This window comes from Gallintestinimicrobium sp., assembly GCF_046968865.1.
Taxonomy (GTDB): domain Bacteria; phylum Bacillota; class Clostridia; order Lachnospirales; family Lachnospiraceae; genus Gallintestinimicrobium; species Gallintestinimicrobium propionicum.
Genome location: NZ_JBKVPW010000002.1, coordinates 228,310 through 343,652, shown reverse-complemented (window position 1 = coordinate 343,652; position 115,343 = coordinate 228,310). Strand labels below are relative to the sequence as shown.

Below are 115,343 nucleotides of genomic sequence, written 5' to 3'. Positions count from 1 at the left end.
GCATTCCGTTTAACAGACCGGTGTCGCTCTTAAACATAAACTGCCACAGAATGATTGCTGCAACGCTCGGTACGATAGTCGGCAGGTAATAAAGAACACGGAAGAACTTGATTCCTTTTAACTGCTTGTTTAACAATACCGCCAGTGCAAGACCGAGGATCAGGGAAACCGGAACGTTAATCAGCGCATAAATAAATGTCACAGCTACGGACTTCGGAAATACCGGGTCCAGCGTCAGGATGTATTTGAAGTTCTTCAAACCTGCAAATACCGGATCATTGTATCCGTCCCAGTCACAAAATGCACAGTAGAGGGAATACAACATCGGATATGCACACAAAAGCGGAAATCCGATCAGGGTCGGGATCATGAATAAATATCCCTGTACTCCTTCCCTTTTCCAAAAGCTTTTACCCTTTTGTTTTTCTTTTGTTTTCTCCTTCATTCTTCTTCCTTCCTCTCTTGTTATATTTTATATACTATTTATATCATTTTTGCAGTTAAGTCACATTTCCATTCATCCTTTTCCAGACGCGAGCATAGTTTTTGTGCATTGTGTATTATTTCTTCTATCTTTTCCATACTCATTTGTGCTTTATGGGTATAATATATTATATCCGTTTTGCATTGTCAAGTAATGTTATATGTAATTATGTATTTTATATCATATATATCATATTGTGATGTGACTGTGCACAATTTCAATCGTTTTCGAAACTTATATTTTTAGTATTTTTGTACTGTTTCCGTCTCTACCACATCTTTTGGAACGACATTTTCCGCTTATTTTTAATGTGCAAAAACTCCCGTCATGATGTACAAATACAAACAGCGGCCATGAAAAACCCGTTTCATTCCGACAGAATATCCGCACCTGCACATACCCTGTCGTTGGTTTTCCATAGCCGCTGTTTCATTTATATTATATATTCTCTTTAACGAGCTCAATTTATTTCGAGGCAAAAGAAAAAAGCCTTGAAACTCAAGGCTTTTATACTTCCTGCGGAAGATGGGACTTGAACCCACACGATATTGCTATCACAAGATCCTTAGTCTTGCTCGTCTGCCAATTCCGACACTTCCGCATAGCGGTTAACCGCTGCAAGAAGTATAATAGCATTATGCCGTCGGAAAGTCAACAACAAATTTTACTTTTTTTCAAGATCTGCCCGAATGGTTTCCCAGATGCAGGATGCCGCCAGATCTGAGCCTGCCGGTGAGGCATGTGCGCCGTCCTCCGCATACATTTCAATTTCCGGATGATTCTTTTTGTACTGCCACCATTCTTCCCCAACCGGTGCCAGCAGTGCACCAATTTCTTCTGCAATTTCCTGATGCGCTTTTGTCATGCGGGACTGCACCGCTTCCTCTTCCTTCATCGCCCAAGTCATGTAAATGACAGGCGTACTGTTTGCTTCCCGAATCCAGGCGTTCAATTTCCGCGCCGCATCGAAAAACTTCTCCTCCGGTCCAAACGGATGCGCATGCTCCTGTAAAATAACATAGTCATAATTGCCGAACAGAATATCAAACCGTACATCCGGCTCTGCAACATGCTGTGCCAGGAACCAGCCACCATGGGCGATCATCGTAACTTCGCAGTCATAGCCTGCCGCCCTCGCTTTTTTTGCTGCCATCAAAGGCATATCATTGTAATATGTATGACTGTTTCCAATAAATAACAATCTCAGCTTTTTTCCCATCGTTTTCCTTCCGGCAGATTCTGCCGCCTCCTTCTTTTCGATTGTAGCACAGCCCAAATCAAAACACAAGGTTCGAAGCCTCCACAGCGGAAAGCATCCACGATGCGATTCGCGACAATAGAATATTCGTGGAACGCGCATTCTATTGTATTGCGAATGGCGCATGGGAACAGTAACATTTTTATTCCTTAAAGCTATTTTTTTACAAAAAAGACTTGCATTTTGTTTTATACTGTGCTAATATTTCATCTTGTCAGCGGCAAGCAGACAATGCAGGAATGGCGGAATTGGCAGACGCGTACGGTTCAGGTCCGTATGATAGCAATATCATGAGAGTTCAAGTCTCTTTTCCTGCACGGTAAAGCACATCACATTGTGGTGTGTTTTTTTCTTTCATAGGAAAATGCGTCCTATGAAAGAAAAACGCTCCGCGAGGATGCGCACTCGACGCAGGGGTAGATGGTTGCTAAAGCAACCGCGCCTCGGCGCGAGAATGTGCCAAGGCACATTCTTTTTTACAGTAAACAGGAATATCAAAAAATTCCTCATTTTTTTCAAAAAAAGCTTGCGCTCTTCGATTTTCTGTGATAACATAGCTTTTGTTAACAGCACACGGCTTTCAAAAGCCACGGTCAATAAATGCAGGAATGGCGGAATTGGCAGACGCGTACGGTTCAGGTCCGTATGATAGCAATATCATGAGAGTTCAAGTCTCTTTTCCTGCACGGTAAGACACATCACAATGTGATGTGTCTTTTTTGTTCCTGACAAAAGAATGTGCCCTGGCACATTCTCGCGCCGAGGCAACCATCTACCCTTGCGTCCAGTGCGCCTCCCCATCAGCTTCCCGTTCTATGCTTTCTCGCCGCTTTTCCTTATTCAGTCCACCGCTCGTAGGAGACACGCTGCTCTTTAAAAAACTCGCGCGCATCACGGCATTTTCTCCGAACTTCGCACGGATCTGGTCGATCGCCTGATTCGCTTTTTCCAACTTTTCGTAATCTACCGAATCAAACAGGCTGTACTGACGATATTCGAACTCCGTCAGCCGCGTCGCCGTCACGTTTAAAAGACGCAGTGGCTTTTTCCCGTCCCACATCCGCATCAGAAGCGTCCATGCCTCCCGGTAAATTTCCTCCGTCACATCCGTCGAAGATTCCAGCTGCATCTGCCTGCTGCTGTTCTCAAATCCTGCCGTGCGCATTCCGACCGACACGCCGCCCGCCTTTTTGTGCTCTGCACGCAGCCGAATTCCGACTGTTTCACATAAAGAGAGCAAAATCTGACGCGCATAGGCAGGGTCTGTCACATCCTCCGGCGTCGTGACGCTGTTTCCGCATCCTTTATTTTCCGCATCCATATCAAACATTCCGGCGCTTTCATGCCCTTTGGCATACTCCTGCAGCGCAAGCCCATGCTTTTTCATATGCGCAAAGAGCATTCCGGAATCCGCCTGTGCCAGATCCCCAATCGTATAAATTCCCAGACTTTTCAACCGTTTACAGGTCGATTTTCCGGCAAATAAAAGATGCTCCACCGGAAGATTCCACAATTTTCCCGGAACTTCCTCAGGAAACAGGGTATGCACCAGATCCGGCTTTTTGAAATCCCCAGCCATTTTAGCGAGCAGACGGTTCGTCGAAATCCCGATATTGACCGTAAATCCAAGGGTTTCTTTGATTTCACAGCGCAGCTTATTGGCAAATGCCTCCGGTTCACCGTACATTCTGCCAAAATTCTCAAATTCTGCCCACGCTTCATCGATGCTGTACGGAATTACCACATCCGTATAGCGCCGCAATAACGCCCGCAGACGGTTCGACTGTTCCACATAAACTGCGAAATCCGGCTTCACGACAATCAGCCCCGGACATTTCCGACGTGCGGCTGCCAGAGGCTCTCCTGTTGTAATTCCATATTTTTTGGCAGGCGTACTTTTTGCAAGCACAACGCCGTGCCTGGATTCTTCATCGCCACCGACTGCCGATGGCACTGTCCTTAAATCGAGACTGCCCGGCTGACCGCGCAGCCTCTCCAGCGCACTCCAACTCAAAAAAGCGCTGTTGACGTCGATGTGGAAGATCAGCTTTTCCGATCTCATTTTTCTTTTTCTCCCCGCAAGGTATTTCCGTAAATCTCCAACAGGATTTTAATAATTCTACGGATTCGTTTCCGGGTTTCCGGATCGAGACTTTTCAGACTTTTTAAACAGCTTTTGAGATTTTCCTTCCAGTGTTCTGAAAATTCTGTCAGCGTCGTCACGCCGGTCTGGTCTATTACCTGAAACAGCGTTTCGACAAACAGCTGACGTTCTTCCTCCGGAAGCGTAAAAATCCACTGGTTCAGTGCTTCGTTCATCCGCTTCTGTTTTGCCTCGATATCCACTGCCTTGACAAACTTTCCGTCCTCAATCTGCCAGGTAAACGCATCATGCTGCAAAATGCCGATCCCGGAGCTTTTTACAACCTCATACTGTTCATAATTTTGTAAAAGCATCCCGACCAAAGAGGAATACGGCAAAATCCGGTGCACACGGCTTCTGATCTGCTCATAGGAATCTCCCTCAAACACTTCCGGCAAAAATCCCGGACCGTCCAGACTATAAATGTCCGTAATCCTGCGCTGCACGCCGGTTTCCGCCCAGGTCGCCGCATAGGCAGCCAGGTTTCCGCCTTTGGAGTGCCCGCATACCATAAACGCTCCCGGAAGCTTGCAGCCGACCTGATTTAGGTACACACTACTCATCTCCTGGGATGCCAGCGGTTTTCGAAATGCCAGCCGAAAATCCTCTTTCCAGCCGACAACCGAATCATCCGTTCCACGAAACGCCACCACCGGCTCACAACCTTCCGGGAAAAAAGTGACTGCTCCGAACTGCGCCTCCTGCTCTTCCTCCATCCGCTCCCGATAGTAATTGCATCGCATCGTGCGAAACCGTCTTCCAGCAAGCAGCGCATTCCAGAGCTTTCGGTTGTTTTCCCCGTACCACTTATCTGCAAACACTGCAGAAAGATCAGCCGTCCGGTCGATTTCTTCCAGCGTCACACTCTTTTTGTGCTGCGCAATCGTCGGCACAGCACTCCCGAAATCAAAATAGGACAACTGCGCCAAAATCAGGACATCCACATCGCAAAACGCCCGCTCTGCAAAGGCCTGATCGCCATACTGAATCAAATAATCTATGACATTTCCCATACGCTTCCTCTCAGATTTTTTTATTTATGACAATAGAATGCTCGCTGAGCGTGCATTCTATTGTTTATATTACACACCAGTGCTGCACTTCTGTGCACATACGGCGCACTTTTTGCACGCCGCATCCACTTAAAGCACCAGCGATCAAACTGTTTTATGCTGCGCCGCGGCTGCTGCCGCCCTTGCACGCTTCTTCAAATTCCCTTAATTTCTGCTTTGCAGCGGCGGACAGATTCTTCGGCACATCGATCTGAACCGTCACATACTGATCTCCGTGTACGGATGCGTCTTTCATCGACACGATGCCCTTGCCTTTTAAACGAATCCTGCTGCCGGACTGCGTACCGGGTTTAATCCTGCACACAACCTTGCCGGTCAGCGTCGCAACCTCTGCTTCGCCGCCGAGCACCGCCGTCGTAAACGGGATTTTGACCGTTGTATACAGGTCAGCGCCTTTTCGTTCAAATCCAGGTTTTTCCTGAACATCTACCTTCAAAAGCAAGTCGCCGTCACCTGCCAAGTTGCTTCCGGGCATACCTTTTCCGCGCAAACGGATCGTCTTGCCGGATTCAATACCCGCCGGGATTTTAACCTGAACGGTAGATATCTTGCCATCCTGTCCCTGCAAACTGATCTTCTTTTCGCAGCCAAATGCCGCTTCGTCAAAGCTGACGCTGATCTCAGCGCGCAGATCCTCGCCTCTTTGAGAGGAGCCAAAGCCGCCGTAGCTGCCGCCGCCAAAATCGAAGCCGTCAAAACCGCCAGTGTAGCCATTGCCGGTCGAGCTGCCAAAGCCGCCGGTATAGCCGCTGCCTGCCGTGCCGCCGAAGCCCTGGCTGTAACCATCAGCTCCGCCGAATCCACTTCCAAAATGCGTCCGATAGCTCTTGCCGGACTGCTTCTGTCCGGATTTGCCGTGGAACATGCCGCCGAACAAATCTCCAAACAGGTCATCCATATTTCCGCCTTCAAAGTGGAACGAATGGAATCCACCATTTTGTCCATAGCTGCCCTGTGGGCCCGCACCGGCGCTGCCTGCCCCACTTCCGTCAAACGCCGCGTGACCATACTTATCATACAGCGCTTTCTGTTTCGGATCGCTCAATACACCATACGCCTCTGTAATCTCCTGAAAGCGCTGCTGCGCCGTCGGATCATCCTTATTCACATCCGGATGATATTTTTTTGCAAGTTTTCTATATGCTTTTTTAATCGCATCGGCATCGGCGCTTTTGGAAACGCCGAGCACTTCGTAATAATCTCTCTTTGCTGCCATTGTTGCCTCCATTCTGCAAGAGCGCAAACATCCCCGGATCACTTCCGGGGATGTCTCTTACCGGTTGTCGATCCGGTCATCATCTTTGTTCTACATGTACTATAACACCGTTTCAAAATAGTGTCAATGGAAGCCAGGCAGTTCACAAAAATTTCACGCTTCTTTCAACGCGTTTAGCAGCTCTTCATAGGTTTCCAGTGCCGGAATCTGCGGATAATCTGCTTTGATCTGCTCTGTCGTACGGAATAAAAATCCGCTCTTTCCCGCTAAAATCATGCCAAGATCGTTATAGCTGTCTCCACTTGCGACCGTTTCAAAGCCAATCGACTGCAATGCCCGCACGGTTGTCAGTTTAGAATTTTCCACCCGCATCTTATAATCCGTGATCTCGCCGTCCTCTGCTACCACGAGGGAATTGCAAAAAATTGTCGGCCAGCCGAGCTTTTTCATCAGAGGCTGTGCGAATTCCGTAAAGGTATCGCTGATAATAATCACCTGCGCAAAGCTGCGCAGTTCATCCAGAAACTCCTTTGCCCCCGGAAGAGGGTCGATAGAGGCAATCGTCTCCTGTATTTCTTTCAGTCCGAGCCCATGCTCTTTTAAAACAGAAAGGCGCCAACGCATCAGCTTATCATAATCAGGTTCGTCCCTCGTCGTTTTTTTCAGCTCCGGAATTTTGCTCGCCTCCGCAAAAGCGACCCAGATTTCCGGTACCAGAACTCCTTCCAGATCCAAGCAAATCAGTTTCATCTTTTTCCTCCATTCTGCCCATTTGCAGCATTTTTATTCTCTCTGCGATTATATCGTGAGCATAGCTCACTCAATAATTTCGCCGTTCGCGATGAGCAGGCTTCGCCTGTTCCCGCTCTCTTGCGCTCATTATAACACACGGCTTTTTAATTTTACGCGGTAAATTCTCCGTAGAGAATCGTCGATCCGCTCCTCACTCACCGTTCCATCTACAACGGCATCCAAAACGCCCTGATATGCCTCTTCAAAATTCTCCGGCATCAAAACCATGTCCGCACCGGCTTTCAATGCCATAATCGCGGCAACGTCCGATTTATAATATTCGGTAATCGCTCCCATATTCATTGCATCGGTAATAATAATCCCCTGATAACCCAATTCGTTGCGCAGCACTCCCGTAATGATTTTTTCGGAAATACTCGCAGGAAGCGAATCTCCATCCGTCAGGTTCGGTGCTGTGATATGCCCTACCATAATCATATCTACACCCGCTTCTATGCCAGACTGAAACGGTAAAAATTCCTCTGCTTCCATCTCCTCCTTCGTCCGGTTCGTCTGCGCCGCGCCGGTATGAGAATCCCCTGCTGTATCCCCGTGTCCCGGAAAATGCTTCAGACAGGCACTCACGCCGGTCTCCTGCAGCCCTGTCACCGCACTGGAAACCATCTGTGCCGCCACACCTGCATCCGATGAAAAGGCACGGTTTCCGATCACCGTATTGTCTACATTCGTCAACACATCTGCAACCGGTGCAAAATCCACATTAAAACCATAAGCAGAAAGATAACCTCCGATATTTTGATATGCATCGTATGCCGCCTGCGTATCTCCTGCCGCACCGATTTCCCCCATCGGTAGAGTCTTATCCAGTTTTAAGGCGTCCGCAACGCGCGCAACCTTTCCGCCCTCTTCATCTACGCCGAAAAACAGCGGAAACAGGCTGTAGGATGCTGTATTGGAAAGCATTTCTTTTAACTGGTTTTCCGACTGGATATTCTGTGCAAAATAAATCAGGCCGCCTACCGGATATTTTTCCAGGCTTTCTCTGGTCGCATCGCCCGCTGCCACAACCTGTGAAACTCCCGTCAACTGCTCCGGCGTCACAAAGAAAAGTCCCGCTACCTTCTGCTCCAGCGTCATCCCTGCGAGCGTATCCTCTACCATATCGTTTAATGCTTCCTCTTTTGTATAGGTGCTCTCCGTTTCTTCCGTAGATTCCGTCTCAAACAGGGCCGCGACCGCCGCCTGCGCCTGCGCGGATTCTTCTACCCGGGACGCTTCCAAAAGCTCCTGTCTGGATTCCTCCTGCGCCGCCTGATGCTGTTTTACCGCACTGCCAGCTGCGCGAATGCCAAAAAAGCAGCCCATCCCAACTGCAATCAAAACCACCGCCATGACACAATAAGAAATCATCTGATTTCTGCGTCTGCGCCTTCTTCTGTTTTCTCTGTTCGTCTTTTTTTCTGACATCTCTGATACTGTTCCTTCCAAGCTCGTTTGTCTGCAGGATTCCCTTTTAGACTAACACAAACGGAAGCGGGTATCAATCATCTTTTTGATCAATACCCGCTTCTAAAATTCGCTATCCAATGGTCTAAACCTCCGTTTCTCTGTATCGTTCCAACTCTTCGGATTTTGTACCTGCGTACAGTTTCTTCTGTTGACATCCCTCAACGACTTTTCCGTTCCATCGTGTTTCCCTGTCGTCAAACAACATCTTTTCCGCATTCAAAATCGGATTGTGTACTTGATGCAAACCATTTGCTTCGCGTTTCTTTAAAGTAATGGAATCTATGATTCCCTTTAAAGACTCCTTATGCAGTTTTTCCTGTGCTCTTTCATCCATTCTGATGTTTTCGATATCCGATCCGACAGGCTTTCTATTTCCGAATTAGAATGGAAAGCATTTGACTACTGAAAAGCTTCTACCAGTTTCTTACATCTTCTGTCTGAAAAGAGTGAATGTTATACGGTTTCCGGTGGATTGTCCTCCTTTCTTTTTATTTTTGTTCTTTGTTTTCCTTGTTTGTAACTTCATTATATCCATCGAAAACCGTTCTGTCAATTATTTATCTGACGTTTTTTTAATTTTGTTAATTTTTTCTTTTTATTTCCAGATAATCTCTGATTTATCTGTCTTTTTAAGTCGTTTTATCAGAATTGTCTGATTATTCGTTTCGGATTGCAGCCAGCGGGCTCAGCTTCATCGCTCGCTTTGACGGAAAATATCCTGCCGCCATGCCGATTACTACTGCAAAGATCACGGACGCCCCGGCAAGCCAAAGCGGAATATAGGACAGGCTCGACATATTTCCACTCGCCGCCACGACCTTGTTGATGATCATGGAAATCAGATAGCTGATCCCCAGGCCAACGATGCCACCCACCAGACCGATATCTGCAGCCTCCATCAGAAACATTGCCTGAATATTTCGCATATCGCAGCCCAGCACCTTCATCACACCAATTTCCTTTGTCCGTTCATAGATGGACATCATCATCGTATTGGTAATGCCGATCGCTGCAACCAGAAGAGAAATCGCACCGATTCCACCCAGCATTGCCTGAATATTGGCATACTGCTTCTGTGTGGATTCAATCCATTCAATATTACTGCTCGCTTCATAGCCAAGTGCCTGAATCTGCTCCTGCACAGCAATCATATTGTCGATGTCATCCACATTGACCTTTAATACAGAGTAAAACAAATCCTTATACGGTTTTCCGTTGGATGTCGTAGGCTGTCCCGGAATCGCCTTGTTTCGAAAAACCCGTTTCAGCGTCGCCGTGAGCGCATCCAGATTGCAATACACATTGTAGCCGTTTGCACTGTATCTGCCGTCTTCGCTTTGTTTTTCCACCCCCGCCGTCGGGATCAGGTATTTCTTTGGAGGAGTCGTCGTCGAATCTCCGTCCCTGCCTGAGCTTCCGCTATTCTGGCTCGCATAATAGGCATCCTGATCAAAGATGAAAAAGACGCTGTCTTTCATAAAATCGACTGCAAATACTCCCTTATCATAATAGGGATATTCATAGGTTCTCGGATTATAAAAATCTGCCGCAACCCGATTTCCGTAAAAAAACTGCAGCTCCTTGTCATCCAACGGCAGCTTACCGTCTCCGATTTCTATATTTAACGCCTGCAGGCCTTCCGGCGTCATTCCCTGAATGGTCATATAGTCATCCACATACTGCCCATACTTTGCCACAATATTAAGCTGCAGCACCGGGTATACATTTTCGACATGGTCCAGACTTTCAAGCAGACTTACCGCTGCATCGTCCAGACGCATCACCTTATCCTTTGAGGACGAACTTCCGGAATCCGAAGAAAATGTCACAGACCCGCCTCCGCCGATGGAGTACGTGGTATAGGAGCTGCTATCTCCCCTGCCCTCCCGCACTTCGATCGTCGTAAGACCGCCGTACTGTTCAATATCTTCCATTGTCGCCTTGTTTAAGCCAAGTCCCAGCGATACCATGACGACAATAGACGCCGTACCGATCACAACGCCAAGAATTGTCAGAAGCGTCCTCACTTTTCTTTTCCACAGATTTGCAGAGCTCATCCGCAGCAAATCAAGTATTCTCATATTCGTCTCCGTTTTGACAGCTAAGAAAACGCGAGCCAAACATTTCGTCTGGCTCTTTGTTTTTCTTTATTCATGACAATAGAATGCTCGCAGAGGGTGCATTCTATTGTTGATCATCCTTCTGATTTAAATCGAGCAAGTCCTCCTGCAGAAGCTTTGCCGCCTTTTTCTTTTTCCGAAGCTTCACGACAACGACTACAACAACAATTCCTGCAGCAACTGCTGCGATAATCCCGACAATCATTCCGATGTTTGAGGTCTTCTGCGGCTCTTCCTCCGGAATCATCATATCGGAGCCGTCATCAATCATCGGTTCCGAAACATACAGCTGCATATCAATCTCCTGACGGGTCTGGTTACCCGCATCGTCTTCATAGGTCAGCACCGCTTTTACCGATCCGTCGTCTGTCGTCGCAGCAATGCCGTTTACCATCGCATCGACATTTCCGGTGGCACCGGGCGCCAGGTTTCCGATAAACGTATCGCCGCCCTCAACGCTGTCCGCCTCAAACTTTACCTGAACGTTATACAGCGTCGTCTTACCGGTATTATAAATCTGGAACATGACATTGGACTGTTCCCCAACCATAATCGAGGTCGGATTGATTTCGGGAGTGCTCGTGTCGTACTTTGCTTCCTGCTTGACCGGTACGGAAACCTTCGCTTCGTCCGTCAGATCCGCCTTCAAATCCGTATCATATTTCATCTTGACCGTTACTACATAAGGCTTCTGAGAAAGATCCGCCTTCGCCTGCATTTCGATTTTCAGATCCTGACTGCTGCCCGCCGGCATCCGATCCACATAGATCGAGCTGGATCCGGACGTCGGTAGGAACGACGCGTAGCTGTTTGTCACCTGTCCACTGCTCGTTTCAGTTCCACCCTCCACGGCTTCCAGATCGAACAGCACGTTGCTGACTGCAGTATCCTGGGAAGTATTTTTGACATGAATCGTCAGGGTAAAAATGCTGCCAGCATACACTTGTGCCGGATCAGTTTCAAAGCCCGTCACAATAATTCTGGGCTGGGAAATCGTCGCAAGATCAGAAGATCCGATCCGTCCGCTGCCGGGTTTGCCCTGGCAATATACATATACCGTAATCTCTGCCGGTTTCTCGCAGCGGATTTTGTTTTTGCTGTACCATACCTTAAAGGTCAGCGGATAATAACCGGTCAGGACGTCCTCTCTGGCGGTAAACGTCCAGGTCAGCTCTCTTCTGTTGAACACCGCTTCGTCATACAGCTTTGTGGCACAGCCCGGAATCTCGTTAAAGTTCTTCGTATATCCGGTGCTGTCGGGCTTAAATGGCCATTTCTGGATGTCGTTGGAAACCTCCGGCTCTACCAGAAGGTCTGTCAGCCATTCTTCACCGAGGTTGATGAGCGGCAGCACGATTTCCACACTCTGTCCATAGGAAACGCTCGGCGTCGTCCAGTTGTCCGCAACCGTCAGAAATTCCGTCGTCGTTGTCACACTTCCGCTTTTACCGATCGCTGTGTCCATCTCCGCTTTCACTTTTTCCACATAGCTCCACATCGCATCGGGCGTCATGTATTCCGAATTTGCGATGTAATATTGCCCACTGTACATGATATCGTCCAGATCATCGATGATGTACTGCTCCGGATTTTCCCGTTTAATCAGACTTTCCTTGTAGTTTTTCAGCTCCACGGACGCTCTCCATCTATCATCATCCGTGATGTACTGTACCGAGTTTCCGCTTACCTCATCCGCATAAACCGGCATCGGAGTTTTGACAGCTGCTACCGCCGTCATGAAAATCAGTCCTGCTGTCAGTAATTTTTTGCACCAGCTTTTCATATGCTCGCCTCTTCCTCCCGTTTCTTTTCTTCCTTTTCCCGTTCTTCTTTGCTCTTTCCTGTCATATCGTCAATCCGGACAATTTTGCCGTCAATAATATGGAAAATACGGTCTGCAAAACTCGCCAGATGGTTGTCATGCGTAACCATCACGAGCGTCTGCTGTTTTTCGTGTACCACCTGCTGCATCAGCTCCATCACTTCTCTGGACGTATTGGAGTCAAGGTTTCCGGTCGGTTCGTCCGCAAAAATGATCTCCGGATCAACCACGAGTGCCCTCGCCACGCCGACTCTCTGCTGTTGTCCGCCAGACATCTGAGTCGGCCGGTGATTTTTGTATTTGCCGAGCTTTACCAGATCCAGAAGCGCCGACGCTTTTTTTAACCGCTTTGCCTTATCCACACCCTGAAATGTCAATGGCAGCGCCACGTTTTCCAGCGCTGTCATCGTCGAAAGCAGGTTAAAAGACTGAAAAATAAACCCGATATGCTCCCGTCTGAAACGAACCAGCTGGTTTTCTGTCTTGTTCTCGATATGTTCCCCCGCGATGACAATTTCGCCTTTTGTCGGCTTCTCCAACCCGGCGAGCATATTTAACAGCGTCGATTTGCCCGATCCGGACGTCCCGACGATGGCGCAGAATTCTCCTTTATAAATCGTGAAATCCACGCCGTTTAGGGCGCGCACTTTCGATTCGCCCACGCGGTAGATTTTATACAGATCCTTGACACAAATGACCGGTATTTTGTTATCTGCCATTTTCTGATTCCTTTCGTTTCCGCTGCTATCCCGCAGTACCGCCTCGAAAACGCTTTGCGTTTCCTCATTCCCGCAGTACCGCCTCGAAAACGCTTCGCGTTTCCTCGATCCCGCAGCACCACCTCGAAAACGCTTCGCGTTTCCTCGATCCCGCAGTACCACCTCGAAAACGCTTCGCGTTTCCTCGATCCCGCAGTACCCGCTCGAAAACGCTTCGCGTTTCCTCGCTGCAGGGCATTCGCCCTGTCGGAAAAAAGAGAAGAGGCAACTCGTCTGCAAGCAGCCGGTTGCCTCTTCTCTTTTTTCCGGTACTGCTCATTGGTAATAGCATATCATATTTTATGTCGGAAATCTTTAAGATTATTTTAAGCTTTTTTCATAACCGGAACGAAGGTAAGATGTTTGTCCATCCAGTCACCCATGATGCCCATGGTCTTGCCCTAAAAAAAGAATGTGCCTTGGCACATTCTCGCGCCGAGGCGCGGTTGCTTTAGCAACCATCTACCCCTGCGCCGAGTGCGCATCCTCGCGGAGTATTTTTATCGTATGGAAACGAAGTTTCCTATACGATAAAAAAGCCCTGTGCCGGGAGTGCTCCCAAAGCACAGGACCTCGTATTCCCATTTTATTGGCAAGCCTTACAGCTGCACCAGCACGAACATATTGTAGATCGCTCGAATGGCGTTTTCGAAATCCCCGTCGCTCACGCCGATGATGATGTTTAACTCGCTGGAGCCCTGGTCGATCATCTTAACGTTAATATTAGCGTGCGCGAGTGCGGAGAAGATACGTCCCGCAGTGCCTCTGGTCGATCTCATGCCACGGCCTACGACTGCGATCAGCGCAAGGTCGCCCTCGATGTCGATCATATCAGGCTTTGCAAGGCGATGGATCGCTGCGACTACGTTCTGTTCCTTATCCATAAATTCATCCTGATGTACAAATACGGTCATCGTATCGATGCCTGACGGTACATGCTCAAACGAAATTCCATTATCTTCAAAAGCCTGTAAAATTCTTCTGCCGAACCCAATTTCGGAATTCATCATATCTTTTTCGATATTAACTGAGCAAAAGCCTCTCTTGCCGGCAATACCTGTAATGACAAATTTCGGCTTCTGGCAGGTGCTCTCCACAATCCAGGTGCCACTGTTGTCCGGTTCGTTGGTGTTGCGGATATTGATCGGGATACCTTCGCTTCTGACCGGGAAAATTGCCTCTTCATGCAGCACGGACGCGCCCATATAGGAAAGCTCGCGCAGTTCTCTGTAAGTGATCGTCTCGATCTTTTCCGGGTTCGGGATGATATTCGGGTCTGCGATCAGAAAGCCGGATACGTCCGTCCAGTTTTCATAAACATCCGCATGAACCGCCTTTGCAACGATCGAACCGGTGATATCGGAGCCGCCTCTGGAGAACGTGCGAATGCTTCCGTCCGGATTTGCGCCATAAAAGCCCGGCACAACCGCGTTTTCCATGTTCTGAAGGCGTTCGCCCAGTACCTCGTTGGTCTTTACTGCATCGAATTCGCCATTTTCCTTAAAAAATACGACCTGTGCCGCATCGACAAATTCATATCCCAAATAAGCCGCCATTACGATACCGTTTAAATACTCTCCGCGAGATGCCGCATAATCCTTTCCGGCATGAGCACGGAAGTTTTTTTCGATGACAGCAAACTCGTCTTCCAGAGACAACGTCAGGGACAGACCGTCAATGATCTCCTGATAGCGTTCCTCGATCTGGTGCAGATTTTCAGAAAAATCTTCGTCCTGCTCCGCCAGCGCGTAACAGCCATACAGCATATCCGTTACCTTTGTGTCCTTGCGGAACCGTTTGCCCGGCGCGCTCGGTACAACGTATCTTCTGGATGCTTCTGCATGGACGATTTCCGCGACCTTTTCAAACTGCTGTGCGCTCGCAAGGGAACTGCCCCCGAATTTTACTACTTTTCTCATGGTCTCTGTATTCTCCTGTCTTTTTTCAATCCTTGATTCTGATCTTTTTCACAAATCCGAAGATCTGCTCCCGGCATTTCTCAAACTCTGCTTCCTGCATGGATTCTGTCACAAAAGCAAATTCCTCCAAAGCGCTGTCCAAAACGACCGGCACTACGGCTCCGAATACCTTTTCGACATCCGCCCGGGCTTTCTTTAACACCCGGACAAAGAAGCGTCCCTCCTGATTGTCAAAGTCGGCGACTTTTGCCTCGCCCTCTTCCCACAGGCATCCGACTGTTTTCTGTAGATGTCTCGCGCATTCCACCACATCGGCGACTACCGCGCTCGCAGTCGGCAGCTTTCCGGCACCGCGTCCGTAAAACATCGTATCGCCCAGCGTATTGCCGCATACCGCCACGGCGTTGAACACATCGTTGACACCGGCAAGGGCATTTTCTTTTTTCAGAAGGTACGGCGCAACGGATATCTGATAGCCATTCTCCGTCTCCCGGCTGAGCGCCAGAAGCTTGATTGTCGCATCCAGCTTCTTTGCATAGGCAAAATCTGTCGGATCGATTCCGGTGATGCCCTCCGTATGGATTTTGTGGAAATCAACGGTCTTTCCCGCTACGAGAGAGGTCAGAATCGCAATTTTGCGGCACGCATCGTAGCCTTCCACGTCTGCTTCCGGATTGCGCTCCGCATAGCCCAGTGCCTGCGCCTGACCAAGGGCTTCTTCAAACAACATGCCCTCCTGTTCCATCTTTGTTAAAATATAATTCGTCGTTCCATTTAAAATACCGGAAACTTCCACAATCCGCTCCGCCGTCAGGCAGTTGTTAATTGGACGAATGATCGGAATACCGCCGCCTACGCTCGCCTCAAAAAAGTAATTGCAGCGATTCTCCCGCGCCAGCCGAAGAAGCTCTGCGCCGTGGTTTGCAACCAGCTCCTTATTCGAAGTGCATACGCTCTTTCCGGCTTCCAATGCACGCTTGGAAAACGTGTATGCCGGTTCGTTTCCGCCCATCGTCTCGCAGACAATCGAAATCTCCGGGTCCTGTAAAATAACTTCTATATCATGTACGACTTTCGTCTCATTCGGATCTCCGGGAAAATCCCTCAGATCCAGAATATATTTCACTTCAATCGGATTACCGGCACGCTTTGCAATCAGCTCCTGATTGCAGGAAAGCACTTCAGCCACGCCGCTTCCCACTGTACCATATCCTAATATCGCTGCTTTTACCATGCTTTGCTATTCTCCGTTTTCTACTCTTTCGCCAGAATCTTTACGCTGTGCACGCCTGTCCGCTTCTCCATCGCATCCAGCATTTCCGAAATGTCCTTCGTCGTCTGAAGAACCTGTACGCTGATACTCAGCGCCGCAACGCCATTGATCGGAATACTCTGATGAATCGTCAGAATATTTGCGCCAAACTGTGCAATGACCTGAAGCACATCTGACAGAAGTCCCGGTTCGTCCTCGATCTGCATCGAAAGCGTTACAGTTTTTCCCTGGGTACTGTCGTGGAACGGGAAAATATCATCCTTATATTTGTAAAAAGAGCTTCTGCTGATACCAACCGCATCTACCGCGTCCTGAATGGTGGGCAGCTTTCCCGACTCCAACAGCCGTTTCGCTTCCACAACCTTCAATAATACCTCCGGTACCGCTTTTTTTGTCACCACAAAATATTTGGTAGGCTCTGTCATAATATCGCCCCCTTTATGTTCTTATGTCGCACACACTTGTGCGCCATTGAGGGATATTCTAACATAGCCTACCAAATTACGCAAGAACTATTTTTATCCGATTCTCGCCCGTTTGCGCTGTCGCTTGCCTGTCTGGAAACGATATGCGCCTACGACGTCGTAATAATAAACCGCTGCATACATCACAGCGCCCATAATAAACGCCATCAAAACGTCGAACATCGAATGCTGTTTGATAAACATCGTGGATAAAATGATCGAAACACAGAGAATCAGGGAGCCTCTGCGCACCCACTTTTTGCCGGAGAGCGTTTCATTGTTCATCACCGCGAAATGCGCTCCGAGGAAATTATATACATGAATACTTGGGAACAGGTTGGTCGGCGTATCCGTCTGCCAAAGCTGACTCACCAGAACCGTAAATACATTGTGGCGCGGCATGGTGTGAAGCCGCAGATGCTGAATATTCGGAATAAACGTAGAAATCACCAAAAAAATCAGCATTCCCGTGCACAGAAAAACTGCACATCTGTCATAGTTGCGCCGATCCTTGAAAAACAGATACCCGAGCACAGCTGGTACATAAGCAAACCAGAGCAGGTACGGCACGACAAAATATTCACAGAACGGTATATAATCATCAATGTTCATATGCACTACCATATACTGCACATTGGTGCGGTGCTCCAGCAAATAAAACCACAGAACGTAGATCACACCGAAGATTGCCAACGGTATGATATGCTTATATTTCTCATAATAGCGTTTCATTGCTCTCCTCTTTCGCTGCCGGGCAGCGATTCCATCCTCACGAAAAACAGCGTTTCTTCTATTTTTATACGTTCTATACAATCGTTATATGATAAACCGAAGCTTCTGTTTTTCTACTGTCAGTTCAATTCTGTCGAGCTTTCCCGGGATCTCTCCGTCTGTCTGCACCCAGCAGGGCGTCGACGTACGAATTTCAATCCGGGAGGCGCGATACTGATCCACGCCTTTAAATCCTCCGTGCTTTCCCTTCAATGCAAAAGGGATAATGATCGGGAATTTCCATCTCGGCACGTTATTGACCACGCACAGGTCGAGCAGCCCGTCCTGATCGTCTGCCTTCGGACAAAAGCAAAAGCCGCCGCCCTCGTAGCGGTGAATCATTCCCGCTGCAAATAAAAGCTTTCCTGCTTTGATGATCTCCCTGCCGTCCAAGCGAATCGACGCCCTGCAATACTGCAGCGTCAGCATCTGCTTCAAGCCGATCCCAAGATACGTTAGCTTGCCGATCCCGAGTTTGTTTAACGCGTCCTTCATCGGGGAATCGAGCGCCTCCTGACAAACCGCTGCATCATATCCTATGCCGCAGCTGACCAGAAAATGCCTTTTTTGCGTTTTTCCATCAGCATTCCATGTGACGCATCCAAGATCCATCCGGTGCTCTGTGCCGCCATCCAGCAGCTTTTTCATCAGAGGCCTGATGTCGTGCCCAATCTTAAGATCCCGCGCCAGGTCGTTACTCGAACCGGTCGGGATATAACCGAGCCGAACCTGTTCGAAATGCTGCATCCCCTGTATGGCTTCATTGAGCGTTCCGTCTCCGCCGAGCACAATTAAAAACCGTTCCGCTCCTTCGGAAACATTCGTCAGCCGTTTTGCCAGCTGCCTGACATCGCCGCGCTTTTCCGAAAAATAAACCTCATAAGGAATACTGCGCTCCTGCAAAACTGCTTCCGCCTGTTTCCAGAGCGCATAGCCCTCTCCTGAGTGGGCTGCAGGATTTACAATAAACAATAATGGAAGCCTGCCGTCCCCATATTCACATTCACAGTACATTTAGAACCCTTATCCTTTGTTTTTCCTAACCTTATCTTTACTAAGTCTGTATTTTATCCACAAATATTTCCAAAGTCAATACAGGGCAAAAAGAATTCGTAAAAATTTAAGGAAAAGATAACAAAACCGCCGGGGCTTTCGAAAAAGCCGCCGGCGGTCTGTATCGGCTGCAAGCTGCAGCGTCGGATTTATTTTACTGTGATTGCTGTGATATGGGGATTTACACCCTCGTACCAGTACAGGAAGCCTTCTGCATCGATGGTATCACCGATCTGCAGATTTTTAACAGCCTTGTAAACATCGCTGTCCTTGTCACACAGATAAGACTCAACCAGGAAGGTGTAGGTTTCGCCGTTGCTGGAAACGTTGAAGTACAGGTCGTCGCCCTCAGAACCGGAACCATCGTAGTTGTACAGATAAGGAACATCGTTGCCGTCTGCATCCTGACCAGCCGCTTCTACAGTCAGATCCGTAAAGGTAACATGCTGGTTCTGATGATCGATCAGCTCGTCTGTGCCAAGCAGGTCAGTAACATCAACTGCAGGAGCGATATATTCGTCTGCGCCCTCTACGAACTCAAAGGTTGCATCCATCAGCTCAACTTCGCCGGACCACTCGGATTTGTAACCGGTTACGCGGATTTTTACGCCGGGAACGAGCTTTTCATAATCTTCTTCGGAACAAGCCATGTCATACAGGAAGTATGCACCGTCCTTGTCCTGTGTATAAACAGTAGCCTTGTCTTCCCACCAGGACTGTTTTGCCTGAACGTAGCTCTCGATGGTCACTTCGCTGTCCAGATCTGCTGCAACATAATCTGCATAGGATAAAACATCGCCTGCTGCTTCTTCTGCTGCAGTGCTTTCTTCTGTGCTCTCAGTTGCGGTCTCTTCTGCTGCAGTGCTTTCAACAGTCTCTACTGCAGTGCTCTCAGCTGCTGTCTCTGTGGTTTCTGCTGCCTGTCCGCAGCCAACCATTGCTGCAGTCATGGAAACGGTCAGAACCATTGCCAGTAATTTTTTCATCTTTCTTCTCCTTTGTCTCCAGGACGTTTCCCGTCCCATGGAAAACCATTTTTGCTTAAACACTCTTATTATAGCCGAAATGTCCGGAAAATCAATCCCCTCTTTTGCTTTTTTGCAATTGCTGCCAGACCACATACAAAAGAATCAACACCCAGGCAGCGCCAATCACACTGAGCAATACGACGGAGGTCGTCGGAAGCGGTCCCAGATCCTGTTTGCCCGCCGTGCTCTGCAGCGTATCATTTAAGTGATACAGCGCAGTCACGTCATCGAAGAGCTTATCCGTGTATGCCTCGTCCACGGTTTCTTTTCGACGTACAGATTTTGCCGTTTTTTCAATCAGCTGTCCTGCCGCATCCCGCAGGGAAGCCGAGCCGGAAAAGACGGGCGTTGTAAACGTATCCTGCGTATGATTTAACAAAAGCTTCGCCGCTTCGATTTTTACTTTGTAATGGGTGTCCGCATCCTCGCCCTCCCGCGCAAGATAATCCTGATATTCGGCGGACTCCTGCGCTTTGGACGTGACCGGTACATAGCCTTCTGTCTCAGAATAGGAAATCTGCACGTCGCTGGTCAGAAGGTACTGGGTAAACAGCCAGGACGCCAACACCTCCTGCGGATCTTCCTTATAAAAAACACAAACCGAGGGTCCCTGCGAAATCATCTGCATATTTTCCGGGTCATACTGTGGAACGGGACGCACCGCCACCTCAAAGGACTGCTTTGCCTCGTCGCTGATATCCGACAGCGGCGCATCGGGGCCCATCCAGGTCGCGCCTGCGGTGGAATCCACGGCGAATACGCACTGACCGGCATTTAAAAAATTCGCCGGATAGCTCGAAATCTTAAACGTTGAAAATGCACCGGAACGGACATGATCCGCAATCGTAAACAGAATGTCCTTTGTCGTATCGTTGAAAATCTCGACCTCGCCGGACTGCGTGGAATATCCGGCGTTTTTCTGACGCAGCATCTGAATCATCATATTGTCGGTGGATTTGTAGATAAACGGGATCATAACGTCGTCCCCATTTAACACATACTTTCCATCCGCGGCCTTTTTCGCAGCTGCCTCAGAGACTTCCCAGATAAAATCCCAGGTCAGCACGTCAGGAACCGTATAGCCCAGCTGCTCCACATAATCCTGGTTGATATAGCAGGCTTCTGTCGAACGCATGTAGGGAAGCGCGTAATAATGTCCGTTTAAGGAACATTCCTTCAAAAACTGCGGAATTACTTCCTCCTGCGTCGGGGAATCGAATTCCAGATTGCTTCCGCCAAGTCCATAGGCGGGATCTGCCATCAGCTCATCCAGAGGTACGACCACCTGACTGCCGGTTAAATACGTTGCAATATGATCCGGGTAGGTGATGCAGACATTCGGCGTCGTCTGCGTCGCAATATTCGTAATAACGTCGTTGTAAATTTTGCCGTAATCCGTGTACAGCTTCAGATTGACCGTGATATTCGGGTAGAGTGCCTCAAAATCCGCGATCGTTTTTTTGTAAATATCCGTCTGACGGATGTTCGTGTCGTTTTTTGCCCAGAACGTGATCTCATACTGCTTTGTCGTGTCGAAGCTCTCCGGCACTTCAAACGCAGCTTTTTCCTTCGAGCCGTGACATCCGGTCAGCCCTGCTGCAGCCCCGGTCAGACAGACGAACGCCATCGCACAGGACAGCATCTTTTTCCAGAATGGTCTCATCCTTTTACCCCTCCCTGCGATACGCCCGCCATAATCTTTTTGCGGAACACCAAAAACAGCACGATCAGCGGAACCGAAATCACGACCACCGCCGCCATCATGGCAGGGATATTTTCTCTGCCGAAGCCGTTTTCCCGGATCTCCTGAATGCCGTTGGAAACCAGATAATATGCCGGATCGTCCGTCACCAGACGCGGCCAGAGATAGGAGTTCCAGCACTCAATGACCTTTAAGATCCCGACGGTAACAAGGGTTGGGCGGCAGATCGGGAGCATCACCTTCCAGAGATATTTCAAATCAGAGGTTCCGTCCACCTTTGCCGCACGGTACAGCTCGTCTGGAACCTGTTCAAAATTTTCTTTCAATAAATAAATGTAAAACACCGAGGTCACGGACGGCAGTACCAATCCGGCAAAGCTGTTGCGCATGCCCCACTGTGTGATCGTCGCGTAGTTGGTGATCATGACCAGCTCCGCCGGAATCATCATCAGGGACAGAAAAAACGTGAACACCAGATTTTTTCCCGGAAAGGAAAGGCGTGCAAACGCATATGCCGCGAGCGTGATCACGACCATCATCAGCGCCGTCGTCACAACCGTGAAAATCAGCGTATTGAGCAGATATTTGCCCAGCGGTACAGAAGTAAACGCATCTGCGTAGTTCTGCAGCGTCGGCGAAAGCGTAAACAGCTTCGGGATATGCTCTGCGTTATAGGAACCGTAGCTTTTTACGGAGGTTAAAAGCATCCAGTAAAACGGAAACAACACCACGAGCGCCCAGAACGTCAGAAAAATATAGGTTCCTGTCTTGCCAGCTCTGGCTTTTTTCCGGTCCCGTTCTTCGGTTTGTCCATAATCCAATTCTTTGTCCATAACGGTCTGCCTTTCAGTAATGCACATGTTTTTTGCTTACGAGAAGATTGATACAGGTAATCGTCAAAACGATCACAAACAGAAGGATTGCCGCCGCGGAAGCATAGGACGGGAAGCCACCGCTGTCCCCGTAAAGCATGTCGTAAACATAGCCGACAATCGTATTCATCCCAGCCGCATTCAAATCCGTTCCAAACAGCGCAACTGCATCGCTGTAGGCTTTAAACGCGCCGATAAATCCAGTGATAATCAGATAAAAAATCATCGGGGAAATCATCGGCACTGTGATCTTCCAGAAAATTCTCGTCTTCGAGGTTCCGTCCACCTTCGCCGCCTTGTAATAGTCGGGATTTACCGAAGCGAGGGCGCTCGTTAAGATCAGAATTTTAAAGGGCATAACGACCCAAATCGTGTAAAAGCACAGGACAAACATCTTCGCCCAGTAGGGACCGCTGATAAAATCGACCGGTCCTGCACCGAACCAGTGCAGCATCAGGTTGATTAAACCGTCCGTATATTCTGTTTTCTGGAACAGCACCATAAATACCATGCCAACCGCCAGCGTATTGGTCACATAGGGCAGGAAAAATACCGTCTGATACAGGTCGCGCAGCGCTTTAATCGAGCTGAGTGCCAGGGAAATCAGCAGTGCAAAGCCTGTAGATAAGGGCACGGTGATGACAACCAGAAGGAATGTATTTTCGACCGCCTGTAAAAAATACGGGTCATGCAGGACATAGGAATAGTTGTAAAATCCGGTTCCGAAATAGGTCTGGGACGCAAAGTTATAGCCCTCCTCCATCGAATAAACAAACACGTCGATCAGCGGATAGACGAGGAAAAATCCCAGAAATAAAATGGCAGGCAGCAAATACAGCCATGCCCTGAGGGTTTGTTTTTTCATGGTCAGCTCCTTTTGCCTGCAGGCCGCTTTAACACAGTCTCAATCCGGCTGCCGTCTTTTGCATCAAACAAAAATACCTTATCTGTTTTCAGCGAGAAGAAAACTGCCTGTGCCATATCCTGATTTAACCTGGTCGAGCCGACGATCGCGCGGATGGATGCATTTTCCGCAGCCGGATGGGACGCGACAATGCTGATATCTCTGCCCAGCACCTCGATGCCCTTTAATGCACAGGAAAACGTTCCGTCCTCGTCCACAACAAAGCCCTCCGGACGGATACCGACCGTTACCTCCTGGTCAGGCAGATCGGCAAGCAGCACCGTCTCTTCCCCAATTTTCACCTGACCGTCTGTCACTTTTCCGGAAAAGACATTGATCGGCGGCGTGCCCAAAAATTTTGCCACAAACAGGTTTGCCGGCTGGTCATAAACCTCCTGCGGTTTGCCGATCTGCTGCAGGATGCCTTCTTTCATGACAACAATCAGGTCGGAAATACTCAGTGCCTCCTCCTGATCGTGCGTGACGAAGATCGTCGTGATTTTCGTCTCGCGCTGAATCCTGCGGATTTCTTCCCGGGTCTGCAGGCGCAGGCGCGCATCCAGGTTCGACAGCGGCTCATCCAGTAAAAGCACGCGAGGCATTTTTACCAGTGCACGCGCGATGGCTACACGCTGCTGCTGACCGCCGGAAAGCTCCCTGGGCTTTCGATCCAGCAGTTCTTCCAGCGAAACCATCTTCGCTGCGTCCAGCACGCGCTTTTCCATCTCTTCTTTGGAAAGGCGGTCTTTTCCCTTTAAATTCTCCAGCGGGAACATAATATTTTTCCGCACCGTCAGATGCGGGTATAGCGCGTAATTCTGAAATACCATGCCGACACCACGATGCTCCGGCTCCACGCCCGTCACATCCTCGCCGCCGAAGAAAATTTTGCCCGAGGTCGGCTTTTCCAGACCGCAGATTAGGTTTAACGTCGTGCTCTTACCGCAGCCCGACGGTCCTAACAGACCGATCAGCTGACCGTCCGGGATCGTAAAGTTAAATTCGTTGACCGCGATGACATCCCCCGGATGCTTGCGGTTTCGGTTCGGAAATTTCTTTGTCAGGTTCTGTAATTGGATCTCCATAATGCCCTCTCTTTTGCTGTTGTCACCAGCGGCGGCAACGTTTTTTGACAGATCAACCTGTATTTGGGCAAAATCTGCCCATATAACCTGATTATAGCGAAAGGGAGCGTATTTCTCAAGACCTTTCCTTGGAAAGCTGCGAAGGGCAAAAACAATTCGGCGCCATACAGCTGTTTTCTGACAGCAGCTGTATGACGCCGAGATATTGCCGGCAGGCGCTGTTTTTATCGTATGGAAACTTCGTTTCCATACGATAAAAACGCTCTGCGAGGATGCGCACTCGGCGCAAGGGTAGATGGTTGCTGAAGCAACCGCGCCTCGGCGCGAGAATGTGCCAAGGCACATTCTTTTTTATTCATGACAATAGAATGCTCGCAGAGCGTGCATTCTATTGTTTCTCCTGCCATTTTAGAATCCTTTTTTACCGCACAGTCGGAATCCGTGTTACAACAAAGCTGTTTGCCGGAAGCACGATGCCGTCTGCTGCATTGCTCTCGCACTCCGAAAGTTTTACGCTGTCCGGATGCTCAATGCAGTTATACGCGTCTTCACCCTCGCCGGTCAAAATCACGTTCTTTGCCGTTCCTGCTGCCCGGAAGCTGCCCAGATCGAGCTCGAGCGTTTTTTCGCAGTCGTTATGGTTGACCACCTTGAAGATGAGATCTCCGGTTCTTTCATCGAGGCTTACATTTGCATAAACCTGCTCCTTGCGCAGCTCTTTTTCCTGTCCGTCCATCGCAAGGGTCACGGTTCCCATATTTTCTCCGTAAAGCTTCTGTACGAAATAGCTGGGCGTCCCATAGGCTTTCGTCTCATCGAACCAGATCATATCCGGAGACCACTGCGCGTAGCCGACTCTTGCAAACAGGGGCGCATAGGAAGCCAGCACAACAACGTCCGCATTTCTTTCCACGCCGGTCAAAAATGCAGCCTCTGCCAGTGCGCCGCCCAGGGTGTTTGCCTGAGGCAGGTTCATGCCGCTGATCGGATGAGAAGCATATTCCCCGGAGAACACCTTGACATCCCTCGGATATTCATCATAGAAATCTGTATGTGCATAAAACCAGTCGGGTTTTACATAGTAATGCTCATCCACTGCATAGCAGAAATTGTCTCTTGCAGGAACTTCTTTTTTATAGAATTCCCATGCCTTGTCGTAATGCTCGGAGGTGATATCCGGTCCTGCAGAGCCGATCAGCTTAATTTCGGGATATTTTGCGTGGATTGCCTTTTCGAATGCCTGATACCGACCAAAGAAGTCAATCTTTTCCGTCTGCCACTGCTCATTGCCGATGCCGACCATCGTCAACCCGAAGGGCTCTGGATGTCCCATTTTTGCACGGACACTGCCCCAGGTGCTGTCTGCGGGACCGTTTGCAAACTCGATCAAGTCAACCGCATCCTGCAAAAACTCCTGAAACTCCGGCTCGTCCATTTCCACCAGCTCATAGGACTGGAACTGGCACGCCAGACCGACATTCAAAACCGGCAGCGGCTTTGCACCGATCAGCTCACACAGCAGAAAATATTCATAAAAACCGATGCCGAGGGTCTGGTTGTAATGGGAATACTGCGTGTGCCATCCGTTTTCCTCGCTCGTCAGATGCACTGCCCAGCGATTGAAATTCGTGCGGCGATCTTTGATGTCGCCGACGCTCTCTTTCCAGCGGTAACGATTTTCCAGCGTATTTCCTTCGATAATACATCCACCCGGAAAACGCAAAAAACCGGGATGCAAGCCTTTTAACAGGTCAAACAGATCTTTGCGGAACACACCTGCCACCGCATCGTCCGGCATCATGGAAATCAAATCGAACTCGACCGTGCCGGGCTTTGTCAGGCTGATTGTAAATCTGCCGTTCCGGATTGTCTCCCCGGCTTCCAGTACTGCTTCATACAGGTTCCATTTCTGCCAGGTTTTCTCCGGCGCATGGATGCAGGAAACCTCTGCCTGTGCGCAGATTCTGCCGTCCTTTGTGACCTGTACCGTAATATCTCCTTCCGGATACTGCGCCGCCCGCGCATAAAACCGAACGGTGTAGGTCTTTCCTTTTTCCAGATAAATACCGTCATACGCCTTATTCCAGAAGCCCTGTCCGGCATCCTGCGCCGTGAACCGCAGATACCACGGATTCACGCGGCTGATCGGGCTGCCCGTCACATATTCCATGCGGCCCTCACCACATTCTTTGGTCGCATTCCAGCCATAGCCCCATGCAGGCTTAGTATAATAATCTCCCACGTCCCCGTAACAGTCCACAAAAGAGAACGACCGGTTTTCAATCATCTCTGCGTACAGACCGCCGTCCGCCGCGTAGTTGATATCCTCAAAAAACAGACCGATCATGCCGTCCTGAACCGCCGCCTTTTTGCAGTTTGAAATCTGAAGCTTCACAACAATACCCTCCTTCTTATCTATTTGCAAGGTTCTTTAGTTTTGTTTAAATTATTATACTTCGTTTAAAACATCTTTGTAAAGAGGGGGATGGAATTATTTTCCCGCCGCGACGCGCTGCGGATACCATTTTTCAAACCAACCCGTAAAGATGCCCATGAGCACGGTCGCCATGTTGTTTAAAATCTGCATCAGCGTCGTATGCCCTGCCGACAACAGAAATGCCGACCAAATTGCAATCAGAATGTAGAGGATTCCCCAGCCAGCCGCCAGGATTCTGTTCGCTTTCATAAAAATCGGATTTTCCAACGCATCGTCGCCATGGTAGTTGTATTTGACATAAGCCGCACAGAGTGGCTCTTTTGTCAGGCAGGATAACAGCCACATCAGCCCGAAGCCCAGATATCCGGCAAGCAGTGCGATATTGACGCAGCCTTTTTGCAGGGCGAGGACAGAAAGCAGTGCGACAATTCCAAAGGAAAGCCGGTCATAAACCGTCAGCTTCCGGTTCCACGCAGCAAGCGGCAGGCACGCGCAGATCGCCAGCGTCACGATCGCTCCGACATTTCCTCCGACAGGCACTGCCACCCAGAACGTAATCCATGCTGCCAGCATGAAAATCATCTGCGGCTGTTTTTCTTTTTCTGCTGTCCTCCCGTCGGATTTTTTGCCGGATTTTTCTTTTCCCGCAGCTGCATTTGCTGCACCAAAGAAATCATCCCAGTGTATCATCAGGGAAAAATCTCCGGTCACGCGATACATTCCTTTTGCCAGTGCTGCATCCCCACGGATCTCTCCCCTTGCAATCGACTGCCAGACGTCCCAGGGCGTCTCGATCACCGTCGTTGCTTCCCTGCTGCCTGCATCCAGCACCGTGCTGCCGTCTTTTCCGAGCACGATCTGCCATGCTTTTCCCAGATCTGTATAGCGGATTTCCAGCACGCGCTCTTTTTGGTCGAAGCTGTCTTTGTTATAAAGTGCCGCCATCTGCCTGGTAAAGGTCAGCACCGGATCTTCCTTTTCGCCGCTCTTTTTTTCCACGCCCCAGCTCGCATCCGCCATTTTTTCAAATACATCTCTCGGATATAACAGTTCTCTCAGCTTTTCCTTCGCGTCTTCTGAGATCGCCTGTTTCTGTGCGTATTCGCGCCCCGCCTGTCTGACGCATTCCAGATATTCATCCGTCCGCGCCTTTAATTCCGGAACACGGAACAGCTCACCCTGTCCGCAGAAAATGCTTTCATACTGCCCTGCGCCGCACACATGGTCGAACAGCTTTGTCACGCTGTCGTAATTATTCTTTGCGGTATAAAATCCGCAGGTGGAAATCAGCAGATGCCGCTTACCGCTCATATCGTATCGGGACGGATGCCCGCCGCTCCCGGTCTGCCCCTCCTGCTCTTCCATAAACGGGAGGTTCATGGGCAGCTGCCTGTCGATAAAGTTTTTCAAAAGCCCCGGAACGCTGAAATAGTAAAGCGGAAAGCTCCAGATCATGAGATCCGCCCACAGCTCTCCTTCGATGCCCTCCTGCATGTCGTCTGTCATCACGCATTTGCCCGGCGTTTTGTTCCAGCAGGCAAAACAGCCCCTACAGGGAGCGATCTTTTTCTCGGAAAGGTTCATCTGTCTGATCTCTGCATCCTTGTCGATTTCCAAAATGCCCTCCAGAAATGCTTTGGAGAGCTTTAACGTGTTGCTTCGATCGCCTTTCGGGCTTCCATTGATCAAAAGAATTTTCATACCAATCTCCATTTCGCAGGCGCTTTGCGCCGAAGGAACCGCGAGACAAACATCCAGTTCGTCTCTGCGATCCTGGCTACTTTGTGTCGCCTGCAACGCAGTTTCTCTTATGTTCAGTATAGCACACCCGAATATCCGCTGCATTGTCATTTTGGTAAAATCTGTCGTTTTTCGACCCTTATACTCCGCTGTGTTACGGCACATCTACCATAATCACATCCGGTCCGATCTGTTTGATATCCTGATACGCAATCGCATACTCCGTATCGCAGCCAAACAGGCATTTCCAATTTTTGCCGCCGATGCCCGGCACAATGATTTTCTGGATCACGCCGCTGCACTCATCGAACTCGAAGTCCGTCACATGTCCCATTTTTCGGCAGTCGCGTAAGTTTACGACTTCCTTGCTTTTTAATTCTGAAAAAAGCATCCGAAATTCTCCCGTTTTTTCTATCCTATGCAGCGGCGCGCACGCTGGTGCAGCGCTTTTCACTACGGCTGCCATGCGCTGCAATACATCAAAATCTGCGTCATCGCTTTGAATAAATTCCGTTTTTTCGTCCATGCTCTTTTCATAGCTTTTCAATCACAGGAGGCAATGCCATGGCACTCAACAAAGTGGAAATCTGCGGCGTCAACACCGCCCGCCTGCCGATCCTAACCAATGAAGAAAAAGACGCGCTTTTTATCCAGATCCGGCAGGGCGACGCCGAGGCACGGGAACAGTTTATCAAGGGAAATCTGCGGCTCGTTTTGAGCGTCATCCGACGCTTTTCCTCTGCAGGGGAAAACGTAGACGATCTATTTCAGATTGGCTGTATCGGTCTGATCAAGGCAATCGACCATTTCAATACCGAACTGGGAGTACGGTTTTCAACTTATGCTGTTCCAATGATTATTGGCGAGATCCGGCGTTTTCTGCGGGACAACAACTCCATCCGGGTCAGCCGTTCGCTGCGCGACACCGCCTATAAAGCCATCTACGCGCGGGAAATGCTTTTAAAAAAGAACCAGAAGGAGCCGTCCATCACCGAGGTTGCCTCCGAGGTCGGCATCTCCCGGGAGGATATTGTCTATGCCCTCGACGCCATCCAAAATCCCATGAGCCTGTATGAGCCGATTTTCACAGACGGAGGAGACACGCTCTATGTGATGGATCAGATTCGGGATAAAAAGAACCGGGAGGAAAACTGGGTCGAGCATCTGTCTTTGTCCGACGCGTTAAAAAAGCTCAATGCCCGGGAACATGAGATCATTTCTCTGCGCTTTTTCGAGGGAAAAACGCAGATGGAGGTTGCCGAGCTGATCGGGATTTCCCAGGCACAGGTTTCCCGGCTCGAAAAAAATGCTCTCCGCATCATGCGCGCGTATTTGAGCGCATGATGCAGGGAGCATGTAACACACGGTGTGAGTATTTCACGGCATGACAGCACATCCCGGAATGCGTGCAGGCATGGCGGTCGGCCGCAGCTACAACGCGCAGCTTCACTCCCGCACCATCTCTTTTTTCAGCCGCTTCATGATCTTTTTTTCCAGCCGGGAAATATAGGACTGGGAAATACCCAGATATGCCGCGACCTCCTTCTGGGTCATTTCCTGCCCGTCCGGCGTATCCAGTCCAAAACGCAGGCTGACGATTGTGCGCTCCCGCTCGGAAAGCTTCGCCACCGCATTTCTTAAAATCCTGCGCTCTGCCTCGTTTTCCATATCCCGGTAGATCACGTCCTCATCCGTCCCCAGGATATCCGACAAAAGCAGCTCGTTTCCGTCCCAGTCCACGTTCAGCGGCTCGTCGATCGAAACCTCCATCCGCGTCTTGTGGTTGCGGCGCAGATACATCAGGATTTCATTTTCAATGCATCGGGATGCATAAGTTGCGAGCTTGATATTTTTCCCGGGATTGAATGTATTGATTGACTTGATCAGTCCAATCGTGCCGATCGAAATCAGATCCTCCACGCCGACGCCCGTATTATCGAATTTCTTTGCTATGTAAACAACCAGGCGCAGGTTGTGTTCAATTAAAATTGACCGCGCCTCCTGCGCATATTCCTCTGTCGCCAGATCCTGAATCACTTCGTTTTCCTGTTCCGTTTCCAGAGGTGCCGGAAGCACATCTGCGCCGCCAATATAATGAATATCCCCCTCATGTGCCATAAAAAATGCCGGTTCCCGGCGAATCAATTTAAACTGCACTTTTCCCGGCATCGCTACTTTTAATATCATGGTCTGCTCCTTTCTTTTCCTCCAGTAATGCTGGATGCAGAATCATCTGGTATCCGCCCGACCGGCTCAAACGCCCGGGTCCGACCGCAACCGTCACATCTGCAATCTTTTTCTCCTGTCCGTCTTTTCTCAGATACAGTTCTGAAACCGTCACCGCCCGAAGGAGTCCGTGGGCCCTGCCGATGCTGTGATAGGGAATCAGCCGAACCGCCTTTTCCGTCGAAATTCCAAGCTTTTTCGCCGTCTCTTCGTCCAAAACGCAGACCGGACGCCCCGTGTACGGGTCTTTCAGGGAATTTCCGCTGTCCATCAACGCGCTTCCGGAAAAAAACTTCGTTTTCCAGAAAAAAGAGACTTTCCAGATCGGATGTTTCTGCCGCCTGCGCTCCCGGTCCAGAAGCTTTGCGCCATACCAGACGACAATCGCGCACCAGACCAAAAGCTGCATCATGGAAACCTGCCCGCCGGTCCCAAAACCGTTTTGATCGGTTTCAAACAGCTCCCGGACTTCAGAAATGCCGTTGCAGACGCCGCCGAGCACGCAGGCACAACACATATAGCAGATCCAGACACGCCGCATTCCTTCCCGGCTTTTGACCCGAAAGCATCGCTGTACCCACCAAAGTGCTGCAATCAGGCAAAAAAACGTTTTTCCTGCCAGAATTATCCCTACTTCTCCCTGCAAAACCGCCGGAGCAGGCAGCAACAGGATTGCCGTAAAGCACAGCGCATTTCCGGCTGCTATTTCGATAATCCGTCGAACCCTTACTGTTATCCCAGACAGTTTCGCTGTCAGAAATAACAGCAGCACATTGATACAGGTGTGCATTATCCAGACCCGGTCTGCATAAATCCGATAGCTCACAAGCCTTTCCTCCCGCACGTTTTCCAAAACTGTATGTCCTTATTATAAAAATGCGGGCGCGTGGATTTTGTCGAAACGCTGTGCACTGCCGGGGAAAGTTTCGACAAAAAAACACCGCGAAATGACTTTTTCAGTCACCTCGCGGTGTTTTCTGTTTCGTTACTAAAATTATTTATTTTTTCTGAAGGAAATCCGGAATCTTTAAATCTCTCTCCTGTACCTTGCTGCGCAGTACCGTAGGAGCAGGCTGAATGCCATTTATGCCTGCCGGCTTCTTTAATTCCGCATTGGAAGCAGCTCCGGGATGAACCGGCTGCTGCAGTGCGCTGTTATACGGTCTTGTCGTGTTCGCGCCCGTCGCGCTCACTGTGGTCTTCATACCGGTCTGGCCTACGGAAGGAGTGATCGTTTTTCTTGCAAAGGAAGTACCGAAGCGGGAAGCCGGTGTCTCCTCAATACCGGTTGCAATTACGGTAATCCGGCAGTAGTCTGCCTGGTTGGAATCGTACATGGCACCGAAGATAATGTTAACGTCATCGCCGGTGATCTCACGGACATAGTCCACCGCATCGGAAGCGTCGAACATGGAAATATCGCCGGACACGTTGATGATGATATCGGTTGCGCCTGCAATCGTTGTCTCTAACAGCGGGCTCTCTACAGCGGCTTTGACTGCCATAACAGCCTTATCGTCGCCTTTACCTTCGCCGATACCGATGTGAGCAATGCCCTTGTCGCGCATAACGGTCTGTACATCTGCAAAGTCGAGGTTAATGACTGCGGGGACGTTGATCAGATCGGTAATTCCCTGTACTGCCTGCTGAAGGACTTCGTCGGCCTTCATCAGGGCTTCCGGCATACTGGTACGCTTGTCCACAATTTCCAAAATCTTGTCATTCGGGATAACGATCAGAGTATCCACGCTGTCACGCAGCTTCTCGATACCGGACATCGCATTGTTCATACGGGTCTTTGCTTCAAAGCGGAACGGCTTGGTTACAACACCGACCGTCAGGATTCCTTTGTCCTTGGCGAGCTTTGCGACAACGGGAGCCGCACCGGTTCCGGTTCCGCCGCCCATACCGCAGGTAACAAATACCATATCTGCTCCGTCTAAGGATTTGGAAATTTCTTCTGCACTCTCCTGAGCTGCCTGCTCACCGATTTCGGGCTTTGCGCCTGCGCCCAGTCCCTTGGTCAGCTTCTCGCCGATCTGCAGGTGCTTTTCCGCTTTGCAGAACTGCAGAGCCTGTCGGTCTGTATTGACTCCGATAAACTCCACACCGTCAATTTTCTCATCAATCATTCTATTTACAGCATTATTGCCTGCACCGCCAACTCCAATGACAAGGATGTGCGCTGCCGCTTCTGCGTCATTTACTTTAATCTCCAGCAAGGGTATTTCCTCCTTCATTCCTGACAAACTTCATAATATTTATCATATAATCATTTTCAGAATTACGCAACCCATTTTTTCAATTTCTTTGCGGTTATCCATCTTTCTGAAACGTCACATTTTTACGGTCTTCCGAGTAATTCTGCAGATCGAGTACTCCGCTTTCGCCCGACAGATTCGGTAAAATCTGCTCCAGGCGCATCACCTTTTCCTCCAGGTTATCCTTTCCCAGCTTTGCCCGGATATTGTCGAAATAAAGTGTTATTTCATTTGATTCGTTGAAATATATTTTATCCGTCGTGATCTGATGCTTGGAAAGCATTTGCGTAATCGAAAGGATTTCCTGAAAAATATCGGTATTCTTCACCGGAAGCGCCTCATACAAAACAACATGGTCGAACCTAATTCCCGTCACCTGCGGAATTCCTTCTGTCCTCGTCTCCGAAGATTCCACCACGATACCGTCCCGGTCAAAATACATGTAACGCCCCATGTATTCCACGTAGCCCGCCACAGACTTTTCATAAACACGAATCGTGATGCTGTCCGGCGAATCGACCCGGACACTCATCGTTTCGATAAACGGAATGTCCCGGATTTCCTTATTCCGGTATTTTAACGAAAGATAGAGCGAATTGTAGGAAAGCCGGTCAGTCAGAACCATCGCCTCGATCTCTTCACTCGTGTAGTGGACGTTTCCCTCGACCGAAACGTTCTGCACCCGAAACACGGACACCACGACGAGGGCAGCCGCCGCCAAACAGACGATCACGATGCTGGCAATCAGTACGCCGAGATTTGCGCGCAGCCACTCGCCCGGCGTTGCCACTGCATAGGAATACCCGGCAGCTTTGCCGCTGCTTTTTTTCTTTTTTTTGCCGGAAGCTGATTTCTTCCGACTTTTTTCAGATTTTCCGCCGTCCAGCAGCTTATATTTCTGTTTCTGTGCCAATGTCTGCTCCCAACTCTCTGAAATCCCTTACGATATCTTCATATCCTCTCCGGATAAAATGACAGTTTTCCACGACCGTCTTATGCTCTGCACACAGCCCCGCCAGCACAAGTGCCGCACCACCCCGCAGTTCTTTTGCAAAAACCCGTTCTCCGTGCAGTTTTCTGCCTCCGGTAACCTCCGCGCTTGTTTGTCCGGCGACGATCGCAGCACCCATACGGTTTAACTGCTCGTGCACACCAAACCTTCCATTAAAAACGCGCTCCGACACCATACAGTTTCCTTCTGCGCAGCACAGTGCCGTCAGCATCGGGGACTGCAGGTCGGTCGGATAGCCCGGATATACGTCCGTTTCCAGCAAAAGCGGGGAAACCAGCCTGCCTGCACGTTTTACCAACAGCCCCTTTGGGGTTGGGATAATCTGTGCGCCCATTTTTTTGGCAACTGCAATCACCGCTGTAAGCTGCCCGATCGGCGCCTGCCGCAAAAACGCTTCCCCGCCTGCCGCGAGTACACCGATCAGACAGGTTCCTGCCACGATCCGGTCCGCATCGATGGAAAATTCTGTGCTGCAAAGCTTTTTTACGCCCTCAATTCGAATCGTTTTGCTTCCGGCTCCTTCGATCTTTGCCCCTGCACCGTTTAAAAAGCGGCACAGCGAAACGACCTCCGGTTCCTTTGCACAACCTGTCAGCACTGTTTCTCCCTTTGCACAGACCGCGCATAAAATCGCATTCTGCGTCGCACCGACGCTCGAAAACGGAAAACGGATCTGTGCACCGTTCAGGCGTTTTGCAAGTACCGTCAAAAAACTGTCATCCTCCCGTCTTATCTGACAACCGAAGCGTGCAAAGGCTTTCAGATGCAAATCGATCGGGCGGTCGCCGATGACACAGCCGCCCGGATCGCAGAAGGACGCCTGCCCCAGCCGCCCCAAAAGCGCGCCCGTCAGCACGATGGAGGAACGCATCCGAACCACTTCCTCTGCCGGAAGCCTGCTTTGCAGCGCACCGGAAGCGTCCACGCAGATCTCGTGACCGGTTTTTGTCACTGTTGCGCCGATTTTCTGCAAAATGCGGCACATGCAGTCCACATCCGAAATATCCGGGCAGTTTCGCAGTGTCGTCTTTCCGGCGATCAGAATGGTCGACGCCAAAATCGGCAGCACGGCGTTTTTCGACCCCTGCACTGTCATTTCCCCATAAAGAGGTCTTTTGCCTCTGATCCAGATTGAATCCACAAAACCACCGTCCGCGTTGCCCTTACCCTATACTATGGCAAACGTACCGCACACGTGACAAATGCAGCTGCACTGCTGCCCCGTGTCCAGATAACACGCTCGTCTTTTTTGCTCCCGGTGAAAGCACGATACACGCATACCCCATTACACATCCCGGACCTTGATGCCGCGGGCAACGCTCATGACGAGCCCCATCTCGATCAGCAAAAACAGGATCGATGAGCCGCCGTAGCTGATAAACGGCAGGGACACGCCGGTGTTCGGCATTGAGTTCGTTACGACCGCAACATTTAAAATGACCTGAATCGCGATATGCCCCAGCACGCCGACAACTAACAGCGCACCGAACAGATCCGACGCGTTGTTCGCAATAATCATCAGACGCCAGATCAACAGCAAAAAAATCAGGATCACAGCGATGCCGCCGAACAGCCCCAGCTCCTCACAAATGATCGAAAAGATCATATCATTCTGCTGCTCCGGCAAAAAGCCCAGTTTCTGGATACTCTGCCCGAGCCCCTTTCCAAAAATACCGCCGGAGCCGATCGCATAAAGTGCCTGCAGCGTCTGAAAGCCCTTGCCGGACGCATAGGCTTCCGGATCGAGCCACGCCATGATACGGGCGAAACGGAAATCCAGCCCTTCGATGCTCTGCAGCTGCTTGACACCGAAAATTACGCCTATAACTGCGAGTGCTCCAATTCCTCCTATGATGAAAAATGGTTTGTATTGCGGACTCGCCACAAACAGCATCAGGACCGCAATTCCCAGCACGATAATCGCAGAGCTCAGGTTGTTGGTGATTTGCCAGATACAAAAAACGTGCGGCAGGGAAACTCCAATAACCGTCAAAAAGCCTTTCGACGTCCGAATGTTTCTTCCCATCTTGCAGATAAACGTCGCCAGAAACAGAATCATCGCCAGCTTTGCGATCTCCGCAGGCTGAATCGACATACCGAGATTCAGCCACCTTCTTGCACCGTTGACCTCGACGCCCAGCGGCGACAGCACGAGTGCAATCAAAATCAGGGAAACCACATAGCCGATTACCGCAAACCGTTCCCAAAAATGATATGGGATGTGGGAGACAAAAAACATCCCCACCAGCCCCAGCGCCGCCGCAAACGCCTGATGCATCAAATAATAGTCCTCGTTCAGATTCTGCGTCGTCGCATCGTAAGCGCTGGCGGAATAAATCATAACCAGTCCGAAGCCTGTCAGAAACAGGATGATGAACAGAAGACTGTAATCAAAATAGTATTCTGTTTTCTGAGATTTTCTCCGTCCTGCCACTTGCTCACCCCTTCAGGCTGTTTACATATTCCTTGAACATTTTACCGCGCACTTCATAATTCGGGAACATTCCCCAGCTCGCGCATGCGGGGGACAACAGCACCGCATCGCCCGGACACGCTGCCTTTACACAGGTATCCATCGCTTCTTCAAAGCTGTCCGCCAAAACGATATTTTCCATTCCGTGCTTCTTTGCGCACTCCGCGATCTTTTCCCGCGTCTGACCGATCAGCACAAGCAGCTTCACCTTGCCGTCAAACGCTTCAATCCACTCGTCGTAGGTGTTCTGCTTATCATAGCCGCCGCCGATCAGCACGGTGGGCCATTTCATTGCGCGGATCGCCTGAATCGCCGCATCGGGATTGGTTCCCTTGGAATCGTTATAATAAACGACGCCGTTTTTGGTCGCTACATATTCGATTCTGTGTTCTACTGCCTGAAAATGTTTTACGGTATCCAGAATTGTTTCCATCGGCACGCCGTATGCTGCTGCAATTGCAATCGCCGCCATCACGTTTTCAAAATTATGTACGCCGATCAGCTGCATCTTGTCAACATCCATCAGGACTTCTTCCCCATTTCCGAGATTTCTGCAGATTTTGCTGCCGACCAGATAATAGCCTCTCTCCAGCTTTTCTTTGGAAGAAAACCAGATGACCTGGGCCGGGCACTTCGGTGCAAACGCCTTTAACCAGCTGTCCTCGTGATTGAGCACACAGAAATCGTCCTTTGTCTGGTTCTTCGTGATGGATTCCTTGACCGCCGCATAGTTCTCCATCGTATGATGACGGTTCAAATGATCCGGCGTGATATTTAAAATCGCGCTGACAGTCGGATGGAAATGCACTGCAGTTTCCAGCTGGAAGCTGCTGATCTCCGCTACCGTCACGCTGTCCTTATCTGTTTTTAAAACCTCCTGCGTATAGGGGGTTCCGATATTGCCGACAACAAACGTATTGTCCTGATAACGCTTCAAGATCTCGCCCACCAGCGTTGTCGTCGTGGTCTTTCCGTTCGTGCCTGTAATTGCGAGCACCTTTCCCTTTTCATAGTTCCAGGCGAGCTCAATTTCGCCCCATACCGGAATCTCCGCTTCTTTCAGTGTAGAAACAAACGCTTCTTCAATAGAAATACCGGGGCTTAAAACCGCCAGCGAAAGCTCGGAAAGCAGCTCCTTCGGAAGGCTTCCCAGTACCAGCGCAGTGTCTTTTGGATAATCTTCCCGCGCGCAGAGCGCCTTCCCATCCAGCTTTTCATTTTCATCAAACAGAACGGGAACGGCTCCCGCTTTCTGCAAGAGTCCGGCGGCTCCGAGTCCGCTCTTTCCGCATCCGGCTACCAGTACCTTTTTTCCCAGTAAATCCATGTTGATTCTCTCCTTTCGCTGCCATAGACAGCACTTTCGTTCTATGTTTCCCTGCAATTAATTGCGGTTTATTGTTTCATTCTTCTCATAATACCCTATTTCATCCAGATAGGGAAGAATATTTTCAAAAAGCTCGCGCACTACCGGCGTCGCCACCAGTCCGCCATAATAGACGCCTTGGGGGTTTCGGATAATACACAATGCCAGCACCTTCGGATCGTCCGCAGGTGCAAAACCCAGAAACGAAGAAATATACCGACCAGTACCGCGAGGAAGCGTCTCGCTGGTCGCCGTCTTGCCGCCCACCTGATAGCCTTCGACTTTTCCATTTTTTCCGCCGCCGTTTTCCACGACCTGAAACAGGATGCTGCGCAGCCGGGCGCTCGTTTCTTCCGAAAGAATCCGTTTTTGCTCCGTTTCCTTCTGCACCGAAATGCGCTCCGAACCGTCCGTCTTTTCGCAATACAGTCCCAAATGCGGTGTAATCCGCGTCCCGCCATTAATGAGGGAGCTGACCGTCGCTGCAAGCTGGATCGGCGTGATCTGAAAGGACTGCCCGAACGAAATCGTCGCAAGCTCCACCGGACCGATCTGATCCTGTGCGTGCATGATTGTACCGGCTTCTCCAGGCACATCGATTCCAGTTCTGTTCAGCAGCCCGAACTGCTTCATGCTTTGGTAAAACGTATCTGCACCCATCCGAAGCCCTACCGTCACAAACACCGGATTGCAGGAATTCATCGTCCCCTGTACGAAATTTTCAGTTCCATGACCCCGAACCTTTGCACACCGGATTTTTCTGCCCTCTACGACAATATAGCCCGGGCACTGAAAAGAATCCTCTTCCCGGACAACGCCGTTTTCCAATGCGGCTGCCGCCGTAATGACCTTAAAGGCAGAGCCAGGCTCGTAGGTATCGTTGATGCAGGCGTTTCTCCACATTTTATTCAGGGCTTCCTGCTTTTCTTTTTCGTTCATGAGCTGTTCTTGCTGCCCCTCCGGAAGTGTGAACGGGTCATTCAACTGATATTCCGGCACATCCACCATCGCAAGGATTTCTCCGTTATCGGGACGCAGCACCAGAATCGAAACGCTTTCCGCTTCTTTTTCCAGGCAGACCTGCTCCGCCAGCTGCTGTGCGTACAGCTGGATGTTGGCATCCAGACTAATGTATAAATCCTTTCCATCCACCGGCTCTACCCGGCTCTCTCCTTCATCCAGAAGCCGGACGCCGCGTGCGTCCGTCATTTCCAGAATCAAGCCCTCCTGCCCGGAAAGCACTTCCTCATACCGGCTTTCCAATGCCAAAATTCCCTGATTATCGCCTCCGGTAAAGCCGATCACTTTGGAAGCGAGATTCTCATACGGATAATATCGTTTATAATCCTCGTCCACCTTGATGCCGTCCAGCCCTGTCCGGTAAATTTCCTCCCCGGTTTCCAGATCGACATTGCTTTTGATTTTTTCGATGGACGATACCTTTTCCACTCTTTTTCGAACGGTCTCTTCCGACAGTCCAAGCTTGCTGCACAAAAGCGCAATCACTGCGTTGGGATCGCGAATCTGGTTATGGATGACAGAAATCGTACAGACCGGCTGGTTATCCGCCAGCACGATCCCGTTCCGGTCTAAAATTCTCCCGCGCTTTGCCTTGATTTTGCGCTCTCTCTGATGCAAATCCAGCGCGAGCTCAGAATAATGTGCCGCCCGAAATACCATCAGATATACCACTCTGGCGGACAGCCCTGAAAAGATCAGAATGCACGCCAGAAAAATTACGACGATCTTTTTGCGGTGAAACGGTTTGCTCAGTTCCATAGGTTCCCTGCAAAGCAGAAATTACTATACCTTATGAAACCGCTGCCTAAAATATGCACACGCTGCCGCTGCGCGCTGTGACCACATCAGACAGCGATACAGCTCTTTTCGTAACTGTTCCGTACCCTCGCAGTTACGCGCAAAAATCCATTTCAAATCGGCTATGCCGATAGGATTTTTGCCTTCTAGTCTAAGTTTTCTTACGGTCAGCGCAGTAAATGCGCAGACCTACTGAGCAGTTACCTCTTTTCTGCCATTACTCCATGGGATTTTGCGTATCCCCACCAGAGTCGCCTGCTGCACCGTTTTCCAGAATGCCGGAAACCGGCACATCATAGCCATCCGAATCCTCCGTGATCACCTCTCCAGTCGTCGGATCGATCAACTGCCCGTCGCTGTTGACATACGGATTGTCCGCTTCTGCTCCATTTGCAGTATCTCCACCTGTTGTAGACGGGTCGTCGCCCGCAGGCTGCGCAGCGCTGCTGTTCTCCCCTGCCGTAGTATCCCCGGCAGACGGATCCCCGCCGGTATCGGTTGTATTTCCACTGACATCATTCCCGCTGACATCCGACGCCGGCGCGTTTGCGCTCAGCTGCTCGCGGATTTCAATCTGCATCGCTTCCAGCTCTGCGCGCTCTTCGTCCGTCAGCTCCTGTGTCATGAAGATATTTAAATAAGGAAGCACTTCGGTCAATATGTTTTTGGCGATGATACATGCTTTTCTCGTTTCCAGATCCTGTTCCCGGGCGTTTGGTCTGTTTAAAACCACATAAATTGCGATCTGTGGATCTTCTGCGGGCGCATAGCCCAGAAACGATACGACGTAATCCTCCTTTTCACGAGTACCGCTGGCGCTGACAGTTTCTGCTGTACCAGTCTTACCGCCGATGCGATAGCCTGCAGGCTTTGCACGTTTACCGGTACCATTTGCACCTTCCACAACCTGAACGCAGTATTCACGGATTTTCTCCGAAGTTTCCGCGGAAATGGTCTGTTTTAACAGTCTCGGCTCAATATTTTTTACCACAGATCCATCTGCTGCCGTAATCTTGCTTACCATATGCGGTTCATAATAATAGCCTCCGTTGATCAGGGAGCAAAAACCTGTGATCATCTGGATCATCGTCACGTTAAAGCCCTGTCCAAAGCTCGAGGTTGCAAGCTCCGTAGGTCCCATCGTTGAAGAATTGAATACCAGGGAAGCCGTTCTTGCCTCGCCCGCCAGATCTATATTGGTCTTTAAGCCGAAATTATATTCCGACATATATTTCAGAAATTCATCGATCCCGATAACCTGTGCCATCCGGATCAGCGTGACATTACAGGAGCGTTCAATGGATTCTCCGATCGTCAGCCACCCCTCCGCACCGTTTGTGTAGTTATGACAGCGGATTTTGTAGCCGCCGATCTCGATGATACCGGTGCATTCAAAGGATTCATTGCCTTTGAGCCTGCCGTCCTCCAATCCCATCGCTGCAACGAAGGGCTTCATCGTGGAACCCGGCTCGTAAGTGCTGTTAATGCAGTAGTTTTTCCAGAGGGCATTTAAGTTCTGTACAAGCAGATCGTTATTTTCCTCCTGCTTCATCGACGCTGCAATCTCTTCGTTGATGACCGTATCCGTCGAGTTTCCACTGACATCGATCAGTTTGCTGCCGATCAGTGCCTCCGGATTTCTCGTATCGTTTAAGTCAAACGTCGGATAACTCGCCATTGCGAGCACTTCCCCACTGTGGACATCCATCACAATACACGCTGCATCCTGCGCACCGTTACCCTCGCGGGTGCTGTCTTTGTTTTCGTCGTTATATTTTTTGAGGTACTTTTCCACAATGCCCTGAATCGTCGCGTCGATCGTGGAATAAACATTGTAGCCGTCTACAGCAGCCTCCGTCGTCCGCTGCAGATTATCGTCCCCGTCTATATATCCATACTGTCTGCCGTTTACGCCGCTCAAAACATCGTTGTAATACTCTTCCAGTCCGTAGGTTCCGGTTCCGTCCGTCCGCGTAAAGCCGATGACATCGCTTGCGAGAGAGCTATTCGGGTAAACTCGCTTATAGCTTTTCTCAAACCAGATTCCCTTGACATACTGGTTATATTCTTTCTGGCTCGTATCCGCCATCATCTGCTGATAATCACTGATTTCATTGTAGGACATTCTCTTTTTGAGGACATAATACTGGGAATCCGGGTGTTCCTGCGCATAAGCGCGCACCTGATCGCCGTCAATGCTAAAATAATCCTCCAGGGCCTGGATCGTAGGCTCAACATAGTCCTCTTTATTATTCATCTGTTTGATATCCAGCACCAGATCGTATACCTTTTCACTCGATGCCAGCTTCGTTCCCTTGTTGTCCAGGATTTCTCCCCGCTTATAAGGAATCGTCGTACTGGAATACTGCTGCTGGGAAAGCACCTGCTTTTTGTAGCTGTCGCCGTTATCCCGGTTAATTAAAATCAATCTGACGCTCAACCCTGCAAAAGCCAGCAGTACCAAACAAAACAGTACCACCAGCTTTCTCTGCATTCGTATTGTAAACTTATTTTTCTTATCCAATCCGGCACCTGCCTCACTTCTTGATGTCTGCATACTGTCTTACATAATCGCTTCCATCATCCGGGATTTCCACGATCTGTCCCTGTCCTGCGTAGGTCATGCCAAGCTCCGTAATTGCAATTCTTCTGATTTCCTCCAGGTTGATGGAGCTGTCAATCCGGTTTTTCATTTCGTCATTTTCCGTCTTTAAGTTATTTAGCTGACTCTGCAGCGCTGCAACCTGCTTTACGCTCTGGGTGATCGAGGATTCCATCCGGATATAGCCGATCAGCATTACGCTCGTGACTGCAAACGCCACGGTCAAAAACAGCACATAGGCTACATTTCTGTAGCGCAGGCGTTTCATTTCCTGCTTCTGCTTCTCCAGCTCGCGTCTCGAAACCCGTCCGGAGCCCTGATCCAAATGGCGTTCCAGCTCTTCTCCCGCCTCAGCGTGTCTGACTGCCGTACCGTTTACATATGCTGTTTTCTGATAGGGCGTTCTTTTGTACGCTGCCGATTGGCTTTTTCTGGCTGAATTCGATGTTCTTGCCATTTGCTCTCCTCACCGCCGTCTGTTCCGGCTTCCAGTACAGCGTTTCGTAAATAACTATACCAATCGGATTCACATGCAAGTGAGTGGTATCGTTATTTCGAAAACGATGTACTAGCTCTCTATTTTTTCGAAAATGCGCAGCTTTGCGCTTTTCGCTCTGGAATTTGTCTCCATCTCTTCCTCGGTCGGAAGAATCGGTTTGCGGGTCACAACATGTCCCCGGCTCGTTTTACCGCACACGCACACCGGGAATTCCGGCGGACAGGTACAGGGATTTTCATTTCTGCGGAAGGCATTTTTCACAATTCTGTCTTCCAGCGAATGGAAGGTGATGATGCAGAGCCTTCCACCCGGAGCCAGCCGGTCGATAAAGGCGTCCAGGGAATTTTCCAATACCTCCAGCTCTCTGTTGCAGGCAATCCGAATCGCCTGAAACGTGCGTTTGGAGGGATGTCCGCCTTTTTCCCGCATCTTTGCCGGAATCGCCGCCCGGATAATGTCGTTTAATTCCCCGGTCGTCTCAATCGGCTTCTTTTCTCTCGCCTGCACGATGTGTTTGGCGATATTCTGTGCAAATTTATCTTCTCCGTAGTCCCGGATACACCGAAACAGCTCTGCCTGTGACCACTCATTGACGATCGTTTTCGCCGTCAGGGTCTGACGCTGATCCATCCGCATATCCAGTGCGGTATCATAACGATAGGAAAATCCTCTCTCGGCGTTGTCCAGCTGATAGGAGGATACGCCAAGGTCTAACATAATGCCATCTACTTTATCGATGCCGAGGCTGTTTAATACTGCCGGAAGGTTACAGTAATTGTCGCGCACCAGCGTCACATGCTCCTGCCACGGCTCCAGCCGTTTTGTCGCCGCTTCGATCGCCTCTGCATCCTGGTCGATACCGATCAGCCGGCCGGTCTTAAGGCGCGCTGCAATGTGGCTGGAATGTCCTGCCCCGCCCAATGTGCCGTCCACATAGATGCCGTCCGGTTTGATTGCAAGTCCTTCAATTGTCTCCTCCAACAGGACGGATGTATGTGCAAATTCCATCGATTTTTCCTTTCTTCGTTACAGTCCGAGGTCGTCCATGCGCTCTGCGATATCCTCCATGGATTCCTCCGCCTCTTCTTCCAGGGCATCCCAGCGCTCCTGGCTCCAGATTTCAATATGTCCTGCAGCGCCCACCAGCACAACGTCTTTGGTCAGCTCTGCAAATTCTCTTAATTTGGAAGGGATCAGGGCACGTCCCTGCTTGTCCACCTCCACCTCCGCGGCGCCTGCCAGAAAGTGGCGGACAAACATACGGGTGTCTTTTCTGCTGATGGGCATTGCCTGAAGCTTTTCTTCGAAAGCAGTCCAGCCGGCATTGTCGTACACAAATAAGCAGCCATCCAGTCCCTTGGTCACTACAAATTTCTCACCGAGCGTCTCTCGAAATTTGGAGGGAATGATCAACCTGCCTTTTGTATCCAACGTATGATTGTATTCGCCCATAAACATGTACAATCACCTACCATTCATGGAAAAGGTCTGCCACCTTACTCCACTTCGTACCACTTTCTACCACTTTGAAACCATTTTAGTATAAAATGCCCTCCTTGACAAGCGATTTCAGAAAAAAAAGACAGCCGGACCGTGAAAAGTCCAACTGCCTTTTTCGTCATTCGTGACAACAAAATGCCCTAAAAGCGTACCTTTTGTTGTATTTATAATTTTTTTGCGCTTTTGCGAATGGCGCGAGTGAACAGTAACAATTTTCTCAGACATTGAAGCGGAACAGGATTACATCGCCGTCCTGTACCACATATTCCTTACCCTCCATGCGGACAAGTCCTTTTTCTCTCGCTGCCGCAAGGGAGCCGTTTTCCAGCAGATCTTTGTAATTGACAACCTCAGCCTTGATAAAGCCGCGTTCGAAGTCGGTGTGAATCTTGCCGGCTGCCTGCGGTGCTTTTGTGCCCTGTTTGATCGTCCATGCTCTCGTCTCATCTTCGCCGGAAGTTAAAAAGCTCATCAGGCCGAGCAGATGGTAGCTTGCGCGGATCAGTTTTTCCAGACCGGATTCTTTTAATCCAAGGTCGTCCAGAAACATCTGACGTTCTTCATCGTCCAGCTCGGAAATTTCTTCCTCGATCTGTGCGCAGATCGCAAATACCTCACTGCCGGTTTCTTTTGCATATTCTCTGACTGCCTGTACGCCTGCGTTATCTGCGCCGTCGTTTGCCAGATCTTCTTCCCCAACGTTTGCCGCATAGATCACCGGTTTTGCAGTCAGCAGGTTCAGGTTCTTGAAGTATTCTTCCTCGTCTTCATCCTCTGTCTCGAAGCCGATTGCAAGCTTTCCGTCCTCCAGACGCTCCTTGACACGCTCCAGCATCGCCAGCTCTTTTGCCTGCTCCTTATCCATTCTCGCGCCCTTTGCCACTTTGGCGATTCTGCGTTCCAGAATTTCCAAGTCGGAGAAGATCAGCTCGAGGTTGATCGTCTCGATGTCGCGCAGCGGATTCACGCTTCCATCTACATGGACAACGTTGCTGTCCTCAAAACAGCGAACGACGTGCACGATCGCATCCACTTCGCGGATATTGCTCAAAAACTGGTTGCCAAGGCCTTCACCCTTAGAAGCACCTTTCACCAGACCTGCGATGTCTACAAACTCGATCACAGCAGGCGTTACCTTTTTGGAATGATACAGATCACCCAGAAGCTTTAAGCGCTCGTCCGGAACGGCTACCACACCTACATTGGGGTCAATGGTACAGAACGGATAGTTTGCAGACTCCGCACCAGCTTTCGTCAGAGAATTAAATAAGGTACTTTTACCAACATTCGGGAGACCAACGATTCCAAGTTTCATTTTACGATTTACCTGTCCGAAAACCCTTGATTTATCGGGATTTTCGCCTTTCTATGTTTTTGTACTGCACAATTACCTGCACATTTTCAGGACGCTTTCTATTTTCTCCAGCTCTTTTATTTTCTCCCTCTCTCTGCCGTGTAAGCAAAAAGTTGGATACAATCTAATAATATATCATATTTGTTTTCTTTTTTAAACCTCAAAAATCAATTTTCCAAAGATCATAACGCATAACACACCGTCCCAAAATCCACTTTCGTCATTCCAAATCCGATGGCTTGTTTTTTTTTATGCTTTCCGCTATACTTCTCTCTGCAGGCTCTGTTTTTTCTCCTGGGCAGAGCTGTATTTGGGAAAAAGAAAAGAGGGAAATCAACAACAATGGAAAAAAGGGAACAACTCGGCAGCCGTCTCGGATTTATCATGATCTCGGCAGGATGTGCCATCGGCTGCGGCAATGTATGGAAATTTCCGTGGATGTGCGGACAAAACGGGGGTGGAGGCTTTATGCTGATCTATCTGATCTGCCTGCTCATTCTCGGTCTGCCTGTCATGACGATGGAATTTTCCGTCGGGCGCGCTGCCCGGACAAGTCCGCTCTACATGTATCAAAAGCTTGAAAAGCCCGGCCACAAATGGGGGATTTTCGGTATCGTCAGTCTGATTGGCAATATTACCCTGATGGCGTTTTACACCGTCGTGTGCGGTTGGCTGATCTATTACTTTGTGAAATTTATAACCGGGCAGAATCAGTCCTTCGGCTTTACACAGATGATTCAGAATCCGTCCGTCAACGTGTCCTATCTGCTCGTCACGGTCATCGTCGCTTTTCTGATTCTGAGCTTTGACTTACAGGGCGGTCTGGAACGTATCACAAAATATATGATGACCTCGCTGCTCGTTCTGATGCTGGTGCTGGCGGTCCACAGCCTGACCCTTTCCGGCGCAGCAGATGGGTTAAAGTTTTATCTGGTTCCGGACTTTTCCAAGATCAACGGCTCCGTCATCGTCGGCGCGATGAACCAGGCATTTTTCACACTGTCGGTTGGAATGGGAGGCATGGCTATTTTCGGCAGCTATATTGACAAAAAACGGTCGCTGATGGGGGAATCCGTCACCATTATTTTACTGGACACACTCGTGGCAGTTCTCGCAGGGATCATCATGTTCCCCGCCTGCTTTACCTACGGGCTGGAGGTCAATGCAGGACCCAGCCTGTTATTCGACACCATGGCGGATGTCTTCAACCACATGGCTGGCGGTCGTATCTGGGGCACGCTGTTTTTCCTGTTCATGGTGTTCGCCGCCCTTTCAACTGTCCTGGGTGTCTGCGAAAATATTCTCGCCATGATTCGCGAACTCACCGGCTGGTCACGAAAAAAGGGCTGCATTGTCTGCGGCGCCGGCATCTTTGTCCTGGCTCTGACGACTGCTCTCGGCTACAGCGTCCTGCATTTTCAACCCTTCGCAGCAGGCACGGCATGGCTGGATTTCTGGGATTTTATCGTATCCAATAATGTATTGCCCCTCGGTTCCCTGGTGCTTGCTCTGTTTTGCTGCAACAGCTTTGGCTGGGGCTGGGAGAATTTCGTACAGGAAGCCAATACCGGACACGGTTTAAAGGTGAAGGCATGGATGAAACCAGTCTTTCGCTTCGTCGTCCCGATTGCCATCGCGTTTATTTATATCTACGGCATGGCGACATTTGCGTGGCGCTAGACACAAACAATAGAATGCACGCTCTGCGAGCATTCTATTGTCATGAAAAATAGGCTGCCCGGAGGATTTTTTCATTCCTCCGGGCAGCCTATTTTTATGCTCTTTCTAAATCCGTCTCAGTCAGGCGTCTCTATGCCTTCCGTATCCCGTCTTTTTTTTCAAATCTTCATAAAGCAGCTGATAATTCTCGTATCTCCCCTTGCTGATTTCGCCATTATCCACCGCTTCCTTCACCGCACAGTCCGGCTCCGCCAGATGCGCGCATCCCCGAAACCTGCAATTTCCGGCATGTGCTGCGATTTCCGGAAAATAGCCGCCCAGCTCTTCTTTCTCAATGCCGAATAACTCAATCGACGAAAAGCCCGGCGTATCCAGAATGTAGGTATCCTCTTCCACCCACATCAACTCCGTATGCCGCGTCGTGTGCCGTCCCCGTTCAATTTTTTCGCTCACTGCGCCTGTCTGCATCTGTACACCATCCTGCAGCAGGTTGATCAGAGACGATTTTCCGACTCCGCTGGGACCGGCAACGGTCGTCGTCTTCCCCCGAAGATACTCCCGGATCGCTTCAATACCTTCTTTTTGTGCCGCGCTGACAAACAGCAGCGGATATCCACTGGTGCGATAGCGTTCCCTTACTTCCGCGATCATTTCGTCGGAAGCCAGATCCGTCTTGTTCATACAGATCAGTGCAGGAATTCCCTGTTTTTCCATTAAAACCAGAAAACGATCCAGTAAGTTAAAGTTCGGTTTGGGGCTCACAAGTGCAAAAATGACAAGCGCCTGATCCACATTAGCTACTGCCGGTCGGATCAGGCTGTTTGTTCTCGGCAGGATTTCATCCAGATTTCCCTTTTTTTCTGTTTCGTCCAGGACGCTGATCGAAACCAGGTCGCCCGGCAGGGGCTTTTCCTTATCCTTTCGGAAAATGCCCCTCGCACGGCATTCATATACGCCCTGATGGGTGTGCACATAATAAAATCCGCCGATTCCCCTGATGATTTTTCCCTGCATCCGCTTATCCTTCCGATGTAAACATGACCTGACGCTGCACAGTCTGTCTCGTTGTCGTTCCGGGCACGGTCACAAGGTTTCCGTCCTCATCCGTCGTCGTGGTCGCCTCTCCGGTTACCGTATATTCATAGGTAATCAGTCCGGCCGGATCTGCCATTCCATGCAGATTGACTGTCGTGATCGGGAAAGAACGAACTGTCGTCTTTAAATATTCCGTTCCGGACTGTCCGGTGATTGTTACTGTACACTCGGTTCCTTCTTTGTACTGGGGATCCAGATCTGCCGGGCTTGCAACCGCTTCCTGATATGCGTAGGTAACCGCTTTGGGGCCGACGCTGATTCCGATATCGATCGTAGAACCGGGCTCTACCGCAGCACCTGCCGTATAGCTTGCATAGCATACCTTTCCGGCAGGAACCGTGTCATCGCTCATCTCTTTCTGGTCCCCAATCAAAAATCCGTTTTCTGTCAAAATTGCAACCGCTGTCTCCACATCCAGACCGATGATAGCCGGCATCGTATTTTTACTGCCGGTATCCGGTCCCTGGCTGATCACGATCGTCACGGCAGAGCCGGAGGCTGCACGGGAACCACCGACCGGATTCTGAGAAATAACCTTTCCCTTTTCAATCGTATCGGAGTAGCCGTCCGCTTTCGTCACGGTAAATCCGCTTCTGGTCAGCGTTGCGGTCGCATCCGCCTCCAGTGCTCCTAACACATCAGGAACCGGGATTGTGTCCGTATCGGAAGCAGGTGCTGTGCCGCTCACCGTCAGCTGTACCTGCGTACCGGAGGAAACCGTCGTACCGCCCTGTACATCCTGTGAAATGACATTGCCCTCCGCTACCGTATCGGAAGTCTCATAGGCAAATTTTACCTTCAAACCAAGGTCTTCTAAGATCTTCTGCGCCTCTGCCGCGGATTTACCGGTCACATTCTCCACCGTCACCTGCGCAGACGTCGCACCGAAATTGAAAATACCAACTGCCCTGCCGACTAAAAAGATCACGGCACAGCCGATTAAAACAGCACCGATGATCGCCAGCAGCGTCGTGATTTTTTCCATTCTGGAATCGTCATCGTACTCCTCATCCTCGTCATCTTCTTCATCCTCTTCCGGCTCTTCATAGACGGGCTGTTTTTTCTTCTTGGGCTTCTGGGGCGTCTCGTTCTTTTTCAGGCGCGTTCCCTCTGTCGCCTCTTTATTTCTGCTTTCGTTGATTTCCTTGCGTTCCCTGGAAGTCACGGTACGGGTCGCCATCGCCTCATCCGGGTTCTCGATCTGGACAAAATCCTCGTTCGGGGACATCAGCGCCTTTTTCAGGTCAGCAATCAGCGCCGCCATACTGTGATAGCGGCGATCCGGACTTTTCTGGGTACATTTTAAAACAATCTGTTCCACGCAGACCGGAATTTCCGGCACGTATTCTCTCGGAGACGGCATTTCTTCCTGAATATGCTTGATCGCAATCGCAACCGTCGTCTCACCGTTGAACGGAACGCGTCCGGTCAGCATTTCGAAAAGTGTAATACCCATCGAATAAATATCACTCTTTTCGTCGCTGTATCCACCTCTTGCCTGCTCCGGAGAAGTGTAATGCACAGAACCCATGACGTTTGAGGTGATCGTGTTGCTTGTCGCCGCTTTTGCAATGCCAAAATCCGTCACCTTTACCTTGCCGTCCTTGGAAATAATGATGTTCTGCGGCTTGATATCCCGATGGATAATATGGTTGTTATGCGCTGCCTCGATGCCCATGCATGCCTGAATGGCGATACTTAACGCCTCACGCACGGACAGACGCGCCTTTTTTTCGATATATTTTTTGAGCGTGATGCCGTCTACGAGTTCCATAACGATGTAGTAAACCCCGTTATCTTCCCCGACGTCATACACATTTACAATATTCGGATGCATCAGACTGGCTGCTGCCTGGGCCTCTACCCGGAATTTAGATACGAAATTCGTATTTTCGGAAAATTCCTGCTTCAGCACTTTCACCGCTACATGCCGGTTCAGTTTGTGATCCTTTGCCTTATAAACATCTGACATTCCGCCCATCCCGATGCGCTCGAGCACCTCGTAACGGTCGCCTATCATTGTTCCTATCTTAATCATCCGCTCACCTCATCTGAAAACGGCTCCATAATAATCACCGCGATATTATCTCTTCCGCCGTGGTCGTTTGCAGCCTGCACCAGCCGCTGCGCCCGCTCTTCCACGTTGCCTTCTCCTTCCAGAATCTGCAGGATTTCTTCATCCTCCAGCATTCCGGTCAGGCCATCCGAGCACAGAAGCACCCGGTCTTTTCCTTCCAGCGGAACCAAAAACAGATCCACCTGCAGATCATCCTCTACGCCTACGGCACGGGTAATGATGTTGCGATCCGGATGGATCCTCGCCTGTTCCCGACTGATTCCGCCAAAGCGCACCATTTCCTGTACCAGGGAATGATCCTCGGTAATCTGACGGATGCCGACATCATCTGCAATATACAAACGGCTGTCCCCGACGTTTGCAACCTGAAGCTGCCTGTCTGCGCAGGTGGCGGCTACCACTGTAGTCCCCATTCCACTCAACTGTTCATCCTCCGCTGCCGTCTGCCGGATACACTCGTTTGCATGACGGATCGCATCCACCAAAATTTCTGCCGGGCTGTCCGCCTGGCTTTGCCGGATCTGTTCCAGAATCGTCTCCACTGCAAGGCGCGATGCATAACCGCCGCCCCGGTGACCTCCCATTCCATCTGCTACAATAAACAGGTTGGGAAGCTTTCCGATCTCATCGGTGGTCATCCACGCATAGTCCTGGTTGAAGGATCTCTTTTTTCCAATATCTGTAATCGCGTAAGCTTTCATTCGCTCACCCTCTCTGTATTCGGAATTTCACCCATTATCTTTACCATACTAGCACAAAAATACAAAAAGGACAAGCTGTTATCCGGCATTGTCCTCTTTCGGGAAGGTTCACTCGCTCTGCTCTTCCATGTGTCTGCGGCGCAGCTGTCCGCACGCCCCGTCGATGTCCCTTCCCATCTCACGACGGATTGTGACGTTGACGCCGCCTTTTTCCAGACGCTTCTGGAACGCTGCAATCGCGGCATGGTTGGACTGTACAAAATCCCGCTCCTTGATCGGGTTGACCGGAATCAGGTTGACATGACTGCCCAGCGGCGCTGCCAGACCGATCAGCTCTTCCGCGTCCTCTTTTGTATCGTTGACGCCGCCGACCAGACTATATTCAAAGGTCAGCCTCCGTCCGGTTTTGTCCGCATAATTGCGGCAGGCGTCCATCAGCTCCTTCATTCCGTATTTGTTAGCGATGGGCATCAGCCTGCGGCGCTTTTCATCTGTCGTCGCATGCAGGGAAAGCGCCAGCGTGATCTGAAGCTTTTCCTCCGCCAGCTCATACATTTTCGGCACAATTCCGCAGGTCGAAACCGTCACATTGCGCTGGCTGATATTTAAACCGTTTTCATCCGTCAGCATCCGTAAAAATACGAGCAGATTGTCGTAATTATCCAACGGTTCCCCGCTTCCCATCACGACGACATTACTTACCCTCTCCCCGGTCAGCTTCTGAATCCGGTAAATCTGATCCAGCATTTCCGCAGGCGTCAGTCCCCGTTCCAGACCGTCCAGCGTAGACGCGCAAAAGCGGCAGCCCATCCGGCAGCCAACCTGAGAGGAAATACAAACTGAATTGCCATGCTTATACTGCATCCACACACTCTCCACCAGATTTCCGTCCGGCAGCGCGAATAAAAATTTCTTTGTCCCGTCAATCGCAGAGGTCTGCTCACGCACTACCCTGAGGGTTGTCAACGGATATTCTTCCTTTAACCGGTTTCGAAGCGCCGCCGAAAGATTCGTCATTTCGTCATAATCTCCCGCCAGCTTGACATGCATCCAGTCGTACAGCTGTTTTGCCCGAAACGGTTTTTCGGAAAGCTCTGTCATTTTTTCTTTCAGTAAATCAAGCGGCAGGGACTTTAAATCCCTGCTTTCTCTGTTTTCCATCATCTATTTCTTCCTTCTCAGTCTTGCCATAAAAAATCCGTCGGTGTCCCACTCGCCCAAAAACAGCTGCAAAAATCCTGCTTTTGTCTGTTGGCTGTGGAGACATTCCGGCAAAAATGGGTCGATGCTCTCTGCTTCAAACGGATACTTTTCGGTCACGTACCGCACCATCTCTTCGTTTTCTGACACATCCAGGGTACATGTCGAATACAGCAAAATACCGCCCGGCTTTACATACTGCCAGCATGCATCCACGATCTTTTTCTGCAAAGTGACAAGTGCTGCCAGATCTTCTTTCGTTACCCGATAACGGATTTCTTTTTTTCTGCCGATTACGCCAAGCCCGGAGCACGGAACATCCAGAAGCACCACATCCGCGCTTTCTTTATACTGCTCCATAAAAACTGACGCATCCCAGACATTGACCGAAACGTTGCTGCACTTCATCCGGTCAGTATTTTCCAGAATCAGCGCAGCCTTTCTTTCGGAAACATCTCCGCAGATCACCTTCCCGCTGCCCGCCTTTCTTGCTGCAAGCGTTGTTTTTCCGCCCGGCGCGCTGCAAAGATCCATGACCGTCATTCCACCTGAAATTCCTGCTGCCTCCACCGCGAGCATGCTGCTGACGTCCTGCGCATAAAACAGCCCTTCTGCAAAGCCCGGCAGATGACCGATGCCCTCACAGCCTTCCAGATTCCACGCATCTGCATACAACTGGTGCTTCTGCACCGTCACGCCTGCTACTTCGATCGCTGCGATTTCCTGTGCCTTTTCTTCTTCCGTCAGACGGCTGTCCAGACGGATCGTCAACGGACGCCCTTTTTTCAGTCTCTCCAACATAGGCTCCGTCTTTTCTTCTCCATACTGCGCTTCCCAGAGAGAAATCATCCACTCCGGCACGCTGTAGCGCACCGAAAGTGCCTGCACAGGGTTCTTTTGAAGTTCCTGCCAAAACGCACTCTCCGAATTCAAAATTTCTTCTTTGTTCCGTGTAATTGTACGCAGTACACCGTTTACAAAACCGGACAGCCGCTCAAAGCCCTTTTTCTTTGCCAGACGCACGGCTTCGTTGCATGCCGCAGAATCCGGCACGGTGTCCATATACAAAATTTGATAGACCGACAGGCGCAGCAGACTGCGGATCAGCGGTTTCATTTTGTTCGTCGGCGTTTTGGAATACGCGTTGATGACATAGTCCAGCGTCAGGAGACTTTCCAGCGTTCCTTCCGTCAGACGTTTTAAAAACGCTTTTTCCCGTGGATCTTCGTAGTCGTATTTATTTAAGGTATCCCGGATCAGGCTGCTGCCGAAGTTTTTGGTCTTCTCCATCTCCACAAACAAAAGCAGCGCTGTTTCTCTTGTATCCATTTTCTGTTCTCCATGTTCAGGGCGCGGTGCCCGCTGTTTCAGGCTGCTGTTTCGCTTTTTCTTTTTCGGCTGCGCAGCGTCTCTTTTCCGGCATTTCGCACGTTTCAGACTGCGCTGTGTCTGTTCTCCGGCGTTTCACACGTTTCAGGCTGTGCAGCGTCTCTTCTCCGGCGTTTCACACGTTTCAGGCTGCACGGTCAGTCCCTGCGGTCGTCCCGCCTGGACAGCATCACCAGCCGCAGCAGGTTCAACAGCGCCGCCGCTGCTGCCGCAACATAGGTCATTGCAGCCGCCCGAAGCACTCTGTAGCTTCCCTCTGCTTCGTTTTCCGATAAAATTCCGTATTCTGTTAAAAATCCCATCGCCCTGTGACTTGCATCGAATTCAACCGGAAGCGTCACGATCTGGAACAGCACCGCTGCCAAAAAGACCCAGATACCAATCTGCATCAGCAGCTCGTTGGAGCCCAAGAACAGCCCCAGGACGAAAATCGGCAAACCGAATTTCGAGCCGAAATTTGCAGCCGGAACGAGGGCCGAACGGAATTTTAACGGTGCATAGCCCTTGGCGTCCTGTACCGCGTGGCCGCACTCGTGCGCTGCAACTCCCACCGCTGCAACACTCGTCGCATTGTAGGTCGCATCTGACAGACGCAGTACCTTGGAGGACGGATCATAATGATCTGTTAAGTTGCCGCTGATATGCTCAATCCGCACATTCGTCAGACCGTTCCGGTATAAAATCCGCTCCGCAGCCTCTGCTCCGGTCATGCCGCAGCTGCTTCTGACGCGGCTGTAACGTTTAAACGTGCTGTTGACCTGGGCGCTCGCGATCATCGAAAGCACCGCGCCCAGAATTACAAGAAGATACGTCACATCATAGTAATAATATCCCATGTATGCCAAAACGCTCATCCAAGCACCTCTCCTTCCTCTACCTTACAGCCCAGCAAAAAGTCGTGGACCTTCATGCGCTTTTTGCCTTCCAGCTGGACTTCATGCAGGCACAGTACGCCATCGCCGGTCTGGACAAAGATTTCATTCTTCGTCACCCTGGCAATACTGCCGGGCATAGAGTAAGCGGCAATGCCTTCTTCCTCCACAGGCTTTGCCTGCCAGATTTTCAGCATTTTCCCTTTACAGGAAGTGTATGCACCCGGCCAGGAATACAGTCCACGCACCTGTCTGTCGATGGAAAGTGCGCTCTGGTTCCAGTCAATTTGTCCCATCGCCTTGGTCAGAAGCTTTGCGTAGCAGCTTTTGGAATCATCCTGCTTTGTCGCAGTCAATGTGCCCGCTTCCAGCTTTTGAAGCGTTTCCACAATCAGCTCTGCGCCTACTTTGGACAGCTTTTCTTCCAGCGAAAGGTCGGTATCGGTGTCCTCAATTACAACTTCCGACTGTGTCAGGATGTCACCGGTATCAATTCCTGCGTCCATCTGCATGATCGTCACGCCGCTCTTTTTCTGTCCGTCCATAATTACACGATTGATCGGTGATGCCCCGCGATAGGCGGGAAGCAGAGAGGCATGAATGCACAGGCTTCCATAATGGGGCAGATCCAGGATCTCCTGTGATAAAATCTGTCCGAATGCTGCTACCACATAAACATCCGCTTCATACTGCCTGAGACGCTCGATTTCCTCTGCTCTCTTAATCTTAATCGGCTGCAGCACCGGAATATCATGCTGCAGCGCGCATTCCTTAACCGGGGACATCTGCAGTTTTCCACTGCGCCCCTTCGGCTTGTCCGGCTGTGTCACAACCGCCGTTACCGTATGTCCTGCCGCAAGCAGTGCTTCCAGCGGAGCGACTGCAAAATCCGGCGTTCCCATATATACTATCTTCATCTTGTCCTCCATTCTGCAGGCGCCTGGCACCGTGGAAATTACAATTCAAACCTGCTGATTGGCTTCTGCATTGCATTCCAGGCTGCGCTGTACTGCCCTTATTCTTCGTCGAGTACCTCTGTCCCGTCCATTTGTTCGTAATATTCTTCGGTATCCATCAGCTGTCCTTCTACCTTGGACACATACAGCTCACCGTCCAGATGATCTGTTTCATGGCAGATTGCACGCGCCAAAAGCTCGGTTGCTTCGATTTCATACGCTTCCATGTTTTCGTTAAACGCAATCGCCTTGACGTAATTGGGTCTTGTCACTGTGCCTGTCTTGCCGGGAACAGAAAGACAGCCCTCACCGCCGGTCTGCTCGCCGGATGTTTCGATAATTCTGGGATTGATCATGACAATCGGATCTTCTCCGGTCGTATCAATTACGACGATTCTCTTTAAAATGCCGACCTGGGGCGCTGCAAGTCCGACGCCGTTTGCCTCGTACATCGTATCAAACATGTCATCGATCAGCTCCTGAATGCGGGGCGTCATCTCCTTGACCTCTTTGCATTTTTTATTCAGGACGGGATCTCCGATCGTTCTGATATTGCGAATTGCCATTCTTTTGTTCCTCTCTTTCTGATGTTCTGTCTTACGCTCTGTTATCAGTTTGCTGTTCTTTCTTGCTTTGCAGGCAGCATCTGTCTGCTGATGATTTTCTAGAAGCTGTGCACCGGATCGAAATCGAACTGACACAGCGCTTTCTGTCGCTGCGGCAGGCTGCGCATCTGCTCGATTCCGTCCTTTAATTCTACCAGCTTTTCGTAGTCATGGTTTTTTAAATAAATACCATAGCGGTAAACGTCGTTGATTTTGCCAATCAGTGCCGGTGCGGGACCGATCACAATCGTATCGGGCAGGGCAACGCTGGCGGCGTTGTGTGTCGCGGCGGGTGTTGGTATTTGCACAGTGCCTGACATTTGCTGTGTAAACTGCCGCGACTGCGTTACCTGTCGCGACTGAGTTACCTGTCGTACGTAGCTCGCTGCCTCCTGTGCGTCTGCAAGCGCCTCTTCCTGCTTTTTGGAATAAAACTGCACCGCAAGGATGTGAGACGCAGGCGGATAGGAAAGCAGCTGCCGATACGTCAGCTCTTCTTTATAAAATCCCTCATAATCCTGCCGTGCAGCATACTGAATGCTATAATGATCCGGCTGGTAAGTCTGAATCACAACCTCACCTGGACGGCTTCCGCGTCCGGCACGCCCCGCCGCCTGCGTCAGCAGCTGAAACGTCCGTTCTCCGGCACGGTAGTCGCTCATGGACAGCGACAGATCCGCCGCCAGCACGCCGACCAGCGTCACCGCCGGGAAATCATGCCCTTTGACGATCATCTGCGTACCGACCAGGATATCCGCATCCCCTCTGGCAAACGCCGCCAGAATCTTTTCATAGCTTTCCCGTGTGCGGGTCGTATCCGCGTCCATACGCAGCACTCGTGCCTGCGGAAACATTTTATGAAGCTGTTCTTCCATCGCTTCCGTTCCCGCCCGAAAGCCCAGTATATATTTCGAACCACAGGACGGACAGAGCTTCACGGCAGGCTGCTCATACCCGCAATAATGGCAGACCAGCCTTCCGCCCCTGTGCTCCGAAAGGGAAACGTCGCAGTGCGGGCATTTGCATACATAACCGCAGGCACGGCACGAGACAAATCCTGCATAACCGCGCCGGTTCAAAAACAGCATCGACTGCTCTTTCCTCGCCAGACGATCCCTTAATTTTTCCTGCAGGCTCACCGAAAAAATCGACCGGTTGCCATTTCGCAGCTCTTCGCGAAGATCTGCGATCTCCACTCTGGGAAGGCTTCCGCCGGTCAGCCGCTTCGTCAGTTTATAAAAATGATAGTCACCATTCTGAGCACGGCTATAAGCTTCCAGCGAAGGCGTTGCGGAACCCAGCACCAGCGTTGCATCGGAAAGCTCAGCGAGCTTCTGAGCCGTCTCCCGCGCATGATATTTCGGGCTCGTTTCGCTTTTATAGCTCAGCTCATGTTCCTCGTCCATCAGGATCATCCCGAGGTTTGGAAACGGCACAAACAGTGCCGACCTTGGACCGATGATAACATCCAGCTCTCCTCGCTCTGCCCGCCTGCACTGATCCTGTTTTTCCCCGGCGCTGAGCGTCGAGTTCATCACGGAAACCCGGTCGCCGAAGCGTGCCGTAAACCGCTGCACCGTCTGATAGGTCAGCGCGATTTCCGGGATCAGCACGATGGACTGTCGTCCTCTTTTTATCATGCCCTCAATGAGCGCCAGATAAACCTCTGTTTTTCCGCTGCCCGTAATACCGTGGATCAGGCTCGGCCTGCGGTCATTTTGGTCAAAAGCGTTTAAAATTCCATTTACCGCCCCTTGCTGTTCCTCCGAAAGCGTCTTTTTTTCCGTTTCTTCGCCCATTCTCCGGATTGGGTTACGGTATGCTACAGAAGCATGTACTTTTAAAACGCCGTCGGATTCCAGCTTGCTGATTACAGACGACGGAACTTTTAACCTTTTGGTCGCTGCCTCCCACGAAATCGTCTGGTTCGCCATAAGCTCCTGTAACAGTCGGAGCCTCGCTGTCTGATGCTTTCTTTCCATCTGCGCAGCCAGCTCCTGCGTTTGTGCATCCTGTAACAGCAGCTCAATGCTTTTTCGCTCTTTTTCCCCGACGGTCGCCCTCGCAGGCAAAACGGTTTTCAGAGCCTGTATCATCGTAGAACCGTACTGCTGCTTCATCCACGCCGCCAGCACGATCAACCGCTGTGACGGCTCCTTTGTTCCCGGAAGCACAGAATCGATCTCTTTCATCCGTTCCCGCGGGAACTCCGAATGATCCGTCACCTCGATCACATAGCCGGTGCGCAGCGCATTTCCTGCGCCAAACGGGATTTTTACCCGCACGCCGGGTGTCACGCTGTCTGCCAGGCGCTCCGGAATCCGGTAGCCGAAGGGCCGATCCACTTTTTCATGGGAGATATCCACGATCACCTTCGCAAATTCTTTTTTCAAAAAGAAATTCCTCTTTCTTTTAAGATATCCGCAATCAAATCTCTTTCATCCATCGGATATTTCACACCCTTAATTTCCTGATAATCCTCGTGTCCCTTACCGGCGAGCACAATGATGTCGCCGGGCTGTCCGTGGTCGATCGCATAGGCAATGGCTTCTTTGCGGTCCGGGATGGAAATATAGACGCCATCTGTCTTTTTCATGCCTGTAATAATGTCTTCGATAATCGCCTCCGGCTCTTCAAAACGCGGGTTGTCGGACGTGATGATCGTAAAGTCCGCAAGATTTCCGGACACCTCTCCCATCTCAAACCGGCGCTCCCGGGAACGGTTGCCCCCACAGCCGAACACACAGACCAGCCTTCCGTGCTCGTACTCTTTTAACGTCGTCAGCAGGCTCTTCAACGCCATCGCATTGTGGGCATAATCGATCATCAGGGTAAACGCATTCGAAACCTTGACCATTTCGATACGTCCTTTGACCCTTGCTGCCAGAAGTGCCTTACAGATATCCGCTTCCGATACCTTAAAATGTCTGCAGATCGCAATCGCAGTCAGCGCATTGTATACCGAAAATCTTCCCGGCATCGCGATTTCTGCATGGAAATTCATCAATCCGGTCACATCAAAGGCGATGCCGAGATGTCCCTGCCTGTTTGTAAACTGCAGGTTCTGTGCGCGCAGGTCTGCTTTTTTAGACATGCCGTAGGTTTCCAGACTGCAGGTGTGCTCCTTTGTAACAAGCTGCCAGTGCACATCGTCAACGTTTGCAATCCCGACGCGGCACTGTTGAAACAGCAGACTCTTACAATGGGCATATTCTTCAAAGCTCCCATGCTCGTTCGGTCCGATATGATCCGGCTCCAGATTTGTAAAAATACCGAAATCGAATACAAAGCCCTGGGTCCGGTGGAGCATCAGCGCCTGAGAGGAAACCTCCATTACAACGGTATCGCAGCCAGACTCCACCATTTTGGCAAAATATTCCTGCAAAAGATAGGATTCCGGCGTCGTATTGACCGCGTGGATATGTGTGTCTCCGATGATAATTTCAATGGTTCCGACCAGCCCTACCTTCCGTCCCGCATTTTCCAGGATGGATTTTACCAGATAAGTGGTCGTCGTCTTGCCCTTCGTTCCGGTGATGCCAATCGTCGTCAGCTTTTTCGCCGGATGGTCAAACCACGCCGCAGATACGAACGCGAGGGCATAGCGGGTATCCTCCACCCGGATCAGAGTCGTTTCCGTGTGTTCCGGAAGCTCTACTTCCTTGGATACGATAATCGCAGCCGCTTTTTTCTCTGCTGCCTCTGCGGCAGCCTGATGTCCGTCAAAATTTGCCCCCTTGATGCAGACAAACAGACAGCCTTCTATAATTTTTCGGGAGTCATACACGACCGCCGTAACTTCTTTTTCCAGATTTCCTCTTTCACAGGTAAAGGTAAGCTCACTCAAAAGCTCTTTCAATGCTTTCATGAAATCGGTCTCCTTTCCGATCCGCTGCAGTTTCGCAGGAACGAACTATTACAATTTACAATCATAGCATATTGGCAGACATCCTGCAATTTAGTAGAGATTTTTCACCTTAAATTCCCGCTCTACCTCGCGGCGCTGATCCTTCTTTGCAATATCCTGCCGCTTGTCGTAGAGCTTTTTGCCGCGGCAGAGACCGATCTCCATCTTCGCGCGCCCGTCTTTAAAATAGACCTGCAGCGGCATGATCGTATAGCCTTTTTCCTTACATTTTCCGGCAAGCTTTAAAATCTCTGCTTTGTGCAGCAGAAGCTTTCTCGTGCGCAGCGGGTCTTTGTTGAACAGATTTCCCTTTTCATAGGGGGAAATATGCATGCCATAAACGTACATTTCGCCGTTGTCTTCCTGTATAAACGCTTCTTTAATGCTGCACTTTCCAAGGCGCAGGCTCTTTACCTCTGTCCCGGCAAGCGCAAGACCGGCTTCCCAGGTTTCCTCTACAAAATAATCGTGATATGCTTTTTTATTGTTCGCGACCAGTTTCTGTGCTGATTTTGCCATCGTTTCCTCTCTTTTCCGCCTCTTCCAGCTCAAAATCCACCGTTCCGGCATACCGATTTGCACCCGTCACCCGAACCGTCACCGTTTCACCCAGCTGATAGGTTTTGCCTGTGTGTTCGCCGACCAGCGCAGAGTTTTCTTCATCGAAGATAAAATAATCGCTGCGCAGGCTCGATACCGGAACCAGTCCTTCTACCGTATTCGGAAGCTCTGCATAAAAGCCCCAGCCCGTCACACCGGAAATGACTGCTTCCATCGTCTCCCCGATATGCTTTTCCATATACTGCGCCTTTTTCATCTTTTCACAGATGCGCTCCGCCTCGTCCGCACGCCGCTCCGTCTCGGACGAATGCTTTGCCACGCCGTTTAAAATGTCCTCGTAATGCTCTTTTCGCTTTTCGTTTAACCGTCCCCGCAGAAACTCCTTGATAATCCGGTGAATTTGCAAATCGGGATATCGCCTGATTGGGGACGTAAAATGGCAATAATGTGTTGCTGCCAGTCCAAAATGTCCGCTGCACTCCGGCGAATAGACCGCGCGCTTCATGCTGCGCAGAATCAGTCTCGACAGCATCGCTTCCTCCGGCGTCCCTTCGATCTGATCCAGGAGCTTTTGCAGCTGCTTCGGATGGACATCTGCCCCGTTTTCCTGACGCTTTCCCTGTTTGCGCCCGATGTGCAGCCGATAACCGAAATTTCCTAAAAATACGGACAACTGCTGCATTTTTTCCGGATCCGGGTTATCGTGTACGCGGTATAAAAACGGTTCTTCCAGCCAGTAAAAATGCTGTGCCACCGTCTCGTTTGCCGCCAGCATAAAATCCTCGATCAGCTTCGTCGCGTCGTTTCGCTCATGCGGGTGAATCGACAGCGGCTCGCCGTTTTCATCCAGTTCGATCTTGCTTTCCGGAAAATCAAAATCCACCGCGCCGCGCTCTTTTCGCTTCTGCCGAAGCACCTTCGAAAGCTTCGCCATCTCTGTAAGCATCGGCGCTTCGTCGCAGTATGCTTCCCAAAGGGCTTCGTCGCCGTCCAGAATTTTTTGCACCTGCGTATAGCTCATGCGCTTGTCCACACGGATCACCGATTCCACAATCTCATAATTGCCGATAGTTCCGCCCTTGTCCACTTCCATCAGGCACGACAGTGCCAGTCGGTCTTCCCCGGCATTTAGCGAGCAGCACCCGTTGGACAGCTCCTTAGGAAGCATGGGAATCACGCGATCCGGCAGATAAACGCTCGTTCCCCGTTCCTTTGCCTCCCAGTCCAGCGCGGAATTTTCCTGCACATAGTCTGCAACGTCCGCAATATGAACACCCAGCAGCCATCTGCCGTCTTTTTCTTCAAGGCTGACTGCATCATCCAGGTCCCGGGCGTCCTCGCCGTCGATCGTCACCATCCGTACCGCCCGGAGATCTCGCCGCATCACGCAATCCGTCTCACTGACCGGCTTGGAGACGCGCTGCGCCTGATTCAATACCTTTTCCGGAAATTCATCCGGAATGCCAAGGGCACGCACAACAGAGAGCATATCGATGCCCGGCTCATCTCTTCTACCCAGCACCTCTATGATCTCGCCCTCCGGACTTTTGCCCTCTTCCCGACTCTCGATATATTCTGCAACGACCTTCGCACCGTCATAGGCATCCTTTTTCTTTTCCCGCGGGATAAAAATATCCGGCAGCTTTTTGTTGTCCGGCACGACAAAGCCAAAGTTTTCACTCGACTGGTACAAACCAACTGCACGCAGGAGCTTCTTTTCTGCGCGCACATACCGTCCGCGCTTGGTCTGCTCTATTTTTCCCTCTTCCAGAAGCTCCTCCAAAATACGTTTTAGCTCGCGCCGGTCTTCCGGTTTTACCTGCATGAAGATTGCGAGCTCCTTTTCTTTCATCGGGACATACTTTTCGTCCTCCACCAGCTCACAGATCAGTCTTTTTCTCTTTTCCAATAAATCTTCCATATATCACCTGTTATAAAATGATGCTCCACTGCAATGCTGCCAAATCGAATCCGGCTCGCCGGATTCGTCGCCTGCGGCGGGTCGCGTAAGCGACATCTTCCGCCCCGCCGCAGTGCGATAAAGTGCTTTTTTAGCTATCAGCTTTGCTGATAGCTAAAAAAGCACCCCGCCGTGCGGAGTGCTTTCGTAACATTCTGTACTTCTTATCCACGATATGCGCTCAGACAATACCGCTTATCAGCCCCAGATTCTGGTGATGTTCAGAATTACTGCAACTACCATGAAGCCGATTGCCAGCCATTTGGTAATTTTAACCAGCAGTCCTTCCATAGAACGACCTTTGTTCTTTCCCCAGTAGGTCTCTGCACCGCCTGCGATGGCACCAAGTCCTGCATCTTTGCCTTCCTGCATCAGTACAAGAACTGTCAGGGCAATACACATCACTATAAAAATCACAGTTAAAATAATTCTCAGAATCTCCATGTTTCCTCACAATCCGCCGTTTTCCGGCTCTCCGTCCACATCTCATCTTTCCCTGCATTGATACCTCTCAATGCGAAACACATTGATTATAACATGAACGCTTCCAGAAAGCAAGATGCGATTCCTAACAATAAAATATTCGCAGAGCGTGCATTCTATGGTATTGCAAATGGCACGTGTAAACCGTGAGCGGAATCTCCATGCCGCTCCGTCAGCCTACAGGACTTTCCAGAGCAACAACAGCAAAAGGATCACCGCCGCCAGTCCGGCAAGATAGGCAAGTCCGATGAGAAGCGCCGCTTTGAGCGCTCCCATCGCATACCAGAAACGTTCTTTTTTATTCAGGGAGGAGTCTTCCCACGGCCGGTCGTTTTTGACCTCCGGAACTTCTCCCTCCCGTCTTTTTTTTCGTCTGGAAAAAGGGGCAAACAGGGACGGCGTTTCTATACCGCTCATGTCCGCGATCACGCGGCCGTCATCCTCTTCTTCCTGCTTATCCGTTCCCATTATTTATCGTAGAGATGGCAGACAACGTAATGTCCGGGTTCCACCTCTTTCTGAACCGGCGCTTCATGCTTGCAGCGCTCCATGCAGTGGGCACAGCGGGTGTGGAACTTACAGCCCTCCGGCGGATTTGCAGGGGAAGGGATCGAGCCTTCCAGCACGATACGGTTCATCTTCGCTTCCGGATCCGGGATCGGAATTGCAGAGAACAGGGCTTCCGTGTAAGGATGCAGCGGATTACGGAAAATATCCTCTGTCGTTCCGTACTCTACCAGATTGCCCAGATACATAACACCGACAGTATCAGAAATATATTCGACTACCGACAGATCATGGGAAATGAACAGGTAGGTCAGGTTGTATTTTTCCTGCAGCTCCTTTAACAGGTTAATGATCTGCGCCTGAATCGATACGTCCAGCGCAGATACCGGCTCGTCACAGACAACAAATTCCGGATTTAAGGCAAGTGCTCTTGCGATACAGATACGCTGTCTCTGTCCGCCGGAGAACTCATGGGGATACCGGTCTTTGTGGAAGGGCTGTAAGCCACAGTTATCCATAACCTGATCGATATAGTCATTTAATTCTGCCTTGGGAACCAGATTGTGCTCCCGAACCGCTTCGCCGATGATCTCGCCGACAGGAAGACGGGGAGAAAGGCTGGAAAACGGATCCTGGAAGATGATCTGCATTTTTGTACGCATCTTTCGCATCTCTTTAGCGGAAAGATCATAAACCTCTTTTCCGTTAAACAGCACCTGTCCGCCGGTCTTTTCCCCGGACAGACGCAGGATGGTGCGTCCGGTGGTCGTCTTGCCGCAGCCGGACTCGCCTACCAGACCCATGGTGGTTCCGCGCTTTAAGTTAAAGGTTACGCCGTCGACAGCCTTGACCTGTCCAACGGTTTTACCGACCATGCCGCCTTTGATGGGAAAATATTTTTTCAGCTGATTGACCATCAGAATATACTGCGGATCATATTCTACCGGCGTGAAATTCTTATCGATTGGCTGCATTTATTTTCCCTCCTTCTTATCGTAATAGCGATAGCAGCTGACCTTGTGTGTCTCGGACAGGCTGATCTCGCAGGGGTATTTTCCATCACATTCCGGACAGCGCATTTCGCAGCGGTCACGGAAATAGCAGTAATCCGGCATGTTGACCGGGTTCGGCACCTTGCCGGGAATAGAATAAAGCTTATCGACCTTTTTGCCGATTACCGGTTTGGAAGCCATCAGACCGATTGTGTAAGGGTGGGAGGGGTTCGCAAAAATCTCCTGTACCGTACCTTTTTCCACAACGCGCCCTGCATACATAACAACAACGTAATCCGCCATCTCTGCGATAACGCCCAGATCGTGGGTGATCAGCATGATAGAGGAATTGATTTTATTTTTCAGGTTGCGCAGAAGATCCAGAATCTGTGCCTGGATCGTTACGTCCAGCGCCGTTGTCGGCTCGTCTGCGATGATGACCTTCGGGTTACAAGCCAGCGCCATTGCGATCATGACACGCTGACGCATACCGCCGGAGAGCTCGTGAGGAAACATCTTGTAAACGCCTTCACTGTTTGCAATGCCCACCATCTCCAAAAGCTCAATGGTACGGGCTTTGATCTCTTCTTTGCTCTTTCCTTCGCCGTCATGCAGCTCGATTACTTCTTCTACCTGTTCCCCGATACGAAAAACCGGATTCAGGGAAGTCATGGGCTCCTGGAAAATCATGGACATATAATTGCCGCGCAGCTTCTGCATCTTCTCCATCGGAGTCTTTGCAATATCATATGCCTTATCGCCCAGGTTTAAGCGGATCTGACCATCCACGATCTGACCCTGGGGACGCTGCAGCAGCTGCATCAGGGATAAGCTGGTTACGGATTTACCGCAGCCGGACTCCCCTACGACGCCGACGGTCTTGCCGACAGGAACCTCAAAGCTTACGCCGTCAACGGATTTTACCGTTCCGACATCTGTAAAGAAATAAGTGTGCAGATTATCAAATTCCACTGCATTTTCCGGATTGTGCATCTGTGTCAGATATTCCTGCTCCGGAACATTTTTACGCTTGTACTGTTTTTCATACTGATCTGTAATCTTACGGTTCTCTCTGGAAATCCTTCTGGATTCTTTCGCGGAGAGATAGCCTTCCGGATGTTTTTTTGCCATAGCTGGTTCTCCCTCCTTATCGTTTCATCTTCGGGTCGAACGCATCGCGCAGACCGTCGCCTACAAAGTTAAAGCCAAGTACTGTGATCAGCAGACAGATACCTGCCGGAATCCAGATAAACCAGTAGTTGGTCATAACGTAAGCATTGTTGACGTCGTTGATGATGTTACCCCAGGATGCGAACGGGAACTTAACACCCAGACCTAAGAAGGAAAGGGTCGCTTCCGTAATTATCGTGCCGCCAAGACTCATGGTACAGGTTACGATCAGCTGCGGGATAACGTTCGGAACCAGGTGACGGAAAATCCGCTTGGAGGCCCGAATACCGCAGGCTTCCGCAGCCGTCATAAATTCCTGCTCTCTCAGGGAAAGGATCTGTCCACGCACCAGACGTGCGATAGACGGCCAACCCAGGAACCCGAGAACCAGCATCAGATAAAGCATACGGATCTGGGGATCGAGCTGCATGGCATCCATTGCAGCACCCAGAATGATGATCAGGGGTGTGGACGGAATACAGTAGAAAACATCTACAATACGCATGATCAGGTTATCCACCCATTTTCCGAAGTATCCGGCGATACCGCCCAGCAGGATACCCAGGAACGCTGAAATAAATACAACGATAAATCCGATCACCAGGGATACACGTCCACCGTACATCAGACGGGTCAGCATATCCATACCGTTTGTATCGGTGCCGAGCCAGTGTGCTTTGGAGGGACCTGCATAACGGTCATACACATAGGTTTCCTTCGACTGCAGTACAGACCAGGTCTTGGAATCCGGTTTGTAAGTGATGGTGTAGGTGTATTCCTCACCGTCTGCATCAGTGTATATAAATTCTTTGGTATCGCTGTCGATGGCATCTGCCAGTTTTTCTTTAAAGTCACGGCTGATGACAACGCCGTTTTCCTTTGCCTGTACAACGAAACGGCTGACATAACCAATCTCATCGCTGCCGGATAAAATATTTCCATCTGCGTCCATGGTATAATCCTGACCGTCCGCAGTAAAAGAAGTTTCTCCGTTTGCATAGGCCTTTAACGCTTCATGTTTGACTGCGAAAGTCAATGCAGAAGCCTCTGCGCCGTCTGCAGCGTTTACGATGTCCTTTGCCGCGATTGCCAGCACTGTGCCGTTGCTGGAAATCAGATAAAGATCTTCGCCCTCTTTCTCTACCTCATAGGTCACATCTTTATACTCAAAGCTTTCCGCATTCTTGCCGATGGCAAGCATCAGCTGTGCCTGCAGAATGGAGCCAAACTCCTGTCCGTCATTGATCGTATAACGCAGATCGTTATTTTTTACCACACCCACATACTCTTTGTCCATGTGGGTATAAGTATAGAACTGTTCATCCTGTCCGTAAGGGCTTATCAGACCGCCGATAAAGGAAAAGACAAACATAACGACCAGCATAGTCAAGCCAACTACTGCCAGTCTGTTTCTGAAAAACCGTTTTGCAACCAGTGCGCCGGGGGACAGCACTTTGACACGACGGTCGTCATTTAAGGACAGTTCCTGCTCTATTGTTTCTTCTGTCACTTTCTTTTCTTCCTGCACCATGCTCTCCTCCTTTCTTATGCAATCCGGACACGGGGATCAACCACCGCGTACAAAATATCAGAAATCAGGTTTCCGGCAAGGGTCAGGATTGCCAGAAACGTCATATAAAACATGGAAAACGGAATATCACCGGAAACCATGGCCTGATAAGAGGTATAGCCGATACCAGGAATTGCAAACAGTGTTTCCGTGATCAATGCACCGGAAAACAATCCAGGCAGGGAACCGCCCACAACTGTAACCAGGGGAATCAGGGTATTACGAAACGCATGGTGATAAATAACCTTTTTCTCGGAAAGTCCCTTCGCACGCGCAGTACGGATATAATCCGCATTTAACACTTCCAGCATATTTGTTCTTGTATAACGCATCAGGGAACCGACAGAAACAATTACCAGTGTAATGATCGGCAGTACCAGATGGTTTGCCTTATCCATAAGCTGTCCCCAGGAATCCAGCTGCGCATAGTTACGTCCCACCAGACCATATAAATCAAACCAGCCCAGTTTTACGGAGAACAGCAGCTTTAACAGCGTTGCGAAAAAGAAGGTCGGCAGCGAAATACCCATCAATGCACCTGCTGTGATCAGGTAGTCTGCTTTGGAATACTGTTTGGTTGCTGCGATAACGCCCAGCGGGATCGCAATAATCAGCTCCAGCACGAAAGAAATCGCGCCCATTACAAAGGAAAGCCAGATAACTTCCTTAAATTTGTCCAGTACCGGTACCGTATATTTCCAGCTGTCTCCGAAATTGCCCTTCAGCGCATCCCCTACCCAGGTCACAAAACCGAGTACGATGGGTTTGTCCAGGCCGTAGGATGCATTTAACTGTTCCATCCATTCATCATAGGACTTTGCACCCGCTCCCTGCGAAAGCTGCATCGCTCTCGTTTCCACAAAGGAGCCGGGAAGACATCTCATCAGGGTGTAAATGATGAAGGATACGCAAAATAAAATCATGACTGACAAAAGCAGTCTCTTGACGATATATTTCCGCATAAAAAAACTCTCCCTTTGTTCTTATCGATTCCCTTCTTCCGCTGTATATCAAGCGGCCGCCTGCCCCAGGCAGCTCCTTGATATACAGCATCGCCCCTGATCTCCTCCTTAGAGGAAGATCAGGGGCATAAGCCTGCAGTCTGTGCGTTTTAAGCTGCACAGGAATCGCCGTCGTTTAGTTTAACTCCAGCTTTTCAACTTCACTTCTCCAGCTCCAGTAAGGAGTCATATCAGGAGTCAGAGTGCTGATGTTGATACGTTCGCTAGAGAAGATGTAGCATTCGCTTCTCTGGTAAACAGGAACTTCAACGCCCCAGTCCATGATAATATCCATGGCTGCTTTATACAGGCTCTTTCTATATGTCTGGTCAACGGACTGACGTGCTGCAACGATCATTTCATCCAGCTCAGAATCATTGATCTTGTAGTAGTTGGTCGCGCCCTTGCTGTGATACAGCTGATACATATCAGGGTCAGGAGTTGCGCCCCAGGCTGCTACCCACATTTCTGCCACGCCGGACTGATAGGTCTGATACAGTTCAGATGCAACTGCGATATCGTTTACAGTCAGAGTAAAGCCGATCTTTGCAAAAGCGTCTGCCGCATTCTTTAACAGCAGGAAGGAAGGATGATCACCGGAGCCGCCTGCACCGATGTTTACCTGATAGCCAAGCTTAGCGCCTTCGGGAGCTGCTGTCAGCTTGCCGTTTTCTACGGTGTAGCCCGCTGCTTCAAAGAAGCCAAGTGCTGCCTGTGCTGCTGCTTCATATTTCTCTTCTGTGCTCATACTGTCGGTGTAGATCGGATTGCCGTCTACATCCGTAGAGTAAGCGATCTGATAACCGTCGTCTGTTACCTGAGGTGCTGCCCAGGAGGTATTGGAGATCGGGTAGTTGATTACAGAAGCGGAATCGCCGTAGTAGGAATCAATACCCTCATCACGATATACTGCAAGGATGGTTGCGATTGCCTTACGCAGATTCTTGGACTGCTCAGATGCAGGATCGCTGCCAACCTTAACGTTATCAGCGCTCATGGCAACATAACCATAACCAAGGAAATCATACAGACGCAGGGTGATCACATCACCGTCGAACTCTTCGCTGCCGCCGTTGTATTCCGTAATCTGATTACGAACCTCGGTAGAGTAGGAAGGATCTGCGATATCGATGGTGCCGGATTCTACACCGACAACCTTATCGTCTTCCTGAGTTTCCAGGAAGTTCAGATGCTTGATCTTGGGCTCGCCCAGGAAGTAGTTCGGGTTGGAATCCAGATAAACAATACCGTTGCTGAACTCCTTGAAGGTGTAAGCACCAGCACCCATAGGAGCGGTAGTTACGGAACGAACCTTGGAAAGGTCACCCTTTTCAAAACCGAACTTGTTGTTGTCATAATCATACAGGGATGCATCGCCGTAGTAGCTCAGAGGAGCGATTGCAAAAGAAAGCTGGTAGATCATGTTTGCGGATACTTCGGTAGTTACAACTCTCATGCTGTAATCGCCGGTCTTCTGAATACCTTCGATATGATCTGCAGAATCGCCGGTTTTTACACCAACAGTGGAGTAATTGTAAACATCTTCCGGAATCAGGTCAGACAGAGCAGAGCCTGCTGTCTCAGCTTCCATGGAAGAGAAGTTCCATTCATACTGATTGCCGATGGCCATAAAGAAATCCTTTGCAGTAGCGCCGTCAGCCAGCTCGAAGCCCCAACCGGCCGCTGCAGAGGTAACGTCAGTAGCACCGTTCTCTGCCATATAATCAACGATTTCCTGTGCAAATGCAGTACCACCGTCATTTACTGCAGCCCAGAAAGCGGTCTGCTGATCTTCTGTCCACAGAGAGAAGTCTGTGTTGTCTTCGCCTGCTGCTGCGATCAGGGAAGCCAGGGTTGCCATACCTTCCCGGTACTCCTCCAGACCAAGGATCGGCTGGCTGTAGAGAGTTGCAGAGCCGTCGTAGGTAGGATCGCAATATACATACATGCTGAAAATTACATCATCAATGGTGATCGGTGTTCCGTCAGAGAAGGTCAGATCATCACGAATGGTAACGTCATAATAAACGGAACCGTCGTCGTTCTGAGTCATCTTCAGATCAGATGCGGTATAATAGGTATAGTCTGTTCCATTGTAAGAACGAGTCTCACCTTCGATACCTTTCTCAACAATAGCGCCCTGTCTGTCAGAGCCTAACAGACCGATCTGAGTCATATCAACGATATGCTGATCTTCTGCGCTGGCTGCAAAGAACGGAGAGAATTTTCCCTCAAAATGTGCGCTGGATGCCACCAGAGTATCCGCGCCGCTTGCAGATGCATCAGCATCTGCGGTCTCTGTTGCGCCTTCCGTAGCAGGTGCAGTCTCTGTCTTGCCGGAGCCATTACTGCTTCCGCAGCCAGCCAGAGAGCCGGTCACCATGGTAAGCGCAAGCAGAGCTGCAAGAGCCTTGTTCGCCTTTTTCATGTGAATCCTCCTTATATTTGTTGCAGGATGATACCGGTTCTCACAGCTTTTCCACCCCTGTGATCGCCATGCCTGCAGGTTCCATCGGCCCATTCCCTTTTCCTTTCGTCAAAGTACTAGCCAATGCTTAAATATATTACTATCTTTTTTACATTCTGTCAATCCCATTCCGTGTCAAAAATACATTTTTCCGTCACAGTCACACACGCTTCCACGCGTACTTTTTGATGGTTTTTAGCAGTGTAAGTATGGCAGCGCCCATAACTACTTCTATTATAAGGAACGGAGTGGAGGATAAAATTTTGTCACTGTGACGCGTTAATTCAACAAGTTCTCCTATGACGGACACTCCGGCCGCCGTGATGCAGACTCCGCCGCGCAGCGAAATTTTGCACACTGTCTGCTGATAAACGTATTCCCGAAGCGGATATTCCTTGCCCAAAAGCCTTGCACATGCCCACGTGAGGCTGCAGGCCGCCGCCAGCTGCACTGCATATGGAAGCAGCACGAAAATGCTTCCCTGCAGTCCCACCGACGGTACACATCCTGCGGCGATCGTCAGCAGGAGGACTGCGATTCCGGCTGCCGCCATCGCGGTGGATTTCTTTTTCCACTCTTTTTCTGACAGTTCACAGGCATATCGACTGCCCTCGTATTGATAGTTGCCGTTTTGTGTTTTCCTGAAATCGTCCAGATAGGCCCGGCGGCGATGGGATTTTGTAGAAGACCGGGCGTCTGCTTCTTTGGGCGAAGCAGTCCCCGGAGCCTTGGCAGACTTGGATTCTGTGGCTTTAGAAGGCTCCGAGTCCGTTTTTTTAGGGGGTATATTTCTCTGATTATTTGAAGTCATGTTGAAATCCATCCTTTGTTTTGATTTTATCATTGCAATTCCTTGCTGTTATTTATCAACAATTCCACAGTTGACAAGATCATTCTTTTATTTTAATATAGACGCATGAAACGGGTTTTGCGACCGTGAGGCTGACTCAGAACAGTCCAGACGGTGTGCTCGTTTCTTTTTTTGTTCTGACAATATCATAAAGATATAATTTTCCATCTGCATCACAGCGAACCAGCATTCTTGCAGAAAATATATTATATCTTTCCAGTTTCCCTTCCTGATTATATACTGGAAGTCCAAATCTGACATCATAACGATACCAGCCATTTTGTGCCCGGTTTCCATGGCGACCGCCATAATCTTCTGACTCGCTTTTATTCACAGCTGTCCTGATCAACTCTCCTATTGCCTGCGCTGCATTTGCCTTTGCTTTTGCATTTGCTCCTGCCAGCGCCTTCGTATCTTTAGAATGTGCATATTCTCCCGGAAAGTCTGTTCCAATATATATTTTTTCTGAGTACGCTTCAATTTCGTAATAGGTTTTCACATACTCTTTCAGGAATTCTTCGACTTCCTTCCAGCTCATTTTCCGCTTTCCCCGAAACCGAATATCATTTATAATAACAATATTCTTACCATCTGCATCCCGGACAATCGAAATTTTTCCATCCTCCGACTGCATCTTTGGCAGGAGTTGTTCTTTTTCTTTTGTTTTTTCATGATAATACATCAATCGCAGCAAATATCCCGGCATTTCCCGATGTCCCAGTTCCCATTCCTGCACTGTTCTGTACGGGATCCCGAAATATTCCGCAAATTCTCTGCGGTTCATGCCTGTTTCCTGCCGAAGCTTCAATAATATTTCTTTTTTCTCCACCGCCGTCTCCTTTATACTCAATGAGTATATTTTATCACACTTTTTTCAAATGACAACCTCCGGTTTCCGGGAAGAAACGTGCGCCGTCGGGCACAAAACATAATAAAGAATGTGCCTTGGCACATTCTCGCGCCGAGGCGCAGTTGCTTTAGCAACCATCTACCCTTGCGCCGAGTGCGCATCCCGCGAAGGGTTTTTGTGTCATAGGACGAAGTTTCCTATGACACAAAAAACCGGCAGACATTTTTCAATGTCCGCCGGTTCTCTTTTTTTATGGCAATAGAATGCTCGCAGAGCGCGCATTCTATTTTTATGCAATTTTCACCGCTATGCAATGTGCCGCAGCAATTAACTTATCTGCCGAACTGCATATCGTTGTTGCCGGAAGTGGTCTCCCACATTTCAAGCATGTTGATCGGGTCGTTGTAGTCTGCCAGCCAGCCTTCACGAGCAAAGTCGAACTGACCGTCTTTTCTCTCGTTCAGGAATACGGACCACTCACGAGTCTCAACGGTTACGTTGATACCGATCATAGCGAAATCCTGCTGGATTGCTTCACCGATCTTAACATTACCTTCGGAATCGTTGGTCAGGTAAGTCATGTTGATGGGGGTATTTGCGGAAAGCATGCCGCTTTCATCGAATTCATAGCCAGCGCTCTTTAACAGCTCGATTGCTTTCTCTGTGTTGCCCTCCATATCGGTAGGATTGAAGTAACCAACGTTCTCTTCATCAGGATAGGTGTAAGCGTCATCATTTGCTCTGAACTCACCGCCATTGCCATCGCTCATGCCGGTAGGAATGAAGGTGTTGGCAACTTCCTGGTTTGCCTGTGCGATCGCATCAACGATATACTGACGGTCGATCAGCAGGGTGAATGCTTCTCTCATTGCTGCAGCCTCTTCAACCGTCTTGCCTGCAAACAGCTCGCTGTTTACATTGAAACCGCAGTAGTAAGTTCCCAGAGTAGGGATCTTGTGATATTCAGGGGTATCCTTAACGGTAGCCATCATATCGGTAGGAATGGTATCTGCAAACTGCAGGGAGCCATCCTGGAATGCATTGTAAATTGCTGTGTCATCAGAGCTCAGCATGAAGTTGATCTTTGTCAGGGAAACCTTGTCAGCAGCCCAGTAGTTAGGGTTGGGCTCATAGGTCATGGACTCGTTATGCTTCCACTCGGTCAGTACGAACGGGCCGCTGCCTACGAAACCAGCTTCCAGTGCCCATGCACCGGGGTTGGTGTCAGCGCCGTCAGCAGCTTCTACAGCCTGCTGGGGTACAGGATAAAAAGCAGGGAATGCGCACAGGTCAAGGAAATATGCGCAAGGTGCGTTCAGATGAGCAGTAAAGGTCTTGCCGTCTTCGCTTGCTTCGATATCCAGAGTGCCGTCATCCTTAGTTGCAAATACGGAGCACAGGTAAGAATAGTCAGCAGCTGTGTTTTCATCTGCCAGACGGTTCCAGCTATACAGAACGTCATTTGCATCCAGAGCTTCGCCGTCAGACCATTTTAAGCCATCCTTCATCGTGAAGGTATAGGTCATACCGTCTTCGCTCATTTCATAGGAATCTGCCAGTTCAGGAACCAGCTGACCGTTCTCATCGTATGCGAACAAGCCGGAGAAGTTCAGGATTGCCAGGCATGCACCGTCAACAGTGGAGTTCAGCGCGGGATCCAGTTTGTCGGGCTCAGATGCAATCTGAAGATCCAGGGTGTTGGTAGGAGTCTTTGCAAAACCGAAGTATTTAAAGCCGAACAGGTTGGAATAGATGTTCTCTACATCGGTCTTCTGCAGGTAGCTGTCGTTGTAGTAGTACAGCGGAACAACTGCCCAGGTGTTCATCAGCTCGTCCTCAGCCTCATGCATCAGCGCTTCACGCTTTACAAGATCTGTCTCCGATCTGATCGCAGCGATTCTTGCATCATAATCCTCCCATGCCGGAGCAGCTTCGCTGCTGGGTCCATGCTCACCGGTTGCTGCTGCAGTGTCTGCTGCTTCAGTGGATTCTGCTGCAGCGGTGTCTGCTGCTTCTTCTGTTGTTGCTGCAGGAGCGCTTGTATCAGCTGCTGTGGAACCACAAGCTGCCAAAGAAGCGGTCATGCAAGCTGCCAGCACAAGTGCCAGATACTTCTTTTTCATAATGTCTTCCTCCTTTAAAGATAGATAATGAAAAATAATATATACCCAAACAGTCCGCTAAATCTGCGTCCTGTCCAAGCGTCAAAATTACTGCCGGTTATTTATTCCAGCATGCTACCTGATGTCCGTTGCCGCGATCTGTCAAGGACGGGCACTCCTGTGCGCACTTTTCCGTGGCATAGCGACATCTGGTACGGAATGCACAGCCGCTTGGCATGTGCAGAGGGCTCGGGACATCCCCTTCGAGAACAATTCTCTGCCGTTCCTTTGCCATCTTCGGATCCGGATAGGGAACTGCACTTAAAAGAGACTGTGTATATGGATGCATGGGATTGTCATTTAATTCATTGGAATCTGCAATCTCCACGATCCTGCCCAGATACATTACTGCAATTCTGTCAGAAATGTGATGGACAACCAACAGGTCATGGGCAATGAACAGATAGGCAACGCCCAGCTTCTCCTGCAGCTCTTCAAACATGTTGATGACCTGTGCCTGAATGGAAACATCCAGTGCACTGACTGCTTCGTCACAGACGATAAATCTCGGATTGGTGGCAAGTGCTCTCGCAATACCGATACGCTGTCTCTGACCGCCGGAAAACTCATGTGCATAACGGGTTGCATGCTCTGCATTCAAGCCGACCAGCTCCATCAGATGCAGGATCTTGTCTCTTCTTTCTCCTCTGGAGGTGTAAAGCTTGTGGACATCCAGAGGCTCGCCGATGATATCTTCGACTGTCATACGGGGATTTAAGGAAGAATAGGGATCCTGGAACACCATCTGCATCTGCCTGCGCATATGTCCGATGCTCTTTTCATCCACTCTCTCCCCATCGAAAAAGACGTCGCCGGAGGTCGGTGTATACAGACGCAGCAGAGATCTTCCTACAGTCGTCTTACCGCAGCCGGATTCTCCTACCAGACCGAGGGTTTCTCCCGGCTTGATGGAAAAGGAAACGCCGTCCACCGCTTTTAAGGGTGTGGTTTTCATAAATCCGGTTTTGATCGGGAAATACTGTTTTAAATCCCGTACCTCCACCAGATATTCGCTTTTGTTTTTTACTTCTTCGCTCACTGTCTGCCTCCTTTTTCTTCCTCCATGGCTGCCTTTACGTTCAGCCAGCAGGATGCAAAATGACCGTCAGGCATTTGCATTTCCGGCGGCTGCTCTTCGATACAGATCTTCATCGCTTCCTCGCAGCGTGGGCAAAATGCACAGCCCTTTGGCATATTTAAGAGGTTGATCGGTGTTCCCGGAATCGGGATAAGCTTTTCGCCGATTCTGTCCACATTCGGAATGGAACGCAGCAGACCTTTCGTATATTCATGGTGCGGACGGTAGAAAATGTCTTCTGCCGTACCTCTTTCACAGACTCTTCCGCCGTACATAACGATAATTTCATCGCACATGTCCGCGATAACACCAAGATCATGGGTTACCATGATGATTGCCATGCCGAGCTTTTTCTGCAGGGACTGCATCAGCTCCAGAATCTGTGCCTGGATCGTAACATCCAGGGCAGTCGTAGGTTCGTCTGCAATCAGGATATCAGGCTCACAGGCCAGTGCCATTGCGATCATGACACGCTGGCGCATACCGCCGGATAATTCGTAGGGGTACTGTTTCACACGCTTTTCCGGTTCATTGACACCAACTAAAGTCAGCATCTCAATGGCTCTTGCCTCCGCCTCTTTCCCTTTTCTGTCCGTGTGAAGCTCAATGGCTTCCTTTAACTGGTTGCCCACCGTAAATACCGGATTTAAGCTCGTCATGGGATCCTGGAAAATAATAGAACAGCATTTTCCACGGAACTCCCGCATCTGCTTTTCAGAAAATTCTGCAATATCCTGTCCTTTGTAAAGGATTTTGCCTTCTGTGATGCGGCCGTTCTTTTCCAGAATACGCATAATGGAATATGCGGTTACGGATTTGCCGGAACCGGATTCGCCGACAATACCGAGGATTTTGCCTTTTTCAAGGTTAAATGTAACACCGTTGACTGCCTTGACCTCTCCCTTATCTGTGTGGAAGGAGGTATGCAGATTCTGCACGGAAAGGATATTCTCACTCATGGTCTTACCTCCTTAATTTCGGGTCAAATGCATCCCGCAGGCCATCGCCCAACAGGTTGAATGCCAGGGTGATCAGACAGATCATGCCGGCAGGGAATAACAGTTTGTAGGGATACTGGGTGATTCCGGCTCTTGCCTCGTTTGCAAGGGAACCAAGAGACGGCATCGGAGCCTGCACGCCCAGACCGATAAAGCTTAAGAAGCTCTCTGTAAAGATCGCAGACGGAATCTGCAGCGCTGCTGCAATGATGATAACGCTGACGATATTTGGCAGGATGTGACGGCGGATAATTCTGGAATCCTTCGCACCGCTGACTCTCGCCGCCAGAATGTATTCATTCTGTTTTACGGTCAGAATCTGACCGCGGACCATACGCGCCATGCCGGTCCAGTACAGCAGAGCAAATACGATAAACATGGAGATCATGTTGGTACCGATCTTCTGCAGCGCCGGAAATGCGTCGACATTGATAATCTCACGCAGTACGACAGACAAAAGAACCACCATCAGCATATCCGGCAGGGAATAAATGATGTCCACGATACGCATCATCACCATATCCACCTTGCCGCCAAAATAACCGGAAATGCTTCCGTAGACAACGCCGATCAAAAGGACGATCACTGCTGCAAACAGACCTACCGTCAGAGAAACCCGGGTTCCGTAAATCACACGGATGAAATAATCCCGTCCCATGCTGTCCGTTCCCATGATGTGAGGGAACACTTCTCCGCCCTCTGCCATATAGGCCAGCTCTTTTTCGGAATAGGTAAAGGGTGCCATGTTGCCCGCCGTCTTATCACGGCTGCCATTTACGGTAATGATCTGGGAATATTTATAAGGTACCACATGGGGTACGATCAGAATCATTGCAATAATGACGATCAGGGCAATCATACTGCCAACTGCCAGCGGATTTTTCATCAGCTTGCGTATACCATCTTTAAAGAAGGATACCGATTCGCTCATAACATCCTGCTGTCTTTTTTCTTCATCGGTTGCTTTTTCAAATTTTTTCAGATCCACCTGAAAGCTCAAAGGAGATTTCTTGGGCATCTGATCCATGCTATTGGTTTCGCTGCTCATTGCTTCCTCCTTTCTTATTCCAGTGTGATTCTGGGGTCGATCAGCTTGTAAACGATATCGGTAATCAACGTCATCGTAACCATCAGGGTTGCCAGGAAAATCGTCGTACCCATGATCATCGGATAATCGCGGTTTGTAATACATTCTACGAACTTGGAGCCGAGACCGCCGATCGTAAAGATGGACTCTACAACGAGAGAACCGGTCAGGATGGAGGCTGTCATCGGACCGACATAGGTAATAACCGGAATCAGGGCATTTCTCAGGGTGTGCTTGAAGATGACCTTCCACTGTGCAACGCCCTTCGCCCGTGCGGTACGGACATAGTCCTGACCCAGTGCATCCAGCATACTCGTCTTGGTCAGTCGGGTGATGTAGGCCATGGGATATGCAGCAAGGGCAATGACCGGCAGCACGTAGTTCTGACTGGAGGAGCTCCATACCGGAATCCATTTCAGTCGAATACAGAACACCAGCAAAAGCAGGGTACCCAGTACAAAGCTGGGAAGAGAAGTAAACAGTGTGGAGAAAAAGATGATCAGTCTGTCCGGCAGCCTGTTTCTGGTCAGAGCCGCGATGCTTCCCAGCACTACGCCGGAAATCAATGCTACCAAAACTGCCATGCCGCCAAGCTTTGCAGACACTCCAAACGAATTGAAGATCGTCGTTTTAATCTCTCTGCCGGTCTTTGCGGAAACGCCGAAATCACCGTGCAGCAAATTGTTCAGGTATAAAAAGAACTGCTCCCAGACAGGCTTATCCAGATTAAAGCGCTGTTCCAGAACGCGTCTCACCTCATCTGAGATTGCTTTCTCTCCATCGAAAGGACCGCCGGGAATTGCGTTCATCGCAAAAAACGTAATGGCACAGACAATGAACACGGTCAGGATCGCAAGCAGTACTCTCTTCACAACATACTTTGTCAAATGTCAACACTCCTTTTCTTTCGCACATCCGTCCGGTAAATACACTTATTCGCTACAGGCGGACATTATGCTTAAATAAAAATCCCGGGTAACAAGACTCTCCTTTGGGTTCGTTACCTGCCGGGCTTTTTTTATTGGTAAAAACTATATCATAATTTTCTGCTTCTTTCAAGTATTTTTTCGTTTTATCATATTGAAATAATTTCCCAAAAAAACGACCGGAATTTTATTTTTCCGGTCGTTTTTCATAAAATTCATCCTGCTTTGAGGGTATTTTCTCCCTGTTGACCGCCGTTTACGCGTGGAGTTTTTTCTCCAGCTTCTCTACGATTTCTTCAAAATATCCGTCTTCAAACGGAACCTTTAAGCCGCATTCCCGCAGCATTTCAGGATAAAACTTGGAAGCAGACAATCTGCAAAGCGCAAGGTAGCTCTTCCATGCCTCTTTATAATCCTCATCCATCCACACCTTGTACTGGAATGCGCAGCTTTGTGCCAGCACATAGTCAATATAATAAAACGGGCTGTTGTAAATGTGCTGCTGTTTCTGCCAGAATCCCCCCTTGGAAAAGAACGGATCCTCTTCATAATCCAGATGGGGCATGTAGATTTTTTCCAGTCTGCTCCACTCCCGGCGGCGTTCTTGCGGTGTCAGCTCCGGAGTTTCATAGACGATATGCTGGAACTCATCCACCATCGTTCCATATGGGATAAAACGGATCGCATCCTCCAGCTGCATGCTTAAGAAGTCCTTTTCACGATCTCCGAAAAATTCCTTCATCCACGGATCCGTGAAAAATTCCATCGACATGGAGTGGATTTCCGCAGTTTCCATCGTGATGTCCGCATGCTCCATGATCGGATCCTGCCCGGACAGATAGCCCTGAAATGCATGTCCGCATTCATGCGTGATCACGTCTACGTCGCCGCTGGTTCCGTTAAAGTTTGCAAAGATAAAGGGAGAATGATACTGGTACAGATAGGTCATATAACCGCCCTGTTTTTTATCCTTTCTGCCGAACACATCGAAGAGCTCATTCTCCATCATGAAATCGAAAAATTCTTTGGTTTCGGGGGACAACTCCGCATACATCTTCTGTCCGCTCTCCAGAATTTCCTGTGCAGTGCCCACCGGATCGGGATTGCCTTCTTTGAAGTAAACCTCATTATCGATATAAGAAAGCTTCTCCAGACCGAGGCGCTTTCTTCTGATCTCGTGTACGCGCTCTGCAAACGGTACGAATACCTCCTTCACCTGTCGGCGGAAATTTTCGACATCGTTTCTGTCGTAGCTGTTACGGTTCATTCTGTAGTAGCCCAGCTGGATATAATTGTCATAGCCCATCGCCTTTGCCTGCGCGGTGCGGTTTTTTACCAGCTTGTCATAAATGTCATCCAGTTCATCCGCAACTGTCATAAAGTAATCGCTGTAAGCCTTCCATGCCTGTCTTCTTACGGTTCTGTCGTTTCCGGTCAGATAGGGACGCAGCAGGGACAGATTGCATACCTGCCCGTCAAACGGAATCTTCGCGGACGCGATCAGCTTATTGTACTGAGTCGTCAACGCGTTTTCCTCCTGCATCAGGCCGATAATGCTTTCATCCATACTCTTGATCGCATTGTCCATCGTCGCAAAGGCAACCTTGCCGATCTTTTCTTCCATAAAAGAACGATACGGCGATTCGTACAGGGCGCGCTGATAATCGGTTGCCAGACTGCTCAGCATCGGCGCTGTCTCATCGTAATAATCCTTTTCTGCCGCGTAAAACGGATCTGCGGTATTGCCGTCGTGACGGATTTCCGCAATCGTCATGGAATCCATCATATTCTGATAAACCTTATAATATTCCTGATGGATCTCCCAGAGTTCTTCTCCGCTTTTTGCTTCTTTGACCCGTTTGGTCAAAGTTTTAAACAGCTCCGCTGTTTTGTCATAATCGACCCTTTTATAGGGCATGTCTTTGAACTTCATACGCACTCTCCATTCCCCTGATAGATTTGATTTTGCAGACAGCTTAATCCCGCACCGCCGCCTGTCGGATCCTCTCCGCAAGTAAGGAAGGTTCCTGACTTTTCAGGATCCGCACCTGCTCATCCGGATTGCTGTAGCTGCTTTCCTTCGGCACAACTGTCACATCAATCCGATAATCCCAGTTGTAAACGCCGAATTCCTCTCCACTAATCCAGCTTAATTCTATCGGATAGATTGCGTCAAGCATTTTTTCGATATCCTCCGGATCGGAAAGGGTCACCTGGATTTCCTGATCCGGGATTTCTCCGGGTTCAAAGAAGCTGTCACTGTTTTCCTCTTCGCTGTCATCGTCATAATAATAGTAATCTACCTTGATCGATTCGATGTCATCTGCGCTCTGGTGGCCGGCATGGGCATAAACCTCAGCACCATCCTGCACAAGCAGGTCGTTTAAGGCCAAATAGGACCCATAGACCGGATAGGTCCAGGTGGTCATCATCGATGCATCCTTCTCCTCCGGATCCGCCATAGCAAAGGACAGTCTTCCGTTTGGAAGCTCCGACGAGATCAGACTGTAATCATACTTCTTCATTTCCTCCTGCAGCGTCTTTAAGAGGGTCTGCTTATCTCCGGTGTAAAAGCTTTCCGTAACGCCATTATAATAGCTTACTTTCATCTTACCGACATTTGCCAGAAAATCCGGGTCATTTAACTGATATCGCTCCCGCTGGTAGGAAGCATCCCGCATTACAGTATCAATTTCAGAATGGTTTTCGTTTGAATCAGCCAAAAAGCGACGGTATACCTTTCTGCCGCTCTCCATGGTATAGCAGACCACCCATCTGACATAGCGTTTCTCTTCCTTTGGGTTAATTTCCTCTGCAGAAATCTCTGTCTGCGCTTCCTCCTCCCTAAAGCTCCCCGGCATTCCGGCATCCTGCCATCTCTTCTGCATCCGGATTGCCGCATCGATCGTCTTTTCCTCGGTTGAATTCATCCGTCGGAGCATCCGATCATCGAAAGCCTCATACATAATGTCATCGGAGCCGAAGCTTTCGCCCTGATAATAACCAAAAGCCGTATAGTCATCTTCCATCGTCACAGACACGGCTGCAATGTTCCCTTTCTCCGGAATCCAGCGATCATAGCCTGTCCAGTCAAACTGAAAGCCTGCAAGGATCAAAACCGCTGCCGCTATACTGAAAATTCCGGCAAGCTTTCCATCCAATATGGTTTTTAACTCGCATCGGTAAATCAGGCGGATCACCACATGTCCGACAAGGACACCTACAATGCAGCCACCAAATAAAAACAGCCCCTTATTTGCTGCTACACGGGAAATGATCATGCCAACAGCAATGCCAAAGGGCACTGCCATCGCAGCCTCCAAAATACCCTTGAGGGGTGCAAATGCAATGGCATGCTCATAGCTTTCTGTTTTGCGCCTGCGGTAAAGCCAGAATGCAAACAGGCCTGCAACCGCCGCACAGGCAAGAAGCAAAATACATTCTACCCCCACAGCCCTGCCCCAGCCGCCTGCATTTTTATAGCTGCACAGTCGTCCTTCGTCTCTGTACCAGATATGACTCAGCAAGTCCCAAAATCCTGCAAAGGGTGTCAGATAGCTTTTTTGCATCCACTGTCTTGCATCTGCACTGCAATAGCTGGCAAAAAACATCGTTTTTAATTCATCGATCAGGAATCTCACTGCCAGCTCATAGGAAAAAAACACCGCGCATCCCAACAGCGCCGTCAGGATGTTTCCGGTCAGCATGACTGCCACAAGCGCCACCTGATACATCGCAATAAACGCAAGCTGCTCCACGAACCATGCCAGTAACGACTGTGCCGCCATAATTCCTGTCATTCCATGAAATGCTGCGCCAATGATCCAGTCCAGCAAAAGTGCTGTCAGGGTAGAAAAGCTATAGACCAAAATTCCGTTTCCACAGATCAGCACATAACGCTTTTTTAAGGATTCCGGAACTGAAAAGTACAAATCTGTTTTTCTGCGGCTGTAAAGCCAGCAAAAGCCCTGCACGGCAAATAAAATTGCAAAAAAAGCAGCAAACAGGACGTGTATGAAGGAAAAGCCGATCACATCCGTGATCCTGGACTGAATCAGCTCCCGCAGGGACTCTGCGGCCTGCGCTGCATTGTAAACACTGTCATTTGCATAATTGTTCTGTAAACCAGTCAGTACAACCATCAGATACAGCGGACCGCAAAAGAGTGCCATCACCAGACACAGCAAAAAAGTCCAGCTTCTTCTTCTGTTATTTTCCAGCCATTTAGCCCAGTACGATTTTTTTAATATCATAACCTTGCACCTCCGTCTCGCTGATAAAGATTTCTTCCAGGGAAAGGGGCAGCACTTCGTGGAACAGACAGTCTGCCGCTGCAAACATGGCGATCATTTCTTCTCTGCTTCCTCTGACTGTCAGAGTCAACAAAGATCCCCGTCTATCGCATTTTACAATGTCTAACTGCTTTAACAGCCGCTTCTCTTCCTCTTTGGAAGAAAAGACGCACTGGATTTTCTGGATGTTGCACTTCATCTCCTCCAGATCCTTCGATAAGAGCACGCCGCCCTGATGTAAAAGCCCCACATGATCGCAGATATCCTCCAGCTCCCGCAGGTTATGGGAGGCGATCACCGGAGTAAACTGCCGCTCCTGCATTTCCTTTGCAAAAATGCTTTTGACACTCTGGCGCATTACAGGATCGAGCCCGTCAAAGGTCTCGTCACACAGAAGGTACTCCGTCTTTGCGCTCAGCCCCAGCAGAATCGCGAGCTGCTTTTTCATCCCTTTGGAAAAGGTGCTGATCCTGCGTCTCGATTCCAGCCCGAAGCTGTTTAAGTATAAGTAAAACCGTTCCCGGTCAAAATTCCGGTACACGCTGCTGTAATAACGCTCCATGTCCTTCGGCGTCGCACCGTTGAAAAAGTACGGCTCGTCCGCGATGAAAAACAGCTTCGCCTTTGCATGCACATTGTCGTATACCGGCATGTTATCCACAATCGCTAATCCGTCATCCGGCTTAAATACCCCGCACGCCAGGCGCAGCAGCGTACTTTTGCCCGCGCCGTTTGTCCCGATCAGCCCGAAAACCTCTCCTTCCCGGACTGTCACGCTTACATTTTTCAGAGCTTCAATCCCGTCAAAGGATTTGCTCACGTTTTTCAGTTCTATCATGTTTTCCGCTCATTTCTGCGCACGCTTTTTGCGCATGTCGAGTTTGTGTCAAGTGCGCGCAGACACAAATCCCGCGATTGAAAAATTTTATTTTTCAATCTTCCTCTCATTCCGCTGCCGGGGCTTTGGTCTCTTTTTGCCCTGCCGCAGCTGTATCCTCTTGTTCCAGAAACCCGGTCAGCTCCTTTACCGTCATCCCCATGCCCAGTGCTTCCTTTTTCAGATCCCGGAGCTTTTCCAAAATTTCCTGCTTCCGGACGTCCTTTAGACTGTCGCTGTAGGCAACGTAGTTGCCCTTTCCTTTTACTGTGTATAAAAATCCGGTTCGCTCCAGCTCACTGTATGCCCGCTGAATCGTGTTCGGATTGATGGACAGCTCCACCGCCAGGGAGCGTACGGACGGCATCCGGCTGTTCGGCTCCAGCGCGCCGCTTAAAATCAGCATCTGGAACTTGTCCACGATCTGCTCGTACAGCGGTCTGGTATCCCGGTAATCCAGTATAATCATTCTTTCCTCTCATTTCTGCGCACGCCTTTTGCGCATGCCGAGTTTGTATCAAGTGCGCGCAGACACAAATCTCGTGATTGAAAAATTTTATTTTTCAATCTTTCCTCCTTCTCCCGATTCTTTTTGTCTTTTTCATCGATCCAGAACTGTATTGATTGTATTAAGTGTATTATCAGTATTAGTACACTTTGAATATATACAGAGCGCGAGGCCCTGTCAAGAGATTTTTCTATCACTTTTCCTTGTTTTTTTCGCATAGCATGGTATACTGAGAAGAAAACTTAAATTTCAGGAAGCATTTCAAACTTATGGAGGGATTACACCATGCTTACGCTTCTGTCACGACTGTTCATCCCGGATTATGAGAATTATTCCAGCCCGAAGGTTCGCCAGGCATACGGCATTCTCACCGGCTCGGTGGGCATTTTTTTTAACTTTTTTCTGTTTGTGCTAAAGATCGTCGCCGGTATGATCAGCCATTCCATCGCCATCACTGCGGACGCATTCAACAACCTGTCGGATGCCGGTTCTTCGGTCATTACTCTGATCGGATTTAAGATGAGCGGACAGGAAGCAGACTCTGACCATCCTTATGGGCACGGAAGAATCGAATATCTCGCCGGGCTTTCCGTTTCTGCCATTATCCTCATCATGGCAGCGGAGCTTGCCAAATCCTCCTTTGAGAAGATCCTGCACCCGACCCTGCCGGAAATTTCTCCGGTTATTTTTTTGATTCTGGTCGTTTCCATTCTCGTCAAGCTCTATATGTATTTTTATAATCACAAAATTGCCGGTGCCATCGACAGCTCTGCGATGAACGCAACAGCGTCTGATTCCTTCGGCGATGTGCTCGCTACCTCTGTCGTCCTCCTTTCTTCTGTTATTGGGTGGATTTTCGGTCTTGCCATCGACGGCTGGTGCGGTCTTTTGGTCGCGATCTTCATCTTTTATTCCGGCGTAAGCTCTGCCCGGGATACCATCAATCCGCTGCTCGGTCAGGCTCCCGACCCGGAGTTTGTCACAAAAATCCGCAGCATTGTGCTTTCCCATCCACAGATCATGGGCATTCACGACCTGCTCGTTCACGATTACGGTCCCGGACGGCGGATGATCTCCCTGCATGCGGAGGTCAATGCCCAGGGCAGCTTTGTGGAGCTGCACGATCTGATTGATAACATAGAGCGCGAGCTGCAGCAGAAGCTTTCCTGCAGTGCTGTCATCCATATGGACCCGGTCATCACCGATGATCCGGAGATCAATGAGCTGCGCCATAAGGTCACCGATATCGTCTACCGGCTCGATGAGCAGCTGACCCTTCACGATTTTCGTATTATACGCGGTCCTACCCATACAAACGTCATTTTCGATGTTGTGGTTCCGTTTCATTTTAAAATGACTGATGCCCAGCTGCGCAGCTGGCTCGATGAACGGATCAAGCAGATCGATCCGTCCTATTTCTGTGTGATCAATATCGACAAAAACTAGCGGATCTTGTGCTCCGTGTGAAATATCGTTTTTTACCTCATTTCTGCGCACGCTTTTTGCGCATGCCGAGTTTGTGTCAAGTGAGCGCAGACACAAATCTCGTGATTGAAAAATTTTATTTTTCAATCTTACCACTTATTTCGTCTTTTACAATGGAGGATTCTTCTCATGAGCTTACTCGAATTATTCCTTCTGGCTGTCGGTCTGTCGATGGACGCTTTTGCCGTATCCGTCTGTAAGGGCCTGTCCGTACGCCGCGGCAGTATGAAACAGGCACTCACCGTCGGCATCTGGTTCGGCGGCTTTCAGGCGCTGATGCCCTTTCTCGGCTATCTTCTGGGCATCACGTTTTCCTCTCTGATCACGAGCATCGACCACTGGATCGCCTTCGTCCTGCTGGCATTTATCGGTTTCAACATGATCCGCGAAGCCAGAAGCGATGAAGAAAATGAATCCAATGACCGCTTCGATTTCAAAACCATGCTTCCGCTTGCTGTTGCAACCAGCATCGACGCACTTGCCGTCGGCGTTACCTTCGCTTTCCTGCGGGTAAACATCGTTCCGGCAGTCAGCTTCATCGGCTGCATCACTTTCCTGCTCTCCGCAATCGGTTTAAAGGCAGGCAACATCATCGGCGCAAAAAACCGCTCCCGCGCAGAATTTGCGGGCGGTCTTGTCCTGATCCTGATGGGCATAAAGATTCTGCTGGAGCACCTCGGCGTGATTTCGTTTTAAAAGCTTTTGTGTGAGTTTGACTGAAAAATCTTTTGCTTGACAACTGTATGATGCAGTGTTAAAGTGGGCATATGCGATACACATTAACAATCACGGGAGATCCGGAAGGGATTTTCTGATAAAAGAAAGGAAAGGAGGTATGTTATGATGTTATTGTTCGTCGGATCAAATCGAAACTATTTTGAATATCATAAGAATGCCTCCCGCCCAAACTGACGTTTTGATTCGTCTGACAAGAGCCGCGGCATTCTCATGCTGCGGCTTTTTTTATACAACAGGATGTTGAAAAACAGGCATTTTGTTGTCAATCAGGGCAGCCTACCTCTTGTCTGATCCGGTTTCTTTACCGCTCTCAGAAAGCTCCGGTGCTTTCCTGAAAAAGAGATTTTTTGCCGCAGAACATGCTTTCATGCTTCTGCGTTTTTTTATACCCAGGGGTATGTCCTGCCTTTGCAGGCATTATGAGCAAACGTCCCTTTCGACGTTATGTTTTTTACAAATGGAGCGAAAATCCTGTCTGGCGGGATTTTTTCCACATATATCAACTTCAAAAGAAGGGGGAATTTATTTTCATGAAAAAGTTGTCCTATTACTTAAAACAGCATATTCCGGGCTATCTGTTTGCCATCCTTTCGATGGTTATCGCGGTCAGCCTGGATCTGCTCACCCCGCAGGTGACCCGACATATTGTCGATGACGTCCTTGTGGGCGGTCAGATGGGGAAGCTCAAATATCTGCTGCTGGCGATTTTACTCATCGGCATCGGACGCTGTATTTTTCAGTACACCAAGGAGTTTACCTTCGACAAAATCTCCTCGACCATCGCCACAGACATGCGCCGCGATTTATTCGCGCACATTCAGTCGCTGTCCGCCGACTTTTTTGACAAGACGAGCACCGGTGAGCTGATGGCGCGCGTCAAGGACGACATCGACCGCATCTGGAATGCGCTCGGCTACGTCGGCATGCTGATGATGGAGGTTGCGTTCCATGTCACCGTCATTTTATTCTGCATGTACAGCTTAAACTGGAAACTTGCGATCCTGCCCACGCTCTGCATGATTTTCTGCGCTGTCCTTGCAATTTTGATGGAAAACAGACTCGGAACTATCTACGAAGAGATCAGTGAGGAAAACGCAAAATTAAACACCGTTGCAGAAGAAAACCTTGCAGGCGTGCGCACCGTCAAAGCCTTTGCGCGGGAAAAATTCGAAATCAAAAAGTTTCTTTCCCACAATAATCGCTACTACGAGCTGAACATGACGCAGTCCCGCGTGTTTGTCCGCTACTCTCCGTACTTTTCCCTGATTGGAAAACTGCTGCCGCTTCTGGTGCTTTTGATCGGCGGTTACTTATTCCTGCAGGGAGAGCTGACGCTCGGCGCACTCAGCGCATTCGTACAATATTCCACCAACATCGTATGGCCGATGGAAATGCTCGGCTGGCTGTCCAACGACTTTTCCTCCGCGGTCGGCAGTTACCGCAAAATCCGCAAAGTGTACGACCAGAAGCCTTCGATTCAGGAACCTGAAGAACCGATTGTCCTGCCGGAAGTGACCGGCGATATCCGCTTCGAGCACGTTTCTTTCCATAAAGAGGACCAGCATGAGATTCTTCACGACATCCATTTTCATGTGGAGGCAGGCAAAACGATCGGTATCATGGGCGCGACCGGAAGCGGCAAGACGTCCCTGATCCAGCTGCTCTGCCGCCTTTACGACGCGACGGGCGGCACGATTTATCTCGACAACGTGGATATCCGCAAACTCAGCCTGCGTCAGCTGCGCAGCTGTATTTCCACCGTCATGCAGGACGTCTTTCTGTTCTCGGATACAATTCAGGAAAACGTTATGCTCGGTCAGAAAGGAAACTTAAACATTTCCGACGTGCGGCTCGCTTCCCGCGACGCACAGGCTTCGGAATTTATCGACCGGCTCTCCGAGCAGTATGACACCGTAATCGGCGAACGCGGTGTCGGCTTGTCCGGCGGTCAGAAGCAGCGAATTTCCATCGCGCGGGCGCTTGCAAAGCATACACCTGTACTGGTGCTGGATGATTCGACCAGCGCACTGGATATGGAAACGGAATATGCCATCCAGCAGACCCTCACCCGGCTGCCCCATACGACCAAGCTCATCATTGCGCACCGTATCAGTGCCGTCCGTCATGCAGACGAAATCATCGTCCTGGAAAACGGACACATTGCAGAACGTGGTACCCACGAAGAACTGCTTGCCCTTCACGGGCTTTACTATCAAACCTGGCAGGCTCAGTTTGGCATGATGCCTGACCAGAAGGAGGTGACAGATTATGGCTGTTAATTCTTATAAGCAGGACGAACACAGCACAGACGTCGGTAAAATGAAGACGCTGATGCGCCTGTTTTCCTATCTGCTGGACTATAAAAAAGAGATCCTCGCTGTTCTGGCGATCATGGCGTTCTGCGTGTTTGTCAGTCTCGTAAACCCTCTGATCATGGAAAACGCGATCGACAAACATATTTCCACCGGCGATTTTCCCGGACTGGCAAAACTGATTGGAATCGCCGTTGTGCTTAACGTGATCATGATCCTTTTTGTCAAGCTGCGGATGCTGATTATGGCAAAGGTCTGCAACAGTATCCTCGTAACGATCCGCCAGCAGCTTTATACTCACATCCAGACCCTGGATTTTTCCTTTTTCGACAGCCGTCCCACCGGCAAGATCCTCGCCCGCATTATCGGCGACATCAACTCCTTAAAGGACGTACTCGGCAACTGCGTCACGACGCTGATCCCGGATTTTTTCACAATCTGCGCCGTCGTCGTGATCATGTTTCTCAAAAATCCGGTTCTCGCAGCGGCTTCCCTGATCAGCCTGCCGCTGATGATCTTCTGCATGTGGTTTATCCAGGTGTACTCGCATAAGCGCTGGCAGATCCACCGCAAAAAATCTTCCAACTTAAACGCGTTTGTCCACGAGGATTTGTCCGGAATCCGTATCATCCAGAGCTTTTCCGCCGAACAGGAAACGATGGCTACGTTCCATCAGCTGACGGACGAGCACCGGGATTCTTTTATCGACGCAGTGCGCTTAAATGACGCGTTCGGTTCCGCCATCGATATTTGCTGGGCAATCGGCACTTTCGCCCTGTATTTTACCGGCATTGTCCTTCTCGGTCCCGATAAGATTTCCCTCGGTATCCTGATCGCATTCGGCTCCTATATTTCGATGTTTTGGAATCCGATTATGAACCTGAGCAACTTTTACAACCAGATCATCACCAATATCGCCGGAGCCGAACGTATTTTTGAGATTCTGGACACAGAGTCTAAAATTTCCGATGCTGACGGCGTGACCAAGCTGCCTCCGGTCAAAGGAGCTGTTACCTTCGATCATGTTTCCTTCTCCTATGATGGAGAGAAGCGCGTTTTAGACGACGTCAGCTTCCAGATCAAACCCGGCGAAACGATTGCTTTAGTCGGTCCTACCGGCGCAGGCAAAACGACGATCGTCAACCTGATCAGCCGCTTTTACGATATCCAGACCGGCCATATCCTGATCGACGATTACGACGTACAGAAAATTTCCATCGAAAGCCTCCGGCAGCAGATGGGCGTCATGACGCAGGATAACTTCCTGTTCTCCGGCACGATCAGGGACAATATCCGTTACGGAAAACTCGATGCGACGGACGAAGAGATCATCGCAGCCGCAAAGGCAGTCAACGCACATGACTTTATCCTAAAGCTCGAAAAAGGATATGACACCGTATTATCCGAACGCGGCGGCGGTCTTTCCATCGGTCAGAAGCAGCTGCTCGCCTTTGCCCGCACAATGGTATCCGATCCCCGCATTCTGATTCTGGACGAGGCAACCAGCAGCATCGATACCAACACGGAAATCCTCGTGCAGGAGGGCATTGAACAGCTTTTAAAGGGACGTACCTCCTTTGTCATTGCACACCGCCTTTCCACGATCCAGAAGGCCGACCGGATCTTCGTCATCGACGACGGCCGCATCATCGAGGAGGGCAATGCAGCGCAGCTGCTTGCGCAGAAAGGCTTCTACTACGATCTGTACATGAGTCAGTTTAAAAATGTGATGTAAATCACTGCACCGCGGCATAAAGACGATATCATTTTGTTGTGCCGCACCACGAGCAAAACGGCGCTGTCCGGAATTTCGTTTTCCAGACAGCGCCGTTTTTTTGTGCCTTCTTTCTATTCTGCCCCTTCTTGCGCCCGTTATTCTTTTTCGGATAAGATCACTGCAAGCATTCCCTGCTCCACCGTCACACTGGACCGTTTTCCAATAAATTCATTGGAAATCCCGATTGGAAAGCTGTTTGTAATCTCACCGTTCTGCATTTCATATTTTAAATTTCGAATCGTAACGCCTGATGCCTTTTCCCCGATCGAAAACAGAGACAAAAATCCTTTCGCTTCCGGTTTAAACCAGACCGTCTCGTTCTGCATCACGAACGCCGTCGTCTTATCATCCATCAGATACCCAACTGCGCTGCACTGTTTTAAATAAATCAGGCACTGCAGGTTTGCCAGCGTATGCTCGAGTCTGCCGCCCATTCCGCCGTAAATGCGAAATTCCTGACAGCCTTCTAAAAGACCTATACGGATGGCAGCCAGCATATCCGTATCGTCCTTTTCTGTCGGAAGTACAACGACATGATCCGGCGCAATTTTTGCGATCTCCGCAATCTGCGGCATGTCCGATTCCTGCGCGGAATCAAAGTCGCCCACAATCAGGTCCGGAACTATATCATATTTTCTGCAGGTATCGTAACCGCCATCCACTGCGATCACAAGATCCTCCGGCTTTGTTTCGATTTTTTGAACGCTGCAGTCTCCTGCTCCAATTAAGATACACCGTTGCATGCTGCCACTCCTTTCTGTCCATCTGCGCCGCCTGCATGAAACCCCCACGCTGTGGCAGCCTACTTACTCCTTCTGACGCTTCTCGTTTTCTCCGCCCCAGTCATAAATCATTTCCGCCGACGAGCCCTCCGCCGTGTAGGTCTTTTTTGCAAAGCGGTAATTCATCCGGGATACGACGTTTGTATTGTCCGTTGCAATCCCGCTTACCATTGTATTCCAATACACGATCTCATATTCCGTATGCGGATAATATGCCGCCGGATCGTAAGCCGGCACATATTCGATACTGCTTCTCTGTACGCCGAGATCCTCCATTTTCTGTCCCAGCACCCGAATTGTACCACTTGGCTGTGCAAGAGAATCATCTTCTACAAAAGAAAACTTCCAGCCGTCATCTGTAAGGAGAAATACGATCGCTTCTTTCGTGACCGGCACATAGGTATTGCCCGTCCAGTATTCCATCGTGCGATTGATAAACGCATCCCGGATGGCCTTGTACTGATCCGTCACGATAAAATTCCGCGCCGCCTCGTAGCCTTCCTGTTCAAATGCCTCAAACATCGGCGCGAAGTAATCGCTTATCTCCTGCTGTTTGGAAAGACATGCCAAAATACCATCTGCTTCTGCATCTCCCAGCGCCTGCGCCCGTTCTACCAGTTTCTTCCAGCTGTCCCGATGCGAAAGGCTTAAATAAATCTTCTGTGCTTTCGGTATTATAAATCTGTATGCTGCTTCCTGGTAGCTGCTGTCCTTTTCGGCAAGCCCCAAAAGCTTTTCGGCAACGTCTGCATATTCGTCAAAATCAGAGGTTCCATCCAGTTCGTCTAACATCAGGGACGCAGTATCCTCCTGCACTGTGACCTGCTGGACACAGTTTTCTAAAACGCTTCTGACACTTTCATTATCCGGATCTGATTCCAGCACGGTAAGACAACTCCTGATATCGCCCAAACCGGCAGTCTTTTCATTGACATGCTCCACTACGCTGTTCAATACGGTCGCACAGTAGTTCTGCAGCAGAATTTCGGACTGTGTCGTCTCGTATCCCTGATGCAGAATTTCTGCCGCCTCATCCAGCTGTCCCTGCGCTGCATAATCATCCGCCAGCCCACGATAAGCGCGCACGCTGCCTTCATCGATGGAAAGCGCTTCTGTATAGGCCTCCTGCGCCTCTAAATAATTCATTTCCGTCATATATTTTGCCGCAAGGGTCAGCTGCTTTTCCACCTTTGTCTGCGGTAAATTATGATAAATCAGCGTAGAACCTGCTGCCGCCACAATCACTGCTGCCGCTGCGATTCCGATCTTTTTCCTTTTCTGCGCTAATTTTTTTCCTCTTTTTTTCCACATGATAGATCTCTGCCTTTTCCTGTCTTTCTTTCGCCCCGATGCCAAAACCAACGGATTTTCCGGCTGTTTCTGGTGTCAGCGCATACAGACGGTATTGTATCAACTTTTCTCCCGCTTTGTAAAGGCTTTACACGAAAAAGTCACAGATCCGGTCTTCTACTCCCAATCATGCTCCCATAGAGCGGAACATTCCAAACATAAGCCCCATACTCAGAAATGGTCCAAGCGCAATCTTTTGCCCTCTCCCGTTTCGAAACAACATCAGATACAGACAGTATCCCCCTGCAAGCGCCATTCCAAACGCGAGACTGTCCCATACAGCAGACAATCCCAAAAAGAAACCACCTGCCGCCATCAGCTTGACATCTCCGCCGCCGACTGCTCCCGGCCTGCATACAGCTGCCGCAAAAAGCGGCAATCCGGCAATAAACGCCCCGGCAAGACGCATTTTTATAGAAGGCTGCGGCATCCAAAAAAGCGCAGCAACACCGGTCAGGAACAGAAATCCCGTGATCGCGTCCGGAATCTTTCTTTTCTTAAAATCACAAAGGCTGGCTGTAATCAGACCTCCCATAAAAAGCACATCCAACAAATAGCTTCCTGTTTCTTTCATTTTTTCCGCTCATTTCTGCGCACGCTTTTTGCGCATGTTTTCTGCTTTCCATTCTAGCAAATTTGCGACTTTCCGGTAAGCCGCAATGTCTCACAAAATCGATAATCCAAACGCACGTTCTTTTTGTAACCACTTGCAAATTTGGCAGCAATTTCAAAACTGGTATGGTAAAAAAAGTGTAAAATGGCACTTTCTATCATGCCACATATTGCTTATGATAAGAAAAACTTTGATGAGGAGGATTTCCACTATGAAAAAAGAATCTTTTCAAAAGCTGGTTTTGACCGGTGTATTTGCAGCATTATCTTATGTTGTCTTCACTTTTTTGCAGATTAAGATCCCGCTTCCCGGCGGCGACGCAACAAGCATCCATCTCGGCAATGCAGTCTGTGTTCTCGGCGCGCTGATCCTTGGCGGTCTCTGGGGCGGCATCGGCGGCTCCATCGGCATGACCATCGGCGACCTTTTCGATCCCGTCTATGTCGTATATGCACCCAAGACCTTTATTCTGAAGCTCTGCATCGGTCTGATCACCGGTCTGATCGCCCATCACTTCGGTCACATCACTTATCAGACAGACAAAAAGAAAATCGCCCGTATTGCAGCACTGGCAGCACTGGGCGGGCTGATCTTCAACACAATCTTTGATCCTCTTGTAGGATATTTTTATAAGCTGCTGATCCTGGGCAAACCCGCTGCAGAGCTGACTCTGGCATGGAATATCACTGCAACAGCCATCAACACCGTGATTTCCACCATCGTTTCCGTTCTTGTATACATGGCGCTTCTGCCTGCACTCAAAAAGTCCGGTCTGTTCTTTCAGGTCGGCAAAGAAGGATCTTCCAAATGAATCTACAGATTCCCAAAAAGGCGGCAGTCATCAACAGCTTCGCCGGATATGGACGCTGTTCCCTCACCGAGGCGCTTCCCATTTTGAGCGCCATGAGGGTGCAGGCGTGCCCGGTGCCTACCGCCGTTTTTTCCAATCATACAGGGTTTGCAGCCTTCGCCTGTCAGGATCTGACCGCGTTTCTGCCCTCCTATCTGGAGCAATGGAAGCAGTTAAATCTTACGTTTGACGGTGTTTTGTGCGGATTTTTAGGACAGGCAGAACAAATTCTGTCTGTTTCTTCCTTTCTTTCCGACCAGAAAAGCCGAGGCTGCCAAACAATTCTCGTCGATCCCGTCATGGGCGATCACGGAAAGCCCTATCGCACGATCACACCAAAACACTGTCAAAAGCTGCGCAGCCTGATTCCGCTGGCAGACATCATTACTCCCAATATCACGGAAGCATGCCTTTTGACGGATACGCCCTGGAAAGACGGCTTCTGGAATGAATCTGAGCTTTCTGAGCTTTGTCAAAGGCTTCACAAACTCGGTCCGTCCAAAATCGTCATCACAGGTCTGCCCTGCCTGATCCATGGGAAAGAAGGCTTTGAAAATTATCTGTCCTGCAAGGAGCCGTTTTCTCAACGCGCCTGCCTGACGCCCTCTGCAGGTCCGTCCCGACATGGAACCGGCGATATTTTCGCTTCGATCCTGATGGCGGACGCACTAAACGGCGTCGATTTTTCCGTCTCCGTCCAAAAGGCGGCGGATTTTATTTCCAAATGTATTTCCGCATCGAACGCGCTGCAGATTCCAGAGCCTGATGGCGTCTGCTTCGAAAATTTCCTGTCAGATCTGGCAGACCAGTAAATGATACATCTATAACCGGGCGTATCAGCTCCTGTTTTTCCTGCACGAAAAAAGAATGTGCCAAGGCACATTCTCGCGCCGAGGCGCGGTTGCTTTAGCAACCATCTACCCCTGCGCCGAGTGCGCATCCTCGCAGCGCGTTTTTCTTTCATAGGACGCATTTTCCTATGAAAGAAACAAAAGATCCTGCATTGTCCGGCGCAAACGCGCAGCTGCAATGCAGGATCTTTTTTGCAATCTGTTATTTCGATCCGGCTCTATTTTACCAGCACTTTCTCAATTTCTGCGATATAAAGCGTATGGAAATCCTTATCCGGATACCAGGAATCCACGGTCTTTTGATCCAGAAATGCCGCTTCCTCCATGGGCTGTGCGAACAGCTTACGGCACACGAACGTCATCCGGCTTTCTTCAAAAACGGGCGCGCCATCTACAAGTGACTCTGTCAGTCCGCTTTTGGCGATCTTATCCTCTGTCCTTCCAGATACCGTTCCCATGTAATTTAACATCTCCCGCTGTGTTTCCGGGAAAATACCAAGGGAAAACGTCTCTGTCTGATCCAGAAAGGTCTTCGTGTAGCGCTGTGGGCGAATCACGATCATCACGACCGACTTTCCCCACATTTCACCTACTGCTCCCCAGCTCGCCGTCATGGCGTTGCTTTTGCCGTCTTTGTTTGCTGCTACCAGCAGCCACTCCTTTCCGATCAGCTCGAAGGGGTTATCCTTGATCTCCTGCGGTTTGATTTCACGAAACATAGTTTTCCTCATTTCTGCGCACGTTTTTTGCGCATGTCAAGTTTGTGTCAAGTGCGCGCAGACACAAATCTCGCGATTGAAAAATTTTATTTTCAATCTTCTTCCTCCCGTCTTTAGTCTACGATTCCGTCATCTTCCGGAATGATCACTGCCAGAATAAAATACAGAATCAGTCCAAGTAAGCCTGCACTTGTAATCAGGCTGATCACTACATATAAAATACGGATCACAGTTGCATCGATCCCGAAGAAATCTCCAAGGCCGCCGCACACGCCGCATACCATTCTGTTCGTTGTGGAACGAAATAATTTTTTATTGTTCATAAGGATGTCCTCTCTTTCTTTGCTTTATCTTAATCCTGTTCGAAGTAAATTTCAATATTTCCCATGGAAGAATCCAATTTCATCTTTCCGGATGCCTTATTGCAGATTACGAAATTTTCCATGGAAACGCCGTCAAATTCTACGTTTCCCAGATCGCTGTCGATCTCATAATCAAAATCGTCTTCGCTCTGTGAAAGGTTCAACACAATGTTTCCAAGCTCAGCATCTGCATCCACCATATCTGTGATGCTCCCCGAAAAACGGAGAACACCTGCTTCTGCATCCGCTTCCAGCTCCGCTGCCTCACTATCCGTCACAGTAATGGCTCCCGCCTCCGCCGACAAAATCAGCTTTTTCGTCTGCAGCCCGGATGCTTCAATGCTTCCCGCTCCTGCCGAAAATTCCATTTCCTCCGCCGAAAAATCCTGCAGTGCCACATACGCCGCCTGTGCATCGATTTCGATCTTTTTCCAGTCCCTCGATTCCGGAACCGTCAGGACGATTTCGCCGCCCTTTTGAATCGGTTTATGGTTCTTTTCTTCCAGATACAGGCAGTTGTCTTCGATATAACAGTTCATCTTATCCCGATTGCTTCCGCTGAGGATAATTGCGTCGGACTTTCCGGGAACGATTTTTAATGCCAGGGTATTTGCGGAAATTTCCATTTCTTCCGGCAGCTTCCCGTTGAACGAAATTACCTCGCCTGTGCTGGTGCTTCCTACATCCGCAGGGCCGTCGGTTTCCCGTGACAAAATCTGAATCGATTCTTTTGTATTTGCCGGGAAATTCAAACCGATAAACGTGTCGCTGCCACCGAAATGAATATAGCGGCTGTTGATCTTGTCAATATTCTTCCACCCACCCATTGAGCTTCCGATCCCGATGAAAAGGAAGCCTGTTGCAATACAGATGATCGAGCCTGCAATCATCCCTTTTTTCCAGTTTTTCATACTGCCCGACCTCCTTTTCTCGTCACAATCCTGTGCAGGCAGTTGCACAACGCCCGGACTCCTGTCGGAACCACCTTACCGATCAGCCATCCCATAAGCAGCGTCACCAAAACGCCGATCCCGATTGCTGCCAAACTGATGCCGATTCCAATCATCGCCGCCGCTGGCCACGCTACGATCTGCGTAAACGCCTGAATCAGCGCCCAGATGCCCGCACCTGTACAAACGATTCCGCAGACCAACAGTGCAATTCCTGTGATAAACAGGGCAAAGAGAACGGAAATTGCCGCCACAAGCAGCCCAAACACAATCGGAAGCACCACAGGCGCTGCGAAGACGATCAGCAAAATCCACAGCCAGACCGAAGGTTGCCTTCTGCGGGCAGCGCTGGAATCATCCTCTGCATCGCTATCCGTGCTCTGCCAGTCCGCATCAGAACGGTCGCCGCACGCAGGTTGCTTTACCCGCTGCAGCTCTTCCTTCTGCGGCTCCCGGTCGACGTAGCCGTTTTCGGAGAAATAACCGCTGTCACCCAGCTGACCGGTGCGGCTGCTGTCCTGCCAATTTTCGTCCGCCTGGCCGCTGCGCTCGCCAGCGGCGCTGCTATCCTGCCGCAGTCCGTTCCGGATAGAATCCGCGACCTCCTCCGGTGTGCCGAGTTCCTGCAGAATATCGAAATCTCCTGCGTCGCCCGCGTCGTTTAAGTAATCCTCATAATATTGCAGCGCTTCTTCCCGCTCCGCCTGCGGAACATCTAAAAGCTGCGCTTCCAGACGATTTAAAAATTCTGCCCTGTCCATCAATTTTGTCCTCCCTCAAAAAGTGCCGTTATCTTCTCAGAATATCGAATCCATTCCGCTTCATACAGCGAAAGCTGCGCGCTTCCTTGCTCCGTAATCCGATAATACCGCCGGTTCCTGCCTCCGAATTCCATATCGTAGACTTCCAGGCAGCCGTCTTTTTGCAGTCTGCGAAGCACCGGATACAATGTCGATTCCGACAGATCGATCGCCTGGCGGACCTCCTGCGTGATTTTATAGCCGTATGTCCCTTCCGGCTCCCGAGAAACAACTGCAAGAACAATCGCATCCAGCAGCGCAGAGCCTGTATTAAAAATCATACGTTCCCATCCTTTCCCTAAACCTGTATCTTCTACAATATTATATGCTGTATAATATTGTTTGTGTTATAAACTATAAGCTACGTTTTTCATTTTGTCAAGGGCGACAAGGATGATAAAAAAGATTGTGCCAGGGCACATTCTTGCGCCGAGGCGCGGTTGCTTCGGCAACCATCTACCCTTGCGCCGAGTGCGCATCCTCGCGGAGCATTTGTTATCGTATGGAAACGAAGTTTCCTATACGATAATAAAGCGGAAACGCACACCCGCTGCCGGGCATTCGTTTCCGCCTTGTTCTAATTTTTATTCATGACAATAGAATGATCGCAGAGCGTGCATTCTATTGTTTATGAAATCTTTCGCTTTCGCACAGAAACCTCTTTTCCGTCGATATCCAGATCAAAGAGCCAGCCCGCCACTTCGAAGCCGCGGATCCTCATGTGACCGCAGTTAATCGGCAGCTGCGGATGAAAGACCGGTTCTCCATCCTCCATGGTAAGCCCCAGAATTTCAAAATAAATCAGGGATAAAAATGCAGTTGCGCTCCAGGTCTGTTTGCGTCTGGAATCCCATTCCACGATTCCGCCGGGTCCCTGCTCCTGCATACCACCATAAAGCGCACCGGTATCCGGATGATAAATTTCGGAAAAGTGCATATCCCGGACTGCCTTCTGTGCCATCAGATACAGCTCTTTTTCGAAGCTTTCCTGATGTCCTGCCCTGTGCATTGCGCGCGCCCAGAAGCCCTGGATATGCGGCCAGATCGTGCCGGAATGGCGTCCATAGCCGTCCAGGCACTCATAGCGCCAGAAGGTCGGCCATACACAGGGAATGCCGTGTGCGCAGATATGGGTATTTTCCCGGATCAACGCCGTCTGCCGTTCGTCCGCAATGCCGAACAGCACGGCAAATGCCAGCCCAAGACCCTCTTCACAATCGCATTCTCCTGCTAGATAATCGTAGCTGCCGCGCTTCTCATTCCAGAAATTTTTGTTGATGGCTTTCTTCATGGCTGCCGCTTTTTCCTCGAACTCTTTCGCGGGCTCGCCAAGCGCATGGGCCATCTCTGCCAGAATTTCATAGGCTTTAAAATAAACGCAGTTGGTAGAAAGTGCTTTCATCGGAATGCCGTAGCCCTTGGGATAAACCGGATTACCCGGATAATCCACCCATTCCAGGATTCCGGAACCCTGATTCGGGCATTTGCTGTACTTGTCCGGATATGCCGCAATGCCGTCGCCGTACACAGCGGGACCGCGGAACAAACCGTCCTCTTCATCAAATTCGTCCTCTTCCAGACGATGTACAGAATTTCTGCCGGCTTCAAAAGCAAGGCGATAGAAGTTATCGTCTTTATGAAATCTGCAGTACTCCCTGGCACCGATCATCCAGATGATCGAATCCCAATACTGGCCGCCGATATAAATGTTTCCCTCTTCTTCCTCCAAAACCGCAAGCAGCGTGTTTTTGGAAACCTCCGGAGACAAAATGCTCAACGCGTTCCAGATGTTGATTGCCGTATCCCTGGTCCACGGGGTATTGTAGTCCAGCCCCGCGATCATACAGGGCTTTTCCTCCGTCAGCAGTCCGTTCTGGTAATATACGATATTGCCGACAATATCCCCCGCTGCGATCCGATACGCATCGTTTAGGAGCTTATTGTCTGTCTCCATGTAAGGAATATTCAGATTCATTTTGACCTCCTGTCATTTTTTGTCGAAGCCGGAGATCTTTTCCTGTCTCCATACGCCACTTTTCCCCGGGCGGAAAATTTTTAACATCCGGAAAACACCGGCGCGTTCCAGCACCGTCATCACCAGATATAAAATGATGCTGTCCACCGGAGCCTTGATCACATTTTTGATCAGCCGCGCGGGAAGCATCACCATAAACGCCTTACCGTACACCTGAGACAGCCAGAAGGTTCCGAGCAGGACATTCACCAAAAGCGCCACTGTCAGCTCCGCCGCCAGAATCCGCCAAAAGTTTGTCGGTTTGCGGTACAGGAAAAATCCGTAGATCAGTCCCGCCAGCAGGCAGTTTAAGGTCAGACCCGGAATCCATGCTCCGGTGGGATACAGCAGCAGCTTTAAAATATCCATCGCTGCCGCAAACAGGCTGCCGACCGCAGGGCCAAACAGGACGTCCACCATTTCATTCGGAAGACCGGATACGCCGATCTTTAAGTAATTCCCGATCTGAACGGTGAACGAGTTGAGAATCAACGCAAGCGCCGCAAAAAGTCCGCACGCCGTGATGGTGCGGATATTGCGAAACTCCCGCATGGATTCCGTAAAAAGAGCTGCCATTTTTTTCATTGCATTTCCTCCTTCTACAGACATCGGGCCGCAAAAGGAGATAATGGGATTATCTTCTGCTGCAGCGAGATGCGGTCTGTATACCGCAAGCCGAACCGGCTTTTCGTCCAACAGGCAACTCTCTGTCCTGCCGGCACTTAACGCATACAAACCTACTCTGCATGTTTTATTTTTTTGTTTCGTTTCCCATTATAACAGTGCAGCCTGCAATATACAATTCATATTTCAGGAAAATCTGTCATGGTCTGCGCAGCTTTCTAAAAAAGAATCCTGCGAAGCAGGATTCTCCGCCTGCGGCGGGTCGCGTAAGCGACATTCTACCATTCCGCCGCAGTGCGATCCGCGCGGAGCATTTTTATCGTATGGAAACGAAGTTTCCTATACGATAAAAAAGGGACGAATCTGTTTTCCGATTCGTCCCTTTCAAATAAAGTTCTATTTTCCCTTGATACTGCTCACACCGCGTACTGGCTGTTATATAGCGTCGCATAAAAACCGTTCTGTGCAAGCAGCGTCTCGTGGTTGCCCTGCTCGATGATATGACCGTCCTTCATGACCAGAATGACGTCCGCGCTGCGGATGGTGGAAAGGCGGTGTGCAACGATAAAGCTCGTCCTGCCTTCCATCAGCTTTGCAAATGCATTCTGAATCTTTAATTCTGTTCTGGTATCGATTGAGGACGTCGCCTCGTCTAAAATCAGCATCGGCGGTCGGCACAGCATAACGCGCGTGATGCACAGAAGCTGCTTCTGTCCCTGGGAAAGGCTTCCTCCGTCCTCCGAAATGACCGTGTCATAGCCCTCCGGCAAGCGCATGATAAAACTGTGCGCATGGCATGCCTTCGCCGCTGCTTCGATCTCTTCCTGCGTCGCATCCGGTTTTCCGACCGTAATGTTGTCACGGATGGTTCCGGCTCTCAGCCAGGTTTCCTGCAGCACCATGCCGTATCCCGCACGCAGGCTGTGTCTGGTCATTTCCCGGATATCCACATCTTCTACCGAAATGGAGCCGCTGTTTACATCATAAAACCGCATCAACAGGTTGATCACCGTCGTTTTGCCGCATCCGGTGGGTCCGACAATCGCCACGCGCTCGCCTGGCTTTACCTGCAGATTGAAATTCTCAATGAGCTTCTGCTCCGGCGCATAGGAAAACGCAACGTCCTTCAGCTCCACTTTCCCATCCACATGCTGCAGCGAAACCGCATTTTCCACTTCCGGCACCTGAGATTTTTCTTCGATCAGCTCGAACACCCGTCCCGCACAGGCGATCGCGTTCTGCAGTTCTGTTACGACGCCGGAAATTTCATTAAAGGGTTTGGTGTACTGATTTGCATAGCTCAAAAAACTGCTCAGCTGTCCGACCGTCAGCCGTCCGTTGATCGCAGCCAGCGCGCCGAAGATGCCAACGCCGGTATACACAAGGCTATTGACAAAACGGGTGGACGGATTTGTGATAGAGGAAAAGAAAATCGCTTTCAACGAGCACGTCTGGAGACGGCCGTTGATTTCGTCGAATTTTTCGATGGCATCCTTTTCCTGCCCGAATGCCTGCACAATCTTCTGGTTGCCGATCATTTCATCGATCAAAGCGGTCTGCTCGCCTCTCGTTTCGGACTGGGCCTTGAACATGCTGAAGGTCCGTTTTGCGATAAACGAGGCCACAAACAAGGAAACCGGTGTTACCACCAGCACGACAATCGTGATGCCGACGTTGACCGAAAGCATGAAGCCGATCGTTCCCAGAATCGTAATCACACCGGTAAAGAGCTGCGTAAAGCCCATCAGCAGACCGTCCGCAAACTGATCGACGTCCGCGATGACACGACTGACGATCTCACCGTGGGCATGTCCGTCAATGTATTTGAGGGGCAGAACCTCTATCTTTTCAAACGCCTCGTTTCGAATATCCCGCACGATCTGATAGGTCAGTTTATTGTTGCAGACGTTCATAATCCACTGTGCCAGTGCGGTGATCCCGATCATGACCGCCATTTTGATCAGAACTGCAATCAGTCCGTCAAAATTGACATTACCTTTTCCAACGATGCAGTCCACCGCTTTACCGATTAACAGTGGAAGATACAGCGTGGATGCGACAGTAATCGCCGCTAAAATCACGGATAAAAGAAGGAAAAAACGGTATGGCTTCATATAGTGCAGCACTTTTTTCAGGGTCTGCGTCTGTCCTGCTTCCATTTTTTTTGCCATGTTCAGCATCCTCCTTTCTCTGCCTTACCCGCATTGGCGGCGTTTTCACGCACTGCCTTCGCCGCCTTTTCATCGAACTGGGAATAATAAATTTCCTGATAAACCGGACAGGTTTCAAGCAGCTCCTCATAGGTTCCAAGTCCGGCAGCCTTTCCATCGTCCAGCACCAGAATTCGGTCTGCATGCTGAATGGAGGACGTTCTCTGGGAAACGATAAAGACCGCAGGATTTCCTTCCATATTTCGGATCGCTTTTCGAAGCGCCGCATCCGTCGCATAGTCGAGGGCAGACGCGCTGTCGTCCAAAATCAGGATTTCCGGCTGTCTGACAAGGGCACGGGCAATGGTCAGACGCTGTCTCTGACCGCCGGATAAATTCTTGCCTCCCTGCTCGATTCTGCTCTCGAGCTGTCCGTCTTTTTTCTCAACAAACTCTTTTGACTGGGAAATTTCCAGCGCTTTCCACATTTCTTCTTTGGACGCGTCCTTCTTTCCCCAGCGCAGATTCTCTACAATGGTTCCGGCAAACAGCACTGCTTTCTGCGGCACGATGCCAATCCTGCTGCGCAGCACTTCCGGGCTGTAATCTTTGACGTCCACGCCGTCTACCAGGACACGTCCCTTTGTCACATCGTAAAAACGGGGGATCAGATTGACCACACTGGATTTACCGGAACCCGTACCGCCGATGATGCCGATCGTCTCACCATGCTTTGCCGTAAAGCTGATGTCCGTCAGCGATTCGCTGCCCGCTCCCGCATAAGTCAGACATACATGGTCGAAGACAACCGCAGGCGCATTTTTGTCCGTCTCAATTTTCTGTTCCACATCAGCCAGCTCCATACTGTTTTGCACTTCCAGCACGCTCTGCACACGGTTGCCGCAGGCGATCGCTTTTGTCACCGTGATAATCAGATTCGCCAGCTTGACAAGCTCCACCAGAATCTGGGACATGTAATTGACAAGCGCTACGATCTGTCCCTGGGTCAGGATGCCGGAATCTACACGGATCGCGCCGGTATACAACAGCGCAATGATCGAAACGTTGACGATCACATAAGTAATGGGGTTCATCAGACCGGAGATTCTGCCAACGTATTTCTGCAGCCCAGTCAGCGTTTCATTTTTTTCCTGATAACGGCTTAATTCTTCCTCTTCTTTATTAAAAGCGCGGATGACGCGCACGCCTGTCAGGTTTTCCCGGGTCAGACCCAGCACCTGATCCAGCGCAGCCTGCACCTTTTTGTACAGAGGCATCGTCCAGAGCATGATGCCGAACACGACGATGGAAAGCAGCGGAATCGTCACCACGAAAATCAGCGCCGCCTTTGCATCTACGGTAAACGACATAATCATCGCGCCGAACACAATAAAGGGTGAACGCAAAAACAGGCGCAGCACCAGATTGACACCGGATTGTACCTGGTTGATATCACTCGTCATTCTCGTGATCAACGTAGACGTGCCGAGGGTATCCATTTCCGTATAGGAGAGTCCCTGGATGTGCGCAAACAGCTCATGGCGCAGGCGGGTGGAAAATCCGGTCGCCGCTTTCGCCGCAAAATACTGCGCTGTAATCGAGCAGACCAGTCCGATGACACCCAGCGCAATCAAAAGCATACACATCCTCACGATGTACGGTTTGTCCGATCCGCCGATACCCTGATCGATCACCGCAGCCATTACCAGCGGAACAAACAGCTCAAACAGTGCTTCCAGCATTTTAAACAAAGGGGCGAGCACGGTTTCCTTTTCATACCCTTTCAAATAACAAAGCAGCTTCTTCACGTCTTGTCTTCCTCCATTCGGTCTTTTTATCTGCCAAAAATCCGGTTATAGCCATAGGGCAGCGGCCGTCCGAACAGATCCGGCCATCGAATGCTCTCTACCACGCCTTCCGTCTTTTCTGCCGCTTCCTGATTGTCCGGATTATCCGGGATTCGGTTCTCACACTGCACATTTTCACAGCTGTCGCATACACCGGCGCAGCGGACGCCCTCCTTTGTCAATTCTGTCCAGAACACAACGCTTTTTTTTGGGATCAGGCAAAGGCTTTCGTTGCAGGTGATGTAGGCAGCGGTATATTGACCATCGCAGTCAAGCAGTTTCAGCAGCGCCGGAAGCTGTTCGATCGGCTCGCTGCTGCTTCCCAAAAAGCTCATCTGCTTCACAAACCATCCGGTTCTTCGATGAATTTCCGCATGGAACCGGCTATAGGCTTCCATCAGAGCTTCTCCGGCGAGTGTTTCAACCATATAACTTTCCAGCAGCATGTCCTGCTCTTGAAGCTTTTCCTGCAGCTCGTCCACTCCTTTTCCAAGTGTCATGGATGCTGCCAGTCGATCTTCTTTTTCCGGGCACGCTGCGAACCGGCAGCTGATCTGATCGCTGCAGGCATCCTTTAGCCGGGTGCACAGCTGCTTGAGCTGCTCACGCTCGTCTTCCGGAAAATGATAGCGTGCAAGCGTCCGTGCTGTAAGGAGCACTGTGTCTGCGATCGGAAGCACTACAGATTGCGGCATAGCGTAAACGGGCGGAATGACAGATTGCGCAGACGATGCGCCCCCAGGCTGACGTGCCGATTGTGCACCTGCCGTGCCCCGCGGTACGATCATAACGGACGCTCCTGCAGAATCTCCGCAAAATATCCCATGTGGGACACCGGCTCCCCGGCGCAGTACAGATGAGACGTGTCTCCCAGCATCTGCGTCCGGAACATCCCATAGCCCTGCTCCACCTCTTCCGTACTCACAACCGTCACGGAAGACGGCGGCAGAAACATCGTATGATTCAGACACACCGGAGAAATGGAAAGCAGATGGGACAGCATATAAAATGTCACTCCCATATGGCAGAACAGCACGATTGTGTCCTCATTATGCTGCTTCGTGCGATATAAGCGTCCCTCCCTGTGATAACCGTGTTTTGCGAGGATGCCGTCTAAGCCATCGCAGACTTTCTGATAGGTCTCTGCAACCGGCCCGCTTTTCATCAGATCCGTTTCCAGAAAACGATCTATATTCAGCAAATCCGGCTCTTTTGTCCAGTAAGCGGGCTTTAAATCCCAGCTCAGCCGGTTCTTTCCGGTTTCCGGGTCAACGACACAGGCATCGAATTCGCGCATCCAATCACATGTCACTGCCTCCCTGCCGCATTCCTTCAGCGTAAACGATGCAGTATCCTTCGCCCTGCCAAGTGGCGAACAGTAAAATTCATCCACCTTCCAACGCTTCGTGCGCTCAGCAAGAAGCTTCGCTTCCCGCCAGCCCTTTTCTGTCAGGCTGTCAATTGAATAATCCGGTTCTGCATGCCGGATAAAAATCAGTCGCATCGATCCTTTCCTCCCTTTGTGTCTCCCCATTTTCCAAATTGCTATGCAGCAAACATGTTTTCATGTTACTCCATTTCCATAGAAAAATCCAGCGCCAATTCTACGTTCCTGCAGCGTCCCGCAGGCAGCGCGAAAAAACCGCATATCCCAGCAGCGCACCCACGCAGTTCAGCAAAATATCATCCACATCAAATGCGCCGAATGCCGTAAAAAGCTGAAACAGCTCGATACAGCAGACAAGCACGAACGCGTCCAGAAACAGAATCCAGAATCGACGGCTCTCCTTTTGCAGAAACGGCAATAAGAAGCCAAGCGGCACAAAAGCAAGCACGTTGCCGAAAAGATTTTCAAAGCTGTTTAATTTTCCCCAGTAACGGATATACATCCGAATCGTCTTAAATAAAGTGAAGTTGGCGGTTCCAAGTCCCTCCCAGACAACCTCCTTTGTCCAGGAAGCAGCGATCGCCTCCAGCCGCGCAAGGGGATACTTAAAAACAATCACCTTGAGCAGCACAAGAATATAAAAGAAAAACACAGTCTTGAGAATGTGCTTTGTTTTCCGACTGCTTTCATCCTCTGCAAAAAGACTGTGTCCCAGTTGATTCCATATCTTTTTCATAAAGATCCTCTACTGATAATAAACCTCCATCAGGCAAAGTCCGGACGCCGGTGCCAGCATTCCCGCCTTCTGCCGGTCTTTTCCGTCCAGAATCGCAGCAATTTCTTCCGGTCTGCGCATCCCGAGACCGACCTCCACCAGTGTTCCGGTCAGAATGCGGATCATATGGAACAAAAATCCGTCTCCCCGAAAAGAAATCCGGATATCCGCGCCGTTTTGCTCGAATAAAATGGACTCTATCGAGCGGACAGTCGATTTTTTCTTGTTTTTTGCGGAGGTAAACGCTGCAAAATCATACGTCCCGACCAGATACTTCGCCGCTGTTTTCATCGCATCTACATCTAACTGCTGTTCGATCTGCCATACCAGCCGTCTGTCAAACACCGCAGGGATTTTGCTGTTGTGAATCCGGTAGCAATAGGTCTTACCGACCGCATTTAAACGCGCGTGGAACCTGGGAGCAGCCTCCTGACAGGAAATAACCGCCACATCCTCCGGCAGATACTGGTTCAGCTTATCCAGAAGCTCTTCGCAGGAAAGTTCCGTATTCATATGGAAATTCGCGGTCTGCCCTAGGGCGTGCACACCTGCATCCGTCCTGCCGGATGCCTGGATTTCCACCGGAGTCCCCGCAATTTTCGAAAGCAGCGTCTCGAATTTGCCCTGCAGCGTGTTCTGAGTCGTCCCCTGCCGCTGCCAGCCCTGATATCTGGTTCCTTCGTATTGAATCACAATTCTAAAGTTGCGCAAATCATCCTCCACTCTGCGGGCGCAGCGCGCCAAAACCCCCGAACAACCAAGCGTTTCCTCAGACTTTGGCGCGCCGCCCCGAACCTCACGACAACGTTTTTTATTCCTTTTTCTCCGAAATCTCTGCCTTATCCTCCGGGGTCAGGCGCCGGAACCGGTTAAAGCCATGCACCAGGATCCGCACGCTGTCAATGGTTGTGTCAAAAAATCCCGCCTGATACATATTGGCAACAATAATGCCTGCAGGAACTGCCAGGATCATGCCGGCAACGCTGCCTACCTTATAACCGATAAAGATCAGAAACAGGGTCGGAAGCGGCGGAACGCCAATGGAATCCCCAACAATTTTCGGCTGGATGAGCTGACGCAAAAGCTGTCCAACTCCCCAGATGATCAGCAGCCCGATGGCCATTTTAAAGTCTCCGCCAAGCACCTTGATCACTGCCCATGGCCACAGAACCGTACCGGTTCCGAATACCGGCAGAAAATCCAGGATCGCAATCCCGATCGAAATCAGCGCACCGTAACGCACCCGCAGGATCAAAAAGCCTACCAGCATCAGAAGATATACCCAGATCTCGATCTTTAGCTGTGCTTTGAAATATCCGCCAATGGCACCGGTCAGACTGTGATACATCACATCCCACTTTTTGCGGAAGTTCTCCGGTACATATCTGCGAAACGCAGCAATCACTTCTTCCCGCTGCGCAACGAAGAAATAAGAGGACAACAGGCACATGATGACACCGACGATGATCGTCGGGATATTTTTGGCAAAATTGCCGACTGCAGATACCGTCGGACTGCCCATATGATCCACTGCGCTGCTCAACAGATTCATCAGCGAATTCAGAATTCTGGCAACCTGCTCCTGCACGTTTGGAGAAAAATAGTGAGAAAAGCTTTCCAGTGAGCTTCCCGCGTTGGAAATATCAGACTCCATTGCCTTCCAGAGTCCCGGCAGCTCTTCCACAAATCCCTTCAGCTGTCCTGCAAGCAGGCTCAGGATTCCGTAAATACCAGCTACGATCGCAGCGATAACTGCAATAATGACGATCGCAGAACCTGCTTTTCTGCGGATCTTAATCTTTTCATCCAAAAAACGCACCAGCGGGTTTGCGATCATCGCGATGATCCAGCCAATTACAAAAGGCATAAAATACGAAATAACCGATGGCACAACAAATACGACAAACAGCAAGATCACTACTGCAGTGATCAGGTTTAACACCGCTTTTACATATTTTCTGGATTGTCTCCACATGCTTTAATGCCTCCGTCTTCTGAGAGAATGCTGTCGAGCAGATCATAAATTTCTTCCCGTCCCTGCTTGGAAAGAGAGGAATACGGGATGATGATCGTATCCTTCTGTGCCTCTAAGCCAACCCGAATTGCCTTGAGCTGCTTTTGGATCTGACTGCGGTTGATTTTGTCCAGCTTGGTTGCAATGATGATCGGATCAAAGCCGTAATGACGCATCCACTGATACATCTGCTTATCGTTTGCAGACGGGTCGTGCCGGATATCGATCAGCAAAAAAACCGCCTTTAGCTGCTTGGAGGAATGCAGGTATCGTTCGATCATCTTGCCCCACTGCGCCTTTACTTCCTGATTGGCTTTTGCGTAGCCATAGCCAGGCAGATCTACCAGATAAAACACTTCATTTACATTATAAAAGTTGATGGTCTGGGTTTTGCCGGGCTGGGAAGAAGTTCTCGCCAGGCTTTTCCGGTTCATGATCCCGTTGATGAGGGAGGATTTGCCAACGTTACTCTTTCCGGCAAATGCAATTTCCGGCAGCATATTGTCCGGAAGCTTACTCGTAATGCCGCAGACCGTTTCCAATTGAACGGATTTGATTACCATATCAGTTGTTTCCTTTCCCGCCCACAAAAGCGTGCGCAATCACATCGTCCATCGTTTCTACAAAAAGAATTTCCAACCCATTTTTGATCTCCGCCGGAATCTCTTCAACGTCCGGACGGTTCTTTTCTGGCACCAATACTGTCTTGATTCCAGCAGTCTTTGCCGCCAGAGTCTTTTCCTTTAAGCCGCCGATGGGCAGCACTCTGCCCCGCAGCGTAATTTCGCCCGTCATCGCCAGATCGGCGCGAACCGGCGTATGGGTCAGCGCAGACAGAAGCGCCGTCGCCATCGTAATACCGGCGGACGGTCCGTCCTTGGGAACCGCTCCCTCCGGAATATGAATATGAAAATCATTCTTTTTAAATACGTCGGGATCGATCTGGTACCGCTCGCTGACCGAACGGATATAGCTCAGGCCAGTCATAGCGGATTCCTTCATCACATCGCCTAACTGTCCGGTCAGCTCCAGCTCGCCTTTGCCCGGCATCATATTGACTTCAATCTGCAGCGTATCGCCGCCCACACTCGTCCATGCCAGGCCGCGCACAATTCCGATTTCGTCCGTCTGATTTGCTTTCAGGGAATGGAATCTGGGCTTGCCGAGATATTTTTCAAGGTTCCGGTCGTTGACGCGGATACAGCTTTTATCCTCTTTTAACAGCTCTCTCGCTGCTTTCCGGCAGATCTCCCCAAGCTTTCGCTCCAGACCTCTGACACCGGCTTCTCTTGTATAACCCTCAATCACGCTGCGCAGTGCATTATCACTGACGATCAGCCGTCCCTGCATACCGTTTTTCTTCAGCTGCTTGGGCATCAGATGCTCCCGTGCGATATGGAACTTTTCCGCAGCGGTATAACTGCTGACCTCGATCACTTCCATACGATCCAGAAGAGGACGCGGAATTGTCTCGGTCGTATTTGCCGTCACAACAAACAGCACCTCCGATAAATCGATCGGAATTTCCACATAATGATCACGGAAATTGCGGTTTTGTTCGGCATCCAGCACTTCCAGAAGCGCCGAAGCGGTGTCTCCTTTATAGTCGCTCGAAACCTTATCCACCTCGTCCAGCAGCATCAGCGGGTTTTTCACGCCTGCCTGTCTCAAACCATTGACAATCCGTCCGGGCATCGAGCCGACATAGGTTCTTCTGTGTCCCCGGATCTCCGCCTCATCCCGCACACCGCCAAGGCTGATGCGGACGTATTTTTTATTCAACGCCTCTGCAACGCTGCGTGCAATCGAGGTTTTACCGGTTCCGGGAGGTCCTACCAGACAGATAATCGGGCTTTCTCCCTGTTTGGTCAGCGCGCGCACCGCCAGAAATTCCAGCATACGCTCCTTTACCTGTTCCAGACCATAATGATCCCGGTCAAGAATCTCCTCCGCGCGAGTCAGGTCGGAGGTTTCGCGGGAGGTTTTGTCCCACGGAAGCTCCAGAAGTGTCTCGATATAGGCACGTTCCACACCGGACTCTGCACTGTTTGTGGAAAGCCGTTTGAATCTGGAGATTTCTTTTGCGATCTTTTCCTTTACTTCTTTAGAGGCTTTGAGCTGCTGCAGCTTTTCTTCATACAATGCTGCATCCGACGCATCGTCCTCCCCCAGCTCCTCCTGAATATATTTCAGCTGTTCCCGCAAAATGTAATCTTTTTGGTTTTTATCCACACGTTCCCGCACTTTTTCCGTCAGATCCGTGCGGATTCTGGCAACCTCTACCTCCGTCGCAAGCACCTCTGCCAGCGCTTCGAAACGGCTTTCGAGATCCACCTGCTCCAAAATTTTCTGCTTTACGGTGTAATCTGCCGGAATATTTTCGATAATCTGATCCATCAGCTTACCAGGATCACGAATTTCCTCCATATGGCGCAGAAGCGTCCGTCCCGTTCTGGGATAATATTTGCAATATTCTGTGAAACGATCGCGCGCGCTGCGCAGCATCGCTTCTTTCCTGCTTTCGTCCATTGCTGGCACTTCCAGCACCTCGATGTCGCCGCCGAGCCATTCCCACTCTCCAAAAAGCGTCCTAAGACGTCCTCTGCAAACGCCCTCTACGAGAACGCGAACCAGATTGTCCGGCAGCTTCGTGACCTGTTTTACCTTTGCAATACAGCCGATCTGGTACAGATCCTCTGCCTGCGGGTCCTCCGTCTCAGCATGGCACTGGGTTACCAGAAATACCTCCTGATCCTCGCTCATCGCCTGTTCTGCCGCCAGAATGGACTTCTTGCGGATCAGGTCAAAATGTATCATCGTATCCGGCAGGATCGTCATGCTGCGCAGGGCGATCACCGGAAGTTTTTTGAAATTTTCCATCGTATGCTATCTCCTATTGATGCGGAGTTTAGGATAAAATCCTGCGGAGTATTTTTTATCGTATCCTATACGATAAAAAACGCCGTCCGTATCTGTCGCGGGCGGCGTCTTTTACTGTCATTCTATTTTGCTTCTTTAAAGCCGTCCAGAAGTCCCTGTTTTTCACGCCGTACCACCATCGGTTTTCCGGTTCCTTCTACCGCTTCTTTTGTAATTACGCACTGTGTAATGCTCGGATCGGAAGGGATCTGATACATCACATCCATCATCGTCTTTTCCATGATGGAGCGAAGTCCTCTGGCGCCTGTCTTTCTCTCCAGCGCGAGGTCAGCGATCTTTTCAATCGCTTCCTTCTCAAAGGAAAGCTTTACATGGTCGAATCCAAAGAGCTTCTGATACTGCTTGATCAGCGCATTCTTCGGCTCCATGAGGATTCGGATCAATGCCTCTCTGTCCAGTCCCTCCAGCGCTACCGTAATCGGCACGCGTCCGACGAACTCCGGAATCAGTCCGAACTTCACCAGATCCTGCGGAGTTACATCCGCATACAGCTCGCCTGCCTTGCGCTCTACGTTGGAAGAAATCTGTGCGTTGAAGCCGATGCTCTTTTTGTCCAGTCTGGATTCCACGATCCGCTCGATGCCGTCAAAGGCGCCGCCGCAGATGAACAAAATGTTCGTCGTGTCAATCGGAATCAGCTCCTGCTGCGGGTGCTTCCGTCCGCCCTGGGGAGGAACACTCGCTACTGTGCCTTCCATGATCTTCAGCAGTGCCTGCTGTACGCCCTCTCCCGAAACGTCGCGGGTAATCGATACGTTTTCACTTTTCTTCGTGATCTTGTCGATTTCATCCAGATATACAATACCGAGCTGTGCCCGTTCAATATCATAATCAGCCGCCTGAATCAGCTTTAACAGGATGTTTTCAACATCCTCACCGACATATCCGGCTTCCGTCAGCGTCGTCGCATCTGCGATCGCAAACGGTACGTTGATGATCTTCGCCAGAGACTGTGCAAGATATGTCTTGCCGCTGCCGGTAGGTCCCAGCATAATAATGTTGGACTTCTGCAGCTCAACGCCATCGTCGTCCGCCCCGGCTGTCACTCTTTTATAATGGTTATATACAGCAACGGACAGTACCTTTTTGGCCTCTTCCTGACCGATCACATAATCATCGAGGAATTCTTTGATCTGCACCGGTTTCAGCAGGTTGATCTGTTTAGGATCTTCCTCCTGCGGTTCTTCTTCATTTTCCTCTTCGATGATTTCGGCACAGATGTCCACGCACTCATCACAGATATATACGCCGTCCGGACCAGCAATCAGCTTATGCACCTGATCCTGTGTCTTGTGGCAGAAGGAACATCTCACCTGGTCATCAGAAAATCTGCCTGCCATATCGTTCTCCTATCTATTTCTTATTTCAAATAATCCTCGTGGGAAGTGATAATCATATCGATCAGGCCATATTCTTTGGCTTCTTCTGCGGTCTTCCAGTTATCTCTTTCGGTGTCCGCAGCGATCACTTCGTACTCTTTTCCAGTATTCTCCGCAAGAATTCTGTTCATTCTCTCTTTTGTTTTTAATATATGCTTCGCGTTGATTTCGATATCAGTCGCCTGTCCCTGTGCGCCGCCCAGAGGCTGATGGATCATGATTTCCGCATTCGGGAGGGCCATTCTCTTGCCTTTCGTGCCGCCTGCCAGCAAAAAGGCTCCCATGCTTGCCGCCATACCGATACAGATCGTAGAGACATCGCATTTGATAAATTTCATCGTATCATAAATTGCCATACCGGCAGGAATAGAGCCGCCGGGGCTGTTGATATACAGATGGACATCCTTGTCCGGGTCTTCAGATTCCAGGAAAAGAAGCTGAGCCACAACGAGGCTCGCCGTTACATCGTTTACTTCCTCACCCAGGAAAATAATTCTTTCTTTGAGCAGTCTGGAATAAATGTCATAGGAACGTTCTCCGCGGCTTGTCTGTTCGATTACATAAGGTACTAAACTCATATCTGAGCACTCTCCTTTCACAAGGGGTATGCCAGAGCAGTTAAACGCCCCTGCTCTGGCATACATAAAACCCTGCGGTTTTTTTTTATTGCAGCAGGAAACTGCCCCGCTGTCGGATTTGATCTGTTTCCAATCTTATCCCATGGCATTGTCTTTTGCAACAAATCCAGCTGATATTTAAGAAATATTTTAGATCATGTTCGAATCGTTCGCAGTTTGAAATTATTTCTCTACTGCTTCGCTTACAACGAAATCTACAGCCTTGCGGACAGCCAGATCTTCCATGATCTGCTTCTTGCCGGCTTCACCCATCAGCTCTTTGATCTTGTCTGCTTCCATCTTGTAGCCTTCTGCCATGCGCTTTACTTCTGCATCGAAATCTTCTTCCGTAGCTTCGATATTCTCAGCAGCTGCAACCGCTTCCAGAACCAGTCTGGATTTGATTCTGCGCTCCGCCTGAGGTTTTACCTGCTCCATCATGTGCTCGTAGGTAAGACCGGTGAACTGGAAGTACTGCTCCAGGTTCAGACCCTGCATCTGCAGTCTCTGACCGAACTCGTCGATGGTCTGTCTCTGCTGAGTCTCTACCATAGCGTCCGGGATCTCCATCTGCGCATTCTCTACGATTGCGTCGATAACAGCGTCTTCCTTAGCGCCCTTAGCGTCTGCTTCTTTCTTTGCAAGCAGGCTCTTCTTGATATCTTCTTTGTACTCAGCCAGGGTTTCAAACTCGGAAACCTCGCCTGCGAACTCGTCGTTTAATTCAGGAAGCTGTTTTTCCTTTACTTCCTTAACAGTTACCTTGAACTGTGCAGGCTTGCCAGCCAGCTCGCTTGCATGGTACTCTTCAGGGAAGGTTACGTTTACTTCGCACGCTTCGCCTGCGTTCTTGCCGATCAGCTGCTCTTCGAAGTCGCCGATGAAGGAATGGGAACCGATCGTCAGATTGTAGTTGGTGCCCTTGCCGCCCTCGAAGGCTACGCCGTCGATGAAGCCTTCATAGTCGATTACAGCGATGTCGCCATCCTGTACAGGACGCTCCACAACTACAGTTCTGGAGTTGTTTTCCTGCTGCTGCTTTAAGTCAGCCTCAACCTCTTCGTCGGTTACGGAAACTTCTACCTTGTCAACCTCAACGCCCTTATACTGGCCCAGGGTTACTTCCGGCTTTAATGCAACCTCTGCAGTAAAGATGAAGGATTTGCCCTCTTCGATCTGGGTAACGTTGATCTTAGGAGAAGAAACGATGGTCTCTTCACATTCTTCCAGCGCTTTTTCATATGCTTCCGGAATCAGGGCATTGGCAGCATCTTCATAAAATACACCCTTGCCGTACATCTGCTCGATCATCTTCTTGGGAACCTTGCCCTTACGGAAACCGGGTACGGAGATTTTGCTTTTGTTTTTCTGGTAAGCATCTTCCAGTGCCTTGGAAAATTCATCTGCGGAAACCTCAATGGTCAGTTTCGCCATGTTCTTTTCAAGTTTTTCAACCTGTAAACTCATTGTATAAGTCCTCCTCGTGTTGCTTTTGTCCGTCTGACGGATATTCCAGTGAGCCGCCGGTACAAAAGCGTTTTTATAAAAAGACGCACAACCGCATCAAACTCACTACAGTCATTGTACGATTATATCATAAGGTGTTTTAAAATGCCAGTTTTTTTTGACAGTCTCCCGATTTTATGCTATTGTTAAGACAATTCGTGCTGACCCTAAAGATTTTTGCCGCA

General features: G+C 49.9%; 96 protein-coding genes, 3 tRNA genes, 1 pseudogene and 1 riboswitch (1 of these 101 running past the window's edge). Of the genes and pseudogenes, 10 read left to right on the top strand and 90 right to left on the bottom strand.

The genetic code is table 11. The annotated features are described in order from the left end of the window. The 3 genes from ACLTOQ_RS03365 to ACLTOQ_RS03355 form a co-directional block, all read right to left on the bottom strand. Positions 1-445, bottom strand: the 5' end (the start) of a protein-coding gene (locus tag ACLTOQ_RS03365) for a carbohydrate ABC transporter permease (RefSeq protein WP_021914577.1). The gene continues 470 nt to the left of window position 1, outside the view; the window shows 445 of its 915 coding nt (coding positions 1-445); its start codon is at positions 443-445; the stop codon falls past the left edge of the window. 556 nt (positions 446-1,001) lie between these two features. Beyond that, a tRNA-Leu gene (locus ACLTOQ_RS03360) sits at positions 1,002-1,085 on the bottom strand. A 63-nt stretch (positions 1,086-1,148) separates the two neighbouring features. After that, entirely contained in the window at positions 1,149-1,772 is a 624-nt protein-coding gene (locus ACLTOQ_RS03355) for a hypothetical protein (RefSeq protein ID WP_412318743.1), read from the bottom strand. 203 nt (positions 1,773-1,975) lie between these two features. Here ACLTOQ_RS03355 and ACLTOQ_RS03350 point away from each other — a divergent pair. Both ACLTOQ_RS03350 and ACLTOQ_RS03345 read left to right on the top strand, forming a co-directional pair. After that, positions 1,976-2,059: transfer RNA gene (locus tag ACLTOQ_RS03350), tRNA-Leu, on the top strand. A 285-nt stretch (positions 2,060-2,344) separates the two neighbouring features. Then, positions 2,345-2,428, top strand: a tRNA-Leu gene (locus ACLTOQ_RS03345). Between the two features lie 86 nt (positions 2,429-2,514). On the opposite strand, the gene ACLTOQ_RS03340 is transcribed toward ACLTOQ_RS03345, so the two are convergent. The 22 genes from ACLTOQ_RS03340 to ACLTOQ_RS03235 form a co-directional block, all read right to left on the bottom strand. Beyond that, entirely contained in the window at positions 2,515-3,804 is a 1,290-nt protein-coding gene (locus tag ACLTOQ_RS03340) for a DNA polymerase IV (RefSeq protein WP_412318741.1), read from the bottom strand. Then, entirely contained in the window at positions 3,801-4,898 is a 1,098-nt protein-coding gene (locus tag ACLTOQ_RS03335) for an Mbeg1-like protein (RefSeq protein WP_021914574.1), read from the bottom strand. Before ACLTOQ_RS03335 ends, ACLTOQ_RS03340 begins: the two co-directional genes overlap by 4 nt. A gap of 154 nt (positions 4,899-5,052) precedes the next feature. Continuing rightward, entirely contained in the window at positions 5,053-6,174 is a 1,122-nt protein-coding gene (locus ACLTOQ_RS03330) for a DnaJ C-terminal domain-containing protein (protein ID WP_412318739.1), read from the bottom strand. A gap of 153 nt (positions 6,175-6,327) precedes the next feature. Beyond that, entirely contained in the window at positions 6,328-6,924 is a 597-nt protein-coding gene (thrH, locus tag ACLTOQ_RS03325; RefSeq protein WP_021914572.1) for a bifunctional phosphoserine phosphatase/homoserine phosphotransferase ThrH, read from the bottom strand. 129 nt (positions 6,925-7,053) lie between these two features. After that, a complete protein-coding gene (locus tag ACLTOQ_RS03320) occupies positions 7,054-8,394 on the bottom strand; it encodes a glycoside hydrolase family 3 protein (RefSeq protein WP_412318737.1) in 1,341 nt (446 codons plus the stop codon). A 124-nt stretch (positions 8,395-8,518) separates the two neighbouring features. Beyond that, positions 8,519-8,770, bottom strand: a complete 252-nt coding sequence (locus tag ACLTOQ_RS03315; protein WP_021914570.1) for a hypothetical protein — start codon at positions 8,768-8,770, stop codon at positions 8,519-8,521. A 322-nt stretch (positions 8,771-9,092) separates the two neighbouring features. Continuing rightward, positions 9,093-10,517: an ABC transporter permease gene (locus tag ACLTOQ_RS03310; RefSeq protein WP_021914569.1), complete on the bottom strand. Its 1,425-nt coding sequence runs from the start codon at positions 10,515-10,517 to the stop codon at positions 9,093-9,095. Between the two features lie 103 nt (positions 10,518-10,620). Then, positions 10,621-12,339 carry a COG1361 S-layer family protein gene (locus ACLTOQ_RS03305; RefSeq protein WP_262585931.1) on the bottom strand — a complete coding sequence of 573 codons (1,719 nt, stop codon included), beginning with the start codon at positions 12,337-12,339 and terminating at the stop codon, positions 10,621-10,623. Further along, on the bottom strand, positions 12,336-13,097 hold the full coding sequence (locus tag ACLTOQ_RS03300; protein WP_021914567.1) for an ABC transporter ATP-binding protein: 762 nt from the start codon (positions 13,095-13,097) through the stop codon (positions 12,336-12,338). The genes ACLTOQ_RS03305 and ACLTOQ_RS03300 overlap by 4 nt, the downstream gene beginning before the upstream one ends. 638 nt (positions 13,098-13,735) lie before the next feature. Next, on the bottom strand, positions 13,736-15,055 hold the full coding sequence (locus tag ACLTOQ_RS03295) for an aspartate kinase (protein ID WP_337427807.1): 1,320 nt from the start codon (positions 15,053-15,055) through the stop codon (positions 13,736-13,738). A gap of 25 nt (positions 15,056-15,080) precedes the next feature. Beyond that, positions 15,081-16,289, bottom strand: coding sequence for a homoserine dehydrogenase (locus tag ACLTOQ_RS03290; RefSeq protein WP_412318734.1), 1,209 nt, complete (start codon positions 16,287-16,289; stop codon positions 15,081-15,083). Between the two features lie 20 nt (positions 16,290-16,309). Then, the gene (locus tag ACLTOQ_RS03285; RefSeq protein ID WP_021914564.1) at positions 16,310-16,753 is read right to left on the bottom strand and encodes an ACT domain-containing protein; all 444 of its coding nucleotides are present in this window, start codon (positions 16,751-16,753) and stop codon (positions 16,310-16,312) included. A 93-nt stretch (positions 16,754-16,846) separates the two neighbouring features. Continuing rightward, complete coding sequence (locus tag ACLTOQ_RS03280) at positions 16,847-17,524, bottom strand: serine/threonine protein phosphatase (RefSeq protein WP_412318733.1); 678 nt, start codon at positions 17,522-17,524, stop codon at positions 16,847-16,849. Between the two features lie 84 nt (positions 17,525-17,608). After that, positions 17,609-18,577 carry a diacylglycerol/lipid kinase family protein gene (locus ACLTOQ_RS03275; protein ID WP_412318732.1) on the bottom strand — a complete coding sequence of 323 codons (969 nt, stop codon included), beginning with the start codon at positions 18,575-18,577 and terminating at the stop codon, positions 17,609-17,611. 188 nt (positions 18,578-18,765) lie between these two features. After that, positions 18,766-19,602: a hypothetical protein gene (locus ACLTOQ_RS03270; RefSeq protein WP_021915086.1), complete on the bottom strand. Its 837-nt coding sequence runs from the start codon at positions 19,600-19,602 to the stop codon at positions 18,766-18,768. Positions 19,603-19,693: 91 nt separating this feature from the next. After that, complete coding sequence (locus ACLTOQ_RS03265; RefSeq protein WP_412318731.1) at positions 19,694-21,307, bottom strand: ABC transporter substrate-binding protein; 1,614 nt, start codon at positions 21,305-21,307, stop codon at positions 19,694-19,696. Continuing rightward, positions 21,304-22,179, bottom strand: coding sequence for a carbohydrate ABC transporter permease (locus tag ACLTOQ_RS03260; RefSeq protein WP_117960342.1), 876 nt, complete (start codon positions 22,177-22,179; stop codon positions 21,304-21,306). The genes ACLTOQ_RS03265 and ACLTOQ_RS03260 overlap by 4 nt, the downstream gene beginning before the upstream one ends. 13 nt (positions 22,180-22,192) lie before the next feature. Next, positions 22,193-23,083 (bottom strand): sugar ABC transporter permease, encoded by an 891-nt coding sequence (locus ACLTOQ_RS03255; protein WP_337672670.1) that lies wholly within the window; start codon positions 23,081-23,083, stop codon positions 22,193-22,195. Positions 23,084-23,085: 2 nt separating this feature from the next. Further along, entirely contained in the window at positions 23,086-24,207 is a 1,122-nt protein-coding gene (locus tag ACLTOQ_RS03250; protein WP_117960283.1) for an ABC transporter ATP-binding protein, read from the bottom strand. A 421-nt stretch (positions 24,208-24,628) separates the two neighbouring features. Beyond that, positions 24,629-26,602, bottom strand: coding sequence for an alpha-L-arabinofuranosidase C-terminal domain-containing protein (locus tag ACLTOQ_RS03245; protein ID WP_412318730.1), 1,974 nt, complete (start codon positions 26,600-26,602; stop codon positions 24,629-24,631). A 96-nt stretch (positions 26,603-26,698) separates the two neighbouring features. Next, positions 26,699-28,345, bottom strand: a complete 1,647-nt coding sequence (locus tag ACLTOQ_RS03240) for an NAD(P)H-dependent oxidoreductase (RefSeq protein ID WP_412318729.1) — start codon at positions 28,343-28,345, stop codon at positions 26,699-26,701. A 193-nt stretch (positions 28,346-28,538) separates the two neighbouring features. Further along, a complete protein-coding gene (locus ACLTOQ_RS03235; protein WP_337426041.1) occupies positions 28,539-28,910 on the bottom strand; it encodes a YlmC/YmxH family sporulation protein in 372 nt (123 codons plus the stop codon). A gap of 38 nt (positions 28,911-28,948) precedes the next feature. Here ACLTOQ_RS03235 and sigG point away from each other — a divergent pair, with 38 nt between their 5' ends. Beyond that, on the top strand, positions 28,949-29,728 hold the full coding sequence (gene sigG, locus ACLTOQ_RS03230) for an RNA polymerase sporulation sigma factor SigG (protein ID WP_117960275.1): 780 nt from the start codon (positions 28,949-28,951) through the stop codon (positions 29,726-29,728). Positions 29,729-29,830: 102 nt separating this feature from the next. Here the strand turns inward: sigG and sigE are convergent, their stop codons facing one another. From sigE to ychF, 13 genes are all read right to left on the bottom strand, one after another. Continuing rightward, a complete protein-coding gene (sigE, locus tag ACLTOQ_RS03225) occupies positions 29,831-30,571 on the bottom strand; it encodes an RNA polymerase sporulation sigma factor SigE (RefSeq protein ID WP_021915833.1) in 741 nt (246 codons plus the stop codon). Then, entirely contained in the window at positions 30,531-31,436 is a 906-nt protein-coding gene (locus ACLTOQ_RS03220; RefSeq protein ID WP_412318727.1) for a sigma-E processing peptidase SpoIIGA, read from the bottom strand. The genes sigE and ACLTOQ_RS03220 overlap by 41 nt, the downstream gene beginning before the upstream one ends. A 172-nt stretch (positions 31,437-31,608) precedes the next feature. Next, positions 31,609-32,832, bottom strand: coding sequence for a cell division protein FtsZ (ftsZ, locus tag ACLTOQ_RS03215; RefSeq protein WP_412318725.1), 1,224 nt, complete (start codon positions 32,830-32,832; stop codon positions 31,609-31,611). Positions 32,833-32,926: 94 nt separating this feature from the next. Continuing rightward, positions 32,927-33,784: a cell division protein FtsQ/DivIB gene (locus ACLTOQ_RS03210; protein ID WP_337623629.1), complete on the bottom strand. Its 858-nt coding sequence runs from the start codon at positions 33,782-33,784 to the stop codon at positions 32,927-32,929. Continuing rightward, positions 33,762-35,024, bottom strand: coding sequence for a UDP-N-acetylglucosamine 1-carboxyvinyltransferase (gene murA / locus ACLTOQ_RS03205; RefSeq protein WP_412318723.1), 1,263 nt, complete (start codon positions 35,022-35,024; stop codon positions 33,762-33,764). Before murA ends, ACLTOQ_RS03210 begins: the two co-directional genes overlap by 23 nt. A gap of 144 nt (positions 35,025-35,168) precedes the next feature. Further along, the gene (locus ACLTOQ_RS03200; RefSeq protein WP_337561809.1) at positions 35,169-36,317 is read right to left on the bottom strand and encodes a putative peptidoglycan glycosyltransferase FtsW; all 1,149 of its coding nucleotides are present in this window, start codon (positions 36,315-36,317) and stop codon (positions 35,169-35,171) included. A gap of 4 nt (positions 36,318-36,321) precedes the next feature. Beyond that, a complete protein-coding gene (gene murD / locus ACLTOQ_RS03195; RefSeq protein WP_412318722.1) occupies positions 36,322-37,683 on the bottom strand; it encodes a UDP-N-acetylmuramoyl-L-alanine--D-glutamate ligase in 1,362 nt (453 codons plus the stop codon). 57 nt (positions 37,684-37,740) lie between these two features. Continuing rightward, on the bottom strand, positions 37,741-39,501 hold the full coding sequence (locus ACLTOQ_RS03190) for a peptidoglycan D,D-transpeptidase FtsI family protein (protein ID WP_412318720.1): 1,761 nt from the start codon (positions 39,499-39,501) through the stop codon (positions 37,741-37,743). Positions 39,502-39,757: 256 nt separating this feature from the next. After that, positions 39,758-42,064, bottom strand: a complete 2,307-nt coding sequence (locus ACLTOQ_RS03185) for a peptidoglycan D,D-transpeptidase FtsI family protein (RefSeq protein WP_412318718.1) — start codon at positions 42,062-42,064, stop codon at positions 39,758-39,760. A gap of 13 nt (positions 42,065-42,077) precedes the next feature. Further along, complete coding sequence (locus ACLTOQ_RS03180) at positions 42,078-42,599, bottom strand: cell division protein FtsL (protein WP_412318716.1); 522 nt, start codon at positions 42,597-42,599, stop codon at positions 42,078-42,080. Positions 42,600-42,710: 111 nt separating this feature from the next. Next, positions 42,711-43,649, bottom strand: a complete 939-nt coding sequence (gene rsmH, locus ACLTOQ_RS03175) for a 16S rRNA (cytosine(1402)-N(4))-methyltransferase RsmH (protein ID WP_412318715.1) — start codon at positions 43,647-43,649, stop codon at positions 42,711-42,713. Positions 43,650-43,667: 18 nt separating this feature from the next. Beyond that, the gene (gene mraZ / locus ACLTOQ_RS03170) at positions 43,668-44,099 is read right to left on the bottom strand and encodes a division/cell wall cluster transcriptional repressor MraZ (RefSeq protein WP_021915822.1); all 432 of its coding nucleotides are present in this window, start codon (positions 44,097-44,099) and stop codon (positions 43,668-43,670) included. 259 nt (positions 44,100-44,358) lie between these two features. Next, entirely contained in the window at positions 44,359-45,456 is a 1,098-nt protein-coding gene (gene ychF, locus ACLTOQ_RS03165) for a redox-regulated ATPase YchF (protein WP_262585981.1), read from the bottom strand. Positions 45,457-45,837: 381 nt separating this feature from the next. On the opposite strand from ychF, the gene ACLTOQ_RS03160 reads away from it, so the two are divergent. Then, positions 45,838-47,175 carry a sodium-dependent transporter gene (locus ACLTOQ_RS03160; RefSeq protein WP_412318713.1) on the top strand — a complete coding sequence of 446 codons (1,338 nt, stop codon included), beginning with the start codon at positions 45,838-45,840 and terminating at the stop codon, positions 47,173-47,175. Between the two features lie 120 nt (positions 47,176-47,295). Here the strand turns inward: ACLTOQ_RS03160 and rsgA are convergent, their stop codons facing one another. The 30 genes and pseudogenes from rsgA to ACLTOQ_RS03010 form a co-directional block, all read right to left on the bottom strand. Beyond that, on the bottom strand, positions 47,296-48,189 hold the full coding sequence (gene rsgA, locus ACLTOQ_RS03155) for a ribosome small subunit-dependent GTPase A (protein ID WP_412318711.1): 894 nt from the start codon (positions 48,187-48,189) through the stop codon (positions 47,296-47,298). A 4-nt stretch (positions 48,190-48,193) separates the two neighbouring features. Then, entirely contained in the window at positions 48,194-50,308 is a 2,115-nt protein-coding gene (pknB, locus tag ACLTOQ_RS03150) for a Stk1 family PASTA domain-containing Ser/Thr kinase (protein WP_412318709.1), read from the bottom strand. Then, entirely contained in the window at positions 50,305-51,048 is a 744-nt protein-coding gene (locus ACLTOQ_RS03145; protein ID WP_337426019.1) for a Stp1/IreP family PP2C-type Ser/Thr phosphatase, read from the bottom strand. The genes pknB and ACLTOQ_RS03145 overlap by 4 nt, the downstream gene beginning before the upstream one ends. Before the next feature lie 108 nt (positions 51,049-51,156). Next, complete coding sequence (gene rlmN / locus ACLTOQ_RS03140; protein ID WP_021915816.1) at positions 51,157-52,209, bottom strand: 23S rRNA (adenine(2503)-C(2))-methyltransferase RlmN; 1,053 nt, start codon at positions 52,207-52,209, stop codon at positions 51,157-51,159. 3 nt (positions 52,210-52,212) lie between these two features. Beyond that, positions 52,213-53,577 carry a 16S rRNA (cytosine(967)-C(5))-methyltransferase RsmB gene (gene rsmB, locus ACLTOQ_RS03135; RefSeq protein ID WP_412318708.1) on the bottom strand — a complete coding sequence of 455 codons (1,365 nt, stop codon included), beginning with the start codon at positions 53,575-53,577 and terminating at the stop codon, positions 52,213-52,215. A gap of 197 nt (positions 53,578-53,774) precedes the next feature. Beyond that, a complete protein-coding gene (locus ACLTOQ_RS03130; protein ID WP_412318761.1) occupies positions 53,775-54,482 on the bottom strand; it encodes a zinc metallopeptidase in 708 nt (235 codons plus the stop codon). A 5-nt stretch (positions 54,483-54,487) separates the two neighbouring features. Further along, positions 54,488-55,426: a methionyl-tRNA formyltransferase gene (fmt, locus tag ACLTOQ_RS03125; RefSeq protein WP_412270168.1), complete on the bottom strand. Its 939-nt coding sequence runs from the start codon at positions 55,424-55,426 to the stop codon at positions 54,488-54,490. A 98-nt stretch (positions 55,427-55,524) separates the two neighbouring features. Continuing rightward, entirely contained in the window at positions 55,525-56,031 is a 507-nt protein-coding gene (def, locus tag ACLTOQ_RS03120; RefSeq protein WP_117960336.1) for a peptide deformylase, read from the bottom strand. A 98-nt stretch (positions 56,032-56,129) separates the two neighbouring features. After that, positions 56,130-58,463 carry a primosomal protein N' gene (gene priA, locus ACLTOQ_RS03115; protein WP_412270170.1) on the bottom strand — a complete coding sequence of 778 codons (2,334 nt, stop codon included), beginning with the start codon at positions 58,461-58,463 and terminating at the stop codon, positions 56,130-56,132. After that, positions 58,460-59,938 carry a UDP-N-acetylmuramoyl-L-alanyl-D-glutamate--2,6-diaminopimelate ligase gene (locus ACLTOQ_RS03110; RefSeq protein ID WP_337622535.1) on the bottom strand — a complete coding sequence of 493 codons (1,479 nt, stop codon included), beginning with the start codon at positions 59,936-59,938 and terminating at the stop codon, positions 58,460-58,462. The genes priA and ACLTOQ_RS03110 overlap by 4 nt, the downstream gene beginning before the upstream one ends. 90 nt (positions 59,939-60,028) lie before the next feature. Then, a complete protein-coding gene (gene smpB, locus ACLTOQ_RS03105; protein WP_118762690.1) occupies positions 60,029-60,496 on the bottom strand; it encodes an SsrA-binding protein SmpB in 468 nt (155 codons plus the stop codon). Further along, a complete protein-coding gene (gene rnr / locus ACLTOQ_RS03100; RefSeq protein ID WP_337622534.1) occupies positions 60,459-62,459 on the bottom strand; it encodes a ribonuclease R in 2,001 nt (666 codons plus the stop codon). The genes smpB and rnr overlap by 38 nt, the downstream gene beginning before the upstream one ends. Before the next feature lie 237 nt (positions 62,460-62,696). Next, the gene (secG, locus tag ACLTOQ_RS03095) at positions 62,697-62,942 is read right to left on the bottom strand and encodes a preprotein translocase subunit SecG (RefSeq protein ID WP_117960233.1); all 246 of its coding nucleotides are present in this window, start codon (positions 62,940-62,942) and stop codon (positions 62,697-62,699) included. 216 nt (positions 62,943-63,158) lie between these two features. After that, entirely contained in the window at positions 63,159-63,449 is a 291-nt protein-coding gene (locus ACLTOQ_RS03090; RefSeq protein ID WP_412270173.1) for a hypothetical protein, read from the bottom strand. After that, entirely contained in the window at positions 63,449-64,462 is a 1,014-nt protein-coding gene (locus ACLTOQ_RS03085; protein WP_118762693.1) for an ABC transporter ATP-binding protein, read from the bottom strand. Before ACLTOQ_RS03085 ends, ACLTOQ_RS03090 begins: the two co-directional genes overlap by 1 nt. Then, positions 64,463-65,611 (bottom strand): ABC transporter ATP-binding protein, encoded by a 1,149-nt coding sequence (locus ACLTOQ_RS03080; RefSeq protein WP_118762694.1) that lies wholly within the window; start codon positions 65,609-65,611, stop codon positions 64,463-64,465. Positions 65,612-65,627: 16 nt separating this feature from the next. After that, positions 65,628-67,181, bottom strand: coding sequence for an ABC transporter permease (locus ACLTOQ_RS03075; protein WP_308727512.1), 1,554 nt, complete (start codon positions 67,179-67,181; stop codon positions 65,628-65,630). Between the two features lie 14 nt (positions 67,182-67,195). Further along, on the bottom strand, positions 67,196-68,182 hold the full coding sequence (locus tag ACLTOQ_RS03070; protein ID WP_118496293.1) for an ABC transporter permease: 987 nt from the start codon (positions 68,180-68,182) through the stop codon (positions 67,196-67,198). A 175-nt stretch (positions 68,183-68,357) separates the two neighbouring features. After that, positions 68,358-70,649 carry an ABC transporter substrate-binding protein gene (locus ACLTOQ_RS03065; RefSeq protein WP_412270174.1) on the bottom strand — a complete coding sequence of 764 codons (2,292 nt, stop codon included), beginning with the start codon at positions 70,647-70,649 and terminating at the stop codon, positions 68,358-68,360. A 199-nt stretch (positions 70,650-70,848) separates the two neighbouring features. Next, positions 70,849-71,499 carry a hypothetical protein gene (locus tag ACLTOQ_RS03060; RefSeq protein ID WP_412318707.1) on the bottom strand — a complete coding sequence of 217 codons (651 nt, stop codon included), beginning with the start codon at positions 71,497-71,499 and terminating at the stop codon, positions 70,849-70,851. A gap of 703 nt (positions 71,500-72,202) precedes the next feature. Then, positions 72,203-72,322 (bottom strand): annotated as a pseudogene (locus ACLTOQ_RS03055) (helix-turn-helix domain-containing protein); the annotation flags it as partial. Positions 72,323-72,720: 398 nt separating this feature from the next. Beyond that, the gene (locus ACLTOQ_RS03050; protein WP_118762698.1) at positions 72,721-74,511 is read right to left on the bottom strand and encodes a peptide ABC transporter substrate-binding protein; all 1,791 of its coding nucleotides are present in this window, start codon (positions 74,509-74,511) and stop codon (positions 72,721-72,723) included. Positions 74,512-74,608: 97 nt separating this feature from the next. Next, positions 74,609-75,589, bottom strand: a complete 981-nt coding sequence (locus ACLTOQ_RS03045) for an oligopeptide/dipeptide ABC transporter ATP-binding protein (protein WP_308727509.1) — start codon at positions 75,587-75,589, stop codon at positions 74,609-74,611. Beyond that, on the bottom strand, positions 75,586-76,587 hold the full coding sequence (locus tag ACLTOQ_RS03040; RefSeq protein ID WP_117960215.1) for an ABC transporter ATP-binding protein: 1,002 nt from the start codon (positions 76,585-76,587) through the stop codon (positions 75,586-75,588). Before ACLTOQ_RS03040 ends, ACLTOQ_RS03045 begins: the two co-directional genes overlap by 4 nt. Before the next feature lie 4 nt (positions 76,588-76,591). Continuing rightward, positions 76,592-77,653, bottom strand: coding sequence for an ABC transporter permease (locus ACLTOQ_RS03035; protein ID WP_412318760.1), 1,062 nt, complete (start codon positions 77,651-77,653; stop codon positions 76,592-76,594). A 35-nt stretch (positions 77,654-77,688) separates the two neighbouring features. Then, complete coding sequence (locus ACLTOQ_RS03030; RefSeq protein WP_118762701.1) at positions 77,689-78,600, bottom strand: ABC transporter permease; 912 nt, start codon at positions 78,598-78,600, stop codon at positions 77,689-77,691. 295 nt (positions 78,601-78,895) lie between these two features. Then, positions 78,896-80,572 carry a M3 family oligoendopeptidase gene (locus tag ACLTOQ_RS03025; RefSeq protein ID WP_412318705.1) on the bottom strand — a complete coding sequence of 559 codons (1,677 nt, stop codon included), beginning with the start codon at positions 80,570-80,572 and terminating at the stop codon, positions 78,896-78,898. A gap of 43 nt (positions 80,573-80,615) precedes the next feature. Then, positions 80,616-82,892, bottom strand: coding sequence for a DUF6449 domain-containing protein (locus ACLTOQ_RS03020; protein WP_412318703.1), 2,277 nt, complete (start codon positions 82,890-82,892; stop codon positions 80,616-80,618). Further along, positions 82,864-83,769, bottom strand: coding sequence for an ABC transporter ATP-binding protein (locus ACLTOQ_RS03015; protein ID WP_021915791.1), 906 nt, complete (start codon positions 83,767-83,769; stop codon positions 82,864-82,866). The genes ACLTOQ_RS03020 and ACLTOQ_RS03015 overlap by 29 nt, the downstream gene beginning before the upstream one ends. A gap of 106 nt (positions 83,770-83,875) precedes the next feature. After that, positions 83,876-84,277 (bottom strand): GntR family transcriptional regulator, encoded by a 402-nt coding sequence (locus tag ACLTOQ_RS03010; protein ID WP_337622527.1) that lies wholly within the window; start codon positions 84,275-84,277, stop codon positions 83,876-83,878. A gap of 324 nt (positions 84,278-84,601) precedes the next feature. Between ACLTOQ_RS03010 and ACLTOQ_RS03005 the strand changes: the two genes are divergently transcribed. From ACLTOQ_RS03005 to ACLTOQ_RS02990, 4 genes are all read left to right on the top strand, one after another. Further along, positions 84,602-85,762 (top strand): cation diffusion facilitator family transporter, encoded by a 1,161-nt coding sequence (locus tag ACLTOQ_RS03005; RefSeq protein ID WP_412318701.1) that lies wholly within the window; start codon positions 84,602-84,604, stop codon positions 85,760-85,762. Positions 85,763-85,930: 168 nt separating this feature from the next. Beyond that, positions 85,931-86,497: a manganese efflux pump MntP family protein gene (locus ACLTOQ_RS03000; protein ID WP_021915788.1), complete on the top strand. Its 567-nt coding sequence runs from the start codon at positions 85,931-85,933 to the stop codon at positions 86,495-86,497. 572 nt (positions 86,498-87,069) lie between these two features. Beyond that, positions 87,070-88,818, top strand: coding sequence for an ABC transporter ATP-binding protein (locus ACLTOQ_RS02995; RefSeq protein ID WP_308727501.1), 1,749 nt, complete (start codon positions 87,070-87,072; stop codon positions 88,816-88,818). Next, positions 88,808-90,586 carry an ABC transporter ATP-binding protein gene (locus tag ACLTOQ_RS02990; protein ID WP_308727500.1) on the top strand — a complete coding sequence of 593 codons (1,779 nt, stop codon included), beginning with the start codon at positions 88,808-88,810 and terminating at the stop codon, positions 90,584-90,586. Before ACLTOQ_RS02995 ends, ACLTOQ_RS02990 begins: the two co-directional genes overlap by 11 nt. Before the next feature lie 137 nt (positions 90,587-90,723). On the opposite strand, the gene ACLTOQ_RS02985 is transcribed toward ACLTOQ_RS02990, so the two are convergent. The 3 genes from ACLTOQ_RS02985 to ACLTOQ_RS02975 form a co-directional block, all read right to left on the bottom strand. Further along, positions 90,724-91,371: a thiamine diphosphokinase gene (locus ACLTOQ_RS02985; protein ID WP_308727499.1), complete on the bottom strand. Its 648-nt coding sequence runs from the start codon at positions 91,369-91,371 to the stop codon at positions 90,724-90,726. A 63-nt stretch (positions 91,372-91,434) separates the two neighbouring features. After that, entirely contained in the window at positions 91,435-92,721 is a 1,287-nt protein-coding gene (locus ACLTOQ_RS02980) for a tetratricopeptide repeat protein (protein ID WP_412318698.1), read from the bottom strand. Positions 92,722-92,887: 166 nt separating this feature from the next. Beyond that, positions 92,888-93,334, bottom strand: a complete 447-nt coding sequence (locus ACLTOQ_RS02975) for a prepilin peptidase (RefSeq protein WP_412318697.1) — start codon at positions 93,332-93,334, stop codon at positions 92,888-92,890. A 250-nt stretch (positions 93,335-93,584) separates the two neighbouring features. Between ACLTOQ_RS02975 and ACLTOQ_RS02970 the strand changes: the two genes are divergently transcribed. After that, a complete protein-coding gene (locus ACLTOQ_RS02970) occupies positions 93,585-94,184 on the top strand; it encodes an ECF transporter S component (RefSeq protein ID WP_021915782.1) in 600 nt (199 codons plus the stop codon). Continuing rightward, positions 94,181-95,035 (top strand): pyridoxamine kinase, encoded by an 855-nt coding sequence (locus tag ACLTOQ_RS02965; protein ID WP_021915781.1) that lies wholly within the window; start codon positions 94,181-94,183, stop codon positions 95,033-95,035. The genes ACLTOQ_RS02970 and ACLTOQ_RS02965 overlap by 4 nt, the downstream gene beginning before the upstream one ends. A 257-nt stretch (positions 95,036-95,292) precedes the next feature. On the opposite strand, the gene ACLTOQ_RS02960 is transcribed toward ACLTOQ_RS02965, so the two are convergent. The 19 genes from ACLTOQ_RS02960 to tig form a co-directional block, all read right to left on the bottom strand. Further along, a complete protein-coding gene (locus tag ACLTOQ_RS02960; RefSeq protein WP_412318695.1) occupies positions 95,293-95,793 on the bottom strand; it encodes a flavin reductase family protein in 501 nt (166 codons plus the stop codon). A gap of 113 nt (positions 95,794-95,906) precedes the next feature. Next, entirely contained in the window at positions 95,907-96,116 is a 210-nt protein-coding gene (locus ACLTOQ_RS02955) for a PspC domain-containing protein (RefSeq protein ID WP_021915779.1), read from the bottom strand. A gap of 29 nt (positions 96,117-96,145) precedes the next feature. Beyond that, on the bottom strand, positions 96,146-97,066 hold the full coding sequence (locus ACLTOQ_RS02950; RefSeq protein ID WP_412318693.1) for a DUF4097 family beta strand repeat-containing protein: 921 nt from the start codon (positions 97,064-97,066) through the stop codon (positions 96,146-96,148). Then, complete coding sequence (locus ACLTOQ_RS02945) at positions 97,063-97,866, bottom strand: DUF1700 domain-containing protein (protein WP_412318692.1); 804 nt, start codon at positions 97,864-97,866, stop codon at positions 97,063-97,065. Before ACLTOQ_RS02945 ends, ACLTOQ_RS02950 begins: the two co-directional genes overlap by 4 nt. Continuing rightward, complete coding sequence (locus ACLTOQ_RS02940; RefSeq protein WP_117960181.1) at positions 97,866-98,186, bottom strand: PadR family transcriptional regulator; 321 nt, start codon at positions 98,184-98,186, stop codon at positions 97,866-97,868. The genes ACLTOQ_RS02945 and ACLTOQ_RS02940 overlap by 1 nt, the downstream gene beginning before the upstream one ends. A gap of 347 nt (positions 98,187-98,533) precedes the next feature. Beyond that, on the bottom strand, positions 98,534-99,880 hold the full coding sequence (locus ACLTOQ_RS02935; RefSeq protein WP_412318690.1) for an MGH1-like glycoside hydrolase domain-containing protein: 1,347 nt from the start codon (positions 99,878-99,880) through the stop codon (positions 98,534-98,536). A 12-nt stretch (positions 99,881-99,892) separates the two neighbouring features. After that, on the bottom strand, positions 99,893-100,504 hold the full coding sequence (locus ACLTOQ_RS02930; RefSeq protein ID WP_009256582.1) for a folate family ECF transporter S component: 612 nt from the start codon (positions 100,502-100,504) through the stop codon (positions 99,893-99,895). Between the two features lie 60 nt (positions 100,505-100,564). Beyond that, positions 100,565-100,666, bottom strand: a riboswitch (THF riboswitch). A gap of 293 nt (positions 100,667-100,959) precedes the next feature. Further along, entirely contained in the window at positions 100,960-102,714 is a 1,755-nt protein-coding gene (locus tag ACLTOQ_RS02925; protein WP_412318689.1) for an ABC transporter ATP-binding protein, read from the bottom strand. Positions 102,715-102,716: 2 nt separating this feature from the next. After that, complete coding sequence (locus tag ACLTOQ_RS02920; protein WP_412318688.1) at positions 102,717-104,501, bottom strand: ABC transporter ATP-binding protein; 1,785 nt, start codon at positions 104,499-104,501, stop codon at positions 102,717-102,719. 26 nt (positions 104,502-104,527) lie between these two features. After that, a complete protein-coding gene (locus tag ACLTOQ_RS02915; protein WP_412318687.1) occupies positions 104,528-105,328 on the bottom strand; it encodes a hypothetical protein in 801 nt (266 codons plus the stop codon). Continuing rightward, positions 105,325-106,044, bottom strand: a complete 720-nt coding sequence (locus ACLTOQ_RS02910) for a histidine phosphatase family protein (RefSeq protein ID WP_337427372.1) — start codon at positions 106,042-106,044, stop codon at positions 105,325-105,327. The genes ACLTOQ_RS02915 and ACLTOQ_RS02910 overlap by 4 nt, the downstream gene beginning before the upstream one ends. A 100-nt stretch (positions 106,045-106,144) precedes the next feature. After that, complete coding sequence (locus ACLTOQ_RS02905) at positions 106,145-106,663, bottom strand: VanZ family protein (RefSeq protein ID WP_412318685.1); 519 nt, start codon at positions 106,661-106,663, stop codon at positions 106,145-106,147. Positions 106,664-106,672: 9 nt separating this feature from the next. Continuing rightward, the gene (gene truA, locus ACLTOQ_RS02900; protein ID WP_412318684.1) at positions 106,673-107,413 is read right to left on the bottom strand and encodes a tRNA pseudouridine(38-40) synthase TruA; all 741 of its coding nucleotides are present in this window, start codon (positions 107,411-107,413) and stop codon (positions 106,673-106,675) included. 100 nt (positions 107,414-107,513) lie between these two features. Then, positions 107,514-108,677, bottom strand: a complete 1,164-nt coding sequence (ytvI, locus tag ACLTOQ_RS02895; protein ID WP_412318683.1) for a sporulation integral membrane protein YtvI — start codon at positions 108,675-108,677, stop codon at positions 107,514-107,516. Then, complete coding sequence (yihA, locus tag ACLTOQ_RS02890) at positions 108,650-109,279, bottom strand: ribosome biogenesis GTP-binding protein YihA/YsxC (RefSeq protein ID WP_021915766.1); 630 nt, start codon at positions 109,277-109,279, stop codon at positions 108,650-108,652. The genes ytvI and yihA overlap by 28 nt, the downstream gene beginning before the upstream one ends. A gap of 1 nt (position 109,280) precedes the next feature. Next, positions 109,281-111,596, bottom strand: a complete 2,316-nt coding sequence (gene lon / locus ACLTOQ_RS02885) for an endopeptidase La (protein WP_021915765.1) — start codon at positions 111,594-111,596, stop codon at positions 109,281-109,283. 122 nt (positions 111,597-111,718) lie between these two features. Further along, positions 111,719-112,996 (bottom strand): ATP-dependent Clp protease ATP-binding subunit ClpX, encoded by a 1,278-nt coding sequence (clpX, locus tag ACLTOQ_RS02880; protein ID WP_021915764.1) that lies wholly within the window; start codon positions 112,994-112,996, stop codon positions 111,719-111,721. Positions 112,997-113,016: 20 nt separating this feature from the next. Beyond that, positions 113,017-113,613, bottom strand: a complete 597-nt coding sequence (gene clpP / locus ACLTOQ_RS02875; protein WP_021915763.1) for an ATP-dependent Clp endopeptidase proteolytic subunit ClpP — start codon at positions 113,611-113,613, stop codon at positions 113,017-113,019. Positions 113,614-113,835: 222 nt separating this feature from the next. Then, positions 113,836-115,119 (bottom strand): trigger factor, encoded by a 1,284-nt coding sequence (tig, locus tag ACLTOQ_RS02870; protein ID WP_021915762.1) that lies wholly within the window; start codon positions 115,117-115,119, stop codon positions 113,836-113,838. Positions 115,120-115,343 lie beyond the last annotated feature (224 nt).

Excerpts from the sequence above, each read along its gene's own strand:
- ACLTOQ_RS03260 (WP_117960342.1), bottom strand. The coding sequence starts at position 22,179 with ATGGACAAAGAATTGGATTATGGACAAACCGAAGAACGGGACCGGAAA.
- ACLTOQ_RS03295 (WP_337427807.1), bottom strand. The coding sequence starts at position 15,055 with ATGAGAAAAGTAGTAAAATTCGGGGGCAGTTCCCTTGCGAGCGCACAG.
- fmt (WP_412270168.1), bottom strand. The coding sequence starts at position 55,426 with ATGAAGATAGTATATATGGGAACGCCGGATTTTGCAGTCGCTCCGCTG.
- ACLTOQ_RS03020 (WP_412318703.1), bottom strand. The coding sequence starts at position 82,892 with ATGATATTAAAAAAATCGTACTGGGCTAAATGGCTGGAAAATAACAGA.
- ACLTOQ_RS03005 (WP_412318701.1), top strand. The coding sequence starts at position 84,602 with ATGCTTACGCTTCTGTCACGACTGTTCATCCCGGATTATGAGAATTAT.
- ACLTOQ_RS03065 (WP_412270174.1), bottom strand. The coding sequence starts at position 70,649 with ATGAAAAAGGCGAACAAGGCTCTTGCAGCTCTGCTTGCGCTTACCATG.
- ACLTOQ_RS03025 (WP_412318705.1), bottom strand. The coding sequence starts at position 80,572 with ATGAAGTTCAAAGACATGCCCTATAAAAGGGTCGATTATGACAAAACA.
- ACLTOQ_RS03040 (WP_117960215.1), bottom strand. The coding sequence starts at position 76,587 with ATGAGTGAGAATATCCTTTCCGTGCAGAATCTGCATACCTCCTTCCAC.
- ACLTOQ_RS03235 (WP_337426041.1), bottom strand. The coding sequence starts at position 28,910 with ATGGACGAAAAAACGGAATTTATTCAAAGCGATGACGCAGATTTTGAT.
- ACLTOQ_RS03085 (WP_118762693.1), bottom strand. The coding sequence starts at position 64,462 with ATGCAGCCAATCGATAAGAATTTCACGCCGGTAGAATATGATCCGCAG.
- ACLTOQ_RS02945 (WP_412318692.1), bottom strand. The coding sequence starts at position 97,866 with ATGGACAGGGCAGAATTTTTAAATCGTCTGGAAGCGCAGCTTTTAGAT.
- ACLTOQ_RS03190 (WP_412318720.1), bottom strand. The coding sequence starts at position 39,501 with ATGGAACTGAGCAAACCGTTTCACCGCAAAAAGATCGTCGTAATTTTT.
- tig (WP_021915762.1), bottom strand. The coding sequence starts at position 115,119 with ATGAGTTTACAGGTTGAAAAACTTGAAAAGAACATGGCGAAACTGACC.
- sigG (WP_117960275.1), top strand. The coding sequence starts at position 28,949 with ATGGCACTCAACAAAGTGGAAATCTGCGGCGTCAACACCGCCCGCCTG.
- ACLTOQ_RS03315 (WP_021914570.1), bottom strand. The coding sequence starts at position 8,770 with ATGGATGAAAGAGCACAGGAAAAACTGCATAAGGAGTCTTTAAAGGGA.
- ACLTOQ_RS03000 (WP_021915788.1), top strand. The coding sequence starts at position 85,931 with ATGAGCTTACTCGAATTATTCCTTCTGGCTGTCGGTCTGTCGATGGAC.
- ACLTOQ_RS03265 (WP_412318731.1), bottom strand. The coding sequence starts at position 21,307 with ATGAGACCATTCTGGAAAAAGATGCTGTCCTGTGCGATGGCGTTCGTC.
- ACLTOQ_RS02925 (WP_412318689.1), bottom strand. The coding sequence starts at position 102,714 with ATGGCAAAAAAAATGGAAGCAGGACAGACGCAGACCCTGAAAAAAGTG.
- ACLTOQ_RS03335 (WP_021914574.1), bottom strand. The coding sequence starts at position 4,898 with ATGGGAAATGTCATAGATTATTTGATTCAGTATGGCGATCAGGCCTTT.
- ACLTOQ_RS03015 (WP_021915791.1), bottom strand. The coding sequence starts at position 83,769 with ATGATAGAACTGAAAAACGTGAGCAAATCCTTTGACGGGATTGAAGCT.
- clpX (WP_021915764.1), bottom strand. The coding sequence starts at position 112,996 with ATGGCAGGCAGATTTTCTGATGACCAGGTGAGATGTTCCTTCTGCCAC.
- ACLTOQ_RS03080 (WP_118762694.1), bottom strand. The coding sequence starts at position 65,611 with ATGGCAAAAAAACATCCGGAAGGCTATCTCTCCGCGAAAGAATCCAGA.
- ACLTOQ_RS03305 (WP_262585931.1), bottom strand. The coding sequence starts at position 12,339 with ATGAAAAGCTGGTGCAAAAAATTACTGACAGCAGGACTGATTTTCATG.
- ACLTOQ_RS02915 (WP_412318687.1), bottom strand. The coding sequence starts at position 105,328 with ATGATCGTACCGCGGGGCACGGCAGGTGCACAATCGGCACGTCAGCCT.
- ACLTOQ_RS02980 (WP_412318698.1), bottom strand. The coding sequence starts at position 92,721 with ATGTGGAAAAAAAGAGGAAAAAAATTAGCGCAGAAAAGGAAAAAGATC.
- sigE (WP_021915833.1), bottom strand. The coding sequence starts at position 30,571 with ATGATATTAAAAGTAGCGATGCCGGGAAAAGTGCAGTTTAAATTGATT.
- clpP (WP_021915763.1), bottom strand. The coding sequence starts at position 113,613 with ATGAGTTTAGTACCTTATGTAATCGAACAGACAAGCCGCGGAGAACGT.
- ACLTOQ_RS03060 (WP_412318707.1), bottom strand. The coding sequence starts at position 71,499 with ATGACTTCAAATAATCAGAGAAATATACCCCCTAAAAAAACGGACTCG.
- def (WP_117960336.1), bottom strand. The coding sequence starts at position 56,031 with ATGGCAATTCGCAATATCAGAACGATCGGAGATCCCGTCCTGAATAAA.
- rlmN (WP_021915816.1), bottom strand. The coding sequence starts at position 52,209 with ATGGAAAACAGAGAAAGCAGGGATTTAAAGTCCCTGCCGCTTGATTTA.
- ACLTOQ_RS03310 (WP_021914569.1), bottom strand. The coding sequence starts at position 10,517 with ATGAGAATACTTGATTTGCTGCGGATGAGCTCTGCAAATCTGTGGAAA.
- ACLTOQ_RS02930 (WP_009256582.1), bottom strand. The coding sequence starts at position 100,504 with ATGAAAAAAATGGCAGCTCTTTTTACGGAATCCATGCGGGAGTTTCGC.
- ACLTOQ_RS03160 (WP_412318713.1), top strand. The coding sequence starts at position 45,838 with ATGGAAAAAAGGGAACAACTCGGCAGCCGTCTCGGATTTATCATGATC.
- lon (WP_021915765.1), bottom strand. The coding sequence starts at position 111,596 with ATGGAAAATTTCAAAAAACTTCCGGTGATCGCCCTGCGCAGCATGACG.
- ychF (WP_262585981.1), bottom strand. The coding sequence starts at position 45,456 with ATGAAACTTGGAATCGTTGGTCTCCCGAATGTTGGTAAAAGTACCTTA.
- ACLTOQ_RS03320 (WP_412318737.1), bottom strand. The coding sequence starts at position 8,394 with ATGTCAGAAAAAAAGACGAACAGAGAAAACAGAAGAAGGCGCAGACGC.
- rsmH (WP_412318715.1), bottom strand. The coding sequence starts at position 43,649 with ATGGAATTTGCACATACATCCGTCCTGTTGGAGGAGACAATTGAAGGA.
- ACLTOQ_RS02905 (WP_412318685.1), bottom strand. The coding sequence starts at position 106,663 with ATGAAAAAGATATGGAATCAACTGGGACACAGTCTTTTTGCAGAGGAT.
- ACLTOQ_RS03050 (WP_118762698.1), bottom strand. The coding sequence starts at position 74,511 with ATGAAAAAGAAGTATCTGGCACTTGTGCTGGCAGCTTGCATGACCGCT.
- ACLTOQ_RS02995 (WP_308727501.1), top strand. The coding sequence starts at position 87,070 with ATGAAAAAGTTGTCCTATTACTTAAAACAGCATATTCCGGGCTATCTG.
- ACLTOQ_RS03280 (WP_412318733.1), bottom strand. The coding sequence starts at position 17,524 with ATGAAACGCTATTATGAGAAATATAAGCATATCATACCGTTGGCAATC.
- ACLTOQ_RS02970 (WP_021915782.1), top strand. The coding sequence starts at position 93,585 with ATGAAAAAAGAATCTTTTCAAAAGCTGGTTTTGACCGGTGTATTTGCA.
- ACLTOQ_RS02940 (WP_117960181.1), bottom strand. The coding sequence starts at position 98,186 with ATGATTTTTAATACAGGCTCTGCGCTGCTGGATGCGATTGTTCTTGCA.
- ytvI (WP_412318683.1), bottom strand. The coding sequence starts at position 108,677 with ATGTGGAGACAATCCAGAAAATATGTAAAAGCGGTGTTAAACCTGATC.
- ACLTOQ_RS02965 (WP_021915781.1), top strand. The coding sequence starts at position 94,181 with ATGAATCTACAGATTCCCAAAAAGGCGGCAGTCATCAACAGCTTCGCC.
- ACLTOQ_RS03340 (WP_412318741.1), bottom strand. The coding sequence starts at position 3,804 with ATGAGATCGGAAAAGCTGATCTTCCACATCGACGTCAACAGCGCTTTT.
- ACLTOQ_RS02910 (WP_337427372.1), bottom strand. The coding sequence starts at position 106,044 with ATGCGACTGATTTTTATCCGGCATGCAGAACCGGATTATTCAATTGAC.
- ACLTOQ_RS03270 (WP_021915086.1), bottom strand. The coding sequence starts at position 19,602 with ATGAAAAAATTACTGGCAATGGTTCTGACCGTTTCCATGACTGCAGCA.
- ACLTOQ_RS03090 (WP_412270173.1), bottom strand. The coding sequence starts at position 63,449 with ATGGGAACGGATAAGCAGGAAGAAGAGGATGACGGCCGCGTGATCGCG.
- ACLTOQ_RS02990 (WP_308727500.1), top strand. The coding sequence starts at position 88,808 with ATGGCTGTTAATTCTTATAAGCAGGACGAACACAGCACAGACGTCGGT.
- ACLTOQ_RS03255 (WP_337672670.1), bottom strand. The coding sequence starts at position 23,083 with ATGAAAAAACAAACCCTCAGGGCATGGCTGTATTTGCTGCCTGCCATT.
- thrH (WP_021914572.1), bottom strand. The coding sequence starts at position 6,924 with ATGAAACTGATTTGCTTGGATCTGGAAGGAGTTCTGGTACCGGAAATC.
- ACLTOQ_RS03070 (WP_118496293.1), bottom strand. The coding sequence starts at position 68,182 with ATGCGGAAATATATCGTCAAGAGACTGCTTTTGTCAGTCATGATTTTA.
- ACLTOQ_RS02935 (WP_412318690.1), bottom strand. The coding sequence starts at position 99,880 with ATGAATCTGAATATTCCTTACATGGAGACAGACAATAAGCTCCTAAAC.
- mraZ (WP_021915822.1), bottom strand. The coding sequence starts at position 44,099 with ATGTTTATGGGCGAATACAATCATACGTTGGATACAAAAGGCAGGTTG.
- ACLTOQ_RS03240 (WP_412318729.1), bottom strand. The coding sequence starts at position 28,345 with ATGAAAATTCTTTTGATCAATGGAAGCCCGAAAGGCGATCGAAGCAAC.
- ACLTOQ_RS03330 (WP_412318739.1), bottom strand. The coding sequence starts at position 6,174 with ATGGCAGCAAAGAGAGATTATTACGAAGTGCTCGGCGTTTCCAAAAGC.
- ACLTOQ_RS03075 (WP_308727512.1), bottom strand. The coding sequence starts at position 67,181 with ATGGTGCAGGAAGAAAAGAAAGTGACAGAAGAAACAATAGAGCAGGAA.
- ACLTOQ_RS03145 (WP_337426019.1), bottom strand. The coding sequence starts at position 51,048 with ATGAAAGCTTACGCGATTACAGATATTGGAAAAAAGAGATCCTTCAAC.
- ACLTOQ_RS03285 (WP_021914564.1), bottom strand. The coding sequence starts at position 16,753 with ATGACAGAGCCTACCAAATATTTTGTGGTGACAAAAAAAGCGGTACCG.
- ACLTOQ_RS02950 (WP_412318693.1), bottom strand. The coding sequence starts at position 97,066 with ATGAAAAACTGGAAAAAAGGGATGATTGCAGGCTCGATCATCTGTATT.
- murD (WP_412318722.1), bottom strand. The coding sequence starts at position 37,683 with ATGGATTTACTGGGAAAAAAGGTACTGGTAGCCGGATGCGGAAAGAGC.
- yihA (WP_021915766.1), bottom strand. The coding sequence starts at position 109,279 with ATGGTAATCAAATCCGTTCAATTGGAAACGGTCTGCGGCATTACGAGT.
- smpB (WP_118762690.1), bottom strand. The coding sequence starts at position 60,496 with ATGGCAAAATCAGCACAGAAACTGGTCGCGAACAATAAAAAAGCATAT.
- ACLTOQ_RS03035 (WP_412318760.1), bottom strand. The coding sequence starts at position 77,653 with ATGGATCAGATGCCCAAGAAATCTCCTTTGAGCTTTCAGGTGGATCTG.
- ACLTOQ_RS03290 (WP_412318734.1), bottom strand. The coding sequence starts at position 16,289 with ATGGTAAAAGCAGCGATATTAGGATATGGTACAGTGGGAAGCGGCGTG.
- ACLTOQ_RS02975 (WP_412318697.1), bottom strand. The coding sequence starts at position 93,334 with ATGAAAGAAACAGGAAGCTATTTGTTGGATGTGCTTTTTATGGGAGGT.
- ACLTOQ_RS02985 (WP_308727499.1), bottom strand. The coding sequence starts at position 91,371 with ATGCAACGGTGTATCTTAATTGGAGCAGGAGACTGCAGCGTTCAAAAA.
- ACLTOQ_RS03275 (WP_412318732.1), bottom strand. The coding sequence starts at position 18,577 with ATGTACTGTGAATGTGAATATGGGGACGGCAGGCTTCCATTATTGTTT.
- ACLTOQ_RS02955 (WP_021915779.1), bottom strand. The coding sequence starts at position 96,116 with ATGAACAATAAAAAATTATTTCGTTCCACAACGAACAGAATGGTATGC.
- ACLTOQ_RS03110 (WP_337622535.1), bottom strand. The coding sequence starts at position 59,938 with ATGAAAGCATTGAAAGAGCTTTTGAGTGAGCTTACCTTTACCTGTGAA.
- ACLTOQ_RS02960 (WP_412318695.1), bottom strand. The coding sequence starts at position 95,793 with ATGTTTCGTGAAATCAAACCGCAGGAGATCAAGGATAACCCCTTCGAG.
- ACLTOQ_RS03180 (WP_412318716.1), bottom strand. The coding sequence starts at position 42,599 with ATGGCAAGAACATCGAATTCAGCCAGAAAAAGCCAATCGGCAGCGTAC.
- ACLTOQ_RS03300 (WP_021914567.1), bottom strand. The coding sequence starts at position 13,097 with ATGGCAGATAACAAAATACCGGTCATTTGTGTCAAGGATCTGTATAAA.
- rsgA (WP_412318711.1), bottom strand. The coding sequence starts at position 48,189 with ATGCAGGGAAAAATCATCAGGGGAATCGGCGGATTTTATTATGTGCAC.
- pknB (WP_412318709.1), bottom strand. The coding sequence starts at position 50,308 with ATGATTAAGATAGGAACAATGATAGGCGACCGTTACGAGGTGCTCGAG.
- rnr (WP_337622534.1), bottom strand. The coding sequence starts at position 62,459 with ATGGAAGATTTATTGGAAAAGAGAAAAAGACTGATCTGTGAGCTGGTG.
- ACLTOQ_RS03010 (WP_337622527.1), bottom strand. The coding sequence starts at position 84,277 with ATGATTATACTGGATTACCGGGATACCAGACCGCTGTACGAGCAGATC.
- rsmB (WP_412318708.1), bottom strand. The coding sequence starts at position 53,577 with ATGGATACAAGAGAAACAGCGCTGCTTTTGTTTGTGGAGATGGAGAAG.
- secG (WP_117960233.1), bottom strand. The coding sequence starts at position 62,942 with ATGGAGATTCTGAGAATTATTTTAACTGTGATTTTTATAGTGATGTGT.
- ACLTOQ_RS03250 (WP_117960283.1), bottom strand. The coding sequence starts at position 24,207 with ATGGAGATCCAATTACAGAACCTGACAAAGAAATTTCCGAACCGAAAC.